Source organism: Pseudomonadota bacterium (assembly GCA_039033415.1).
In the GTDB taxonomy this organism is placed as follows: domain Bacteria; phylum Pseudomonadota; class Gammaproteobacteria; order Xanthomonadales; family SZUA-38; genus JANQOZ01.
In genome coordinates this window covers 57672-173014 of record JBCCCR010000010.1, presented here as the reverse complement: position 1 = coordinate 173014, position 115343 = coordinate 57672, and the positions used below count along the sequence as shown (strand labels likewise).

Sequence of the window (115343 nt, the reverse complement as noted above, 5' to 3'; positions counted from 1 at the left end):
TTGACCGGCCTGCTGCTCGCACTGATCACCTATCTAGGTTTGTCGCGCCGTTATGCGCGCAAGATGGCCAAGACGATCCAGCATGCCAATGCCGAGCTCGAAGCGAAGGTTTCGGAGCGAACGGCCGCACTCGAACGTGAGATGGCCGAACGGCTGGATGCGGAAAGCAAGAGGCAGGCTCTGGCAAAAAACCTTGCGGAGTACGAAAAACTCCAGGCGCTGGGCCAGCTGACCAGCGGCATCGCGCACGACTTCAATAATCTGCTGACAGTGGTCACCCTTTCGGCGGGCCAGCTGCGGGAAATTGTAGCCACCGCCGACAACGAGGCGACGCGGGACGTCGACAATATCCTTGCTGCTGCGGAGTCGGCCACTGACATTACCGCGAGTCTGCTGGCCTACGTCCGCAAACAGCCGCTTACCCCGCAGTCGACCCAACTCGATTCCTTTCTGGCTGAATCTCTGCCGCTGTTTGAAAGCACGCTGGGCAACGGCATGAGCCTTGCCACAGAGATTGAGCCATGCAGTGTTCGGGTCGACCGGGCGCAACTCACGACTTCTGTCATCAACTTGTTGCTCAATGCCAAAGAGGCTTTGAAGGGCCAGGGCAACGTCGTGCTTAAGGCGCATGCCCAGTCGAAAACGGACGAGCAGGGCGAAACAACCGATTGGGTTGCCCTTTCGGTCGCTGATGACGGTGAAGGGATGACCTCGCTGGAACTACGGCGTGCCACCGAACCGTTCTTCACGACAAAGGATATCGGTCAGGGTACCGGTCTGGGGCTTAGCATGGTGGAGGGGTTCGCCAAGCAGTCTGGTGGCTTCCTGGACATCGACAGCGAAAAGGGTAAAGGCACATCGGTGACGCTGTTCATCCCGCCCGACGCTGAGTCTGATCAGCTGCAGGCGACACCTCCGGATCTTGCGCAGGAGCTGCCGCTCGAGGGCGTAGTGATCGTCGCTGATGATCAGGCCGCGATTCGTGAGGTTCTGTGTCGGTTGCTGGAGCAATCGGGTTTGGAGACCCTGAGCGCCGGCAGCGGTGCTGAAGCACTGCGAATACTTGAACAGTCAGAATGCCCCGATCTGCTGATCACCGATCTGATGATGCCCGGAGAAATCAACGGTCAGCAGCTCGCGGCCGAAGTGCGAGCGCGCTTTACCGATCTGCCGGTGCTGATGATGTCCGGCTATACCGATTCGGTTGAACTGGATGTCGAGTTTTTACACAAGCCCTTTTCTCTGGACGATCTGCAAAACGCCGTCAAGCGAGCCATTGCGCAGAAACGTGCTGCGTAGGCCTGCTGCGTCATCAGCTGATCCTAGGTAACGAGAAAGCTCCAGCCCGTGCCGCGCCATGTTAGTTTGTGGACGCCGCCTCAGATCAATGCCCAAAAAGTCATCAGTGCCTCAACTAAGCGTGCGCTTCAAAGCGTTGTGCCAGCCCGCGCAGAGAGTCCGACGCTGATCGGAGTCCATCTGGCTTTTGAACGAACGGTTGAGGCGCCAGCGTTCGGTCAGCTCATCAAGCCCCTGATAGACGCCAGCGGACAGTCCGGCAAGAAAAGCGGCGCCCAGCGCCGTGGTTTCCATCACTTCGGGGCGCTGCACCTCCACGTCCAGGAGGTCGGCCAGGAATTGGCAGAGCCAGTTATTGGCAACCATGCCGCCATCGACTTTGAGCATACTTGGACTGCCCCCGTCAGCAACTATCGCTGCGAGCAGGTCGTGGGTCTGGTAAGCCACTGACTCCAGTGCTGCCCTGGCAAAGTGCTCTGGTCTGGTATCCCGGGTCAGACCAAAAATAGCGCCGCGGGCATCCGGGTCCCAGTGGGGCGCCCCCAACCCGGTAAATGCCGGCACAAGAAAGACACCTTCGTTGGAGACGAGCCCGCTGGCCATGGGTTCGGTGTCCTGAGCGCCTTTGACAATGCCCAGCCCGTCGCGCAGCCACTGCACTGCAGCCCCGGCGACAAAAATCGAACCCTCCAGCGCGTAGGTCACCTGCCCCTGCAGCTGATATCCGACCGTACCTAGCAGTCGGCTGGAGGAGTTGACGCGTTCGGTCCCGGTGTTCAGCAAGACAAAGCAGCCGGTGCCGTAGGTACTTTTCATGTCGCCCCGAGCAAAACCGCACTGACCGATGGTTGCAGCCTGTTGATCACCCGCGACGCCGCCAATGGGAATGGCACTGCCAAATAGTTCAGGGGCCGTGTGGCCAAAGTCTGATGCACAGTCTTTTACGTCGGGAAGTAGCGCCGCCGGCACGTCAAACACCTTGAGCAGCTCCGGATCCCAATCGCCGCTATTGATGTTGTAAAGGCTCGTTCGGCTCGCGTTGGTGGCATCGGTAAGATGTTGAGTACCGCCGGTGAGACGCCAGATCAGGAACGTATCGATCGTGCCAGCGGCCAGCTCGCCGCGTTCGGCGCGATCGCGTGCACCGGGCACCTGATCAATAATGTATGCAAGCTTGGTCGCCGAGAAATAAGGATCCAGCAATAGACCAGTTCGTTCAGTAATTAGGGCTTCATGCCCTTGTTCACGCAAGGTTGAACAACGCGCGGCCGTTCGGCGGTCCTGCCATACGATAGCGTGGTGGATCGGTTTGCCGGATTCTCGGTCCCACACTAACACGGTCTCCCGCTGGTTAGTGATGCCCAATGAAACCACTTCGAACCCTTGAGCTTCTGCCTTTTTTAGCGCATTGCGACTGGTCGTAAGGGTCGTCTCCCAGATGGCTTCCGGGTCGTGCTCGACCCATCCATCCTCAGGAAAAATTTGTGGAAACTCCTGCTGAGTTAAGGCAACGATTTGGGCGTCCGGCGTAAACGCAATGGCGCGACTGGAGGTCGTGCCCTGGTCGATGGCAAGTAAGGCTGGATTGGACATCGTTGAGTCTCGTTCTTATTGAGCCGTGATCATAGCTAGTCTAAGGGCACGCCAATCACCGGCTGAAGATTTTGAATCCAGCCATAGTGCCATTGTAGATCGGGCTAGGGCTTTCATACGCTTTTGCGCTCGCGAAGAGCCTCTGGAAACCGTTCCATAAGATATTCCTGCAGCTTTTGGTCTGCCCGATCACCGAACAGAATTTGGCAGGCCTCAAACAGTCCCTCACGGGTGGCCCATTGCTCACTGGGAATAACCAGCTCAATCTTTGAGCGGCGGCGCAGGAAATCCTCCAGGCGCGTTACCATCTCCCAGCGCGCCGCGTGCTCCACCTCGCAGCGCAGATATTCGGCCGACTCGATGACCAGATCGGCGGCGGTCGGATCCACCTCAATGGCGTCAAGCATGGCCAGCGCATCTGCGCCGTAGCGACGCCACAATCTTTCGGTCAAGGACTCCACCCCGTCCCTGGCGGCACGCTCATCAAGTCGCATTGCCTGGGCCCGGTCGAAAAATTTCTGCTTCACGGAAGCATCGTCTTCGCCGTACCAGCGCTGATCTCGGACGTTGAGTGTCACATCGAGCTTTTGCACCGCTCGTGCGACCTCATCACCTACGTTCAGGCAGTCGGTGAGCTTGCCGCCAAATATGCTCAGACACCGATCGTTTTCGTTGACGTCGATCACGTGTTTGCGCGACATCTTTGACCAGTTCGCTACCTGGCCTTCACCCCGCACCGCCAGCGGCCGCACGCCGCAGCGTTCAGAAATGATGTCGCTTCGGGTGAGCGGTTGGTCAAACCGAAGCAGCCGATTGACGTTCTCGAGAATGAATTGCCGATCTTTCTCGGTAACCGCCACCTGCGGGCTTGGAACGGGTGTATCGGTGGTTCCCACACACAGCGCCGGCCCCATGGGGATAACAAAAAACAGACGGCCGTCACTGGCAAAAAAGGTGAGGATACGATGCCGTGTACTGCGGCGATTGACCATCAGATGCACGCCTTTGGAAAACACGTGACGATGCTCAGTTTTTAGACCAAGGTCCTCGTTTTGCCGGTCGGTCTCGGGTCCGCAGGCGTTGATCAAAACCGCTGAAGTCACTTCAATGACCTTCCCGGTTTCAACGTCTTTGACCCGAGTCACCCAGAGCCCATCCAAACGGCGCGAGCCGAGCGCATGGGCGTAATTGGCGGCCACGCAGCCGCGCTTCATGGCGTCACGCACGAAGTTGAAAACGAACCGGGAGTCGTTGTCGTGAACGTAACCGTCAGAGTATTCGATACCGCCGATCAGATTCTCCGGCGCCACCGCCGGCGCGCTGGCCCGCAGCCGGCGGCGGGTCAGCAGTTTCGGCGGCCGCAACGCAAAGCGTCCGAGGGCCCAGTAGAGCAGGCTGCCGGCAAACAGAAACGCGGGCGAAAACCGAAAGCCTCGGAAGACGGACGTCAAAAACCGGATCTCCCGGATCGAAGATGGATAGGCCCGCATCAGCCGGTTTCGGCTTTTGCAAAGCTTGCTGACAAGCCGATACTCGTGGCCCTCCAGATACTTGATGCCGCCCCAGGCCAGATTGGATGAGTTGGAGCTGGTGCTGCCAGCGAAGTCGCGACGGTCGATTAGAGCGACCCGCACACCGCGCGCAGACAGTGAAGCGGCGCTGACGGCGCCGTTGATGCCCGCGCCGATCACCAGGACGTCGAATTTCTGGCCCTGCAGCCGCTCCAGGTTTTCTGCGCGATTGTTCACTTGGGGGGTGTGCTGTCGTGACGCAGCGTCACGGATTTCAGCCCGCCTTGGCCAGTCGCTGTCCGTCGTCCGCCACTAGGGAGGCAAAAACGCGCCGCTTGCCCTCAAACGGGTGCCGACCGTGCATGACCAAAAAGTTATCGATCAGGGCTACGTCACCGGCCTGCCAGGCCAGGTCAAAGGACAGGTCGTCAGCTAGCCGAATCGCCGTATCCATATCATCTTCCGAGATGGCGCTGCCGTCGCCGAAACAGATCGATTTCTGCGGATCGTTTCGCGCGTCTTTCCAACCGCGAAACGCTGCGATCAACTGGTTGAAAAACACCTGGCGCCCGTCGACCAACGTTCTTATGGCAGGAAGCACCGGGGTCGTGGCCCGGAGGCTTCCGTCGCTGTTCCAATGCGCATCGTACCCAAGGTGCTCAAGCCGCGTCTCGGCGGCCTGGCGATCTTGAGCATTGAGCGTAGAACGCCAGCTGCGCCCTTGACCGGACTCGGCGTCGTCGTGCGGCGGCATCACATTGACATAGCGTACGCCCAGGCGCTTGCACTGCTCCACAAATTGGGGTTTGCGCTCTTTAAGCTGGGTGAGCAGGACGTCCGAACGGCACAGGGGCGTCTCACCGCCCTTAGTCGGGGCGGTCTCGCAGCAGAAAAAGAGGCGTGACGGAAACAGCGGTGTTTGCGCCATCTCGTGGTGAAGAAAGATCGAAACCTCTTTCGGTGCTTCGTTGGCGGTAAATACCCTGGGCGTCAGATTCACCCTCACGGCGTTGGATAACGATTCCTCGTAGGTAAAACTCTCAAGTCCGAAGGCGTCTATTACCGCATCAAAATCATTGGCGTCCCGGACCGGAAAACCGCGCAGCAACACCGCGCCGTGGCGCGAGGCTTCGTTGACGAGCTCTTGCTTCCGGGTCTTGATCCAGCTTCGGGTTTGGTCCAGCGAGGCGGCGTCGGAGGTGCGTTGATACACCAGTGGAAAAACGCCGTCGAATTCTTGCTGGCCAGAGACGCGGACCGGCTCAGCGGTGAGTTCTAGAGCCATGGGTGCGCTCCTTAATCATAGATAGAGTGGAAACGGCCAAACGCCGCCTCACAAAAATCGGCCGGATCGTTGAACCGGCGATTGACGTTGAGATCGGAGATGGCAGTCATCTCGTCATTGGTAAGCTCAAAGTCGAACAACGCGAGGTTTTCTTTTAGCCGCTCCGGTTGTGTCGTTTTTGGGATGATCGCTGTGCCGCGCTGCACGCCCCAGCGCAGCACGACCTGTGCCGGCGTTCGACCGACCCGGCTGGCGGCTTCGACCACAGGGCGGGCGGTGAGCACCGTATCGGCATCAGTAGCCATGTCGAGCGACACGTAAGACAGCGCGCCGAGGGGAGAAAAGGCTGTAACGGGGAGTCCGTAGCTCTGAGCTGTACGAAGCAAATTAGACTGGGTCAGGAACGGGTGAGACTCTACCTGCAGATTGGCAGGTTTGATTTTGGCGTAGGCCATGAGGTCATGCAGCAACCCGGTGTTGTAGTTGCACACGCCGATCTCCCGTACCAAACCTGCTTCCACGAGCGATTCCATCGCATGCCAGGTTTCCTGCAGCGGTACCGGCTCCAGAACCATCGCGTCGTGCCCAGGTTGAACCCACTCCGGCGGATAGCGCTCGTCAAAGGGAACAAATGGACTGGCGATGGGAAAATGAATCAGATATAGATCCAGGTACTCAAGCTGAAGATCTTTGAGGGATCGCTCGCACGCGGCTCGTACATGCTCCTTGCGGTGATAGGTGTTCCAGAGCTTGGAGGTGACCCAAAGGTCGTCGCGCAAAACCGCGCCCGATGTCAGAGCCGCGTTAATGCCTTCGCCGGTTTCTACCTCATTTCCATAGTCGGCCGCGCTGTCGATGTGCCTGTACCCGAGTTCCAGGGCATTGCGAACGACTCGAGCAGCCTCTGTTCGTTCGATTTTCCAAGTACCCAGACCGACGCTTGGCATGGCTCGGTCGCCCACGTTAAGAGTGTTCATTAGTCTATTCCTTGTTCGGAAGCTAACAGATCGCCTAGCTGATGGCTTTCGATCAACGCCTCGATTTCCACTGGGTTGCCGCTGTCGATCGAAGCCTGGGCGGCCGCGGCTACCACCACAGACCACAATCCCTGAAGCGGTGTAGCGGCCGCGGATGGTTTCCCGTCGAGCCGATCCGCGAGCGCGACGTGTTCAAAGAAGGTGCCACCATGGTGACCGCTGGTTTCCACCAGATCGGTATAGCTCAAATCGGTATGGCGGGACGGCCCGTGTTCACCCAGCTCAATAGTGATGGAAGCTTCGGACTTGTCGCTCCGCTGAAAGTCGAAAGACTCCGTTGCGACCAGTCGGCCTCGAGACCCACACAACGTCAGGTCTTCGTAAAAATTCGGCGCTGACATGCTGAGTGAAAAGGTTGCGTGCACGCCGCTTTCATACTCAATGATGGTACTTGTGAGGTCATCGATATCCGAGCGCTCGCCGCCGTATTCGAAGTCTTTGTAGTTGGTTGCCTGCTGGCCTACCGCATAAACGCGGCGGGGCCGGGAACCGGCAAACAGATTGATCAGATCAAAGTAATGGCAGCACTTTTCGATCAGCGTGCCGCCGCTGTAGCGAGCGAACTTGTTCCACTGAGCCACCTTGTCAAGGAAGGGTGGTCGGAATTCGCGCATCGCCACGCTGTGAAGTCGCCCAAGCACCCGCCGCTCGAGGGCCTCATGATAAGCCTCCAGATAAGGGGCTTTGAACCGGTACTGCAGACCCACTTGAATAAACGACGGATACTGCTGCGCCATCGTCGCGATCGCGCCCGCGTCTTCGAGCGTTGTCGCCATCGGCTTTTCCAAAAATAGGGCTTTTCCACCCTGGGCCACCACTCTAAGTACATCGATATGGGTGTGGTTGGGCGTACAAATGAAGATCACGTCGACGTCAGCGTCACGGCAGACGTCCTCGACACATTGGTAGCGCACCAGCGTGTCGTCGCTGTACCGTCGGTACTCTTCGCTGGCCACCTCCATGCTATGAGCGCTGGCGTCATAGATACCGTGCACCCGAATACGTCCCAGTAGTGCAGCCACCCGCATATGTTCCATCCCGATGGTGCCGGTCCCAATGATTGCGGCGCGGTAGATTGGATCCGCCTGGCGGTAAAGGTAGTGATCGTCTCGGGCGATGTGGCGCTGTCCGCCGGCGCTTTCGAAAAACCGTAATCGGGGTTTGTAGTACTCGCTCATGACGCTGATTTCCTCGGGCTTCCGGTGGAAGCCTGGCTCAATATTACTCGGCGAACAGGGACAATACAAACGTTTGCATTATGCCTTTCTCGATATGCGCTAAAATAAAAAAACTCAATGTGATCAGTGCTCTGCATGACCAGTTTTGTCAAAAAACGAGTCACAATTAAGGACATCGCCCGAGCCGCGGATGTAGCTCCCTCGACAGTCACGCGAGCGCTGCAGGGCAGTGCCCGTGTGCGGCCGGCTACGCGCGAGCGGATCGATGCGATTGCCCAGGAACTGGGGTACGTCCCTAACCGGGCCGCCCGAACTCTGGTCAAACGCAGCAGCGGGCTGATCGGCTTGGTAATACCTGATATGACCAATCCGTTTTTCGCCGCGCTGGCGCGGGGAATTGAGACCGAAGCGGCTAAACACGATATGCGCATTGTGATCAACGACACGCTAGGCCAGGAGTCCGCCGAGCGCGCCGCAGTCCGCCTGTTTCTGGAGCTGGATGTAGATGGGTTGCTGGTCCCCATGGCCCGCTGCCCCCAGGATTATTACGACAAGTTGCCCTCGCCGGTGCCGATCATGCATGTGAATAGACCCGACGCCCGTTACCACGTTAGCTGCGATCGGGTGGGAGGCAGCCTGGATATCATGCGCCACCTTATCGAGCTTGGCCATCGCCAGATTGGATTTGTCCGTGGACCCACGCCGCCGCCCGGTCGGGAGCCGAAGATGCAGGCCTATCGCCAGGTGCTAGCGGAAAACGGACTGGACTATAACCCGGATCTCATCTTTGCGTTTGACGGAACCGTTCAAAGCGCTGACCACATCGCCGAACGCATTGTTGACCTGTCTCCGGTCCCCTCCGCGGTTTTTGCCTGGAACGATATCAGCGCGATCGCGCTGATCCACGCGCTGCGTTTGCGAGGAATTCAAGTTCCAGACGATATGTCGGTCGCCGGACATGACGACATCGAACTCTCCAGACTTGTGAATCCGCCGCTGACGACAGTGGCCTGGCCCATGTACGAGATTGGTCAGCACTGCGTTCGCAGCTTGCTGCGTTTGGGCCAGGGTCTGAAACCTCGGCAGCCCAGTTTGCCCAGACCACAGCTGATCGTGCGGGCTTCAACGGGTAGCCCGAAGGCTACCCGTTGATCCAGAGAATCTTTAGAAATTTGTTCTCACGTTAATCCCGAAGTATCGCTCAGCGTCCCTCGGAATCTGATAGCGGAACCCGTCACCGGAGAAGGTTGTGGTGTAGCGCTCATCGGTCAGGTTGCGGCCGATGAGCGTGACACTAAATCGGTCGTCGTCACTGTGGTACCCAAAACTGCCGTTGAGGATGCTGTAGTCGGGTAGCAGAAACGGGTTTTCCGCGGTTTGGCCGATGTTTCCGGACAGCTTCTCGTCGGTATAGATATACGTGGCGTTTAGCTGGAGTCGGCCCCCGGAGCTGAGCGGGTATTCCCACTGGCTGCCAATGGAAGCTTTAACGTCAGGTGCAAAAGGCAGCGGCGCACCCGTCGTCGACTCTGCATCCGAAACGGCAAAGCCACCGGTCAAAGTGATGTTGTCGGTGGGCTGAATCAGAAAATCGAGTTCGATGCCGCTGGTCTCGACATCGCCGCCGTTGGTAAAGCCGGTGATGGTAGTACCATCCGAATCGTCGAAGTCATTTGCCTGGAAGTTTTCGATTTCAGTGTCGTAGATCGCCAGGTTAATCAGCCCCCAGTCCGCCGAGTACTTCAAGCCGAGTTCAATCGCCTCTGATTCCTCCGCCAGGATCGGATTTAGATCGTTGGCACTCATGTTGTAAAACACATTGAATGCCGGGCCCTTGTAGCCGGTGCTGTACGTGACGTACGCCATCGCCGAGTCGCTGAAATCCCACTGCAGGCCGATTCGACCGGATAGATCGTTGTCGTCGGTCGACCCCGAGAAGTCGGTGTTTTCCGTACGCGGCCGCACGCCGACGCCACGGCGTCCAAACTCATCGTTGCTGATCCGGTTGTGGCTGAAGCTCACATCGTCCCGGGTATAGCGCAGGCCAAACAGCGCGCGGAAGGTATCGTTGATATCGTAGGTGCCGTCAGCGTAGATCGCGATGTTATCAAACTCTGTATCCATGAAACCGGTCGCTGATACGATGTCGTTCGCGTTGCACGTGATGTTGTTGGCGGTAATAAACGCGGCAACGTCCGCATCTGAGTTGGGCAGTCCTAGTGTGTTGGCCAGGTGATCAGAAATAGCGGCGTTGAGCTGGCCGTTGTTGTTCTGGCAGCTCGCTTCTCGGGTGAAATTGCGCTCCGAGTCGATGTTCCAATAGAACAAACCCACCTGATATTGGAGCGGCCCGTCCGCGGTAGAGGTGAGGCGCAGTTCCTGTGAAAACTGACGCCATTCCTGCGGCCCTACGTCGTGGAGCTGAAAAGGCACGCCGAACACGGGCAGGTTGCTGTCGCCAGCGATAGACGTGAAGTCGCCCTCACGAAATTCCGTGTTGTCCCAGTTGCGAACCGCGGTGATCGAGGTCAGCGAAAAATTGCTCATGTCGTGGTCAATCTGGACCGACATCGCGGTGGTTGAGTCGAGCGTCCGCGTTTCGAAATCATGATCAACCAGGCGCTGGTCTAGATCCAGTCCGGTCCCGTTTGGAGCCGCTTCGGAGGCGGGATTCCGACCGCTGGGCCGCGCTTCAAGGTCAGCGCAGCAATTGTTGTCAGCGTCATAGTCCTCGAAGATGAACAGGACGTTGGTGTTATCAGAGACGTCGTAGTCAAGCATTGCGCGGGCGCCCTGCTTGTCGTAGCCGTTGACCGTCTGGTTGTTGAATACGTTGCGGATGTAGCCGTCAAAATCACTGCTTAGCACCGTCAGACTGCCGCGCAGATTGTCTGTGAGCGGGCCAGAGACGCGACCCCGAAACTGCGACTCGTTGTCCTGGAAGAAGCTTGCGCTGATATAGCCTTCGAGCTCATCCGTCGGACGACGGGTCGTGATATTCACGACACCGGCAGAGGCGTTTTTCCCAAACAGCGTGCCCTGCGGACCGCGCAGCACCTCAATCCGTTCGAGGTCGTAGAGGTCGCCGAATGCCTGGCCTGACCTGCCCAAAACCACGTTGTCGACAACGGTAGAAACGCTCGGCTCGGCGCCGATACTGAATGAGACTGTACCAATGCCGCGTACGGTGAGAGCGCTGTTGCGCGTGGTGTTGCCGGTCCGGAAGTTCACCGAGGGCACCAGCGCCTGTAAATCTTCGAGGTTGTTAGCGAAGGCGCTTTCGATCACCTCCTCCCCTAAAACCGACACAGCAACGGGAACGTCGCTGAGGCTTTGTTCGCGCTTTTGCGCGGTGACAATTACTTCTTCCAAAGGCTGGCCGGATGCCGGAGCAATCAGGCTTACCTGAAATGCTGCAGCGGTGGTCAGCGCTGTAACCAGTCTCCAAGAAAGTCGCATGGTGTCCTCCTCGTATCAACCCAGTCGTCTTTCTACTCCTTGCCACAAAAAAATGCAAACGTTTGTATTTTTTGTCATTTTTTTCCGAACATGGCCTTGTTTCGGCTAACCAACGCGACGGCGCGCGTAAAACGTCCAGAGAACGGCGTTAAATGTCGCTAAAACGCAACATATCAACCAAAACTGTCCACTCATGCCTCCAACTAATCCAATCGGTGAAAATAACAGGTAAAGGAATACAACCATGGAGAACAGCGAACCTGCGGCGGGGATGGCAAATCGCCAAGGTGTCAAGTCCACCAGATCGCGAGCGTCGTACTGCCACGTGTCCGGCGTAGGCTGCAGCAAACCGGCTACGAGCATGATGGCCACCTCAAGCGCGAATAGCACCGCGTAAAGGTGTAGAAAGTGGAGGGTAACGATGTCATCAAACACAAACTTTGCAAGGCCGTAGGCAATCACGTGAAACACGATCACAGTCTTAGCGGCAAACGCCGGAACCCGGCGAGTGAACAGGCCCACAATGACGATTACAACGACAGGGATGTTGTAGAAGCCGGTAAAAATTCGAATGATCTGCCAAAGACCTTCCGGCGCGTACTGCAATAGCGGCGCCACTACAAACGAAAACAGCGCGATGACGACACTGGCCTTTTTCGCCACGCGAACCATTTCCGCGTCGCTGAGCGGCCTTTTTTGCATCGGCGCGTAAACGTCGAGGCAAAAAAGCGTTGCGGCACTGTTGAGGAGCGAGTTAAACGAGCTGAAGACGGCCCCCAGCAAAACCGCTAGAAAGAAGCCAGACATGGCTACGGGCAATACGTCCCGGATCAGCCGGGGATAGGCCAGGTCGATGCTTGCTAACTCCGGGCCATAGAGATGAAACGCGATCACGCCAGGGATCATCATCATGAAAGGCACAAGGATCTTGAAAAACCCGGATAGCAGGACGCCCTTCTGGCCTTCAGCAAGGTTCTTAGCGCCAAGCGTCCGCTGGATCACGTACTGATTTGTGCACCAATAAAACAGGTTGGCGAAGATCATGCCGGTGAAAATCGTGGCGAAAGGCGTGGGGTCGCTTGGCCCGCCGATGGCGTTGAGTTTTTCCGTGTTGGTGCTGGTGATCACCTGCAACCCCTCTCGGACGCTTCCATCACCTAACGCAGCCAATCCAAGGACAGGAACCATGATTCCGATGACCAGCAGCCCCAAACCGTTAAGCGTGTCCGAAACGGCTACCGCCTTGAGTCCTCCGAAGATGGCGTAGACGGCGCCGACGCAGCCAATGGCGACGATAGTCAGTACCAACGCTCTGCTGTAGGACAGATCGAGCAGCGAAGGCACATCAAACAGCTGAAGTACCGCAATCGAGCCCGAATAGAGCACCGAAGGAATGGTTACAAGGCCATAGCCGACCATAAACAGAATCACCGACATGCGGCGCACATCGTCGTCAAACCGGTTCTTAAGAAATTCTGGCAGCGTAGTGAAGGCGCCTGCGAGATAGCGAGGAAGGAAGATCAACGCCATGCAGATGGTGGCAAACGCGGCAGTGACTTCCCAAGCCATGCTACTCATGTTGTAACCATAGGCAGAACCATTGAGTCCGATGAGCTGTTCTGCGGACAGGTTCGTGAGGAGCATCGAGCCTGCGATAAATACACCGGTCAGACCGCGCCCAGCTAGAAAATACCCGTCCTTGGTATCAACCTCGCCTCGCGTCTTGAGGTAGGAAACCCAGGCGACCAGGCCCATAAAAAACACACAGCTGCCGACGGTCAGCCAGAGGTTGCTTTCAGACATTTCCTTTCCCGGTTGCTCAGCGGCGTGAGACGCTACTTGATTTTTTGCATCGACGAAAGCTTTGAGGCTCCTGCACTGTCCAATAACTCTGTTCATCAAGGGGCTGATACGATGCAACCTCAACATCGCTGCCGTCATCATCAGGACCGCGACGATGGCGGCGGAAACGCCTTAGCACAGAGGGTGGGCCCGGTCGCCATGCACGAGACTCAGCGAACCATGGGGTCGGCCGCGGGTGCCGTCGAGACTCACACAGTAACGACGCCTCCATCGCCCCGACGAGTCTCCAGCGTCGAGCCGTTCGCGATAGTCCCGGCTTCAGAATAAGGACTATCCCCAATCATCTATTTTCGCTGACTGGAATCGGCACGTTGCAGACGCCGATACGTCCCGCCGTGTCGACGAACCAGTTGTCTGTTCGGAATTGACGCGATTTGATGAGGTTCTGAAAGGTTGGGGTGTTCGTGCGAAGCACTTTCAGGTCCAGTCGCTCGCTTAACGGGATGTCGGAGGCGAAACGCACGGACTCAATGGGGATTCGCTCCGATTCGTGCTCGTAGAACCCGAATGCTCCCGTGCCCCGGGGCAGCGTCGTCAGCAGCTCCATACCCTGAAGAACTCGCCCTACCAACGTAACGTTGCGGTCCAGGTGCCTCGGGGCGTGCCCGGTGACGACATACAGCTCGGTGCCGATGCCGCTGTCGGGTGGTAAACCGCGCCCGACGCCAACCATGGCATAGCAGTGGGTCAGCCACGCCCGTTCTTTGTCGGCGCCCATGGGGAATCCGCTGGCAAAACCAACGGTGTCGGCATAAGCGTCATCGCTGGCGAGCTCGACGAAGCTTAGTCCGGAACGAGGTCGAAAAAACTCAGGCTCAAGCGTGTTCGGCAAGCCGTGGGGGCGGGCGGCGTCATCCTCCGCCTGTGGATCACCCAGCTGCACAACGTAGTTTTCCTGGACCCGGTTGATTGAAAGGCCGTCGAAGTACTGCGCCTTCATCAGCCTTTGGATGTTAGCGACCGTACTGGGTGCAAATTCCGATGCCAGCTCAATAACCACCGTCCCGCTTTTCAGGGTTAGATAGAGCGTCATTTCAGGGTCCGGAATCCGCCAGTCGGAAGCCGAAGCTTCCGCCAAAACATCGGCCATGGTTTTTATCGACTCTTCCGAACTGGCTTTACCGGCTAAGGTGTAAACCGCCAACGTCGCAACGAATACAGCAAACCAACGCATGCTCAGAGCTCCAACCCGCAGAAAAACGAGATTCTACCTTGCTGGCCCTTCTGCCATGTGCATCGCGTCGGCGGCAACGCTATCTTATGGCGCTCTAATTTTTGGCCTCTGCCAGGATTCTTGCCCATGCCTCGAGTTTTACAGTTCACCGGAATACTACTCTTTGCTGGCCTGCTTTCAGCATGTGGCTCGGAGTCCCCCGCCCCCGAACAGGCCATGGAAGAAAAGCTGACCGAGGAATTGCAGGCTCCGGCAGCGGAGAAGCGGCCGCATAGACTGAAGGCGCATGGCGAAACGCGCGTCGACGATTACTACTGGCTCCGAGACGACGATCGCGCCGACACGGATGTGTTGGCCTATCTGGAAGCCGAAAACGCCTATACCGCAACCATGACGGCGCACACCAAGCTACTAGAGGACGTCCTATACGAAGAAATGGTGTCGCGAATTCAGAAGGACGACTCCTCGGTGCCCCTACAGTTTGGCGAGTACTGGTACTACCGGCGCTATACCGAAGACCAGGAGTACCCGGTTTACGCGCGGCGCAGCGGCAGCGAAGATGGGCCGGAGCAGGTGATTCTTGACGTCAATGAGCTTGCCGAGGGCTATGACTATTTCAACGTCGGTGGGTGGGAGGTCAGCGACGATCAGCGGATATTAGCCTGGGCTGAGGACTCGGTCAGCCGACGCCAGTACACCATCCGCTTCAAAAATCTGGAGAGCGGCGAGGTTTACGTCGATCGCCTCGAAAATGCCAGTCCATCTTTTGCCTGGGCCGCCGATGGGAAAACGCTGTTCTACATTCGCAAGCACCCGCAGACGTTGCTGGGCTACCAGGTTTTCCGCCATGTGCTCGGCACCGATACGGCTGACGATGTACTCGTATATGAGGAAAAAGACACCAGCTTTTACCTGTCGCTCGAGCGGGGGAAGTCCCGCGACTGGATATACCTGAACCTGGGATCTACCACCTCTGACGAGGTGAGGATGCTGCGAGCCGACCAGCCCCTGGGAGAATTTGAACCATTTCTGCCGCGGTCCGCCGACCACGAGTATTCGGTAGACGATACGGGTAACCGATTTTTTGTCCGCACCAACTGGAACGCCGAAAACTTCCGTTTGATGGAGACAGACTTAGCCCAGCGCAGCAACAGGGACGCATGGCGCGAAGTGGTTCCCCATCGTGATGATGTGCTGCTACACGGCTTTGAGCTGTTTCAGGATTTTGTCGTGGTCAACGAGCGCAGCGAAGGCCTCCGTAAACTCCGAGTCCTACCGCAAAATAGTGATACACCCGAGTTCTTTATCGACTCGGATGAACCGGCATACACGATGTATATCGGCGCCAGCAAAGAACTGGATAGTCACATATTGCGCTATACCTACACCTCGCTGACCACGCCCACCTCAGTCTTCGACTACGACATGCGCAGCGGGGAGCGCAGCCTACGTAAGCGCGAGCCCATACTGGGCGATTTTGATCCGGAAAACTATCAGAGCGAGCGATTCATGATCGAGGCCCGCGATGGCACGGCGGTGCCCGTCTCACTGGTCTATCGCAAACCGTTCGAGCTTTACGCAGACCGCCCGCTGATGGTGTATGGCTACGGGTCCTATGGATCATCCCGCGATCCCTCATTTTCTATTTCGACGTTGGCGCTGCTGGACCGAGGCTATGTGTATGCCATCGCCCACATTCGCGGTGGACAGGAATTGGGTCGGCAGTGGTATGAACAGGGCAAAATGCTCAACAAGATTAATACGTTCACCGACTTTATCGACGTCACTCGCGCGTTGGTCGGCAAAGGTTACGGCGACGCTGACCGAGTGTTTGCGATGGGTGGGTCTGCCGGTGGCCTGCTGATGGGTGCCGTGATCAACATGGCGCCGGAGCTTTACCGCGGCGTTGTCGCCGCGGTGCCTTTTGTCGACGTGGTCACCACCATGGCCGATGACACTATTCCCCTCACCAGCAATGAGTACGACGAATGGGGCAATCCGGCCAGCAAGGCGCACTACGACTATATGCTCTCGTACTCGCCCTATGACCAGGTAAAAGCACAGAACTATCCCAACCTGCTGGTGACTACCGGCCTTTATGATTCCCAGGTGCAATATTGGGAACCCGCCAAGTGGGTAGCGAAGCTCCGAGCCAACAAAACGGACGACAACCTGCTGCTGTTAAAAACCGACATGGAGGTCGGCCATGGCGGTTCGTCGGGCCGCTTCCAGCGCTACCGCGATCGAGCCGAGATGTGGGCCTTTGTGCTCGATCTGGCAGGCATTCCAGAGGACTGAGCGCCATGTGCTGATTCTCCTGATGAGCTAGCGCCCTGGCCTCCGTCAGGGATGCCTGATTTCTCTACTGCTTAGTATTTTCCGGATTGGCCGTCGCGGAAGCAGTGCCAGTAGAGTAGTTCATAAATGAACTTGGGCGCACCATACCTATGACGGAGGGGTCTGGAGTGACCGTAGCTTCTCTAAGCCAAGCACATTCTTCACAAAAGACCGAATGCTGTATGGCTCCGCCGATGGTTCTAATGGCGCATTCCGAGTCATTGTCAATGAGTCGCACAAAAAGCCTGACTTCGCTGTGTGGCTGGAATTCGTATTCGGTTTTTGCCATGCGAGAACCCGAACAACCGATGCTCACGTTTCGGATGCCGGCGACGACGCGACCGCCTCTCGCAACGGCCTGCTTGTCGATGCATAAGAATTCCGGTGAGTAACAAACTGGGTCAGCGTTGCCTTCGCTGGCCAGTCCGACCCCACACAGCGAAAGTAGGCTGGCCAGTACCAATAGGCGCTGGGATAACGCGATGCTCATGGCGGGTTCGAATTCAGTGAGCTATATCCAAAGCATATCCTAATTGACGCACTTGTGAACTCACGCGTAGGGCTGGCTAAGTGCCAGTTCGAAAAGGTCCTAAGAGCATGCCTTCCCGTTAAGTGTTAGTGCCACAATATGGCTGGTACAAGCGGTCGACAATGCCGGGCGCTTCGGTCAGTATCTTTGCCATGCGGCTCAAAGCGTCTACCGGAATACTCACTTCGCGAGTGCCAGCCTGGTGCACCACGGTGCTGGCCGGCGTCGCGATCCCGGTTCTCGTTCTGCTGCTTCTTTCGCAAAAACCATCACCGCTCGCTGTGGTGAGCGGCCCAATACTCACCTTAGGCCTGATGGGCGTTGGCATCATTGCGGCTGCAACTTCTGGACGCTTTTGGGTCGGCGTTGTTTTGGCTTTGCTGAATGCAGCGTGCTTAATCGTGTTGGCTCTTTCGCTGGGCATGCAATCGCTCCCTCACCCTTTCTCAACGGTATTGGCCATGGTCATCGCAAGCCTCAGTTTCGCCGCGCGCGGCGCGCTTTTTGCGAAAACGATGTCTGATAGAGGTTGGTGGATGGCGCTATTTGTCGTCGCCGGCGAGGGATCTGTTTTGCTGATCGTCTACGCTTTTCCCGGCGTGCTGCCCGATTGGTTTCTCGCGCTGCTGCCCGCGCAGTGGGCCAGTATTGCGATCCAGACGGCGATCACCGGGACTGGCACGCTGGCGGCAATGCCGGTCCTGATCGCTCTGGCTGGCACCGCGTCGACGACACTGCTGGCGGCCAGACTCTGGCTGCGTCGCTGGCCTTATCTGCTCATGTTTACAGCCTGGCTTGGCCTGTCTGCGCTGGTCTACTTTACGACCCGCTTTGGCTAAGCCCAGGCTCGACGATTTGAGAGTTTCGCGTGTACGCCTTCGAGCCGATCTTTCAGGAGTACGAGGCGTTTATCCCGCTCGTAGATGAAGAGTTGGCTCGTCGCTGGGAATCAGCTCTCTGACCCCTGGCTTATTTGTCTGGCTTTTCCTGGCGCTCCGACTCAAAAACACCGTTGGGCTGGTAATAGATGATGCGGGAAGAACGCCCGTTGTCATCCAGGACGAAGCCCACCGAAAACCCCTGCAGCCCCTCGATGGCGAACCGGCCGGACACCGTGGGCACCAGCGTGTAGACCGGCTGACCCGCAATGGCGAGCTGTAGCTGGCTGCCGGACAGGGTGATGCGCTCGGTGCGTTGGGTGACCTCGTCCGCATATCCGCCGACAAAGCGTTTAAGGTATTCCGGGTCGGACAGGCGAGGGTCTGGCTGTTTTTCAAACACAATCGGCGAGGCCGTCAATTCAAAGGGGGCTTCCAGTGACGAGATATTGCCCTCTATGTTCGTGCGGAACAGGAATTTTGTGTCCTCAAAGGTGGGGTCACCCTCGGTTTCGGCACCGTTCCACGTGTCGTAGTGCCAGTGGGCCAGCGGGGCGTCGATACCGTTGAAGTTGAGCGACAGGTTGTTGCGACCGCTGCGCTCACTGATCGTGATGACTCCGTAGCCCGGGTGAGCGTAGCTGCCGACGTAGTCTGTGATGGGGTGAGACGGCCGAGTCTTCGTTTTGCGCTCAGCATCCCGCTTCTTCTCGGCTTCCTCAGCAACGGACTTACCCTTGCGGCGCTGCTCCAGGGCCTCGCCTACCCAGTCCTCCGGTTCAAGGCCCAGAATGCGGTCGGCCGCAACCCGGTTGAACAGATCCCCAAGATTCGATCCCACGTTGGTAAACGACACCAGGCCCAGGTTGTCGTCGGGAAACAGGATGACCGAAGTAATGAACCCGTCGATGCCGCCACCATGGCCAAGACGGCGATGCCCCCGGTAAACGCTGACGCCCCAGCCAAGGCCGTAGCCCGCAGAGACAATGTCGTCCCGGGTGGAGGTGGAGGGCACGGTCATGTGTGGGCTGTGGATGTCGGCCAGCGTGGCGCGGTCAACCAGCTGCGCATCGCCCGCGCGGCCGCCGTCCAGGTTGAACTGGAGCCAACGCGCCATCTCGTTGACGCTTGAGTTGACCGATCCGGCTGGTCCTACCAGGTCAATCGATCGGAACGGAATCTCCTCCAGTTCATCGTCGTCGTTCTCCCGGTAAGGGCGTGCGTGATTGGCGTCCGCCTGCGACTTCGCCACGCTGAAGTTGGTGCGTTCCATACCCAGCGGTGAAAACAGGCGGGACCGCATCACCTCCTCCCAGGTTGACCCGCTGAGCTCGCCCGCGAGGTAGCCTGCCGTCATGTACATCAGGTTGTTGTACTGGAAGCGCTCACGAAGGTCGGCGGTAAACTCGAGGTGTTCAAACCGGGCGATCAACTCCGCCCGGGTGCCTCCGTTGTTGTTGTACCAGAGCAGATCGTGGCGCGGCAGGCCACTGCGGTGGGTCACCAGATCCCGAGTTGAGATGCGCGCGGCGATGCCCGCGTCGGCGAGGTTAAAGGACGGTAGATAGCGCCGGACCGGCTCGTCCCATTCCAGCGCTCCGTCATCTACGAGCACGCCCAGAACCGTCGACGTCATGGCTTTGGTCGTGGAGCCGATCGCAAACAGGGTATCCGGCGTCATTGGCAGTTCTTTGTCCATGTCCCTATACCCGAAGCCCCTGGCGTAGACCACATCGCCACCGGCCACAATGGCAATGCCGAGGCCCGGAACATTGAAGTCGGTAAGCGCCTGTTCGATCTCTGCGTCAAGTCCCTCAAGGGCAGCGGCAGCGCGCTCGGCAAGCCGTTCAAGTTCAAGCCGGAATGGCAGGGTGCCGCCGCCCTGAGAGAACGTGCCTTCAATGGTCTCACCGCTGTCATCTAGGGTCCCGGTGAAGTTGGGGTCGCCGGGTATGTTCGGAATGCGGAACGCGATGGTCCGTTCTTCCGCCGCTACGTCGATCAGGCCAATGTCGATCAGCGACTGCACGGGAATTGAAATGTCGCCGCTGACTACTCCGTTGTCATCGGACTCAAGGTCAACATCGATTTCCAAGGCCCCGGTGGGGATGTCGATGGCGCCGACCCAGTGGCCATCAAACGCCGATTCGGCTTGAAGCATCGGCGTGATAAAAAGCAGGGCCGCAGTGGCCAACCATCTGGATGCGTGCATGTGTGGTTCTCCCGTTGTGCCGAGCGTAGTATCCCTAGGGTATTGCGAGCGCGTCATGTGGCACAGGTCCTTCCAAACGATAAGGGGTCAGATTAACTTTCCTACAAAGTTTTCCTGCCCGCCGTCGGAAAGTTAACCTGACCCCTTTGCTGCTGCTGCCCGCCGTCGGAAAGTTAACCTGACCCCTTTGCTGGACCCCAAAAAATTCAGGAGTCGATTCGTCTGTAGCGCCACAAATTCGGGTTGCCCAAAATCACTTTCTCCTCAGCAATCCAGATAAGACCCCGGGGAATAAGACGGGTGCCATGTTTCATTGAGGACTCTCTAACGCAGCTGCAGTTAGCTCCGGGAAGATGTTACTACGACACCAGTTATGGTGGGCCGACCTGGTACTTGGTCCTGACCCCCAGGTTTCGATTAGCTCTCGGCAAGTTCGGCCAAACTGTTGCGTAGCGTCTCAAGCTTATCGCCGTAGCGCTTCCAGCGGCCGATTGAACCCGAATACAAGGGCTGCCGCACCTGAACCGAGCTGGCGGTTGAAACCGGCGCCTTATTCAGATGGAAGTTGAGGCAGGTCGGATCCCAGGGTAGACCACAGAAGTCCAGCAGCCGACGGGTCTGCGCCTCCTGATCGTGCACGATGGATTCATAAGCAATCTCCATGAATCGGTCAGAAGGCAGCTGTGACTTGAACCAACCCATTAGCCCGTCGAACTGCCGGTAAAAATCGGCCGTTTGTTCCAGATCGTAGGTGTAGTGGTAGTAGGAGTGCGAGGTGGTCAGCAACTGACGGTAGTTGCTGAGGCAGCTGTCCATGGCACCTCGTCGCAGTACGATGATCCTGGCATTGGGGAGCGCTCGATGGATCAGTGCAGCGTAGAAAAAATTCAGCGGCATCTTGTCGACGAAGCGGGGAGAGGAGTCACCGATCCTTGGTCCAACCGTTTTTCTATAGGCTTCGCCGATAGCCGCAAGCGGCAGTTCGCCGGCTGCGCCCAGCGTGTCACTATCCAGCACGTGATTGGAGGATGTGCCTGCAGCTTCCTTGATGAGTCCCGGAAATACGTTGAGCTCGCCGGCTGAGGTGACGAGCGGGTGGGATGAAAGAATTCGATCGACCAGCGTGGTACCGGTTCTCGGCAGGCCGATCACAAATATGGGTTCGTCAGCCCCAGCGGACTGTTTCTCTTTATTGACAACCCCAGCCGCAGTGGCCCGGGCCGCTGAAAACAGCGACGGATAGTTGATTGGGTTGGGTGACGCTCGCTTAAGTTTTTTGGCCAGGTGCAGCCACTCTAGACTCTCCTCATAGCGGCCCAGATCTTCAAGGGTTTTAGCAATGGCGTGCCCCAGGTGCAGGGCTGCGTCAGCGTCGTGACGAGCTGACTCAAAACGAGATTTGAGTTCATCCAGCGGGTTGTTTTCAGCCTCCGCACGCCGCAGCCCTACCAGCGAAGACCAGGCGCGGTGTGAATTAGGGTCTCTCTGCAGCGTGTCTTTGTAGCATGTCTCGGCTTCCGCGAAGCGACCCAGAAACTGATATGCAGCGGCCAGGTTGTAGTGGTAGTTTGCCGGGCCCGGGTTTAACGCCACAGCCCGCTCGAAGAACTCCACCGCCTGTTCGTGAAACCCGGTGCGGCTGTAGATCACGCCGATCGTATCGGCGAGATAGGCGTTTTCTACAAAGTTTCTGGCGGCGGCATCAGCAGCGTCGGCTGCCGCGTTTTGGTGGCCAATGGTAGTGAGAGCCTGGCCGAAAAATGCCTGGTAGTAAGGGTTTTCGGGCTGCAGCTGCACGGCCCGCTCGTGCAGTTCTCTCGCTTTGAGGTGATTGCCGTGGTCGCCGGCGATTCGGCCGAGCAGGCAGTAGGGCAGCGCGTTGTGCACGTCCGCCTGAATCATGTCAATGCTTGCGCGGTGTACTTCCCGATACTCTCCCGCGGCCAGCGCGGACAGGTGGTCCAGCAAAGGGCTGTATGCGGTCATGTCAGCAAAGGAGGTCGAGGCGGGTCACGAGCATACCCGAGATGAGCGCGGCGGCCGAAATTTTGTCCCCGTGGAAATCGGGGGGCTCTTGGCCCACCCGATACCAAGGCTATTAGAATCGGTAGGTGAAGCGGGCACCTACGGTACGCGGACGAAGCACCTGAGTCAGGAAACTGCGCACCGATGCACCTTCCACCACCTGGTTGAAAGGCGCACTGCTTTGCGCACCCGATTCGGCGAACTCATCGAACAGGTTGGTCACGTACCCGGTCACCATCCAGCTGTCAGACTCATATACGACAGACAGGTCGGCAATGCCGAATGAGTCCAGAGTCAGACTATCGCCGCGCGCCCCGGTGCGCGACAGCACATCGTCCTGCCAGGCATATCCGAAGTTGTAGGTGAGGTCTTTCCCATTGGGAAGCGACTGGACGTAGCTGGCAAAAAGGGAAAGCTGCGACTCCGGGGACCCGGGCAGGCGGTCTCCCGGCTGACCATCCTCAAACGCGGTGCCGAAACCCGGCGTGGTAATCGCTCTGATCAGGGACGGAACGGCGGCAGAAAGTTCGCTGTCGGTATAACTGTAGGCGGCGCGAACCCGCAGATCGTCTGTCGCCAGCCAATCGGCGCTGAGTTCTAGGCCTTTGGACTCGGCGCCATTGGCATTGATGGTAATTGGGATGCTCGCGTTGACGGTTGCAGAAGACAGCTGTGGGTCATCCCAGTCGACGAAGTACACCGCGCCGTTCAGTGTCAGAGAGCCATCGAGCCAGCGGGACTTGACGCCCAGCTCGTGGTTTCGAGTGGTATCCGGCCCGAATTGGCGCTCATCAAACTGAGCAAAGTCGTCGGGGCCAGGTCCAAACTGCTGGCCTGGAGCCAGATTGCAGTTACCCTGGCTGGCGTTGGGGTCAAAGTCGGGACAGGCCCCCCCACCATTGCTCTCTCCAAGGCGAAATCCTTCACTGATGGTGGCGTACACGCTGAGGTCCTCGGTGATGTCGTAGGAGGTGTTGATCTTCAGCAGCGTGCCGTCGTCACTTTGGGCAAGCTCCGGGTCAAAGGCCCGACTTTGGATTTCGCCGAGGCTGGCCGCTACGAAGCCCGGATCAAACAGCGGAAAATCGACCGTGCTCTGACTCTGCACGTCGTATTCGTAGTAGCGGCCGCCAAGCGTAACCTGCCAGCGATCGGTGATTTCGAAACCAATCTCGCCGTAAACCGCCTTTTCCTCGATCTCGGAAGAGCTGGCGGAAAAGTACTCGAGGTCGTCCGGCCGATCGAAACCAGCGAAGGCCGCGTAGCCCGGGGTGAACTCGGAGGATGAGCCTACGGTTTCAAGTTTGTTGTAAAAGCCGCCAACAATCCAGTTGATGCGCCCCGGATTGGAGGAGACCAGTCGCACCTCCTGACTGAAGAACTCATCTTCCTCCTCTTCCCGGGTGAATGCGGTGAAGGTCGGGAAGGTTTCGTAGGAATACTCCAGGCTGATCAGGAGGTCTGTCTGGTCCCGCTGTCCTACTTCCTCGTAATTCCCAAGACCAGTCGCGGAGGTGAGCTCGGCGAAGCCTAGATCAGCGATCACCTCGAGCGCCAGCAGCGAGCTCTCTTCCTCGTTGGGTTCCAGCACCCGGCTGGCGGAGGCATAGCGACCAACCGGGAATGCACCGCGGTTGCTGGAAACGGTTCGCCCTTCGTTGTCTTCCTCTTGGAAGTAGTAGGTGAGGGTGGCGTCGAGCCGATCGTTGGGTTCCCAGCGAACGGCAAACCGGCCTGACAGCAGATCCTGACCGTTGGCATCACTGACCGGCGCCAGGTTCGCCGCTACGGCAGCGGGGTCATTCAGATCCACGTCCGGCTCGGACACCCCGGGCTGCTGAACGACTGCGGGGTAGTCTACAAAGCCTTTGTCATCCAGCCGATCAACCGTGCCACGGATGGAAAACGTGTCTGACAGAGGCAGGTTGAAGGTCGCGCCCACATCAACGCTGATGCCGCTACCTTCCCCGATCGAGTAAGTATCTCCCCGAACCTGGAATAGCCGTTCCTGGGCATTGGGTTTGTTGGGAATGTAGCGCACGGCGCCGCCCAAGGTGCCGGCGCCGTAGAGCGTGCCCTGGGGCCCCAGCAAAACCTCCACCCGCTGCAGGTCTCGCAGGCGAAAATCGAGCGGAATCGGAACCTCGCCAATGTAGGTGGCTACCGTGGTGCCGATGTCGTTGCCGCCACCCTGCCCGAGCGGGTCGGCGTTGAGTCCACGGACGATGATTTCGTTGCCATTACGGCCACCTTGATTGACTGCGTTGATACCCGGAACGTATGCCAAAAGCTCGCTGATATTGTCGAAGCCCTGCTCTTCAATCTGCGCTGCGCCGATCGCTGAGATGTTGATAGGCACGTCTTGCACCGAGGCGTCTCGCCTGGTGGCTGTCACGGTGATCTCTTCGATGACGGTGTCTTGGGCCGATGAAATCGATGGCACCACCGTCGCCGCCGCTGGCAGCAAAAGTGCCGCGCGGATGGCCATTCCCAATCGGTTTTTGGCGACCTCCCGGGTCGCATTCCGATCGGTATGGACATTCGAAATCAAGTTGTGACGTCGCATAGGTTGGTTCCTTGGTCAGCGGAATCATCCTGTATAGCAAATACGCCGATGGCGTAAAGGACTCTCTGGAGATAACAGCAAGATCTCTGCACTTGTGCACCATTTTGGGTATTTTTGCTACGATTTGGTGCAGTTTTTGCACTAGTTTGGAAAGCCAGACGGTTGAGCTAGGACCCGCATCTGTTGCTTGGCGACTAGGTGGTGTAGGGGTCAGGATCAGGTGCAATTTCTCAAGAGAACCTCTCGGGCGTGACTTCAGTTAGCGCTAGCGAGACATCACTGCGAAACCGGTCATATAGGGCCGACCTGGCACCTTGTTCTGTCCCCGTGATTTGGTTCGGCCGTTAGTGGATGCTCTGTTCCCATTTCCTTCCGACACGTAATCTACCCTTTGAAGTTTTGCGATCAAATTTCGATTTTCACGGTCTGCTTTTTGAACGGGCGTCTCGTCAGCCCCTAACGAAGGACAAAACCGATGAAAAAAGCAATCGGCCTCTTATTGTTTGGCAGCCTTTTTTTGGTGGGCACCCCTGCGGAAGCGTCCGGTAGCGTCGCCCGCCCAACTCAGCTCCAGGACGGGCAGCTACAGGGTCGGCAGCGGCAGGTTGACCCGCTATACGACCAGGGCAAAGCCGTCTTTAAGGGAAGGGTCCGGGACTACGGCAAGTTGAAGTTTTGTGTTGTTGATCCTGAGTCTGGTGAACTGGCCAAGCTGAAGCGAAAAACGGTTAAACCGTTTCGGGATGCCAATGCCACCAACTTTGCAGCGAGTCTGTACAACTGTGAAATGCCGGAACAGCAGATCGCTGGCCTGCTAACCCGAAACGATCTGGTTGCGGTCGTTTACTACCTCAACAAGCGTTTCAAGCTGATGCTTGCCTAAGTCGTTTTTGCAGGAAGGGCCGAAGGGCCGTTGCCAGCAGGGCGACAGCCACCGGTCCAAACTCGACCCAAAGCACCCAGGCGGGCTGTTCGTAGGGCTGCAGGCCAGGCTGCAGAAGCTGCAGTCCGGTCGCGTACGCCAGCAGAACCGTGAAGGAGCCCAGCCAGGCCCAGACTGTGGGATAGATCACCGCAAATACCAGCACCAGCGGGTAGTACCAGGGATTCAATACCGGGACGGCAAGCAGCATCGCCAGATACAGCCAGTCGCCGCGAGGCGGAGCCGGCGGCGTTGTGTGGTGATAATGGCTGGCAAAGAAGTAGCCGGCGCATAGGCTGGCAAAGACCAGAAACAGCGTCATTTTCAACGTCCGGAGATCCAGGCTGTCCAGCAGCAGATAATAGAGCGGCGCGTTGAACAGCCACTCCCCGGCCATGGCCGCTAGACCGGCACTGCCGCCGAAACGACCGCTGAGAGGGAGGTGAAACGCGAGCACGGTTGCCGCAAAAATCAGCCAGCTCCGCCAGCGCCAGCGCAGCAGCAGCGGCGCGACAACAAAAGCAAACACCTTTGCCGCGACGGCCATGCCCAGCAGCATTGCGGTAGCCGACAGATGACCTCGACGCCAGGTCAGCAGGCTGGCCACGAGGGCGGTCAGCATCAGCACGTCCGGGTGCGTGGTCATCGCAAACTCTTTCAGGACCAGCGGGCTGAATCCATAGAGCACCACCGGTGCCAAGGTCGCGCGACCCAGATCTCTGAGCAGCAGCGAAAGGAGCAAAACCAGAAGCAAATCTGCCGCGGCCATCATCACCTGGAGCACAAACACGGAGCCCGGCGCGATCAGGTATGCGAGTGCAAAGACGTACTGGTTGACCGGCCCATAAATGGTGCCGATGTCAGGATTGTTGATCTGATCCAGGATGTCGGTCCAGCGGTCGTCGTTTTCGTCCAGAAAGGCATCGGAGGGCACGCTTGCGTAGGGCGTACCGTTTTCCACCGTCTGCCGGCCGTCCCACAGATAACGGAAGTAGTCGTCTTCGTAGACCGGCTCGCCACCGACCGCAACCAGACGCAGGACAACACACCACAGCAGCACCGGCTTCATGCCGATTGTGCCGCCAGCTCGCCAGACGGCACCGTCCCCCAGCAGAGAGAGCACAAAGCCGGCGCCGCACAGACCCAGAAACACCGTGATGTCTGGAGGTAAAGCCTGCCGAGAGTAGTAGGCCAGGGTGGCGCAGACCACTGCGGCGGTCAGGCCGCTGAAATGGAACACAGCAAGTTCGGGTCTTCTGATCAACACCGGCTACCGCTCAAGCGAGGCTTGCCATAATGACCAGTAAAACGCTGTACCGCTTTCGAACCGTTGCAACGGCAAGTCGCAGAAGTGGGCGGCGAGGTGTTTAACGGCTCGCGGGTTTGGGTCGTGATTCCTGCGCTGGATGAAGCGCCCAGCGTTGGACTGGTGGTGGCTGAGCTTTGGGCGCTGACCGATGCCGCCGGTGATGTGTTTGTGGATCATATCGTCGTATGTGACAACAACTCGCGTGACGCTACCGCGGTGGTAGCCAGGGACGCTGGCGCGACTGTGGTCAGTGAAGAACAGCGGGGATATGGAGCAGCCTGTCTGCGGGCGTTGGGTCGGGTTCGGAGCGGCGGCGCAAACGGAAACGACATCGTGCTTTTTGTTGACGCGGATCGTTCGGTCGATGTGAGTGAAGTCCCGGCATTACTGGCTCCGCTCGGTCAGGGTGCGGACCTGGTGATCGGCAACCGGGTGGCGGGCGCCCGTGAACCGGGTGCTCTCACCCCGCAGCAGCAGTTTGGCAACTGGCTTTCGTCGGCGCTGATTCGCCTTCTTTGGCGCTGCGACGTTAACGATCTTGGCCCGTTTCGGGCCATTCGTGTCGGCGCTCTGGACCGCCTGGCGATGGAGGACCGCGCCTTCGGCTGGACCTGCGAGATGCAGCTTCGGGCCATACAGCACGGAATGTCCATGGTGGAGGTGCCGGTGTCGAGCCTGAAGCGTATCGGACGATCAAAAATCAGCGGGACGCTGCTCGGATCACTTCGGGCGGGCCGGGGGATCCTCGGCATGGTGGCGGCGATCTGGTGGGAACAGCGCCGGATGATGCGTCGTCGTGAGCATCACCATTGAACTGAGCGCAGCGCCTACTGTGCGAGTCCAACCATAATCCGGCGCGCTGTCGATCCTGCGATTCGCCTAGACACGCACCTTGCGGCCGTCAGGTCTTGGCGCCGGCGGCCGAAAGTCCGGGCGATAAGCCGGTCGATTTCGGAAGTTGTCACGCAAGGTTGCCCGGGGCCGGTTGCGCTGCAGGTGGAACAACGGCTGGTGATGGTTTCGACCGTCATAAGGCTGAAACACCATGATGAGCTGCTGGTCATCAACGGCATGCCCCTCTCCCGCGATCACGGGCGGACGCACTCTCGCGCTTCGCAGCAGGTCCTTGGCGAACTCGGTGACGGCAATGTGGTCGTTTGCCGCTGCGGTTACTTCGACCTGTTTCGGTCGGCCATCAGCGGAAAGGTTGTAACTGAGCGAAAAGCCGGCCTCGCCCGGGTTTCCTGCGCGGAACAGCGGGTTGCTGATCAGCTCTGGCTTGGCAAGGCGCGCAAGCCAATCAGCGTGTTTGTCGGCTTCGGCCAGTGCCCAGGCCTTCTTAAACTGAACCATGGCCCGACCCTCCAGATGTTGCAGCATCAGCACTTCACCGTACCGGTAGGCTGCCACGATCCGTTCTTCTGTGGAAAACGACGCCTCGTTCTCATCCATGATCTGAATTGCCAGAGCCATCTGGTCGAGCGCGTGCTCGGCGAGCGGGCCAGTTAAGGCGGTCTCCGCCCGCTCCATCAGAAGCGGGACGGCCAGCGGGTGATACTGCTTATCCGCGTTGCGCATGCGCTTGATCGCCCTGCGGAATGCCGTCAACGACTTTTTGTATTCACCGGTCGTGCGGAGAAAGGTACCGAGCGCGATGGTGGCTTCTACTGTTTCGGGGCTGGCGTCGCCAAAGGTTTTGCGCGTCAGCCGCAGCGCTGACCGGTACTGCTTGCCGGCGAGCCACAGCGAGCCGTTTGCCGTTAACAGCCTCGCCCGGCGATAGATGAGCTTGAGCTGCGACGCGCTTCCGGCTCCTTCACGCAGCGCGACAACCTGCTGAGCGCGAGACAGCGATTCGGCGGCGAGCTTCAGCTTGCGGTTCCGCTCGTAGGCCATAGATAGGAGGAGCTGCAGTCGCAGGCGCTTGAGATCGTCCCGCTCAAGAAAGCGATTGGCGATCCGTTCTGCTGTCTCCAGCCGATCGAGTCCATAGCGAGGCTGGTCCAGCAGCAGAGCCGCGCCACCTTCCTCGACGAGCGCGTCCAGGTAAGCCAAGCGATTCGCTTCGTCCGGCCGCAGGCTTTCGGACTTTTCCCGCAGCATGTCGAGACGCTGCTCATCGACGTCGCCGAGGACCCAATCGAGCTGACTGGCGATGTAGATTTTGTCGGGATCTTCTGCGTCGCCCGCGATAGCAAACGGTGTCGGTACCGAAAACACCAGGCAGAGTAGTAGCGCAGCTAGCGAATGACGCATATAAGAGACTCCCGTTTGCCTGACCCCAGCATGCGGATTCACCGTTTCGTTTGCAAATTTTCCCGTTGCGATTCTGAGGAAAATAGGACCCTAAGAACCAGGCGGCCCTGAAATCGCCCAGCACGCGGCATCGGTGGGGCCGCCAGAGAATTTTGGCCTGGTCTTAGGGGGCCGAGGTTTCAAAAGAGTTGGCAAACAGCACATCGCTGCCGCCAACCGGGCCCACCTGTAAACCGATTTGCTGGCCCCATTCGTCGAACGTCAGGCCGTCAAAGTCGTCCAGGTTGTTCCAGCGCGCCAGCTCGCTTTCGATAAAGGCCGACAGCGGCCCTGAGTCGCGATCCGATAGGCGCTGCCAGATATCCAGCGCGTTGCTCAGCATCGTGGCATCCAGGATTATGTCGTCACCGCGACCTTCGGTCATCGCCTGAATGCCGGGCATGAAATTCTGCAGTGTCGCAATCGCGTCCTGGCGCAGCCCTCGATCCTCAGCAACCAAGCGAGCGATCTTGGGAAAGCTACGTCGGTAAAAATCGATATAGCGCTGACCCTCGCTGGTCCGCTGAAAGATCTGAGCCCACCCGCCGAGCACCGTCTCATCATCGACGGGGCTCATCTGGGGCATGCCCTTTTGTGCGTTGTTCACCGCCTCGAAAAAGGCCAGACACATGCCGGCAATCAGCTGGGCGGTGGTGAGCTCGTCGTCGTCTTCGTCATAGCTTATGGGCTCTGCAATGGTAGCTAGACCGCCAGCCGCGGCGCCCGAGGCAACGGTCCCGCCGGCAGCGTTGTCATAAGCGATATAGGTTCGGCCATTCAGCAGCAGCGCCAAGTCGCTCCGATTTTCGAAATCGGTTGCAACAACCTGGCGAGTGAAGTGGACATCGTCGTTTAGGGCGTCCCCGTCCTGGCTGAGCAGATCGACGTTGCCGGTGCTGCTGGCCACAGCCAGCACTGGATCGATACGCGAGTCGTTAAGGAGGTTGTGGGTCAACTCCTGGAACTGCTGACCCGGCGCCAGATCGACGGCGGGATCCCAAAAGCGCCAGGTGCCGGATCGGAAAGCGTAGCGTAAACCCGTGCGGCTGTTGATGTCGTAAGCCAGGGTTGGGATGTTGCGAGTGGGGACGTCGCTCGGGTTGAGCTCCTGGGTCATCACAAGGCTCAGGAAGTTGCCGATCACGGCCGGTGAGTCGCCGTCGTCGACGAAGGCGTCTGTCCACATACCGGCCTGCGGTGCAAGGCGCGCGAGGCGCAGTTCACCCTGAACGTTGCTGCTATACGCCACCCATACGAATGGGCTGCTTGCCTGACCCTTAACCGTGTCGGCCACCATGCGGTTGATGGCTGTTATGGGTGAGGTGAGAGGCAGCGCGGTCCACTGACTTGGCCCCTCTCGTCGGTAACCCACAATCTGATCATTACCGTCGCCACCGCGCAGCAGCCCAACAACCACCGGTTGCTTGGCCCCACCGATTTCAAACAAGTCCACTTCAGCGAAGCTGCTGAAGTCGGTAAAGGCGACAATGGTTTCGGAGGGAGTGCCGTTCGCCAGATCAACAAAACGAAGTTGACCCGTCAGGTTCTCAAAATGCACCAGAGCCGTTCCGTTGTCGTTGAAGGCGGCGGCATCCTGCGGCGCGGCCGGCGCGACCGACTCCCGTGTCCAGGCCGACGCATCAACGGAGCGCCGGTACACCACGAGCTCCCCAGCGCCGCCGGCGAAGGCGCTAGTGAAACCAAGCACGGTGTTGAGGCCCCCGGCACCGCGGTTTGGCGCCGCAATCAGATCGCGCATGCTGCTGTTTGGGTCGAGGGTAAACGGCGCCCTGAGCCAGGGTGCGGCGTCCGGGTCACCGTGCACCAGGTTGCCGCTGGTCGGCTCGAGATAAACGTACTCCAGCGTTTGGGGTGTGGGATTATCGATCGCAAATTCACCGACCTTGCCTTGAATCGGGGGCGGGGTGACGGGGTTGAGCTCATCTCCAGCGACAGCAAACGCTCGCCAAGTTGGCTCTTCGGTTTGCGATGAGACCAAAATGCGGGGCGTGAAACCGTCGCTTTCAAAAATGACCTTAGCCGCCGTGACGCGGTCTCCTAGCGGAGCGCTGACCGTTTCGAGCGCACCGGACCGATCCGTGACGTAGATCAGCGCGCCATCCGCGGTGCGAAAAACGACGTGGGGTAGCCCATAGATATCGCTGCTGAGGCTGATGGGGCCGGAGACGTCGTCCGTCAGCGCCAGGCGCCGTTCACTGAGGAGGTTTCCGTTGCTGTCCAATACGATGCTGATCAGGTCATTAATCGGCTGGAACATATCGTTCAGTCGACTGTTGTACACAACGAGGAGCTCGCCGAAGGCGCCCTGAGCGAACGCAATACGGCTGACAGTGTCCGGGATTGAAATGTCTACGGGCGAGCTTCCCGGTCGCCAGAGGCGCAGTTGGTCCGACTCCTCTCGCAGCGCGAGTACCAGGGGCTGGTCCTGGTCATCCAGGGCGAGAAGGCTTGCGACGGGTTGGCCGGCGTTGATCGGAGGGTTAAGCAAGTCCGGAAGCGCCTCAGGCGTCAGGTTGTCCTGGCGCCGATAAAGCAGGCTCCCGCTTTCATCGAAGTGCGTGACATGCCAACGATTGCTGCTGTCCATGACCACCTGCGGACTGTAGCCCCGATCCAGCACGATTCGCTCCCGCTGAAACCGATCGAAGCTGACCAGGCGGATCTGTGGCGTTGGATTGGAGGTCCCAAGGAACTCATCCGTTTGGAACACGACCCGCCGCAGGCCGCCGTTGCCGCTGGCCAGCTGAGGGAAGCGTCCCGCCAGGCCCCGTTCGTCGAGTGTCAAAAACGCGCCGGGTCCCGGTGTGTGATCCTCTACCGGGCCTGACAGCGATGCCTGCCCGACATTTTCATCATCGTCCTCGGGACCGAAACAGCCGTCGTCGGCCAGATCGATGTCGCCGTCGCCATCATTATCCAATTCATCTTCGCAAGCGCGTAGCGGCGGGGAGGGTACGGGAACGCCATCTGCGGCATAAAGGAATACATCGTTTTCGGCGTTGGCGTCTCGCCGCACGAGGTTGCTGGAGCGCGAGCTAAAGAAGACAAAATTTCCGTCGTCGGACGGGATGCCGACGCTGCAGCCACGATTGCCACCTCGCCCGGTTTCGCTAAGGCAGATCGATTCGTCGGACACGGCAGGCAGCTGCCGGAGCCGGAGGTCGTCATCCGCTCGCGTGCGGTAGGTGAGGCGGGTCCCATCATTCGAAAGCGTTCCGCTGACGCCTGGCAGCGCTGCCAGCACGGTGGCGTTGGTTGGATCGGGGACGCCTTGAACAGCAGGGAACTCCAGGGCGTATACGCCGCAATCGGTGTCGGTGCACTCAGGGGTCAGCTCTGGAGTGCGGGTCCTGAGCACAACGCGAAAGCCGTCGCCGCTGATCTGGATGCTGTTGACGTTTTCGGTGAACGGCAGCCCGGAGGGGGCGGTGAGAAGCTGGGTGAGCACCGCCCCCGGTTCGTCAAAGACGTTGTCTTCGTCGGTGTCCCGATCATGGAAATACGCGTTGTAGTCAGCTCCCGGAGCGGTCGCCGTGATGCCTGTGAGCGAAGACACAAACACCACATAGCGGCCGGAGTCGGACAGGTCGAAGCTGAAGAATGGAACCAGACCATCCCGCGGCGCTCCGACCGGTAAAAGGTGCCGAGGTGCCAACGTTCCCGTCTCATCCAGCACCCCGTTAGTGTCACTGTCTCGATCAAGAGCCATGAGGTCGGCGAAATCCCGGACGATGCCGCTGTCCAGATCCAGGTTGTCCGCCCGGCTCAAAAACAACACGTGCCGGCCGTCGGCGTTTACAACGGGCCGATTGCTGGGCCCTGCCGCGGGGTTGGAAAAGCGGTTGGTGGAGAGCAGGGTGACCGTTCGCGTCTGCACGTCCAGAGCAAAAACGTCTGAGGTGCCGTTGCTGTCGCTGCCCACCAGGTTGGTGGCTGACGAGGCGAAGACCACACTGCTGCCGTCAGCACTGATGCTGCCTTCCAGGGTGCTGCCGTCGGGGGTTATGCCGCTGGGGCTGTCCGCAGGCTGGAGGCTGAGCGTTGCCCGGTCTAGTAACCAGAGCCTATTGAAGCCCGAGTCATCGGCTGGATCGCCCGAGAGATCCGTGGCGCGACTTAGGAAGAGCAGCTGCTCCAGTTCGGCACTCGCGCCCGTGATGCTGCTGAAGCTGTTCGCCGACTCGCCGCCGATTCCCCGCGATACGATGCGAACCAGCGGATCGTTGATCAGCACTACTCCGGCACTGGTGATAAGCGGTGTCAGGGCGATGGCCAGCAGAATTGCCACCATAGTACGGAGGCGTTGGCTGAGTTTGGGGTTATCGTTCGGTCGAAGTGAATTGTGGAACACTGATGCTGCCTCCATGCGCGTGATACCAACCCGTGAGCATAGTGGCGCCCGGGCTCAGATTGAGACGCAGCTAGCGCTCAATTTGTCTCACGTCGGGCAAGCGATCTTAGAGAGTCCAAGCGGAAGACTGCAGCGCGACCTGGCACCTGGTCCCGTCCCCTGGAGTCGGGTCGGCGCCCAATGTCAGGATGGAACGCGGGAAAACTTAAGTGCTGCGACCAATCAGCAGTTTCGAAGATTCGGCTGCACGCTTGTTCGGCCTGAGATTGGGTCCCGGGCAATTGGGATTTTGATTTTTTGGGCATCGCCTGTGGTATTTCTTCCGACCTACCGAAGAGAGCTAAATATTATCGCAAGCAAATTTAATTGGAATTTTATTTGTTTATAAGCATATTTAATTTATGATGAGTTTTCGTAACATGGCTAGAAATAGCCTGATTTCAACGTATCAGGCACTCGATTTGAATCGCACAGGAGGTATACGACATGACGGCCTTTCGCTCTTATGCGCTGTTGCTGGCCCTCTTCCTGGCCGGTTGCTCTGAACAACCCTCTTCAGCGGATTCCACGTCGGTTGAACCAGAATCGCAGGCTGCCTCTTCTTCAACGGTCGATCCGCAAGCCAGCTCGCGAGGGTCAGAAGCAGCCGCCGTTCTGAATATCGTCGTATTTGGTGCCAGCGGCAAAATCGGTGGGTTGATCACTCAGGAATCCATCGATCGAGGACATAAGGTCATCGGCGTTTCGCGTAATCCCGAAATGCTTGCCTTTGAAGCGGAGAATTTCTCTGCCATGAGCGCTGACCTTAACGATGTGGAATCCGTGAAAAAGGCGCTTGGCGATGCCGACACTGTCATCGTGTCGGTGACCGGTATTGGCGAAGACTATCAACCGGAATCCAGTACCACAGCTATCGCGGCCAGAACCATGGTTGAAGCGTTTACTGGTGATGATAATGCTCCGTATGTCATTCAAATTGGTGGTGCTTCGACCATGTTCGAAGACACCGAGACAATGCTTGCCAACTTTCCTTTCCCCGCTCCTGAAGGTTCACGCCCTCGCGGGTTGTTGTTCGGGCAGGTACTGGCGCTGGAGACCTACGAAGCCAGCACGATTCCCTGGACGGTACTCACGCCTCCTCCGGTGATCCGGGGCTATGCGCCAAACGCCATTATGGATTTATCTTCCGTGGGCTATCGCACTGCAACGGAATTTTTTGTTATGGGCGAAGATGGCAAACCCAGCCCGGTGATGGCGATGGATTTGGCAAAAGCGGCAGTTGACGAGGCAGAAAACAAGGCCTTTGTAGGGAAGCGCTTTACGGTGGGGATTTAGCCAGAGGTCTTTGACCCCTCAATATCGCCTCTCTTTGATTCTGATCGGGGATGTCGCCAGAAGGCAAAAAAAGGATCCTCCTGCTCTTCCCGTTCCCGAACTTTTGGCGGACCTAACGTCGGCGGCGTCGCTCCAGCGAAAGCCCAATTCACTCTGGCAGGGACGCTAAAAGGAGGTTCTGGTATGAGCCGCCCGCCGGAAATCGTATTGAGTTCAGTGGTGTGTCAGTCCGTCCCGTCCCTTGGGGCTTTCCCCTGTGATTCATTGCTGATGCATCCTAGAGCGGGCTGGCACCAGGAAGACGGGACGAGAGAGCCTTGCCAAACTGGCCGCAGGCGCACCATTCCGGGTGGTTCAGGCCGGTGTTAACTCAGCTCTGATCAAGTTCAAATCTCATGACAAACTCGGTGCGGATCGGAGTCCGGTCTGGATTTGACTCCGTCGGCTTGTAGCGGAATTTCTTAAGCGCCTTGATTGTGGGGCGAACGAAAATGTCCGAGGGCACCGATTTCAACACCTGAATATCTTTGACTCGGCCCTTTTTGTCGATGGTATGAAGCACCCGGACGTAGCCGGTCAGCCCTTCTTTCAGCGCTTTGCGGGGATATTCAGGAGGTACGGTGCGGTCGAAGGCCCAGTATTGATCGTGCGTATCGACCTTCAGCGGAGTCTGATCCTCCGCGAGGCTCACAAAGGCGGTCAGAATGATGATCGAAAATACGATAAATCGCATGAATGGTCCCTGTTGTAGTCCGAAGGATTCAGTTGCCATTGGAGAAAGGAGCTGGCCGTCGGCGCGTTGTCAGGGTTCCCAGCCCCAATGCTTCAGCAATTCAAGCGCATCCTGCTGTACGGCCCGGGACCGCCGGCTCATGCGCTCGTCAAACTGGGCCTGGCTGCTGAACGCGGCTTCCGGCTCTGCGCCATTACGAAATAAAAAGTTGGCGGTGGGGATACTGCCGCAGAAAAGCGCCAGCGCCAAAGGTGTCCCGCAGCACCCCTCAAGATTGACGTCCGCGCCCAGCTCGAGATACGACGCCACGAGCTGTTGATCGCCCGCGCTGGCAGCGGAGTGCAGCGGGTGCATGCCGTTGCTGGGCACGTCATCGATTCTGACGCGGCCAGTTTCCAGGAGCAGGCGATAAGCGGGGATTGGGTCGCGGAGATCCTGGACCGGCAGTAGTCCCCAGATCCAGTTGTTGATTAGTCCGTCCGCTTTCGCCAGCCAATCGCCCTGCTCGTTCGGCCGTTCGACGGCATACTGCAGGTACACCATTCCCATCATGGCGCGAATGGGCCCCTCCCAGTCGGTACCGAAGTTTTCTGCGATAGCCTGCTCGGCTAGCTCAGGATCCTGCAGTTTGTACACGAGATAGGACATGTCCCATGTGACCCGCTCCGGATCATCCGGGTATCGCTTGTGCCAGTGCTTAAGTAGATCTTCGGCCGCATCAAAATCTCTCATTCTCCGGGTTGCCATCACGTAGGCGTGTGCGAGCGCTTTCGACGGTTGCCAGGGCGTATCGTTAACTTGGGCAAACCCAGCTTTTCGATAGTGCTTATAGGCAATCTCGTAGTTTTGTCGCGCGTAGGCGAGCACCGCGCGGCTGACGTGCCACCGACTGTTGAGTGGGTATTTCAGCTGCTGATACTTCTTGAGCGCCTCTTCAACGAGTTCTTCTTTGCCTTCAAGCATGGCGAGATGCGCCTGCCAGAGCAGCCCGTCAGGGTCATTGGATTGCAACCTAAGAAACTGACTTAAGTGTCGGCGATCTTGTTCCCGCAGCCATAGGGTGCGCTCTCCAAAGATGCGTTTGAGTTCACCCATCGCGGGGTAACTGTCGTACGCCTCCGTGAGGCTGGCTCGAACTTTCAACAATCGGGTGGAAGGCTCTTTGGCCTGGCTCAGGAGCAGGTTGACCTGGCGCTTTCGGAATGCGTCGAGCGATTCCCCCATCGCTTTTGGCTGCGGTTCCAGCGCTGCGTACGGAATGCCCCAACCGCCCAGAGTTTGGCCGAGCCGCTCCGCCGCAATGCGAGCCGGCGTCAGGCTTATCTTCTTCAGCGACTCTTCAACCGCTTCGTCGAAGCGCGCCATCGACGAAGCGCTCCGCCAGGTCAGCAGCCGCTCGAGCGTCGCATCGTCGAGCTTGCCCGCTTCCTGATAGATACGCACCGCAAAGCCTGTCTGCTGATCCAGCAGGATCTGAAACTGCTCCTCGGTTGGATAGTCGATTGCCTGGTCATCTTGGCCCGCGATGGCATCGCTGAACTTGCCCAGGATGATCTGGCTTTCCCACTCTAGCCGAGCTCGCCAACGCTGGTGGGGTAGCACACGAGCAATCTTTTGAATGAGCGCCCAGCGCTCAGCGCTGAGGTAAATCTTCTTGGGCAATTCTTCGGGCCAGCGCTCGAGCAGCCGACGTTCAAACTCGGCTACGGCTTTCCCGGCGGGGTCGTTCGCGTACCAACGCGCAACCTCCTCGAGCATCGCGGGATCAGCCAGGCGAGACAGCCGCTCGGCAAACTGAATGTCCAGCGGCAAGTCGCGATCCAGGGCGCCAACGAGGGACTGCATATCCTTAATATTTTTGTGCGGATAAGCCTTCGCCAAGGCCTCGTGCAGCTCGTTGAGGTGGCGGATCTCTCTGAGCTGCTCGACAAGTCCAACGTCGGCTGGCCAATTCGAAGACTGAGCCGGCGTTCCGGTGAACAACAGCAGTAGGACAATCAGACCGAGGTGGCGCATTTTGAAACCCGATTACGCTGCCTCGACTCTGGCAGCCCGGTTTGACCATGTCCAGAAAATTGAGAGAAAATCCTGAAAAATTTGTCGCGGCGCCAAACTCCAGCCCGAGCAAGCCCGCCGACGCGCAATGCAATGCAATGCTAGCCGACTAGGGTAGCCGCGGCAGCGAGCTCGAAGTCCATTATTTAAGCTGCTGGTATCGGGCCCTCAGGTCAGCTTGCGCCTTCAAGAACGGTCCGGGACCGAAGCTGATTCGAGAAACTCCGAGCGCGGTTGCGTCCTCGATAGACTGAAGATCGCCCATCATCATAACGTTCACGGGCATTTTCGCCCGCGCAACAACGTCGGAAATCAACTGAGGGTCGGTCAACCCGGGCACAAACAGGCAATCCGCGCCGGCCTTGCGATAAGCGTCTCCGCGATCTATGGCTTCTGAGAGGTGCCCGCCGTGCGTTGCCGCATCGGATTCGAGGAAAAGATCCGTGCGCGCGTTGATGAAAAGTGGAACGCCCTCCGCTTCCGCCATGGACCTGATTGCAGCAATCCGATCGGCCTGTGCGCGAATGGCGTAAAGGCCCTCACCTTGCACGATGCGGTCTTCAAAGTTGATGCCTATGGCTCCCGCGCGCAGGACGCGCCGAACGTTCTCGGCCACGGACCCTGGGTCGCTGGCAAATCCGCCTTCAAAGTCAATCGTAACCGGCACCTCGACGGTGTCGCAGATCCGCGCAACGATCGCTAGCACCAGGTGAAGCGGCATGGCTTCGCCATCGTCAAACCCATGCGCTGCTGCGATAGACCAGCTGCCTGTGGCGACGGCCGGCGCGCCAACCTCAACCAAAGCCTTGGCACCGCCCGAATCCCATATGTTGTAAAGCACTACCGGGTTGTCTTGCTGGTGCATTTCCGCGAAATGCGCGGCCTTTTCAATTTGCGACATACGGAGACGATTCCTTCGGTGATCAAGATTGATGACGTTCGGTTTCAAGCTGCTTCTGCTGGCGCTACAGGCCTCCGTCATACCCGGCAAACGCGCCGTTTGTCGGTATCAGCCGTCTCGGTCATCGGAGGATTAAGCAACATGAGCTCAACGTAGCACGTACTCAAAAGCGCGCAGCCTCATTTCGGGCATCGATCTAATTGTGTCCTGCGGAACTTCTGGAGCTGTCCCTGTTTTTAGGCGTCGCTTCAGAAAGGCTAGGTGATCCTGTTGACGCGAAACGCCGGCTGCTCCCGATATGTCACCCATCGCCACAGATATTCCAGCGGGCCGTAGCGGTAGCGGCGCAGCCAGATAAAGCTGAAGGCTGTTAAAAAGGAATACAAAGCAAGGGCTGCAAGCAGCGCATGAGCTGGGCCAAGGGTGCCCAGCATTCCAAGCCCAAACGGCATGTATAGCAACGTGAAGATCGCGCCATGTAACACGTAGGCGGTCAGGGCGATTCGACCAACGGGTGCCAGCCAGAGCGCTAGTCTTTGCCAGCGGGCGGAGTTGCACAGATACACGAGCGTGAGCGCATAGCCGACTGCCATCATTGGCGCGCCAACGGCATGAAGAAGGCCGTCGAACAGCGGGCTCCCGGAAACTTTTTCTTTGAAGATCAGCAGCGACCAGACTTCCGCGGCCAGTCCAATGATCAGGAGCCAAGCGGCTACGCTTCGAAGGCGCGGTAAATGACGGCGGGCCCGCTGTATCCACTGCTCCCGCATCACCCAGGCGCCAATCAGGAACCGCCCCAAGAGGTAAAGGGCCCAGGCGATCAAACCACCGTGCAGGAACTCTTCATCGATATAGGCCCCGGTCATGATTTTCACCCAGACGAGATAGCGTTCCTCATTGAAGGCATCCATCATGGCGGATTCGTAGACTTCTTCCGGCCCGCCAAGAGAAGGCAACACATGATCAAAGACGGGGTCTGCCAGCAGCGCAAGCGCGAGGCCCAGATACAACATGGTGTTCGATGACCAGTTCCTCATGGCGAGTAGAAGCCAGCCAATCAGGGCGTACACGTGGAGGACATCACCCGGAAAAACCAGGAAAAGGTTCAGCAGGCCGATCGCCAGCAGTGCCGCCAGGCGCCGCTGATAGATTCGAACGAAGTTCGGGTCTCTGGCGCTGATCCGCTGCAGCATGATCCAGAACCCCATGCCAAAGAGTGTGGCAAATAGCGTATTAGCCTTGTTCTGGAAGAGCAGGTCGGAGACGTAAACGGCCGCGCTATGCTGCAGCTGGCTTTCCCACAGCGCTCGCTGGCTCTCTTCCAGCGGTAGCTCGTAAAACGGAACCCCGACGAAATGGACGATGAATACGCCCAGCAGCGCGAAGCCACGCAGCACGTCAAGTTCTGGAATACGTTCGGGTTTGTTCACAGTCTTGCGTTGTAGTCAGAAGAAAGGTGGCGCATAACGGTTCAAGCCTCGGAGTGTCTCTACCTAAATGCCAGTGCGCCTCAAATCGAACACAAACTTGAGGATAACCGCTTCCCGCCGGAGATCGCGTACATCCTAAATGCGCTGGGATGCGAGGTTGTATCTAAGCGGCGGTCCCGACCTTGGGTCATTGACCCCACTATCCCGTCGCGGGAAAATTCTGTCCGTTATGCCCGTTCAATTGCTCAAAAGACTTTGCCTGCTATCGACTCTCGCTGGCCTCACGTCACCGGTTTTTGCCGCGCCTTTGGATGATCTAAAGCAGATTGTGGACTGGCTCCAAGGCACCTATAACAATGAAGCACAGATCAAAGCCCAGAACGCTGCTGGGATCGCTGCTAACGATCAGCACCGGTTTGTTGAGGTAAAAGCGCAACCGATCGAGATGCCTGAAGCCGGCGAGTTTACCGTTCAGGTGGAATATCGGGATCTGGGAAACGAGGGCCGAGTCTTCCGCCGGCGCATCTACGGCTTCAGCGCAGGGCCCGACGAACAGGTGGTCACGCTGCGTCTCTATATTCCCCGAGCCGGGGATGCTCGGGCCCAAGGCCTGGAGCTGGGCGGGACACCATCACTCGATGACTTTCTCGTGCTGCCGGGGTGTGACATTTACCTCCAGCGACAGGCGGATGCCTGGCGAGGCTCCATGGCCTGGGGTGCTTGTCGCTACGAGCCGCTGCCGGGCATGAATCTGCCAGAGCAGATCACAGAAGTGGTCTCGTTTACCCGCATGGTGATCGACCCCGACGGCTTCCACTTCAGCGACACGCTCTCCGACGGAGCAACCGAAGCGGTGTTGTTTCAGACCGGAGACGGAACGCTGCACCATCTTCGCCGGCGTTAGACGCGAATTCTAACCGCTCGGAATCAGGCTTCGGGGCGACTACTCAAATCCGTTAAGGAATATATTGAGCTGGAAATTCACGATTTGTTCGTCGGCGGCCGTGAGGCCCGTGACAGCCTGGGTTTGAATGTCGAAGTCCTGGTCGTTCCCAAAAACCTGAGCGGTCAGTTCGAGGTCGGCGATGTCGGCACCGGACTGAAAGTCTCGAGAAAGTACGCCAAGTGCATAGGCTCCGGTCACGGGGTTGGCAAACGTAAAGTCGTTGTAATTCGACGTGATGACGACGAACGCTGGTGCGGGCTGAAGCTGGGATGAGCCATCCAGGAACCCAACGGTGCCCGAGATTTTGTGGAGATCAATGCCGACCGCGTCTCGGGTGAGCAACAGCCGATAAGGTCGACCGGCACCGTTACCGCTGCACTCGGTGACTCGCACGAACAGCGTTTCGTCCTGGGGGAAATTGGGCAGCTCCCGCTCCTGTTCATCGCTGATGCCGCCGGGACACGGGTTGATGGCAAAAACGGGCGTCGCGTTCGCAGGATCAGCGATCAGATCAAAATCGAAGAGTTCCAGGCTGATGAACAGGTCGGCCACATCATCACATGCGCCGTCGCAAACCTGCAGATAGAGCCGAGTATTGGGGTCGCTGCCAGACCAAGATGTGGGGTAGTTGAAGGTGGTTGCAAACGTGGTGAAGTCAACGTCGGAGGCATCGCTGAAAGTATGCTCCTGTTCGATCACAACAGGCCCGTTGGTCAGGAAATCGAAACCCTCAAGAAACGTTGCCTGCACCGGCGTGTCGTCCGGCTCAAAAGCGTCTTGAGCAATTGTTGTGGTTGTGGTCAGCGCGCCTATGGCCAACGCCAGAAGCGGCTTCATGCTGAAATCACCCATATCCTCATCACCCTCATTGCCCGTTCAGTGTAGCTGAGCTTCGTCGCCCCGTCCTTGCGGCGCCACCCTTGCACCTGTCGCGTCAGGAAACGGTCTCTCGAAAGCGTCCCCTTCCGCGACATCCCTTAAAGGCATGTTTCGCGGTCGATGAGCTTGGATGAACGAAATCGCTCGGGATCTTGTCCCAACAGCGCTGGGAAATCTAAAACCTGTGGCTAAGCCGACCTATACTCTGCAGCAAGGAGGGTTACCGATGCGTTCATATCTAGTCGTTACCGCGCTCGCTTTATCGGGCGCTGTTCATGGAGCAGCCAAGACCACGACGATTGAAGAGTCGGCAGACGCAGTGGCCGAGAAAGTCATCGCCTGGCGTCACGATCTTCACGCCAACCCTGAGCTCGGCAACCGTGAGTTTAGAACGGCGAGAATTGTTGCTGACCATCTCAGGTCACTTTCCTTTGATCTTGTCGAAACGGAGGTAGCCCATACCGGCGTTGTGGGGGTGCTGAGAGGCGGCAAGCCAGGGCCCGTGGTCGCTTTGCGGGCCGATATGGATGCGTTGCCGGTGCGGGAACAAACGGGGCTGCCTTTTGCGTCGACTGTGACCACCGAGTGGCGCGGTCAGGAAACTGGCGTCATGCATGCGTGCGGCCACGATGCGCATACGGCAATCCTCATGGGTGTGGCAGAAGTGCTTGCGGGCATGCGCGAGGACATCCCCGGCAGCGTGAAGTTTATTTTTCAGCCGGCGGAGGAGGGTGCCCCACCCGGAGAAGAGGGCGGGGCCGAGTTGATGGTCGCCCAGGGCGTTTTGGGCGGAGACTACGCGCCGGGCGCAATCTTTGGTCTGCATGTGGCACCTTTCCGTGCCGGTTCGATTGGCTATCGTCCTGGCGGGATGCAGGCGGCATCAGACGGTTTGAAGATTGTGATTAAGGGACAGCAAACTCACGGCGCGATGCCTTGGGCGGGCGTTGATCCGATTGTAGTCGCAGCGCAGGTCATCAGCGGCGTCCAGAACGTTGTGAGCCGGCAGATTGATATCACGAAGGCGCCGGCCATTATCACTTTCGGCTCGATCAACGGGGGTAATCGCGGCAATATCATTCCCAATCAGGTGGAACTCACCGGAACCATTCGGGCCTTCGATCCAGCTATGCGAAACGACATTCACGAGCGCGTAACTCGAATTGCGACCCTGACGGCAGAAAGTCACGGGGCTACGGCGGAAGTGACTATCGATCGCGGCTATCCCGTTACCCGCAACGATCCTGAACTTACCGAGAGCATGAAAGCTGTGCTGGATCGCTATGCCCTTGGGGGAAAAGCCAGGTTGATTCCACCGATTACCGCGTCAGAAGACTTTTCTTTCTACGCCAACGAAATTCCTGGCTTGTTTTTCGCGCTGGGTGTGGCGCCGGAGGGTCGAGGCTTGGGTAGTGCCGCTCCTAACCATTCACCATTTTTTGTCGTGAACGACGACGTGATGCATGTCGGTGTAAAAGCCCTCGCTGGCCTTGCGCTGGAGTGGTTGTCACATAATCGAAAAGATTCGATGCAGGCAGGACGCATCAGCGCGGAATAAACTGCTCAAGCTCGCGGACACTGCGGCAGGCCAACTCGCGTTGCAGTCGCGTTAGCGGTTATTCAACTCCCTTACCAGTGAAGCCCGGAATCATTCGCTGCCAATTTTGGGCTGCCCAGACAGCTTCCAATAGGTAGCGAATGGGCGGCAGAGCTTTGCTACGCCCAAGCGTCCGACTGACAAAACCGATGTGGACCTTTTGGTACACGCGGCAGGGTTCGTGTTCTGCCTATACTCCGCCGGTGGTAAAAGGAGCGGACCATGTCAAAGCGTTGTTTCGCTGCACTTTTTCTATGGCTTACCGTTAGCGTCCACAGCCAGCCAGCTGAAGCGCTGTCTGGCACATTGACCGGCGCATGGTTCGATCCAGCGTTTGAGGGTGCGGGGTTTCTTGTTGAGGTGCTGGCGGAAGACCAGGCGCTGGTTTATTGGTTTACCTATGACGATAGCGGTGCTCAGCGCTGGTATATCGGTGTGGGGGAGGCCACCGACTCGTCGATCGAAATCAGTGATTTGCAGGAAGCTACCGGCGGCAGATTTGGGCCGGAATTTGATCCAGATGAGGTGAGTCTCCGGACCGTCGGCACGCTCACCCTGTCGTTCAGTTCCTGTAATGCCGGTAGCGCTGACTATGAGGTGGACGGGCAGACCGGAACTCAGGCGCTGGGACGCCTGACCGGAATCGCTGGCTTTGACTGCACTTCGGTGGCGACCGGTGCAACAGCTACTCCGGCTCTGAATCAGACGGCCTCCTGGTTTTTGCCGGTGCGCAACGGTGAAGGGTTCATCGTCCAGGTGCTCGATGACACAACCGCCTTTATCAACTGGTTTACCTTTGACGCGGTTGGAAACCCGGCCTGGTATACCGGGATCGCCTATGTTGCTGCTGAGTCTTTGGTGATGGAATTGCTCTCAACCTCGGGCGGGCGTTTTGGTCCAGACCACAATCCGGACGACGTGGTTCGTCAGCCCGTCGGTCGTCTCGAGCTGAACCTCGGCTGTGAAAACGGCTGGGTGAACTACGATTTGGATCCCGCCTTCGGTCCTTCGGGCAATCACAATCTCACCCGACTAACGGGCATTGATGGACTGACCTGCCGCGAAAACCGTTTTGTTCCCGCCGATGCGTCTACCTTCGTCGGGCATTGGTTGTCCATTGGGTTTGGTTTTGCCGCCGACGTGACGGCCGAGACCGCAACGGCGTACCAGGTAACCGCCACCTCCTGTTTGCCTGTGCTGTCCGCCCCTGCCGATGATTTGGTGGCGACGACGACCGATCTGCGCGTGAGTACCGACGGTGAGCTCCTGGAACTGGATACGCTGGATTCGGTGAGTACGGTTCGGCTGCGACGGGTGTCGGCGTTGCCTGCGGTTTGCCAGGGAGGTGGTACGCCGTTTACGGCTGATCCCGTCGTGAACTACGACGCTTTTGCCGCAACGTTTGCCGAGCTTTATGCGGCGTTTGACGTCCGTGGCGTTGACTGGGCCGCGCAGCAGGCCACCTTTGGGCCACGTGTGACCGCAGCCACAAACGGCGATCAGCTGTTTGACGTTTTCTCCGATATGGTCGCGCCGCTTGGGGACCTGCACACCAGTATTCAGTCGCCCACGCGCTGGTTCGGGTCGGGCGCCACGCCTGAGGTCCAGGCGTATTTTCAGCGGGCGGTAACCGGCGTTGAGGTTGACAACATTATTCGCAGCTATGTCGTGGGCCCTCGACGTGTTGCCGCCGCGGGGGACATCAACTACGGCATTCTTGGCCCCGGTGTCGGGTACCTGGAGGTTCGCTCCTGGTCGCTCGACTCAGGTGGTAATTCGACCGTGGAACAGGTGGCGTTTCTGCGAAATGAGCTGACTCGGGTCTTTGATTTTTTTACGTCGGAAAACGTCGACAAGCTGGTGCTCGATATGCGACGCAACGGTGGCGGCAATGCCAACGTCAGCTACGAGCTGGCTGGGCGCTTCCTACGCGGTCAATCGCGGACCATTTTCTCAGAACGTCGTTTTACTCAGGAGGGCAGTCTGTCTGGACCTGTACTCACGACCCTTTCGCCGGAGGATCGGCCACCATTCGATGGCGATTTGGTGTTGTTGATTGGCCCCATCACCGGGAGCGCAGCAGAGTCTTTTACCTTTGCCATTCGTTCTCTCCCCCACGCAACGCTGATCGGCGCCCCCACCGCAGGTGTATTGTCTCGGACCGGGCGGGTGCTGCCCAATCAATGGGCCGTGTCTTTGACCATCGGCCAGATCGCCTCGCCAGAAGGAGAGTTGTTTGAGGCGGTCGGCATTCCGCCGGACATTACCGTCCCCGTGTTCACCGACGCCGAATATGACGCGGAGCGTGACTCTGCCATCGAGGCTGCGCTGGACTTTTTGCGTCGGATTAGCGTCCTGCGACGCGTTTGAAATAGATGTTGTTGGGCGTTGTGATTTGTACCCTGCCGTCACCGGTTGGGACCAGCTCCGCTTGCTCACCGTCCTGCGGGTCGATAAAGGTTGTGGGCCCAACTTTGACCAGTGAGAAGGTGTAGCTGCCGTCAGGGGTCCGGCCTGCCAGCTCGTTGCCGGAGACCGACAGCACATAGGTAGTGTCGTCCCTGCCCGCAGCGTGGTACTCCCCTTCGAACACGGCCAATTCGTCTGCCGTGACCGGAGTACGTTTGTGTTTGAGCAGCGGTCTCGCGGGCCAGCCGTAGGTGGCGTTGGCGGTGCGGCCAACGTCCCCCACCAATGGCCAGCCAGCCGCGGCGTTTGTCATGGTCAGCACCGCATCTTCCGTCGCTGGGTAGGCCATAAAGTTGCAACGGTAGCCGCGGTTGCCCCCGCTGTGACTCAGGCGGACGCCCCCATCGATATCAGCAACGCCGATACCCAGGCCATATTCGCTGGCCACCTCGGTGCTCATGAGTGTCGCGATACGCGGCGGAATGCCTTCGTCGCGACCGTTGATACCGGCCAGGACGGCAGCAACAAACTTGAGATAGTCGGTCGGCGTAGTCCAAAGTCCCGCGGCGGCCATCTCGGGGTAAAGGTGCCAGCCGCCGGCCACCGGCACGCCGGTGCGATCGTAGGCAAGGACCCGGTCCAGGCTCTGCGCCTCGGCGGGCGTCGCGAGCTTGAAGGTGCTGTCACTCATGCCCAGCGGCTCCAGCAGCAGCCGGTCCATCAGCTGGGCAAAAGGCTGGCCGGTTGCGGCTTCAGCCCAAAGCTGCGCGATGGTGTAGCCGCCGCCGGAATAGCGCCGCTCGCCCTTCGGATTGGCGCGAACGGTCACTGGCGCGGTGTTGGTGGGTGCTTCTCCGGTCACGATCTGCGCGGTGGTAGGAACGTCGCTGCCCGCGGGATAACCGGGAAAGCCGGACACCGCGGTGCCATTGGTGTGTGACAGCAGCTTCCGCAGCGTGAGCGGATAACCGTCGGGATTGAGCGCGTCCATATCGATGGGTAGCGCCGGGCCCAAGTCATCATCCACGCTGACGTCCAGTTCCTCCGCCAGCATCAGCAACCCCGCTGCGGCCAAGGTTTTTGAGAGCGATGCCGCCTGAAACTGGGTGCGAACGCTTACGCCATCGCCATAACCTTTTGCCCAGGAGAGTTCGCCTTGGCGCAGAACGGCCACGCTGACCGCGGGCACGCCCAGCTCGATCTGCCGATCGACCAGTGGTCTTCTCTGTGGCCCTTCTTCCTCAAATGTCACCACCGGAATCAGTCCGGTCTCAATCGCAATCTGGTCAGGGTCGGGCGACGCTGATGATCGGCCAGAGGTGGCACATCCGTGGAGCCAGAAAGCGGCAGCGAGGAGAGATAGACACAATAGGCGGCGAAAAGGCATCGATTGCACTCACGAGTTGGTCAGCGGAAGTCTAAGCCATTTGTCACTTCACTGTTGCGCCTGCCGGTGATCAGAAATTTGCAATGCTGGGTTGGCGTTCTTCCGCTTTCCCTGGAGTTCATCGCATGTTGCGAGTTCAGGAATGCGCGAATTTATTGTTGCGAATAAGTAGCATTTGCGTTACCGTCGCGCTCCTTCCAATCCAAGAACACCCAAAACTCATGTCTCACTCCGTAATACGCCTGCTCTATACGGGCACACTTTCGCTTGCCATTGCCTTTGCGCCGGTCCTCGCACAGGAAACTGATTCTGAAGAGGTTGAAGAACTCGTTGTCGTCGGGAAATACCTCTATTCAGACGAGGTGAATGCTCTAAAGACACCTACGCCAGTCCTGGACGTTCCGCAAAGCCTGTCCATCATCACGGCTGACCAGATTACGCTGCAGGGCTTTACCAGCATTGGCGACATCATTAACTACGCGCCGGGGGTCAATAACTCCCAAGGTGAAGGTCACCGAGACGCCATCGTGTTTCGCGGGGTTCGCTCGACCGCGGACTTTTTCATTGATGGTTCACGCGACGACGTCCAGTACTACCGACCCCTTTATAACGTTGAGCAGGTGGAGATTCTTCGTGGGCCCAATGCGCTGCTGTTCGGGCGCGGCGGAACCGGCGGCATTTTGAACCGAGTTACCAAAAAGGGATTGGTCGGCGAAGACCTCGCGAGTTTTCAGCTTGGCGTCGATACTTTTGGCGAATACATCGTTCAGCTCGACCGAAATATCGCGGTGAGCGATAGATCAGCGTTCCGGGTCAACGCATTCTATGAAGGCCTGGATAACCATCGCGATTTCTACGACGGCGACCGATTTGGCCTAAATCCAACCTTTAGACTTCAGTTCAGTGAAGCGACAACGCTCGATCTGTCCTACGAGTACATCAATCATGAGCGGTTTATTGATCGCGGTATTCCCACCGGATCCGATGGCCGGCCCGTCGAAGCGTTCGAGGACAATCTGTTTGCCGACCCGGACCTCAACACCACGGAAATCGAGGCAAACGTATTCCGAGCTGCCCTACAGCATGACTTTTCAAGTTCCCTGAAAGGGAATGTCAGCCTCTTTTATGGCGACTACGACAAGCTGTATGAAAACTTCTACGCCTCGAGTTACAACCAGGCCGAAACACCTAACTTGGTTACGCTTGACGGTTACATCGACACCACCGACCGGCAGAACTTGATTCTCTCGGGAAACTTGATCGGTGAATTCGCCACGGGCAATGTCAACCATTCTGTGCTTTTCGGCGCAGAGTTCATTGACACCTCTTCAGACCAGGATCGTTTCAACTCGCTTTGGGATACGACTCAAGATGATAACGAGGTTTTTGATATCAGCAGGCCCCTGAATCTGCGAGGCGGTGTTGGTGTCAACGCGGCCGGGGTAACAACAACCAACAGTTTTACCGCGGACCTCAACGACGACACCCGGGTAGACATCGACGTTTTCTCGTTTTACCTGCAGGATGAGATCGAGCTATCAGAAAAGTTTGACCTGATTCTTGGCGCTCGCTTCGACAGCTTCGATATCGAAGTATTCAACGTCGTTGCCAACGAGACCCGTAGTCGAAAGGACGAAGAGGTGTCTCCTCGTGCAGGCCTTGTCTACAAGCCCCAGGAAAATGTGTCGATCTATGCAAGTTACAGCGAGTCGTTCCTGCCGCGCAGCGGCGAGCAGTTTGCCAACATCAATGGCAACAACAATCAGCTGGATCCAAACACGTTCGACAATCTCGAAGCGGGCCTGAAGTGGGACTTGAATCGTGTACTCAGTCTCACAGCGGCCGTGTTTCAGATCGAACAGAGTTCACCTCAGGTAGCCGACAATGATCCAGAAACTCTGGACATTATCGACTCGGAAATTGACGGGTTCGAGCTTCAGCTCCAGGGGCAGCTAAACGAGCGCTGGTTTATCTCGGCAAGCTACAGCAACCTGGACGGCGAGCAGGTGAACCGGTCAGGACCCACGGGGCTACGACCGCGGGAACTGCCGGAGAACATGTTTGCGCTCTGGAACACTTTTCAGGTAACGAATAAGTTTGGTCTCGGTCTCGGCGTGACATACCAGGACGACAGCTTCATCAACAACAGCAACAGTGCAATCCTGCCAAGCTACACGCGGGTTGATGCAGCGGCCTACTACGATGTGTCGAGCAACACACGAGTGCAGCTGAACGTCGAAAATCTGACGGACGAGCTCTACTTTCCCAACTCGCACAGCACTCACCAAGCAACCGTGGCTCCGCCCCTTCACGCCCGGGTGACGGTGACCGCACGGTTCTGAACCGGTCCGCGTCAAGCCTGCGACGGTCGCAGGCTTGACGATTGGTTGTAGAGGGGGCGGGGAACCGGGATACGGGCTCGGCGTCTTTTGTCCCTGGCCGGGTCCGCAGCTCCGCTGTGAGGCAGCCACCTTCCTTAGCGAGTGATCGATCAAAGGATCCCGGGCTGCTAGAGTCGTACCGTGAATAGACGTAAGCAGGCCTGCGAGAAGATCACCGAGTCGGTTCTACTCCTCCGATGCTCTCATCACAGGGTCTGCGAGGTCGCGTGACGTCAATCGCCGAAAGCCTTCCAGCGGGCGCAATGCTGCCGAGACATCAGCATGCCAAACCCTACGTGACGCTTGTGCTGCAGGGCGCGTATGTCGAGGCCGGAGATCAGGGGCGGTTCAGGGTAGAGCCTGGCGACGTGCTGAGCCATGAGGGTTTTTCGTCACACGCAAACTGGATCGACCAGCGCAACGACGTTCATACACTGAATTTTGAATTGAGCACTGTTCCGCCCATTGCTTCAGTCGGATTCTCCTCCGATGTCGATGCCGTAGTGAAGCTAGCCGAAACGGATCTCACTGCCGCCGTTACCATGCTGCTTCAATCAGTCAGGCCTAAAGCGGCCTCGCTCTCCGATTGGCCCGAAATTTTGGCCAAGGCGATTCGGGACGATCCGTCCAAGTCAGTCAGCTACTGGTGCCGCACCTTCGGTCTGGCTGCCGGTACCGTGAGCCGGGGGTTCAAGCGCGCCTTTGGCGTGTCTGCCGCCCAGTACCGCGCGACCGCCCGTGCTCGCAACGCTTACCGGGCGCTCGTCCAATCCGATATCGCGCTTGTGGATATTGCTGGGCAATTCGATTTCTCCGACCAGGCGCATTTCACCCGATCGATTAGGGCGCTGACCGGAGCACCACCGGGCTATTGGCGCGGGATCAAAAATATTCAAGACAGCAAGCCGTCACGAACCTGATACTGCCGAGAAGCCCATTTCTCGAGTCATGGTCCATGCGTCGTCTCATTTTGTGCCTGAGCCTTGCTGTTGTTGCGTGTTCCCCGAACTCGGACGTTGACCGATCTAAGCGCTCCGTCTCGGATAGAAAGGTGGTGCAGTCCGGGGGCGAGATTGCTCGAGCCATTGGGGCTGGGCTTCAGGGTGACGCGCGCCGCGCGGTCGAGATCCTGAAGGCCGTTGATGCTTCAAGCTTGAATCAACGCGAACGCGATTATCGAAGCTGCATGCTGGAGCGTTTTGGTCATGCGGAACCCTTTACGGCAGCGCTGCCGCAGACGGATTCCTTTGCCCGCCAGATCGCTGCTGCCTACATCGACTATTGGCACAAGGCCCTGCGCGAACCGGACCGGCGACTCGACTACACCCTCGAGCTCGAGGCGACGCTGAGAGAAACCATGAATCTGCCTGATGAGGCAGACAGTCTCACGATCGAGCCTGCGATACAGGCGAGATTGAATGCGGAGGGTCTACACGGGTTACTTGGCCAGACCGGAGTATTGCGGGAGCTGATGATCTGGCGCCAGGAAGACCGAAGAGCTGTCACCGTCGAGATGCCTCATGGAACCTATGCCACGGACGTCGCGTTTCTGGACAATTTTCTGATTTCCGGCTGGGGGCGATACGCGACATGCGAGACTCGAGGCGCTGGCGGCTGGGTTGCTGACCGTACGCTGTTTGCTGTGGTGCCAAGCTACCGAGACCTGAAGGGTGAGGAGTTTAGCGTTACCTTTCTCGGGCACGAAACGCAGCACTTTCTGGACCTAGACCACTATCCCAGCATGGCGTCGTGGGAGCTTGAGTATCGCGCAAAGCTGATGGAACTGGCGATGGCTGATGAGACGCAGTTGAGAGTGCTGCAAAAGTTCATCGAAGATCAGGGTGACGACACAGCGTCCCCTCACTCCTATGCGAACAAGAAGATCCTGACAGCGCTGATGGCGGATTTATCGGTCGCCGATCCAGAGTCGCTGCGGTCCGTACCAGGGCAGGCGATGCGGGACGCAGCCTATGGGCTCTTTAAAGCTGATACGGCGCTGCGGAACCCTTAGTCCGATACTCAGGGCCTGAGTATCGTTATGGTGAGCGTTAGCCGGAACTAAAGCAGCGATGTGTCGCGGTTTTGCTCGAAGTAACGGCGCTGCGCCGCAACACCCTGCTCGAGGCGAGCGACTGCCGCTTGAAAACGCGGTTCGTCAAAGAGCGGTCGTAGCGACGGGTTCTGATCGAGTCCCCACCAGTAGTATCGCCAACCGCTGTCTACCGCCGTCTCAAACTCAGTCAAGGCGGCGTCATGGTTGCCCTTTAAGGCCTGAAGAACAATTCCCTCCAAGCCGCTGACGTAGTGGGGCGCCCGCATCAGGCGTATTCGCTCAAGTGTCTCTTCGCTGGCCGCCAAGAGCGCGCTCGCCTCTGAGTGGCGGCCGGATTCGCGAAGACAGTGCACCGCGTTCAGGGCACCAAAGATATACATCGGTTTTGGCTCGGGGAGGGGCCGAAAAAATTCCGGGTAGGCGGACTCAAGCGTGGTTAACGTCACTTGGCAGTCGTGGCCGGCGTAGTACTCGGCGACGATTGCCGGCACCAGCTCCATTTCTGGAAATTGTGAGCGTAGCTGCAACACCAGCGTTCTCGCCTTCTCCCAGTCTCCGCGTGCGCCGGCGATCTGCTGTCTAAGGTAGAGAATTCGGTCGGGCATGTCGTGTGCGGCTTCCAGCTCGTCCGTGCAACGCTCGGCGCTGGCGGTGTCCGCAAGCTGGTTAAAGAACTCGCAGACGCGAAACCAGCGTAACCCGCTTGCAGGGTCCAGCTCTCGCTGCGCCAGGATATAGCGCATCGCCTCACCCGTATTGCCTACTTGGTTGAGGTACGTTGCCATCCGATCGAAGTAGCGGGGAAATTGAGGATTGCGCCGGATTCCCTCACGGAGCCTCGCCAGCGCTTCTTCTGCCCGCCCGACGGACCAGTAGGCGTCCGCCAGCAGAGCGTTGGTTGTATCCGAGAGCGGGTCGAGTCGATGAGCCACTCGCAGCTGATCCAACGCCTCGTCAAACGCCCCGCGCCGCCAAAGGGTGCGGCCCAGCGAGACTATGGCGTCAGCGTAGTTGGGAGAGAGAGAGACGGCGCGGCGAAACCTCGCTTCCGCCTGCTCTCGATCCCCAAGGATGAAATCCAGCGACCCCCGAGCCGCTATGGCTCTCGGATAGTCCGGTGCGGTTTCATAAGCCGTTTCGATGAGCCGCTGAAATTCCGGGAACGTGGGGTGGTCGAGGGGAAAACCTTTGAGCCGTGCCTCAAGTCTCATGGCCTCCGTGAGGCCGATCATCGCGTCAACGTTGCGGGGTTCCAGGGCCAGCGCACGCTGAAAATGTGTCTTTGCGGCCAGCGCTCCTTCAACCGTATCTCTTAGCAGCTCCTTTTGCCCGAGCGCCAGCTGTTCGAACGCCGCCAGGTTGTCGGTGGTTTGCTGTTGCGACTCCAGCGAACTGGAAAGCGTCCGCGCCACCTCTCGTGCGATGGCATCCTGGATCGAAAACAGATCTCCCGCAGGCCGGTCATAGGTTCGGGACCAGATATGAACACCTGCCTCGTCGATAAGCTGAACCACAACCCGGATACGTTCACTCGACCGCTGGACGTTTCCTTCCAGCAACACGTTCGCGTTGAGTTCCTGGGCAATGGCTGGTGCCGAAAGATCCGTGTCTCGAAACGCGAAGGATGATGTTCGCGCTATGACGCGTAGCTCGGGCGACTGGGCGAGCATATGCAGAATGGCATCAACCAGAGCGTCAGCAAACGCCTGCTGGTCACCGGACTCGCTCAAATCTAAGAACGGCAAAACCGCGACGCTGGGGGCTAGCGTTTCCAGGCCGGACGTCGACGGATCGTCCTGAGCTGACGGGGTTGGACGCAGCACCAGCCATCCTGCCACGGTGAGGGTCAGGAGGACGCCAACCGGGATGCCCCACCAGGTTCTGTCACCTGCTGACTGACCTACGGCAACAGCCGAGGCGTCAGTGTTTTCCGGAGTGAGTGCTGCAGGCGGTGAAGTGAACCGCTCACTCACCGTCGGACCGAGGTAGCGGTAGCCGCGTCGCGGTAGCGTTTGAATCAGCTGAAAAGGTCGCTCGCTATCGCCCAGAGCCTTCCGAAGAGAGGAAACCGCGACGTTAACGGCATCGTCGCTGCCGCCTTCCTCATGGCCCCAGACGCCGGCGAGCAGCTGGTCGCGGCTCACAACCTGGCCGTGGTGATCGAGAAAAAATCGCAGAAGTTTCGTGAGCTGAGGCGGCAGGAAAAAAGTACCAGCAGGATCTTCGCGGATCACCTCGCCGCTGACGATATCGACGGTCAGGTCATCGAGCTCGAGCCTGCCTGAGGGATTGGTTAGCACGTGTGAATCGGTCATAACCGGCGATGAGTCAAAGCGCTTCGCCGACAACAAAATCTCTGACTTTTCGACGCCCGGATTCTAGCAAGTCGTGATGCATTTTCCACCCGCTGGAGATTTACGCGAGGTAGGTCGGTCATGAAATTTTTTGATTTCTTTCCGCTGTAGGTGTCTGTTTTTCGAGTTGTTTAGGATTTGCTTAGGATTCTCGCAGGACATCGTGATCAGGGCCTGGCTACTCTTCCGCAACGTTCGTCGGCATGAGCTTTGCCGGCTTTGACCTAGGGAGAGTACTTTGTCCATCGAACACTACCTGTACCGAGACGCGCGACAAGCAGACAGATCACCCACGTTCCGAGCCGGCGGCCTCGCCGATACCATCAAAAACCTGACGTTGGGGCTGGTTGTGGCCTGCGCCTCAGGTGCCGCCGGGTTTGCCGGGGCCACCGAAACTAACGAATCTCCTTTCGCCATTCGCGGCGGCACGCCCATTGACTGCAGTGCCACCCCTTTTGGACGGCGTTTGCCCATCGGGATAGATCAGGAGGTGGTTCTTACGGTGCAGGATGACTCGGGGATCAGCCAGAACTTTCAGCTTTCCGGCGATCTCGCGCTGGAGCGTTCCAATAGCCTGGATGGTGTTCTCGTCAATGCCGTGGATCTTGCCTCGGCGCCAGCCGACTTAAATGGAGATGGGTTGGAGGAGCTCGTTGTGGTCGGCGCCAACGCTGACGGCACTCTCGGAGTCCGGGTGGTGAGACAGGACTCCGAAAACGTGTCAAGCAACGAACAGTTTGGCGCCTATGAGTGGACAACCGTGTCACCCGCCACCTTCGTGATTGATCTGGAGGTGGCTGCGGCGGATCTTGACGGCAGCACCGACGGCAAAGAAGAGGTGGTGATTGCCATTCGCTACAACCAGAACGTGCTCCGCGTGATCGCCCTCTCCGGCGACGCGGACGGCAACATTCTGCAGTCCAGCGATACCGCTCTGGCGACCTGGGTTCTGCCGTCAGGGACGACGTTTGGGGAGAACAGCTACATGCGAATGGCGACCGGCGACGCCCTGCTTGAGGGGCGTGATCAGGTAATTCTTTATTATGACGGTGCGACGACGGTTCTGCGTGCAGCCGGGACTGCGGAGGGGGCCACGCCCAGTATGACCTTCGCCGACCAGACCTTTGGTTCAGCGGAAACGCCGAATGACCCAGAGAACGTCAAGTTTCATCTGGCCAATTTCGGCGGAAGCGCGGCCAGCGAGCTGCTGATTCACGAGCAGCGTTTCGTGAACGGGTCCTGGGAGAGCATCCGCCAACGTGTTCGGTACCTCACGACACAGCGGGATGAAACCACGAACGAGATTACGAGCTTCACGCTGGAAGCCGGCACCAATACCAACTTTATCGGGGACTCCAATTTCGAATTTTACGCCGTGGCAGTCGGCGAGATGGACCGGAGTCCCGGCGATGAATTTGTGGTTGCGCGCCAGCTCAATGGAACAAACGAACTGGAGGTGGAGATGTATCGGGTCAGCTTCGACGCTATGGGTCGACCTGACGCCGTGGGGCCCGCCAGTCCTGAGGTTGTCGCGACGACACTGGATCTGCGACGGAGCTTTGTTCCACTGGATGTGGCGCTGGGGGATGCCGAAGGTGACGCCATCGGCGATGTGTACGTCACCGCAAGAGACCGCCTGGCGAATAACCAGTTTATTCCGCGGGTGTTCAAGTTCGCCATGACGCGGCCCGCTGATCCGAATGAGTTTCCCGATGTTGGCACCTTCTCGCAGGTCGGGAGCTTCGATTTGCCGGAGGTGTTTGGCGATCGGCCCCTGCGGATCAATCAGGTCAGGGTAGCCGATTGGGACAATGACTCGGTGCTTGGGGACCTGGGATCCAGCTGCGCAAGGATTCGTGAACCGCTCATACGTACGGTGGTCAATCTCCCGCCCTACTGGGACCGTCTGCAGCAAACAACACCCGGATCGGGTTTCAATGCGTCCATCGGACAAACCCAATCAGCCGGTTCGACCGAGGCGACTCAGTACGACACGTTTACAGCCAGTGATATTTCGGGTTACGTGGGCGTGTCAGCCGGCGGCAACGTGTTTGGGATTGGTGTGAAAACCACGGTAAAGGCCACCGCAGGACGCAATGACCAGGTCGCGAACGGGGAGATCTTCAGCACCACTATTACGTCAACGGCGACCCAAACCCAGTCGCAAACGGCGGGTGAGGGCTTGCTGGTGCTGGAGAGCAATACGTTTGATTGTTACGCCTACGACGTGATTCAAAACGGCGCCGCCGCGCAGGAGAGTTCCCTGCGGGTTTGCGAACTGATCCGCCGCAGCGGCAATGGTGACGAGTTGAGAAGCTTTGAAGCCAGCGACCTCGAAACTTGGGATACGGTCATTGCGGCCGGGACCGGTGCGGGTACGCCGGCACAGTGGGCTCCGCTGCATGCGGACTGGTCCAGCCTCGCGCTCTTCCGTCCAGCGACAACCAACATCACGCCGGCGAATGCGACAACCGCAGAACTCGCGTTCGACGGTCTGTTCGATACCAGCATCGAATCTGACCCTGAATCGCAGCCGTATGTCGAAGTAGACCTCGGCGAGGTCCGAGACATTACCAACATTCGCGTGTTTCCCTCGGCGGGTGAGGCTCAAGCGCTTGTGGGGTTCGAGCTGTATGCTTCGGCTACCGCGTTTGTCGGCGACGGTCTGCCCAGCGGACCTGGCGTTCGGACCTATTCACCTGACCCTCGGTCCTCAAACGGTGTCGACCGGTGGAATATTAGAACCCGCGGCGATGGACCCGGTTTTCAGCCCCTGGAAGCTCGGTACGTTAGGCTCCAGCATCCGGGGTCAGCGAGTCTGGCGGTTGCGGAGATCCAGGTGTTCGGCGATGTTCACCTGGAGCCGCCGAGCTACCCGCAGTCGGTCTGTGACCCGGTGGCCAACGACGGGTTTTTCCTCGCGCGGGTGGTCGATACCGTCGCGGTAACGCCGGTCTACCGAAATGTTCAGGTGCGCGGCGACTTGGCATGGACCGGTGCCCCGACGGACGCGGGATGCGGTCCAAATTTCGACGGGCTCCCTGGGGGCACGGTCAATGACAGTTTTGGACGCATTTGGAGCAATCTCATTGTCGGTGCGACCGGGATTGACTCCTGGGACCTCACCGAAAGCGGCGAGTCGGCCTACGGCACCTCAAACTCGATTACCCACTCCAGCCGAGTTGGCGCTGAGGTAGAAATCAACGTTGGGCCGGTGGTGGCCGGGAGCGCGTATTCGTTTGAAACCGGTGTTTCTCGCGAAGACTCCAGCACCATTTTTTGGGGTGAGGGCCTCCAGTACTCCGGTGCGGTTCCAGGCTTCCTGGAGTCTGCGCCGGGTTGTGCCTATCGCCCGCAGCCCTACTCCTACGTGACCAGCGAGCGGTCCAACGTGGGCTACACGCACCGCTATACGGTGGTCGACTATGTGGTCCGAGATCTAACCTGGAGTCGGCTGGGACCGAACTTTCCTCCGACCGACTGCTTTGTCCGTGCTGAGGGAATCTTTGCCGACAGTTTCGAGGTTACCAACTGATGCTAGTCTTCAAATCCGTCAGCGAACAGAGTGCTGGCTGGCCCGACGTTTAGTGGGCTGACCCAGGTTTCTGAGGTGGCGGGAAAGAACCCGCCGAGCCCGCCGCCAAAGGTGTAGAGCGATCCGTCGATCACCTTGGCGCCGGTGGACACGAAAGCCTTGGCCATGTGCCCGACAAATTCCCAACGATCCGTCTGCGGGAAGTATTGGTAGATCTCGGTCTGAGCCCTAACCGGATTGGTGCCGCCGATGCCTCCGGCCGAAAGGATTCGGCCGTTCCACGCAAAGGTTGACCACTCGTGGTGGGATCGGGATACCGGAATTTCCGCCCGGTCACGCCACTGGTCTGTTGCCGGGTTGTATTCCTGAACTCGGGCGTTGATGCCGCGATGGCCGGAATGGGACGTCTCGCCACCGATAAGGTAGATCTTTCCCTCCAGCGCAACGGCGCTGGTGTGGACCTGTGCAAAAGGTACCGGTGCTGCTTCCTGCCATCCGGCTGCTTCATCGGTCAGGTCCAGCACAAAGTGTTGATCCGTGACCGAGCCGCCGCCAACGCCGCCGCTGATCACATGAAGCTGGCTTCCGACCACAGCGGTGCCATGTCCCCAGGCTCGTTCCGGTAGGTCGGGCCCCCGTCGCCAACTCAAGGTGTCTGTGTTGAACACATCCACCCGGATGGACCCGCTGACGCCGCGGGCCGGGCCAAACTTGCCGCCCGTGTACCAGATTTCCGCTTGCCATACGGCGTGCGAAACCGTGACATGGTCGCGCCCCCGGCCGTTGTCGTCGATATCCGGAAACGTGGAAACGACTGTCCACCGGTCCATGACGGGATCGTAGCGCTCGATTTCGACCGGGCCACGACCGCTGGAGGTTAAGCCGTTGAAGGCGTAGATACGGCCATTAACCAAAGCGTTGGCGTGTTCCCCGCGGCCAACCTGCATCGGCGCGCGCTGTTGCCAAACCAATTGCGCGTAGCTGCTGCTGCTGAGGAGTAGGACGGAGCCGAGAAAAGCATAAAATCTAACCACAAAATTTGGCCATGCTGCAGAGGAAGCCCGAGTGTCGCCGTTCGCGCCCTGCAGATATTGAACAGAATCACCCCAGGCTGATTCAGGTTCCCTTTTTAGTTTGCGAGGCGCACACATCGGGGTCGAGGCCTTGGCTACAACCCTCTGGCCGACCTAACGCCACAAAAAGGCCACGTAAACTTACTGATGAACGCTCAGCCGCTTCGAATAAAGTTGACCCAATTTACCCAAGGCGCCTCAGGGTCGTGACTCAAAGCTGTTGGCGAAAACCTCATCCGTTAGTACCCGTACGGTAAACGTCTGGGGCGTCGACCTGTCCCTTCCGCCGTTTTCGGTGCCGCCGTTGTCGCGGACCAGGGCAGTGAATTCGGACGTACCCTCCGCGCCAACAGCTGGGGTATAGGTGAGGTTGCCGGCAGCATCTATTGCCGGCGGTATTGCAAAAAGATCGGCGTTTTCGACGCTGAGCACGACAAAGCTCGGCAGCTGCTGAAGCTCGTCAGGGGCGCCGGGGTCGAACGTGGCCCAGTTTGCGACAGACTGAGGACCGGAATTTGGAGGCACCGTCGGCGGATCTTCTGCCGTGAGTTGAGGCGGATCGTTGACCGGGTTCACCGTGATGCTGAATGACTGAAACGCCGATACGTTGACGCCACCGTTGGCCATGCCGCCCGAATCGACCACCCTGACATCGAAGGAACTGCTGCCGCTGGTATTGGGAGCAGGTACATAAACGAGATTGCCGAGAGCGCCGATGGTGGGCAATACAGAAAACAAGCCTGGGTTGGAAATATTTTCAACCTGATACGCCAAAGCAAACTGATTGGCCTCGCTCGCCGGGCCGGGGTTGAACGATGCCCAATTTTGGATCGTGGCGTTTTCTGAATCTTCATTGATTGCCGGGGGGTTCTGAGCGGCAAAACTTGGCGGATCGTTGACGTCGATGATCTCAACCGTGACGTCCACCAGGTTTTCGTCGGTCGCAAAGCCACCGAGCGCGCCGATGGCGCTGGTGATATCCACGCTGAGTCCCGGATCACGCCACCGGCCGTCCCAAAGGCGAGCTCTTAGCGGTCCGGGCTGGCCGGAATAGTCGCGAGCCGGAGAGAAACGCAGCTGGTCCGTGGCGGCCAGGACCAACGCGCGATCATCACCGAGCAACAGGGGCACGTCCGTCCACGTGGCGCCGTCAGCGCTGAACTGCCAGTTCCCTTGGCTGCTCGAACTTTGATCAGCAATAATCGCCGCTCCGCCGAACGGGTCGATGTCCAGGTAAGCGGTGTTTAGCGTCGTATCCAGCGGGCTGCCTAGTGGCTCTAACTCATCTTCCAGCTGCGGGAATAGTCGGCTGACCTGGGCTCGCCGCATCGGTGCGGTATTGCCATACACGACGAACGCAGCGCCTTCGTTGAGTCCACCTGGATCCGCAAGCGGAGCTCCGATCAGCACATCATCAATGCCATCGCCATTGACATCACCGACGCCGCTGACTGAAGAGCCGGAAGAGACAGACCCGGAAAAACCGTTGAGGGCGAGCCCTTCAGGCCCACTAAGCGAGCCGAGTTCCAGGCTGGCGGGGAATCCATCTTGGGATCCGAAAACGACGTAGGTGACGCCGACCTGTGAATTGCCCTGAGGATCAGCGAACGGAGCACCAATCAGCAAATCGTCCAAACCATCGCCATTAACATCGCCGGCGCCGCTGACTGACGAGCCGGATCGATCGGCCACATTGACGCCGTTGATGGCAAAGCCGTTAGTGCCATCAAGCGAGGCGAGATTCAGACTGGCTGAGAACCCCGTATTACTTCCGAACACTACGTAGGTAATTCCGGCGGCAAACCGGCCCTGCACACCCTGAAGAATGTCTCTGCCCGCGTCAGCATTGTCGGCGCTGATGATAATGTCCTCAAAACCGTCGCCGTTGACGTCGCCAGCCCCGCTTACTCCACGTCCCAAATTATCACCGGATAAGATGCCCGGGATGGCAAAGCCGTTCGTTCCAGACAGTCCCGACAGGCTGATTTGGCTGATGGCGAGGTTGTTAAACCCAAACACCAGATAGCTGACACCCGCGTTGATTCGTCCGTTGGGACTGGCGTACGGCGCACCGATCAGCAAATCGTCGAAACCGTCCCCGTTAACGTCCCCGGCACTACAGACGTCAGATCCTGAAAAGTCGTTCGTAGAGATGCCGTCTATGACAAAGCCGTTGGTGCCATTGAGTGAAGTGAGGTTCAGCTCCGCGGAAAAGCCGGTATTGCTGCCGAATACAACATAGCTCCTGCCGGCAGCCATACCTCCAACTGGGTCAGCGCCAGAGGCACCTACCAGCACATCATCAAACCCATCGCCGTTAACATCACCAGCACCGCTCACCGCTATTCCTGAAAGATCACCTTCCGCTTCGCCGGTGATAGCAAATCCGACGTTACCGTTGAGAATAGAAAGCGGGAAGGTTGTTAGGAAGCCAGTTTCCCGCCCAAAAACCACATAGCTGATTCCCGCGCCAGAGTTTCCGCCCGGGTCAGCGCCTCGAGCACCGATGATAAGGTCGTCAAGGCCATCACCATTGACGTCACCAGCCCCACCGACCGAGCGGCCCGTTCCGTCAAGACTGTTCTCTCCACCAAACACAAACCCATTGATACCGTTTAGGGAATTCATACCAATGCTCGCTTGAGATCTCGCTGCTGAACCAAACACCAGGTATGCGCCGCCGGCCAGAGACGTACTACCTCGCGCCAGATTTTCGGCCCCGGCTAACAGGTCGTTCAAACCGTCTCCGTTGAAGTCACCGGCACCACTTACGCCGCCACCCAATCCACTATTGATCTCCACACCGTTGAGGGAGAAGCCGTTCGAGCCATCGAGAAATCGAAGCTCTATGGCCTCTTGGGCGCCCGCGCCGTTGCCGGCCCCAAGGCCGATAGAAATGGCGAGCGCCAGGCGGCGCTGGAGTTGTTTTCTATCCATAGGTGCAATCCCTTGGCCTCCCGATTCCGGTCCGCTGTCAACGCGAGCAAGAGCGCACGCAGTTCCTAGCCGGAGACGCAAACTCTCGTGTCATTAACTACCTCAATGACACCGAGCGAAAAACCGCACAAACCAGTCGTGCTGGCGTGTGAATATCCGCTGTCATTGGGCGTATGACGCGAAGAGCGGGTGGGCGAGACCAGCTGGTTTGTCTAGGAAGCCTAGTTGTGGCGGGGTTCTCATGCTTTGGCTTTCGTCCCAACCAGGCGCGGTCCGAGCAAGCTATTGGCACTGGCCGTCTGGCTGGCAAATCCGGTTTACTCGCTCTCCCAAGCCCAAACCGAAAACCGGGCCACGGCGTCAAACAACAATCTCAGGACAACCGCCGCACTAATGCTCTTCAACACCCCGATTTTTTTCGTTTTCTTTGTTGTATTTCTGCTGATCTACGGGCTGTTGCTCGTGCAAAAGCGGCCTCGCTTGTACTTCATTCTTGTCGCGAGTTTCGTTTTTTACGGGGCCTGGAACTACAAGTTCATCCCGCTCCTGGTTGGCAGCTCGATTATCGACTACTACCTCGCGTTGGCCATTGCTGCGGCGAGTGATCAGCGGCGCAAAAAGCTCCTAGTGACTGCGTCGGTCGTGGTCAATCTCGGTATTCTGGGGCTCTTCAAGTACGCTGACTTTGCACTGGAGTCGGTCGCCGATTTCCTGCTGGTCTTTGGGATGGAGGCGACGGTGCCGACCCTCTCGTGGGTGTTGCCGGTCGGAATCTCGTTCTACACCTTCCAAAGTCTTTCTTACACGATCGACGTCTACCGGGGCGACATGGAACCGCGTCGTGGATTGGTTCATTTCACCACCGCGCTGGCGTTTTTTCCGCAGCTTGTTGCCGGCCCCATTCTCCGCGCGCGCCAGATCCTGCCGCAGTTTCACACGCTGCCCGTTCCCACCTGGATCGGTGCCAGGCACGGCATGCTGCTGGTCACGTCAGGCCTCATTAAGAAGACGATTGCGGATCTGCTGGCCATTCCGGCGGCGGTGTTGTTTGAGGCGGATGGGCCCGTGAGCCTGATCGAGGCTTGGACAGGAACGTTGGCTTTTGCCGGACAGATTTACGGCGACTTTGCCGGCTACACCGATATGGCGATTGGGATTGCGTTAATGATTGGCTTCAAGATCCCACCCAACTTTAACCTGCCGTACTTTGCGGTGTCGCCCGTCGACTTCTGGCGTCGCTGGCATATTTCACTGTCAACCTGGCTTCGTGACTACCTCTACATCTCGCTGGGCGGCAAATATCAGCGAGTTCGCAACGTGATGATCACCATGCTTCTGGGCGGTCTCTGGCATGGCGCTGCATGGACCTTCGTAGCGTGGGGCTTCTTCCACGGCTTCATTATTGTTGCCACCCACTACTTCGGCAGCATGCAGGCGTTTAGCGGCTTTGCTAACTCAACCTCCCGAGTTGTCGTCCTCTTAAAGTGGGCGCTGACCTTTTACCTGGTGCTCATCGGCTGGGTGCTGTTTCGCGCGCATTCTATCGATGACGCTTGGAGTATTTTCTTGAACCTGCACACTCTCGCTGCGCTGCCTGAGCAGGGGGCGGTAGCCGGGCGCGTTTTTATCGCAACGGTTGTCGCCGTCCTTTGGATGCACCTTCAGGATTGGTTTGTGATCCGCAAGGGCGAGGCGTTTGAAAACCGGAAATGGTTGTTTTGGCCCGTATTGATCTTTTTCCAGGGGCTTTGCCTCATGACTGGAGAACCGAGCAGTGAATTCATCTACTTCCAGTTCTGACGCGAAAGCGCAGCGGGGGATCTTCGTCCGCATCTTTCTGACCGTCTTGCTTGGGATGGGGATCGCGCTGGCGCTGGTCCAGGGTCTCGTTATGGCGCTGGGCGCGGGCTCAAGCAGCCTTCTGGGGCGGGTTATAGAAGCTCGAAATGCGATACCCAGGATTGTCAGCGAGCCGCAGGAGCTCGTCATGATGTTTGGCTCTTCAATGACCGACGCCGGATTTTCTCCGCGAGAATTCGACCTTGCCATTGCGGAAAATGGAGGCTCGGTCAAATCCTTCAACTTCGGTTTTGGCGGACTTAACCCCTTATTTCAGGACTACCTGTCACGACGAATCCGGGAGGATTTTGAGGCGAATGACCGGCGGCTCAAGCTGGTCATGATCGAGTTCAATCCGTTCCAGACCACCGTCTCCCGTCGTAATCTCCAAAGGCCGCTGGAGGAGTCTTACGTTGCGCTTCTGGCAAGTCCCGCTGAGCTGGCCGATTTCACGCTCGACGATCCCGGCTCCGGCATTCGCATGTCGCTGATTCGCTATTTGCGAGACGGTATCTCTGCGGAGATGATTACCACGTTTCTCTGGGGCGAACCCTTTCGTGCCCCGCGCTCGGATGATGGAGTTGCATTCGAACGTGACGAAGCCGCCGAAGAGAGGTTAAGGGAGGTTCTCAGAGTGCTTGGCGAGAGATTTGGCGAGGAGTATCCGGATTTCGATGGATCGGACTGGTACTACCCGTGGCAGGGAGGCGGCACGATTAAGGCCGAGCGGCCGGCAGAAACGCTGGAGTTTTTCGACGAGTACTACGATCTCATCACAACGGACTACCGTATGGCGGTCGACCGGCTCGATCGCGTCCAGAGTGCGGATATTGAGGAGCTGCATTTCGATGCTGAGCTGGTGTCGGCGTTCGTGCGTATCGTGGAAAACTTCAAAGCTATCTCTGACCACGTCGAGATCATCATGCTGCCGAAAAATACCGACTGGATTAAGAATCCGCCCGAAGCGCTTGTACGCCAAGCGGAGGCGATTAAGCAGATTGAAGCCGAGACAGGCCTCCCGGTTCGAGACTTCCAGGTGATCGAGCCCGTCTCGAACGATATGTTCAGCGATACCACCCACCTCAACCGATACCAGGGTGCGGTGGCGTTTACCGATTTTCTGGTGGAACGGTATGCGGAGCTACTGACCCAGCCGGCGCCGAACTGATAAGGAAGCGTTTTTGATCTGTCGACGTACCTGAAATTTCCTCACCAGGCAGGATTCGACAGAATGCGTGGCACAAAAGAAGGGCGTGCCCAGTTAGTCAACTCAAGCTCAGCCGCGGGCCCGCCCGTTTCTCCTTCGCGTATCGGGCCGGGCACGACGCCCTGGTAGAAACCGATAGGCTCACCGAGCACCTCGGCGATCGGACAATCCCGGCAATAACCCGTCATCGCGAGGACCTCAAAACGGTCGGCGTCAGCCGGCTCCTGGCCGAAGGCCCAGACGGGAACGCCGTTCTCGTCATAGTAGTAGATGATGCGGACGGACTGCTCGGCGTCCGCGTAGACGCTCAATCCCCACCCTGAGTCGGCAGAACCGTTCCACCAGGTGCCGTTTGAATTGGTACGTGGCAGGCTTTCCGTCGTGAGCAGGGGCTCGATGCACCAGGTTCCCGACTCATTGTTTACCGACCAGTCGAAGCTGGCACTGCCCGTCCCGCAGCGACTGGTCTCGCCGAAATCCAGATCGACGGTGCCAACAGTGTTCGCGACCGCATTGAGCATCTCTTGATCGCCTTGGTTTTCGAACCGCAGTACTGAGCCCGGCAGCCGTTGATCCGTCAGAGCGAGGTCGAGCCAATACCACTCGGGTGCACCTGTTGCGTCGTACGTATAGAAAATTCCGCCGTATCCGTCGCCGTAGCGCTGGAGATCCAGACCGTGGCCCGGGCGAGTGCGATCGAACCAGAGCCCAGGTTCTTCGGTGACGGCACGGGGCTGTTCGCCGCACCAGGCATTGGCAAACACCCCACGCGCCTCTTCGCGGATTGATGAGGCAAAGGGAGCTACTTGGGTATTCGAATCCTCGACCATCAGCACGCCGTAGTAGCCGAGGTCATCTTCGATCCACGGGGTGAAGCCAAAGGCACCTGGGCTGGTGAGTCCGGCTATGGTGCCATCGTCCTCGTTTAACCATCCGCCGATCCCGTAGCGAACCGGCTGTGGCACCTGCGGCGGCGCGTAGAGGATCGGCAGGTCCCCGACGTTGTCGGCCCGCATCATGCGCACGGCGGCCTGTGAGAGAACCCGTCGGTCACCGAAACGCCCCTCCGCCAGAAGCAGCTGAGTGACACGCCCATAGTCGCGAAGGTTGGCCTGTGCGCCGCCGGCGATGCGGTAGTTGCGGGTTACGCCAAGGCCGTTGTAATCGGTGGTTTGCAGATCCAGCGGCTCACCCAAACGCTTAAGAAACAGATCAAACCAATCCTGACCGGTGACAACCTCGGCCACCCGACCCGCGATGTGCATGGAAGCGCCGCCGTAGGCAAAACCCTCGCCTGGGGAATAAAGAAGTGGCTCGCAGCAGGCTAGCAGATCAACCGCCTCTTCGAGCGTCAAGCCATTGCGCGCGTTCAGCACCCTGCTGTTGAGGAGCTCTGCGTTGCTTGGCATGCCCGCCGTGTGGGAGAACATCTGACGAACCGTCATGGTTCCCTTCGCGCCGTCAAACTGAGGCAGATAGCGATCGACGCTGGCGTCCAAGTCGATGAGTCCGTCATCCACGACGGTCATCAGCGCGGTGGCCGACAGCAGCTTTGTCGCCGAGGCAATCGGTACAACCGTATCGGCCCCGTAGCTCCCCCAATAGCGCTCAAAAACGATCTCATCAGCGTAGCCAAGCTGCAGGCCGGCGCCGGGGATCGCTGGATAGCGCGCAAGAAGCGCCTCGACCTCGGCGGCAACGCCGTCGAAAGCGCACGATTGTGTGCCAGCCAGAACCGTGAAAGCCGTGCTGCCGGCTATGAGTCCGGCAACAAAAGTAAAAAATGCCCGCTTTCTCATACTTCCATCAACGATCACCTGCCCATATCGTTGACGCTACTTTGCACACTTAGGTGCCGGCGGCATGCGCGAGTGGGGCCTCGGCACCGACTGTTAGCGGGCGCCGAGCGTTCATTTTTGTGTCGAGGGTATTTCTGGAAGGCTTTTTACCGATCTCCGAATAGATCTCCAAGGCCCCCGAGAATAGAACCCTCGCCTTTTGAACCGCCGCCAAATGATGCGGCGCGCATAACACGATTGGCGAGCCGGGAGAACGGCAGGCTCTGAAGGTAGACGGTACCAGTGCCCCGAAGCGTGGCGAGAAACAGTCCCTCACCGCCGAACACCATCGACTTCAGGTTTCCCGCCCGCTCGATGTCGTAGTCGATGCCGGGCGTGAAGGCCGCCAGGCAGCCGGTGTCGACGCGCAGGGTCTCGCCGTGGAGCTCGCGCTTGATGACCGTCCCACCCACGTGGATAAAGGCTTTGCCGTCGCCGCGGAGCCGCTGGAGGATAAACCCCTCACCGCCGAAAAAGCCGGCGCCGAGCCGCTTGTTAAACGCGATGTCCACGCTTGTACCGTAAGCGGCGCAAAGAAACGCATCCTTCTGGCAGATTAGTTCCTGACCCATATCCGCCATCTCTATCGGAATGATTTTTCCCGGGTAGGGCGCAGCGAACGCCACGCGTTTTTTGCCGGCGCCCGAGTTGCTGAAATGGGTCATAAAGATCGATTCGCCGGTCAAGACGCGTTTACCCGCATTCATGATCGAGTCCAGCACGCCACCCGAAGGCTTTGAGCCATCGCCCATCTTGGTCTCGAAGCTGACGCCGTCCTCCATGTAGTTCATGGCGCCGGCCTCGGCAATCACGGTTTCGCCGGGGTCCAGCTCAACTTCGACGATCTGCATATCGTCGCCATAGATTTCATAGTCAACCTCGTGGCACTGCATAGCTGCTCCTTTCTAAAGCGGGGGTATTGGGAATTTGCCCATTTTGGCGGAAAAACTGCCGGAGGATCATAGGCCGGACGTCAGATTTCGCCTAGCCCATCCGCGATCCATGTCGTCAAAACGACTTAAGCACGCCCCTCAGCCTGTTTCCTGGGGTCGCTGGCAATACCATGTCGTGTTTTGAGCCACCAATTCGTTTCAAAAGTATCGGTGCGTATTTCTTGCGCAAAAACGGACGTGAATTGTGAATCGGAGACGGCTTATGACAAGGAAGTGGACATCCACGGGGCTTGCCCAGGGAATACTGGCAGTTGCAGCGATTGCGCTGGCGGCACCAGCAGGGGCGGGCGTTTTCGACTGCAGCAACCCAACGTTAGCGGGCCTGCTTGAAGACGACATTACGATTTCCGGTGAAGTCTTCTTCAACCAGCGGGTGACGATGCGCAATGGCGGCACGCTGACCATCGAGCCCGGCACGCAGATCACGATGTGTAATGCCACCGCCGGACTGTTTGTGGCGACTGGCAGCGGACTGATTGCTGAGGGAACCGCCAGCCAGCCGATCGTGTTCAGCGCGCTGGATCCGGACATCAATTGGGATCAGATCCTGCTGGCTATCGACCTGCTGCCCAATTCCATCATGCGCCACGTGATCCTCAACGACGGCGGCGGCAATGACGCCAGCGAAGAAACAGCCGCGCTGGAATTTGAGGACAATTTCGGCAGCCCGTTTGCAATGCCGATGGTCGATCACGTGACAATCAATCGTAGCGGGTCCTACGGCTTTTATCTGCAGCACAACGAGAACGACGTCACGCCTCCGAGCGTCACCAACGTCACCATCAACGATTCTGCCAACGCCCCGATCCTGGCTGACGCAGGTGCCTTGGGAGGGCTTGGCGGCAGCAACTCGTTCAACAACAACGGGGTGCAGCGCATTGAGGTGGGCAGCGGCATCAACAGCGGCATTTTTCAGCATGCCACCTGGCAGGACCACGGTATTCCGTACGAACTGACCGAGGGTATCTACGTCCGCACTACCGGGCTGACGCCCGACGCCGTACGCTGGACGCTGGATCCCGGCGTGACGCTGCTGGTTCGGCCGGAGAAAACCATTGTCATTGGCTCGAACACCGACGCGACGCTGCTGGCGCGAGGCACGGAAGCCAAGCCCATTACGATCACCCGGATTGATGATTCCAGCGACTACTGGGGGCAGCTCCTATTCGCCGGTAATACCGACAGTGTTCTGGAGCATGTGCACATCAGCTGGGGCGGCGAGACCGACAGCTCTCCCGATACCACCGGCATGATCCGTCAAAACGACGACGGTACGCTGACCATATCGAACAGCTCGATCGAGTTCAGCCAGTCCAGCGGTTTTTACCAGTTCGGCGGAGACCTCTATTTGCGCGATTCCAGCCTGTCGAACAACCTTGGCCTGGGAATCTTCAGCTGCTGCGAAAGTAGTGCTTCTCTGCGAGGCAACGCGATCGTCAATAACCTGTTCGGCGCTATCAGGAACAACTTTCCCCGAAACTCCTGCATCGACGCGGTAGGCAACTTCTGGGGTGACGCGGGCGGGCCCGCCGATTCAGACGATGGCGACAGCGCCTGTGGCGCCGGCGACACCAACGCCGGCCTCGGCGATAGCGTGACTGCCGGGGTGCTATACCGTCCCTGGCTGGCATCGCTCAGTGGAGAGGTTACCAATCGGTCCCAGATCAGCGCAGAGCCACGCTTTGTAATCGCTGACGGCATCAGCGAAGCGGATGTTACGGTGACCCTGAGGGATCTCGCGGGCAACCCGCTGGCCGGCAAGATGGTGGAGGTTCAGTCCACCCTGGGGACGATTCAGCAACCCCTGGCACTCACCGATGCGAACGGCCAGACCATCGCGATCATGACCTCCGCGGAAACCGGTTTTGCCTCGATCAGCGCAACCAATCTCACGGACGATGATCAGGTCGCGGGGTCTGGGGGATTGAGTTTCTGGCAAGGTCCCGGCGATACCGGTGGACTGGTAGATCCTAACGGCACGCCCTACGCACGGGTGGATCTGGTTTTGGAGAGACCGCCCTTCGTCACCGGATTCCCGGTGGACTTTACGGTGCCCATGCGCAACACGCGGTCCACGCCCATCGACGTAGAAGTGCAGTATGGCGTCAGCGGGCTGCATATCGGCGTGCCTTTCACGCCGGTGGACACCGTCAATCGCAGCCTGGATCCCGGCGAGACGTGGGACGCGCTGGGATTCTTCCTGCCAACCATGACCGGTCATCAATGCGTGGAGGCGCTGGTTTCCTTTAGCAGCGGAACCAGCAAGGGCGGCAGCTCCTTCAGACTCCAGAAAAACAAGAACCCGCGTTCTTGTAACGACTTCAAACCGACCAGCCTGATTCCGACCAAGCTTGGGCTCGGCGGCGTCCGCAAGCACTTTCGCAACGTCGACCGGGAGTCTCGCAAGGTCAAGCGCTGCCTGGATACCAACCTCACCTTCAATAAGGGTCTGGCCACCTCGACGCTCTATACCACCCGATCGCTTCCCCCGACGGTGACGCCGCCGACCTTCAGTGCCGGTGGAGAAATCACCTCCGGGCTGGCCGCCGCGATGACTGAGCTCTCCGCAATTGGCGCGGAAATCAGCGGGTTGATCACGGCCAACGGTGAGACCCGCCAGAAGCTCTCATGGGCCGCTCAGGCTGATGACCAGCAGTGGGTGGACACTCAATACTTCTACTTCCGCCAGCTATCGCTGCTGGAAGGGCAAAAGCTGCTCGAGCTGGCCGCGGCGATCGACAACTACCTCATTGAGGTCCAGGCTGCTGGAATCCCCGACGAGCTGACGACGCCCGATGAACAGGAGGCCTATCTAGCCAGCCTGAAGACGGTCGGCTTTGAGCAAAGCGACTTGGACTACCTCCTGGATTCCGGCTGGCCTCAGGCGGATATCGATCAGCGGCTGGCCGACGCCATCAGCGTTCTGGAAGAGACCAACTTTCGAACGGTGAGCTTTTATGGCGTGATTCGCCAGACCCGAGACGAAGTTCTGGCAGAAGGCAATCGTCTGGTGAGCCGCTTTGGCGCGACCACCAACAAGTTTGCCGGGAAAGGGCTGATGCCTGAGCCTGAGCTCGATCCGGTGGCATACGATTTCCGGCTGGGCCACGATCGCAGTACCACCGAGACCGTCGATCTGGTGGTCAAGCCGCTGAACATCCCGAGCAACTGGACCTACGAACTCAGCGATCGAAGCATCACGCTCGATGCAGGGCAGATCGAAATCGTCACGCTGACGCTCAATCCCAGCGCCAGCAACCTCGGCGGCGACCGGGTCGACCTTGCCGTTGAAGGCTATATCGGAGACGAACTGCTTGGCGGCATCTTGTTTGATTACACGTTGCCTCAGCTAATCGAAAACGTGGACGGCGTGTTCGCCAACGGGTTCGAGTAGTACTTTCTAGTCAGTCGGCGAAGCAGCACATTGCAGCTTCGCCGACAACTCGGGCGCCTCATAATCGACTGGTAAGGCCCAAACCCTAAGCTAATTCTTCTCGCCATTTCCTTGATCCCTTTCTGTGCCGGACTGCGCTACAGGAAAGAGAGACAACAATGGTGACCTCAGTGACTTTCATTCGACCCCGGCTTTTCCTCGCTCTATCCGCCCTTTTCGTTCCCTACTCGGCAGCTCTTGCCGGCGAGACGGCGGTGCCGCTTCAGTGCCAAAACGTTCGGCTGAACGCGCCGCTCGGGCCCGATCAGGAAGTCCCCGGTTTTCAGGTTGCGCTGGACGGTACGGAGCGGGTGCTGTTCCTGAGTGATGTAGTTCTCGACGAGGAGTTCGATGCGCTGACGGTGCCGCAAGACGGTAGCGCGCCGCCTACTCTTTTCGACATTGACCGGATCCCGGGACGATTCCTCAACGGGCTACCTAAGCTCGCCATCCCAACGAGTCGAGTGGTTATCGTGGGAGACTTCGAAACGCTAGATCAGGACGAAATATTCAGCGTCAGTACCGCTACCGGCGGCGGCCCCCTCACCAGACTGAATCCTTCCATGGTTGAAGGAGGGGATATACGAGCGTTTGCCATCAGCCCTGATGGGACGACAGTGGCTTACGCCGCCGATCAGGAGGTTGATCAGAAGATCGAGCTGTACCGTGTTGATATTGACGGCGGGAACGTCACTAAGCTGAGCGATCCGGCGGATGCCAGCGCTGACGTCGACCGACGCTTTGAGATTTCAAGCGACAGCCGTTACGTGGTGTTTCGGGTTGACGGCACATCGTTTCGAACGAATCTTTTTAGCGCCGATCTTACGACAGGGGATCGAGTCCAGCTCAACGAAAACCCGGACGATCGAGGCAGCGTATCCTCCGACGTTCTCATCTCGCCCGACGGAGCAACGGTTGTCTATCGCGCCGACCAGGAGAGTAACCTGCTTGAACTGTTTGCCGTACCCATCGCCGGTGGTACCGCGGTCAAAATTAGCGGGCCCGAAATCACCAATTCGGCGCGGGACCCCGTCATCAGCGCCGACTCGGGACAGGTCGTCTATTTGGAGCCGATACAGCAGAACCTTTACAGCGTCCCGATCGTCGGGGGCACGCCCGTCAACCTGACTGAATCCAACTCGCCGGACAGCGTGAGGGAGTTTGTGCTCAGCGGCGATCGAGTGGTTTATGAAGCATTCATTGATGGCGCCCAGCGCATATTCACCGTCCCAATTGCCGGCGGCCCCCTGATCCAGCTCAGCGGAGACCCCAACACCATCGGCACAACCGATGAATTTGTCGTGTCGCCCGACAGCCAACAGATCGCCTACGCAGCCGTATCCACCGGTGGCGTAGGCCCGGGTTTTCGGGTTGTCCGTGCCGTGTCAATTGACGGCAGTAACGATCGACCGATCACCGGCCAAGGCGTTCCGGGCGGGGATATCCGAACCTTCGAAATCACTCCCGACAATCAGCAGCTGGTTTTCTCAGGCGACTTCCTGATCGACGGCCAGCGTGAGCTGTTCGCCGTAAGCCTGAATGTGCCTGGTCCGGTTCGGCGGATCAACTCGCCTCTGCCTGACGGTGCTGCCGTTGGCGCAAGCTTTAACGACGACTTTCAACAGACGCTGGACGGCATGCGCGTTGTGTACCTGGCAGATCAGAACACGCAGGGTGTCAAAGAGCTTTTTAGCGCCGACATCCGCTGTGACGATCTGTTTGCCGACGGCTTTGAGTGACGGGAGTGAGTGCTCCGCGACGCGGGTCAGGACAGTCTGACCCGCACGGCACACTCGAGCCACGGCGGCCCTGATAGTCCGTCACTCGAATCCATCGCGGAAAAACCATAGATTTCCATAAATCAGCGCCGCGGCCGCGTCGCTGGTTCCCCGACTGAAAGACAACTGCAGCGACAGTTCCGCGGCGTCCCCGCAGCTTCGGTCTGGAGATAGCGTGAGGTCAAAAGCCATCACACCGATCGCTCCGTTGTCCGACAGGGCATTGGCGCCCAGCTCGGCAGTGAGGTCCGCGAACGTGATCGTCTCCCCAGGATTGGCCCGGATCACAACGTCTCCCACCGCCACACTTGCCGCGCCGGTGAATCCACTCTGAGGCAGCGTGACGGCGGTAATCAACGCATCTCCTATGGTGGACAATCGGCTTTGCCCTGGATGCAGCAATGAGATCCAGCTGTCGCTGGCCAGGTTCAGGAATTCCCAGGTCTGACTCTGTGATTCCAGGCGCAGTCCCCCGAGTTCGTTAACGAAGGCCTCACCCTCGTCGTTGCTGTCGCTGATGTCGTCGGGCAATCGAGGCACGGCTTCACTGGAACCTGGAGTGCCGTCCGGCGGCAGCACGCGGAGAGAGGCCTGCCAGTTCCCCGTATTGCGAACGTTACAGCTGTTGGCGACGCAGACCGCTCCTCCGGATATTCCAGAGCCAAAGGTGTAGCGCCCAGGCACAAGCGTAAATTCGCCGGTTTGAAAGTCTTCCACCCCGGTGATCTGCAGCAGCGTCCCAGACGGCCCGGCCAGCCGTCCGGAGCCGGGCGATGACCCGATGGCGTCGCTGATGCTTCGAGAACGAATCAGTGCAGCAACCCGGGTGGGTTCCGCCACATCGAACGTGACGGAAAAGGTGGTAGAGGCGGCCGAACTTCCGGTCGTACGCTCAGAAAAAATCGCATAGGCGAACGCGGATGCTCCGGTGCCCTGACCGCAGATCCGCGACGGCCCGATGTGTGTTTGATGGGTCACTATCGCGTAAGGGCTCTGGAGCCCAGCCGTACTTGGCCCGGATAACGCGTTCAGTGACGCCGCCCAGCTTCCCTCATCAGGGCCACGTTCCTGTCGCGTATCGGTCGAGTCCTCGGGCTTTGCCTCCAGAACCTGACTGGTTTGCGACGGGACAATTTCGAAAGGCCCCGTTTGCGCGCCCGCAATGCTGCCCATCATGATCAATACGAGCGCCGCTGCCTTACGGTGCCTGTCGAGCTTCGCCATAGAATTCTCCGTTCCTATGACTAAATCGAAACCCGCGCGGACATCCGGCCAACTTTGTTCGCAGACCCGTGGCGCCACATTTGAAACTTGGCTTAATGCTTATCGGATGGTCCTCACTAGGACCTGGAAAACCAGTCTCGAATCAGCACGAATGGACAAATTCCCGTAAATCACAAAACCTTCACGATTTCTGTGACGAATTTTGCTGTTTGGGGGGAAAAAAGCCGTATAGTTGAGGTCGCTGAACGGTCAAAGATGTCAATATTTCTTGACCAAAGGCCCAGGACTTCAGACTCAGGGACGAGTAATCCCGGGTCTAGCCCGCTACGGGTTAGGCCCCCAACGCCTGACGGGAGTCTTTATGAAACCAGCTTTATTGACGGCGGCGCTTGTCGCCAGCAGCGCAGCCTTTGCGCAATACCCTGAAACCTTCACCGAACCCTCGCTGACCACCCCGGTCTCCCAAGCCGCCATAGACGCGAAAGCGGCGCACCTAAGTCAGCTGCTTCAACGCCACCAAACGCTGGCAACCGAAAAACTTGGCCAAATCAGCCTCACCCACGCTGATCGCGTCGACATCGGTGAAGCCGAATGTGTGGTTGGCTGTGAAGATGAGTTGAGGGCGGCGCCGCGGGCATTGGAATCCGGCAAAGTCCGGCCGCTTGGCGTGCGGGTCGACCTACTGGATTTTCAACGCAAAGGCACCGCAGATTTTGGTCAGCTGCTGAAGCCGGAGAATGGCACCATCGCCTGGCAGGGCGGGGTGATGTCGCCCGGCGCAACGGCTCTGAAATTGCATTTCACCGATTTTTCGTTGCCTGAGGGCGCGAGCCTTTCGCTCTATAACCTCGCTGGCGAAGTCTTTGGCCCCTACGCGCTCGACGGGGCGAACAAAAACGGCGAGTTCTGGACCGAAACCATCACCGGTGACGAGGCGTTTCTGCAGCTCTGGCTGCCGGCGGACGTCAAGGGCGAGTCAGCAAACTTTCAGATCGCCCAGGTTGCTCACATTGGCCCCCGCTTTCAGGTCGCTGGCGCGCTGAACCCAACTGGCGAAAAGGCCTTTTGCAGCTTCAACGAGTCTTGCGTGGAAAACGGCGGTTGCTACAACAACAGCGACTGGTCGCAGATGGAAAGCACCAAAGACGGCGTTGCGCATATCCAGTTCGTCAGCGGCGGCAGCACCTTTATCTGCAGTGGCGGTTTGCTGAACGACACGGACAGCTCGACCCAGGTGCCGCTGTTTCTGACCGCAAACCACTGTCTGAGCACCTCGGCTGAAGCATCCAGCATGGAGGCATTCTGGCGGTTTGGCGCGAGCTGTGGCGGGGCCTGCTATAACCCGAACGGCGCGGTGCCGCGCACCAGCGGCGCTACGGTGCTCAGCAGCCGATCCACCAGCGACTACACGCTCCTGGAGCTCAACCAGGCGGCACCTTCCGGCAGTACCTTTCTTGGCTGGACGGCGAGCCCAGTGGCTAACTCCAACGGCCGTGATCTGTTTCGGATCAGTCATCCCAAAGGCGCCCCGCAAGCCTATAGCCGACACGATGTAAGCACGTCGATCGGCACCTGCGGCTCCTGGCCGCGCGGCAACTGGATCTACTCGACGGACGCGATTGGCGCTACCGAGGGCGGCTCTAGCGGTTCCCCGGTTCTCAACGCCTCCGGCCAGGTGGTGGGTCAGCTTTCCGGGGGCTGTGGTCCGAACCCCTCAGCGGCCTGTGACAGCCGCAACGCGACCGTCGACGGGGCGCTCGCGGCGTATTTTGATCGCGTTGATCAGTGGTTGGATCCGGATACGACACCGCCGGGCGGCGAAACCTACACGGGTTTTCTGTCGGGTCGCGGCGATCGGGATGTGCATCCGAACGGCACCTACTACCAGTCGGCTGCGGGTCTGCATCAGGGCACGCTCACCGGCCCCGGCAACGCCGACTTTGATCTGGCGCTGTACCGCTGGACCGGCCGCTGGAGCCGCGTAGCCGTGTCTCAGTCGAGCAGCTCGAACGAGTCGATCAGCTACAACGGCGCGTCGGGCTACTACTACTGGCGGATCTACTCCTACTCCGGCAGCGGCAGCTACACCTTCACTCTCAGCCGGCCGTAGGGTCGCAAAGGACAGGCCCGCTCCGGGTCTGTCCTTTTCTCAAAGCTCAAACCCGTCCCGAAACAGCGCTGCTGGCGCAACGGACAGCTTGGTCCGGCGCAACTCGTTGCATGAGTTAGTCGGCAGTCCGTTTTCCGGCCACGCTGAGTAGTACACCCAGGCTGTCTGCTGATCCGGTGACACCACCGGTTCGGGCTCGTTGCGGGTTTTATCGTTCACCGAGTTGTCGCTGATGGGCTCAAGCTGTGGATATTGCTCAGAAAGACTCGCGATCCAAATCTCACCTAACCCGGATTGAAAGCAGCGCAACGCGCTTTCACACAGCTGAAAGGCGGCAAAGTTTACGAGCGAATCGTCCAGCAGCAGGCTAAACACCTCCTGGGATGCTACCTCGCTGACGGGCTGACCGGGCAGCGGCTCATCAAAACTCGATTGGCTGAAATCGATCGGAAAGGTCTGTAGCAGCTCGTAAGGTCCTGTCGGCGAGGTTCTCTGCCAAAAGCCCAGGCTGCTCTGGTCATCAATGCCCGCCACCATCTCCGTCTCGCTGTAGCCGAACGGCGCCACCTTCACGATTGCGTCGCCGGCGTCGACCGCCGTCACTAGGTCTAAGTCGGGCCGATATTCATTCAGCGTGATGTCTCGCGTTTGATTGCCCGGCGTCCCGAAGTTGAGCGGATTGGGGGCGGTGCCAAAGAGCAAAATGGGGCTGGGCACGTTGAGCACCCAGCGTGCGTACGTGAGATCCATGGGGAGGAATCCAACGGAACAGTTGCCGGTGCACTGTGGCGACCACGCCTGCCTTTCCACCAATCCCTGCGCGATCACCTGGTCATTTTCCACCACGGCATGGCGAAGCTCTACGTAGCGGGCATCACCCGGCCGGCAGGAGTCGCCCTGGAGCCACCAAAGGTGAGATTCGGTGCCGGTGGTGTAGGGGAATACCGACCGCAGGCACTCGCCCTCAGTCTCCTCGAGCTCGAGGCCGAGCTTCTGAAACTCCAGCGGCGAAACCTCGGGGTCAGCCGTGTAGAGCGTCATCGTTTCATTGCCGTTGCTGATGTCGATACCGGCCATCACAATCCGGCCGTCTTCATCTTCGGTCAGATACGGGCGCGCGCCGGCGGTGCTCTGGCCGACCAGCTGCGGCTCGGCCAGGAACTCACCCGTTGCAGGGTCGTGCTCTACGATGAACATATCGACCATCGGCTCCTGGCTCACCGGCGACAGCGCACCGATGAACTGCATGTAGAGCATCCATTCGCCGCTGGGCGTGAACTCAGGGTTAACCACGCACTCCTCCCCGCCGGGTAGGGTAATGCGGTTATCCTCACCTACCGTAAGGGCTGCACTGGCGCAACTGCAGCCACCGGCCGCTAGCAACGCCACCAAGAATTGTGCTTTTCGCCGGAGTAATTCGAGCATGGAGGATCGGTCCCTTGTCCCTGAGCGACGTCCAAACGACAACAAACGGTAAGGTACGACCTGGAATTACCCGGATCGACGGCCTACCTGATGATTAACAACGCAGGGAGAGGCGATCGGTTGACGTGAAAGATTTTGGATCCTGGATTTGGGGCCCAGCACACGCTACCAGAGAGCGAATCCACACTCCGGGACTACGGTGACTCGAGCTGAAGGGAGAAATCTGATTCGGGGCCTACCAGGCATGTTCAATCCATTCCCCTCGGTCCGCTGGACCGCGGCAGGCCCACAGTCGGCGGTCAGACGGGCTGGCGATAAAGACCCCGTTGGTTGCGGTATCCGTGCCGTCTTCATGGTATCGGTTGATGCTGTTGATGCCTTCGCTGCGGTCCGAAAACAACGTTCGTAGTGCGGTGGGGTTAATATTGCCGGCCTCTACAACGGCGGTGGCCTTGGCAAGTCGCTTTGCGCTGGTCTCGCTGGTGGGTTCACCCTGCCGCTCAATAAACTCTGGGGCTAGGCAATGATTGGTTCGCGTCACCGCTTGGTCGTCGGCTGTTCGGGCTACCGCAGCGTCCGGGCCGGCCTCCCACTCAACTTGCTGCTTGGGGTCAGCCAGCCAGAAGGTATGGGCGCCGGAGCGCGGGGCATCAAGGATGATCCGGGAGGCCTCTTCGACGCCGGGGCTCCGAATCGCGCGGTGCAGGACGTTGAGGTACCCCACTCCGGGCTTGGAACCATGCATCTTGATATTGGTGGTTCCCAGCGCCAGCCCTTCGCTGTTCATCCCGATCAACGTCAGGCATCCGGTGCAGGTCAGGCTCCAGGTTTCCGGTCCTTTGACGGGCTTTCGGTGCACGCCAACCACGTAGTCAACGTCTGTGGGGTTCAGGTCCCAGGTTTGGCCGGCGAGTCCCTTGCCGCTTTGGGTCAACCGCCCCGGCAGGAGCACGGCGGTGCATCCCTCAAGTTCAGGCGGGCTCGCCTCGCCGCGAGGCAATAGCAGGACGTCCCGCATGTCGGTGATGTTAGTTGCAATAAACAGGTCCAGCGAATCCACCTGCGCGCCGCGCGCGATGCCCTCGTGCTCAGTAGACGCCTCCGGGTCCCAATCAGCGAAAATCGCCTGAGAAGTCCGCCCGATCTCGCGCAGCGGCGTGATGTCGTCTCGGCCCAGTTCAGCGGCGTATTCTGATACCGCAGCGAATCGCACCGCAATAAACTGCTGGATCCGCTCGCGAAAATGTTCGCCCTGCTGCTCCCCTAGATCACGTGGATGACCCTGGACGGTCAGCTGCTCCAGTTCCCAGCGGGTCACGCCTTCATGGACCATGATGTTCTGTCTTCCGTGGGGCGTCGGGCCGTGCGGTCAGGAGCGAGGCCTGAAGGCTTTGATAACACTCTCGTCAGTTTCAAGACGCGGACCTTCAATGAGATCAATGCAGTAGGGTACCGCAGGAAAGACTGCGTCCAGACATTCGCGAATCGCCTTCGGACGACCCGGTAGATTGAGGATCAACGTGCTCCCGCGAATGCCGGCCGTCTGACGCGAAAGGATTGCGGTCGGCACGTATTGCAAGGACGTCGAGCGCATCAGCTCGCCGAAGCCAGGCAGCATTTTTTCGCAGACCGCTTCGGTGGCCTCCGGCGTGACGTCACGTGGTGCAGGGCCGGTGCCACCGGTTGTGACAACCAGACAGCACCCTTCCTTGTCGGCCATCTCGCTCATGGTTGCTTCGATCAGCGGCTGTTCGTCGGCAATCACGCGGTACACCGGCTCAAACTCGGTGATCAGGTATTCACGCAAGGTTTCCACCACGGACTTACCCGAGATGTCTTCGTAAACACCCGCCGTCGCGCGGTCAGACGCGGTGATGACACCGATGCGAATTGTGCTCATTTTTTGTTTCCTTAAATCTGATTGGCAAGCGTGTGGGTCTGGTTACTTTCCGAGACTGCTGAATTGAGCCGCGCAAGCCTGGTATTTCGGCACAGGTTAACCGACCCGGGGTGTCCGGACGGGGACCACCAAGGCAGCGGGCGTTACGGTATAACATCCCCCTGCGATTGCAATGGCGGCGAAAAAGATCAATCTTCGGGCCTCTCGGTGGGGTTTGCTATGCTTTTTTCTATCTCGAAACCGACTGTATCTGCCACGCACCATGCCCGAACCTGAGCGCCCACAGTTCAACCGCTGGAAAGTTGGCGATTTTCACTTCGACGCGAATAGCAATCGGCTTTTCGGCGCTGGGCGCGAGGTGTTGCTTGAGCCCAAGCCGGCGGCCTTGCTGGCTTACCTCTGCGAAAACGCCGGCCGCAGCATTGGGCGAGACGAACTGCTCAGCGCGGTATGGCATGGACAGATTGTGTCGGATAACTCGATCAACCGTGCCATCGTGCTGCTGCGCAAGGCCCTGAGGGACGACAGCAAGGCGCGGCGGTACATCGCTACCATCCCTAAACTTGGCTATCGCTTGATTGCTGAGGTAGTAGGCGTTGAGCAGCCTGCAACCCTCGCTCGAAGTGGTGGACTCATGAGGTTGTGGCGCCAGTTCGCTCTAGGCGGGACCGTCCTCGGATTGGCGCTGTGGATGGTCTTCTCCGGATCCAGGTCGACGTCACCAAAACCATTGGTCCGTGAGCTCGCGCCCTTATCCCGGCTCAGCGACAGCCAGTTCAACGCTCATCTCGCCAGCGACGGCAGGAGGCTGGCCTACACTGCAAGTGACGGGACGTGGGATGTGATCTTCCTGCTCTCTGGGGATAACGCGACGCCGCAGCCGATCAGCGCGCTGGCGGGCCACGCCAATTTTCCGACCTGGTCGCACAGCGGTGATTTTCTCGTATACCAATTTATGTCCGGTGACCGCTGCGAGATTCATCGGATTGCGCGTGATCAGTTCTCCGCGCGCGCTGCGGAGGTGATTTATCAGTGTTTGCCCGGAAGCTATTCGGAGCTGTCGCTCTCGCCGGACGACACCACGCTGTATTTCCTGGAGCGGCCGACGCCAGATGCGCCTTATGCTGTCTACAGCCTTGCGCTAGACCAGCAAAGCAAAAAGCGCCTCTCACAGCCCATGGTTTCCGGCTACGGCAATCACTTTGTTGACGTCCACCCGGAAAGCGGTGCGCTTCTGCTTCTCAGTGACCATGCGCCCGGCAAGACCTCGGTGTATGTCATAGACCCAGCCAGCGATAGCTTTACCTTGCGCCGACGCTTTTCGTACGGCCTGGACAGTGCAATCTGGAGCCACCGCGAAGGATTTATGGTTCATCCTTCTCGACACCCCTCTTACCAGCTGCTGGAATCGTCGCTGGACGGCGGGCCAGAGCAGGTTCTCGTGTCCGACAGTCGGCGCATCCGGAGCCCAAGGCGGATCGGTGTTCCGGGCGAGGCCAGCGGTGAGTATCTCTTCACCTCCTATCTTTACAACCGCGATATCCGGCTGCGAGGTATGGCCGATCCAACGGTGAGTTCTGCCGTCATGGATTACCTCCCCGCGCTCTCGCACCGCGGCGACCTGTTAGCATTCATTTCCAAGCGGTCGGGTGAGAGTCAGATCTGGCTTAAACATTTGGACGACGGCAGCCTGACGGCGATCGAGATGCCGGACGCGGGACGGCGTTTCTACGATCTGGCCTGGTCGTTTGATGACACCCGATTGCTGGCCAACACCAGCACCGGCGTGCTGGTTTACTCGCTGGCCGAGCGGGTCTACACGCACAACATCAGCCTTCCGCTGCCTGCCTATGCGGTGAGTTGGCATGATGAACAGACGCTCTCGCTAAGCCACTTCGAACAGGGCCGGTGGCGCGCCTATCGGCTGGCGCTTGACGGCGGCGATGAGCCATTGCCGCTGGATTCCCGCTGGGCGTTTACGCTCGGCAATGCGCGTCAGCAGCTGTGGCTTGATCAGTCGCTGCGTGTATTTCGCTCAAGCCAGGAGCTGACGGCGCTGAATCAGTGCGCCAGCCCGCTCTGGCGCTATCAGCTGCGCTATCGGCTCGATGGCGATGACCTTTACTGCCATGCCGTTGACGCCGACGGCGATCTGCTGCGGTTCGACGCAGCCATGAATAGTGAGCGACTCCCCGGTGTGGTCCATCGCTTCGAGTTTTTCAGTGCGCGCGCTGGATTGGTGGCCAGCACACATGTTGCCAGCTCTCATAGCGACATCATGCGAACGCGTAGCAAGAGAATGGAGTGAGATAGCTCGAGCCTGGCGGCCCAGGCTCGAGCCGGGTTGGAGCAACTACTGCCGGTTGGTCACCCGACCCCACGCGACGTTGGTAATCCGCCAACCGTCAGCCAACCGATAGAGCACAATGTTTTTTACGTAGGTGTTCTCCGGCGCCTCCGGCTGGTATCGATGCAGCGAGGTCACCACGGCCATATCGTTGTAGATATCAATATCCAGCAGATTATGAATGACGGCGTCAGCGCCTTTGCCGGTGTCGTTGTCGAGCGGCGGCGTGCCGTAAGAGTGTTGGCCGTCCTGGTCGATCCGGTGATAGAGCACCGAGTCGGAAATACATTGCGAGGAGTGTTCTTTGCCTCCGTGCAAATCCCATTGATAGAAACACTCCATGGCGGCTTTGATCTGTTCGCGATCAGTGTCCGCGTAGGCAGGTGCGATGAGGTAGAAGGCTAGGACAATGCAGGTAATCGTCTTCATGGTAACTCCCGGTTAGCGTTGAGTTTTGGGCGACCACGCCCGGTTGGTTGTCGACAGCATGTCGACCAGCACCCGGGCCAGCGGAGCGGCGGATGCCGGATTCTGACCCGTCAGTAGATTGCCGTCCCGAACCACCCAGGGCTGGTACGGCTCGGCTGCGCTGAAGTGCGCGGAAAGCTCGTTGAACTTGTCTTCGAGCAGAAAGGGATAGTTTTTCCGGGCCCATTCGCCCTCTTCTGCGTTGGATTTAGCCGTGAGTTTCTTCCCCCGCACCATCAGTACGCCGTTGCTCAGGCGCACGCCGGCAAAGGCGGCTGGGCCGTGACAGTCAGCGGCGACCGGCTTGCCTTCCTCAAACAACGCTGCCGTGATGCGATTCACTTCTGGATGGTCGTAGAGGTCGAACATCGGTCCGGCACCCCCGGGCACGTAGAGAGCCTGGTAATCCTGCGGTTGGATGACCTTAAGACTGAGCGGCTTGGTCAGCCGATCGGCAATAGAAACGCGGGTAAGTCGCTCTTCCTCGGACATCATGTCGCCGCCCGCCCCGATACCCTGGTTGCCTCCCGGCGTTGCAAAATCCACCGAGAAGCCGGCGTCGGTCAGGATCTTATAGGGCGTGACAACCTCTGGCAGCCAGTAACCTTCCGAATGGGCGGATAGGATAAAAAGGACGCTGGGTTTCTTGGTGGGTTCTGCCCGTACCTGAGATGCCAGAACGATAAGAACCAGGCCGAAAAAGAGGTTGCTGCTTGCCGAACGAAAGTTCATATGCCGCTCCAGACAGATCATTGCGGCAAAGCATGGACTCAGCCATTGCGGGCGTCGTTGGAAAATTGTGATTTTTGATGATGTATTGTGATGATCAACAAAAACGTTGAAGGGGTGGAGCACTTGTACCGGTGGCTGAGTCGGATTGTTGGCGGTTTGATCGTGTTGGTGCTGCTTGCTGCGGTGGGAATCTATTGGTTCGCAGGCTACGCGAACCGTTACCAGGCTTCTGGGGAGATGACCTTGCCGGCGCTGGACGCGCCGGTCACCGTGGTCCGAGACGGCAACGGCGTTCCCTACATACGCGCCAACTCCTTTCGTGACGTGATCCGTGCCCAGGAAAATGGCCAGGCGCGCCGCCCTTGGGCGGCTCTCGGAGCTATTCGGCGAAGCGACCTTGATCACCGACACCGACAGCCGCTTATTCGGCTTTCGTCGGATCGCCCAAGATCATTGGCCCGTCCTGAACGAGGAAAATCAGCAAACGTTGTCCGATTTTGTGGCCGGGCTGAACGCCTATATCAACCTGCACGCGGCGGACCACCCCTGGGAGCTGCGGTTAGTCGGAGCGCCGGCTGAACCGTGGTCCGAATTAGATCTTCTGACGGTGATGCTGTTTTTTGCCTGGGAAAACGGAGCCAACTTCTACGCGGAGATCGCCACCCAGAGCCTGGTCGAAGCCGTGGGCCCGGATCGCGCCGCGGAGATTGCGCCGCTGATGATCAACCCAGATGAGCAACAACTCAGCGGCGCATCCTCAGCGCGGTATGAAACGCTCGGTTTGCGGTTCGTGCCTATGGAAACGCTGAAGCCATTTCGACGGTTTGCCGGTATCGGAGGTTCCAACGCCTGGGCCATGAGTGGTGCGCGTTCGCCTGGCAGAGCCGCCGTTGTCGCCAACGATCCGCACGTGGACGTACGTAACCTGCCGGGTTTTTGGCATCCCGTGGGGTTGATCACGCCAGACTGGCGGGCGGTAGGGGTGAGTGCGGGTGTCCCAGGCATCAGCGCGGGCCGCAATGAGCGCCTGGCCTGGGGGGTCACCAACGGCTACGCGGACGTGGTTGATCTGTATGTAGAAACGCTCGACCCGAGTGATTCATCGCGGTACCTGGAAGGCGGCCAGTCTCTGCCGTTTCGCGAAATCCAGGAAACGATCAAAGTGAAAGGCGGTGATGACCAGGTGGTAACCGTGCGGTTCACCAGGCGTGGACCCGTGATTTCTGACCATGACTGGACGCCGTTCAGCGACAGGGTGATCACCGCTCGCTGGGCAGTCGCGGAGTATCCGCAGGCTGATCTTGGCCTGAAGGCAGCATCACAAGCCCAAAGTGTGGACGAAGCCGTTGAGGCATGGAGCCAGCATCGGATGTTCGGTTTCAGCATGGTTGTGGGTGATGTGGATGGACACACGGCGCGAGTGTCCACCGGTGCTGCTCCGATACGCCTTCGCGGTGACGGATCAGTCCCTTCGCTGGCGGACGGACAGGAGACGTGGGCGGGCCTGATTCCCGCGACCGAGATGCCTAGCGTTGTGGATCCCGACCAAGGCTGGGCCGGCAGTGCCAATCAATATGTCCAACCGACCGGTTTTCCCTATCCCTTCACTACCTACGCCTCCCCAAGCTGGCGCTATGAGCGCCTGCAGGAGCTGTTAAGCGGTACCGGCGTGCTCAGCGCTAAAGATCATTACGAGCTGCAGCACGACAACAAAAACGTTTTTGCTCAAAGCGTGGCGCCGATCATGGCGGCGGCGCTGGCAGAAGACGATATGACGGCGTCGCTGGGAGCAATCCTGAGCGGGTGGGATTACCGTGACGGGCTCGACAGCGCAGCGCCAACCGTATTTCAGGCGACCTACCGCCACTTTGCTCGAAGGGTGTTCAGCGACGATCTGGGTGATGCGACAGAGGGCGTGTTGAGCAACTGGTATCTCTGGCAACAGCGGCTGCATGCCATGGTGCTGGAAGGTGATGAGGCCTGGGGCTCATGGTTCGACGACGTGACCACCCCGCAGCGCGAAACCCGCGATGACCTGTTTCGGTTGGCGGGGCAGGACGCGCTTGCCGAGCTGACCGAGGCCTATGGCCCGGGAGCCGATACCTGGCGCTGGGGTGACGTGAGGTCCATGCGCCGAACCGGTCCACTGCGACTTGACGGGCTGCTGGGCAGGTTGACGGGCAATCAGGCGTATCCACAGCCGGGATCCGGTGAAACGCTCAATCGCGCGCTGTTTGATTTCTCCGAGCCGGGTTTTGACCCCCAGTGGTCCGTTTCCCTTCGCATGGTGGCGGACCTAGCTGATCCTAATAAGGTGCTGGCCGTCCTGCCCGGCGGGGTGGTTGGACGAACGCGCCATCCGCTTCTCGACAACCAGATCCCGGCTTTTCGTCAGGGCGAGCCAGCTTATCTATGGTTTTCGGACGCCATGATCGAGCAGCACACCGTCACCTCGCTCACCTTAAGCCCAGGAGGCCCGTAAAAGAACTCCGGTAGATTACTGGACCCTGACTTCCCTATCAGGCGGCTGCTAGCAGCGGACGGGGAGTCCCTGGCTGATAGCGGCGCGTTGCCAAGGCTTCGTCCACGATCCGTTTAAGGTTCTCGCGGAATGCCCTCGGAGAAAAGCTGGACGCGTGGGCTGCGATCGAATATGGATCAAACTGTAAAGCGTGCGTTTCGAACTGTTTGATAGCTTCCCGCAAGGATGCTGGGGTTTGCTCGTTGAAGAACACGCCGGTCGGAGCGTGGCCGCGCCCATCTGCCCCGGGCGATAGAGGCACAACGGTCTCCAGTGCGCCACCGGAACCGAAGGCGATAACGGGAGTGCCGCAGGACTGAGCTTCCACCGGCACGATGCCGAAGTCTTCCTCCGAGGGGAAAATGAAACCTTTCGCCCGGGACAGGTAGTCGCGCATTACCGCCGGCGGTTGGAATCCGAGGAAGGTGACGTTGGGTCCTGCAAGTGATTTCAGCTTCTCCATCTCCGGTCCGCCGCCGATCATAATTAGCTGCTTGTCGGGCAGGTCTTTGAAGGCGCGTACCGCCAGGTCGAGGCGCTTGAAGGGTACAAAACGCCCGGCCGCTACATAAAAGCCTGAGCGTTCGTCAGCGGGTTGGAACAGATCGGTATCCACCGGCGGAAACACCAGATCTGAGTCACGTCGATAGAACTTCTCAATTCTGGCCTGCACGAACCGAGAATTGGCGATGAATCGATCCACCGTATTGGCCGAGCGTACGTCCCAGTTGCGAATGCGATGAAGCTGCCAGCGCACAAACCAGGAAAGCGGACCTCTCTTGAGATTCAGCTCGTTCAGATACTCGTGATAGTGGTCCCAGGCATACCGCATGGGGGAATGGCAGTAGCTCACGTGGAGCTGATTGGGCCCGGTGAGCACGCCTTTGGCTACGCAGTAGCTGCTCGAGATGACCAGGTCGTAATCCGATAGATCAAACTGCTCAATGGCCAGCGGCATCAGAGGTAACAGCTTCCGATACATGCGGCGAACCCCCGGGATCTGTTGAAGAAAGCTGGTTTTGGGGGTTTTGCCACGCAGAAATCCACGCTGGTCTTCCGGTACTTTGTCGATAAGGCTAAACAGATCCGCTTCCGGGTAGGTATCCAGAATCTGTTCCAGGACGCGCTCCGCACCCCCGTAAACGACACACCAGTCGTGAACCACTGCAATTTTCATTATTTCATCCCTCGTTTCCTTTGAGCTCATTATAATGAAAATAATGAACTTTAAAAATGATACAAATGCAAACTAGGGTAACGTATTGATGAGGTTGGACGCAGCGTGGGACCAGCTGTATCTCCGTGCGTGCTGTTGCACGGCTGTGCGGCGTCGCTCGGGTCTCTCCTCCTGAAGCAGCCCGGCGATGGCGTTGGCGATCGACGCCGGTCGCGAGGGATCACAGTAGATGGCCGCGTCGCCACACACCTCGGGCATGGCCGAACAGTTGCTCACTATCACAGGGCAGCCGTGGGCCATCGCCTCCAGAGGTGGCAGGCCAAACCCTTCGTAGTAGGAAGGGAATACCAGACCGCTGGCGTGACGATAGAGCTTTTTTAAGACCGCGTCGGAAACGTAACCCAGATGATGGATCAGCTCGGGATTGAGCGAGACCGATGCAAAATGTCGCTGATCGAGTTGACCTACCATCACGCAAGGTGGTGCTTTTTCGCCAAGTTCCGCCAGTGCGGCCATGACGCCACCGATGTTCTTGTTCGGGCTGGAACTCGAAACCACCAGCAGGAAGGGTCCCTCGGGAAGCGACGCGTGCCGTTCTTCGCTGAGCTCGTCCAGGATGCCCTCGGCATGATCAACACCCAGCGGACACAGCACCGTTTTCCCAGGATCAAGCCCAATATGGCGAGCAAGCTCTCCGGCGGTAAACCGACTGTTCACCGCGATGCGATAGGCATTGCGGCTTTGGAGACGATATAGCCATCGATACCATGCCCGAAATGCGAAGGAGAAATTTTCCGGTATCGCAAACGGCTGGGCGTCGTGCAGAAAACTGATCTGTCGCCGCTTAAACACGGGACCGGTGTTGCAGAGATTGAGCAGCCAGTCGCCAGCGGTGCAAAGGGCCAGCGTCGTCTGCTCCCACATGTGGCCATTGCCCGGGCCAATCCGCACCAGCGGAAGGTTAGGCCAAGGTGAATCACACCGCACAGATCTGGGCGCGATGAGGCGGGGTCGCCAGCGACGGCCGTCAATGTGAAGGAGCCCCTCATGATCGACATAGTCGTGGGCGATCACCTCCAGTATTTCCCGCGCGACCCGCTCGACGCCGGTAACTGGGCGCCCAAGAAATCGGGCGTTGATCCAAAGTAAGGGTTCAGCAGACATGAGCAGGTTCCATTCGAGGGCGGCGGGGTGGCCGCGAACACAGATAACGAACCACCATGCCGCACACCAATGCGAACACAGCGTTCTCCACAATGTTGGTCATGCTCCCGTAAATGAGTGTGGCCATGACCAAGGCATAAACACGAAATTGTTCTGGGGATTCCAGAGGCCGAAGGCGCAGCGTCCGCGCCAGAATCAAGGCAAAGCCGGGAATGGCGGAGAGGCCGTAGACCACCATCCAATACATAAAAAGGTTGTCTCCCGCATTGAAGCGGGAGGACTCGAAGTAGGTCTGGCCGGTGCCGATACCACCTATCCCTCGGCCGAGCAGCAGGTTGCCGTCTCCGTGTAGAAGCTCCCATGCCTCTGGCCACATGCGATTGAGCCGGTCAAAAAAGGAAAAGGTAGCGCTGGCGAGCTTTGGATCGTTGAACTGGGAGTCAAACGTGAACAGCAGAGTGGAAAGCGGCAGCGCCAGTGCAAGCACGCCGAACAGGGCCGGCAGTACGCGCAACGGTGACTGGGGCAGTCGATGCTGTAGCAGGACGATCGGGGTCATGATCAGTGCCACCAACATGATGCCTTTGCTATTCGTGGGGTAAATCGCGGCAAGAGAAAGCCCCCAGATCAATACCCTCAGCGTAAAGCTCCGGCATGCCAGCACCATCAGCAGGGCCAGGAGTTGGATCTGAACTGCGGCGTCGAATGACGCCCGGGAAAAGCCCGCCAGGCGTTTATTGCCCCCACCCGCGTACCACTGGCGTGATCCGTCGACCTCAAGGTTTCCGACGGAGTAACCAAACCCTTCCCAGGGAAAGGTCACCACGACATTTGCCAATACACCGCCAGCTGCAATCAGCCAAAACCACCCGATGAACGGCGAAATGTTGCGCCAGCGGCGAAGTAGTACCGGGCCACAGCTGAGGCCGAACCAGAACGGAAGCAAGACATAGACTCCCATCGCTAACTGCACCGGCGAAAGGAACAGCAGACCGATGACCATGGCATGCACCGGGGCCAGCCACGCGATGAGTGTGAGCGCTGAGAAGCCCCGGGTATGGGGTTCGGCCGCCGTGTGCCATGCCACACACGCCAGCATCAGCAGGTTGGGGGCATAAATCAGCGGTGATAGGCCCGCCTGGGATAGTATCCAGCGAACAGGGCCAGCCGTGACGTTAAGGAGCAGGAAGGAGCCGGCCGCCAGCAAGATCAGCCCCTCCCTCGTGCGTACCTCAACTGGCCAGCCAATGAGCAGCATCAGGCGATTGCCGCAGTGGCACGGTCTGTGACGGTTTCGACAAACTCGACGTAGCTTCTCGCCCGATTCGGCGCTAGATACTGACGTGATTTGACGAGGGCGTTCTGTGCAAGCGCTCGACGCAGCTGGAGGTTGTCAAATATCTGGTGAAGTCGCGACGTAAGCGCGTCGACATCGCCAGCGGGAAATACGATTCCATTGGTGCCATGATCGATGGACTCTGGGATGCCGCCACGGTCAGAGCCTATGACGAGCGTGCCCTGAGAAAACGCCTCGAATACACCGTTACCCAATGCCTCCTGGCATTCGGTAGGGAATACGAGCACGTCCAAGGCCTTCAGGAAGCTGGCGGACTCAACAAAACCCTCATAGGTGACCGGCACCTCAGGGAACCGTGCCTTCAGATAACGAAGATAGTCTTCCTGGCCCCGGCCAGCGACCATGAGTTCAAAGGCTCGCCCCGTACGATGCAGGTTATGGCAAGCTTTCAGTAGCGTCTCGATGCCTTTGGGTTGTTCCACGCGTCCCAAAAATCCGAGCTTTAGCGGACCGTCCTTTCGGACTTCGGCGCGATCCGCGATCTTGATCTCCGGTCGCAAAGCGTTGTGGATGACCTTTGCCGGCAAGTTGCGGAATAAGCCATGATCCAGGTGCACATCCAGCACCGCCCGGCTGACTCCAATGACGCCACTCAGCGCTTCGGTATGCCGCCAGCGGCGAGGGGTCAGGAGACGGCAACCGTTGCAGCGTTCGCTGCGCATTCCACACTCCTTGCCGTTCTTAAACATGGTTGTGCGCGGACAGACCAGGCTGAAGTCGTGCAGCACGTGAATCACGGGAACTCCAAGGCGAGCCACCGCGGGAATTACCGCGGTCGAAAAGCCCTGGAGGTTTCGCGTTAGCACGACGTCTGGCTGCAGGCGTTGAACAAGCTTGGCCACGTTGGCGGCCATCATTCGGTTCTCCGTATCGAGGCTGTGCCAGAGGACGCGGGCAGGGCTCGGTCGCAAATTCTGATCGAAGGGCCAGTAGATATTGGCTAAAGGAAAACCGTGTACCTCAACCTTTCCGCTTGGATCGCCGACCGGCTTACCGATTCCTTTCGGCGGCTGAAGAGTGGCGACATGTAGCTGGTGACCCAGGTCGACCATCGCTTCAGAGATGGTTTTCAGCCCCATTTCGGCGCCGCCAACAACGTTGGGTGGGTAGAGAGAAGAAACATTTAGGATGCGCATGACGAACTCCTTTTCACGCGGATGTTTGAATGACAAAAAAAGCTGATGCAGCGAAGGACTTCGCTGAACCAAAGTGCGAACAGAACGCCATCAATGCCGAGCATCGCAGCGCCGAGCACGACGCTTGCTAGCTGGAATATGGCGGACAAACCCAGAATGTTGGCGTAAGCGGTTTTGGCGCCGCTGGCGAGGCAGTGAAGTTGGCCAGCCGCCCCCGCGCTGATTGCCAGAGCAACCCACAGACCGACGCCGATGAGCCAGCTTGGCTCCAGTGCTTGGGGAGCGCCCAGGGCCCACTGCAATAAGGGAAAACCGACTGCGGCGAGGCACCCGCCGGAAACGACGCCCGCCAGCGTCAGGCGCAGCACCCAGGTGCGCGCCCAGCGGGCGGCCTGATTTGAGTCACCAGCAAAGCGTCTGATCTGCACCGGCAGCAGCGCGCGTAAAAAGGGCTGCGCCAAACCTATCAGTGCGCGGGCAATCTTTTCGAGAGCTGCAAAGACGCCAACCACCGCATCAGCGCAAAAGAAGCCAAGCGCGACTACGCTGACGTTACCCGCGGCAGCGGTCAGCCATTCCGACGTGCTCAGATAGTTGATACTGCGACGCAGCCTTCGAATGCGGGCCAGCCAACGCCTTGCGCTTGGCGGAGGGCCGATCCGGAGCTTTCGGTGCAGCGCAACCTGGGCAAACAGGCCGGATAGCAGGGTCGCGCTACCTTGCAGCACTGCCGCCAACAGCACATCGTCTGGAGAGCGGATCAGCACGAAGATCAGCAGCACGCTGATTAGACGCCCCGTGATGCTGCAAATCGTAGTCAGCGTCATCACTTCCAGCCCCTGAAACAGCCAGGTGGGAAAAAGCCAGCCGCCGATCAGCATCAGCGAACTGGCGGCGACGAGGTCCCAGCGAAACCATCCTTCGTCGAGTAATGCGTAAAGCCCCAGCAAAACCAGACTGACCCCGACAATGCGCGCGATACGAAGGGCCTGATTGGCCCAGTAAAGTTCGGTGGCAAGATCCTGCTTTGTACCTTCACGCGCCAGCTGCGTGATGGTGACGGTGTTGACGCCTGCATCTACCGCAATCACTCCGAGCATGATCAGGCCGGCGGCCTTCGCTAAAGCACCGAACCCGTCCGCGCCGAGTGTCTGCATCAGGTAGGGCACCGTTAGCAGCGGTAACACGTAGCCGGTGAGTTGAAGCACGTAGAGTGCGCTGACGTTGCGCCGCACCGATTGACGGGTCGTGTTCATCAACTGGACACCTGCCGCCGGTTATTGAAGAACAGGAGTGTGGCGAGGAGCTCCTGCCATTGGTCCTCAAACCGCTCGCTTTGGCGCCGCCGCTCCATAACGTAGGCACTGGCGAGTACCCAGAAGAGGCAGCCGGAGCCGGTTCCAAGCAACGTCAGGATGGCAGCCACGGAGGTACGCGGCTTCGATTTGTCTTCCGGCGCAATGGCCCAGTCCAAGACCTGGAACAATGACATATCCCGCGTGACGTCAATCTTGCCGAGCTCGCCGAACCGGCCGACTACAAGGACGATGGACTCCCAGTATTCAACTTCCCGCTGGCGTTGGCCGTGTAGCTGCAGCGCGTCTGGTGCTCCGCCCAGCTCGATCAGCGCCCGACCCTCGGTGGAACCGAGGCCACCCTTCATCGACTCAAGCTCTTCTCGCAGGTGACTGAGTTCGCGCTTGTAAAGCTGCACATCCGGATTGGCTTCGGTCGTGTAGCTGGCCATGGTTCGTAGCTGGATTTCCCGTGCGGCGATTTGTGCCTGAATCTCTGCGGCTGCCTGCACAATCGCCTGATCCTGCCCATTGAGCCTGGTAAACCCGGTCTGCTTTTCCACGGATGACAAAGCCATATCGGCCTGGTCCAGCCTGGCCCGGGCGCGCGTCAGAGCGTTGTCGTAAAAGTCGCTGCGGCGTTGGGCCTGCTGTTGCGCAAGCTCCGCCGAAAAGGCGTAAAACTGGCGGACGTACGCGTTCGCAATCTCAGCCGCTCGTTCCGGATCCAGGTCCTCAACGCTGATCGAAACGATGCCGTCTTTGCCGGCGCGAATCGTGGTGGAGCCCCCAAGTTTCTGGCGCAGGTCATGCGACTTGGCCATCCCGTAATGCTCGGCGAGCGACTGGTTATCAATTACCGCGTCCATGATCGTGCGACTCTTAAGAACGCCTACAAACAGGTCCGTGGGATTTTTCAATGTCAGCGCGCTGTTGCCGAGCTGGCTTTCGCCGCCGAGCTGGTTCTGCATGCCCGAAACCGTGTTTTCGTTGTATTGCGGCGGCAGGATCCGTGCGGTTGCGGTGTAAACCGGGTCGACCAATTTGCAGTAGATGACCGCGACAATAGCGGCCGCCAGCGGCAGGCCAGCCAACAGTGGCAGGCGCCTTGCTAACACCAGCAGCAGCGGCATAACGCTGAGTTCCGGTGCATTTTCCGCGGGCTGCGAATGCGTCAGTGCGGGGGGAGACATGATTAGAGACCCTCCAGGATCTTGAGACCCGCGGCGCCGAGACCAAACTGATACAGCACCTGGGTCCAGTCCTTGAGACGGCGTACCCAGGTGGCCCGATCGACCTTCTCGGGAATTACGATGGCGTCGCCAGGTGCCAGCGCGAGCTTGCGGGAGGCTTTGACAAAGGTCCCGTCGGGCCGGAGAACGTAAATCTGGCGCAGATTGGCGCTGGGGATAGGCCCTGCGTGCTCGATGTAGCCCTTGTAGCCTCGACCCTCGGAGTAGAGAAACGACCCTTCACGGATCACAGCACCGACCACCTCGATGGTTTCGGGCCGGGCGGGAACATAGACGGTATCCCCGTCCGTAAGGCCCAGCGTCGGCAGTTCGCTGGCCACAGCAATCCCGGGCTCCAGTTCAAGTACCATGCGCCCCGTCGGCTTCGCTTCACGCAGCCGGGCGATAAGGTGAGCGATGGCGTCGGATTCGGGCGGAATGGCCAGCGACAGGTCGCCGCTAAGCACGTTGCGGGAACGCTCGATCAGGTGACGCTGATACTCCCGCTCGAGTTGATCGATCGATTCGTTGATCCGGGCTGCCTGTCGTGCCCGCACGGACTCTCGGCGAAGTTCCAGGCCAAACAGGTAGGCCATATCAGTTGTGCCGCCAGCGAGGCGAATCAGCTCTTCAAGCCCATCACCGGGTGTCAGTGAGTAAACTCCCGACCGACCGACCTCGCCCTCGATACGCACGAATCTTGGGCGCTGAGTACGGCGCACACGAAAATCATCCAATGCGTAAACCGTCAGCACGTCGCCGGGCTGAAGCACCAGGTCAAATGCTGGATCGCGCTCGAGTACTGCCTTGTCGAGCCTCACCGCGATCAGCTCGCTGGTCAGGGTGTCGGCATTGAGCCTTTCCAATGCGGCGTACTCCCAATTGACGTCCGGCAGGTTGTCCGAAAACGAACCACCGGGCTCACGCTTCGCGCCCGAGATCCACTGAGATTCACGGTTGCGCTCCAGCCAATAGCGGGGCGATATCAGCGCTTCGCGAGACGGAATCAGGTCTGAAATCCGCATGCCTGGTGAAAAGGGGTGGCGGAACGGGTTGGCGACATGGCCACGAAGCGTGACCGCATCATCAATCCGCATATTGACCGGAGTCACTACGGCCAGATCACCGGGCCGGAGCTGCCGCCTGGCGCTGGACTCATTCAATTCCAATGATTCCACCAGGCGATCTCCATCAGCGTTGATGCTTTCGATCGTGATCCGGTGCGTATCGGCGGTCGTTCCCAGACCCCCGGCGAAACGAATCAGGTCACCCAGGGTGTCCGTCTCGCTGAACTGGAATACCGCCGGCGCGTTTACGGCGCCGGCGATGGCCACCTCGCCGCGCTGCGGTGGAATGTAAAGCACGTCATTGGGCATCAGTCGAACATCAGTCATGTCGCCTTCGATCAGCAGTCGATACAGATCGAAGGTGTGCAGGTCCTGTCCCTCGCGGCGCAGCACAAGGCGACGAAGATCGCCAGCCGGGGCAGGGCCACCGGCGGCGAACAGAGCGTTGATCCCTCCCGATAGACTAGGGATGGTGTAGCTGCCGGGAGACCGGGCAAAGCCGGCCACATAGATCTGAATGGTCTTCAGCTGGCCGAGGCTTACTGAGAGTTCGAATCCCTTGAATACGCGACCGATCGCCGCTCGCAGGTGCGTACGAAGATCGCTGTAGCGAACACCAGCCAGCGGCACGGTTCCCACTTTGGGAATCGCAATCTCTCCAAGGCGATCAATCGTTGCCCGGTAGTCGATTTCGATGGTCCCCCACGCACGCAGATAGACCTCATCGCCGGGACCGAGCACAAAGTCAGCCGGCACCGGCATCTGATCGGAAGCTGAGTAACCCCGAGTCTCGCTGTGAAACACATCGCGCCCGAACCGGGGGAGCTTCACTCCCAGACTCTCTCCGACAAGCTCGGCAAAATCCGAAGTGACGCCTGCCGCAAGTTGCGTGGCTCTCAGGGCTGGAGCCTGGGAAATCGCTGCCGGCCGTCGTTCGCGCTCATCGAGTCGAAGCGTGGGATAGCTGAGGGCGGGCCGAAGGGTCCGATTTACGCTGGCGGCAGAACCCGGGCTCTGGGCCGGCAGCTCATCATCGATGGGTGCACCAGCGAGCACATCAAAATTTTGTCGGGGATTTGCCTGCACGGCCGCCGACGCCAAGAAGGCGATGAGCAGTAGATAGGGCAGATGGCGAAACAGCGTCATTGTTGCTTGCTCCTGAACGAATGGTCGTCATGATATCGATAAAAATGATAAAAACACCATTTCAAAAGCAAACAAATGAAACTTAAATGATAAAAAACGCAAAATATATTTCAGTTCTATTGATGATTGAGCTGTTTCATGAAAATAATGAAACTCAAATTGCAAATGAGAGATCGGACAAGCCATGGCGCAGCGTGTTGTCGGTACGAAAGAGGCGGCTCGTCGCCTGGGTGTGTCAGTTCGCACAATCCAGCTATGGGTTGAAGACGGACTGTTATCCGCCTGGAAGACACCGGGGGGGCATCGACGCATCGAAGAGTCGTCGCTCGAGCAGCTGCTTGAATCGCGCCAGTCGGACGGCCCGGCGGCCTCGCCCTCGGAGTGTGACGTGCTGATCGTTGAGGATGATCAAACCATGCAGGCCTATTACCAGGCCTTGATAGATATCCTGGGTTCCAACGCCCGGGTGCGATTCGCTGAAAACGGTTTTGAGGGGCTGGTGGCGATCGGCCGGTTCAACCCCGCTTTAGTCATTGTCGATGTGGACATGCCTGGCATGGACGGACTGCAGATGATTGCTGCGGTAGACCGCTCCCGGCTGTGTGCCGGTACGCGAATGGTGGTGATCTCGGGGTTGACGGTCGAGCAAATCGCTCAACGTGGCGAGTTGCCGGCCGATATCAAAGTATTTGGAAAACCGGTCAACGTGGATGACCTTAAGGGCCTGATCGACATGGCTCTGATCGACGAAAAGGAGCGCAGTGCGCATGAAAGGAACACTACTGGTTGAGTTTCTGGACTTTGTTGAGAAGCGCCATAGCATCGCGGATGTAGAGACGATCATTGCCGCAGTGGAGGATCAGCTTCCGTCCGGCGCCGTGTACACCCGGGTTGGAAACTACCCCCATGGGGAGTTAATGACCCTGTTGACCGCGGCCTGTGAGCATGCCCAAACCGAGCCGACCGTCTTGCTGCGGGAGTTCTCAGATTTTCTGATGGACGCCTTCAACAGGATGCACCCGGAGTTTTTCGAAGAAACCGAGGACGTGTTCGAGTTTCTAGAGCTTCTGGATCGGCACATCCACGTTGAGGTCAAGAAACTCTATGACGATGCACGGCCGCCGACGATCACTGTCGAACGCGGTGACTCTGATATGACGGTGACCTACGAATCAACTCGGCCTATGGGCATCGTCGCCCACTGCATGCTTGAGTCGGCAGGCAAACACTTCGGGCAACCGTTGAGCATCGAGGTGCTCTCTGCCTCTGATGACGACTCACGCCGAGTGATGCGGGTGGAGCGGGTGTGATGGACGCCGCAGCATGGGAGCGACGATGCATTCGCCAAACCCGCGCGCGAGAGCAGGCAGAGTTGGCGCTCGAAACCATCAGTCGTCGTTTGTATAACGCCAATCAGCGTCTGGAGGATTCCCGCGCCGCGCTGGAAGATCAGGTGCGGGAGCGCACGCGCGAACTGCGCCAGACGATCACCAAGCTGGAGGCGGAAGTTAGCGCACGGATGCTGGCGGAAGAAATGCTGCGCCAGGCTCGTGACGAGGCGCTGGAGGTTTCCGATCTAAAGGAACAGTTCCTGGCCCGCATGAGTCACGAAATCCGGACTCCGCTCAACGCCATTATGGGGTTTGCCGCGTTACTCAAACAGTCGGAGCTGACCTCGACGCAGCAGGAGCAGCTTGAGACTATTCATGCGAGCAGCGGCCTGCTGCTTCGGATAATCAACGATATTCTGGATCTGTCAAAAATCCAGGGTGGTCATGTTGATCTTGAGTTTGGTCCGGCAAATCTGGGAACGCTGGTGCGCCAAACCGTGCAGCTGGTATCGCTCGAAGCCCAGAGCAAGTCGATAGCTTTGAATCTGCCGGATCTCACAGGTTTGGGTTCGGTCTACGCGATGGACGCGGCCCGGGTGCAGCAGGTGCTCCTCAATCTCTTGAGCAACGCTGTCAAATTCACAGATGAAGGCGCGGTATCTGTAGTGGTTCAACAGCGCACTGTCGCGAAGAGCGATGTTCCCGAGCACATCCTTGATAGCACGTCGCACAATGATCTGGAATGGGTGCGCCTGGAGTTTTCCGTCCAGGATACGGGCATTGGTATATCCCCATCGATGCAGCAGGCGATCTTCGACCCGTTTATCCAGACCAATCCCAACAGCCATCGACTGGGATCGGGCCTGGGGCTTGCCATTTGCGAGCGATTAACTCAGTTGCTGGGCGGCCGAATCAAGCTCAATAGCCAGGAGGGACAAGGCTCCGCCTTTTCCTTCTACATTCTGGCGCAGGTTGTCGACGAAAATCCGGGTCGCCAGGATGTTAGCCTGGTTGCTGAAGACGATATTGACCTGCCTGAAAACGTGGCAGAACAGGGGTTAACACACCCGCTAAAGATCCTGCTCGCCGATGACTATGAAGTAAACCGTCTGGTGCAGGAAGCGCAGCTGAATGCGCTGGGTTACCCGGTTGATCTTGTCTGTAACGGAGAGGAGGTTCTGCGCGCGTTCGCTAACAATGCTTATGACGTGGTGCTGATGGATATTCGTATGCCGGTAATGGACGGTGTAGAGGCGACCCGGCGTCTTCGCGAGAACTCATCACTGCGACAACCGTATATCGTCGCCGTATCGGCGAGCGTCTTACCGGAGGACCGAGCCCGGTTCACCGATGCCGGGGTAGACGCTGTGATCACCAAGCCGGTGGTTCCTGAAGAATTGGCAGAGATCTTACGCCGCGCTCATCATCAGCTAGATAAGGAAAGTCCAGCCGACATGAAACCTGGGCTGGAACCGGTCGCCCTAGATCACTCAGGCCTGGCTATGCTTGGAGATGGGGCCGATGATTTGCTTCGGAAAGTTTTGCCGGTTTATCTCCGTGAGCTTGCCCCGCGTCAGGCGGGCCTCGCCCGCCATCATGCAGACGGCGATGCCGCGGAATTTGGCCAGATCTGCCATGGCTTAAAGAGTTCCAGTCGAAGCATTGGTGCTCTGGAGCTGGCCGAGCTCTGTGACGTTGCGGAACAAGCAGCGAGAGAGGGCCGGCTGATTTCGGAAGAGACGTTGGATCATCTCATCGTTCTAGCGCAGCGCACCGCGCTGGCGGTGAAGCAGCATCTGGGTGGTCTTGGTTAGCGCGTTCCTCGACTTTTGTTTTCATTTTTACTATTTCAAATTGTTTCAGTTTTGCGGAAAATAGACGAATCGCAACGCTAAGACCCGATTTGAAAATGAAAAAAATGACTTTATCCCCAACCAGATCTCTACCTTGTCCGGCAGCCCTGGCTGCCAGTTGCCCGACGCGTACGCCCCGCTCCGACAGCCGCGCTGCGCTGATTCGAGCGACCTGGCAGACCCAGATGGCCCTGTCTTTGGCACTCAAACGCCTGCTGGACATCTCGATAGCGACAGGCGCGGTCCTGGCCCTGAGTCCGCTGCTGATCGGGACAGCAATCGCCATACGCCTGGAATCGCCTGGCTCCGTCCTGTTTTTCCAGGAGAGGGTTGGGTTCAAAGGTCGACGGTTCCGCATGATCAAGTTTCGCTCGATGCGGGTGGGTGCCGACGCCGAAAAGGCTGCGCTGGCGGCAGCCAATGAAAGTGCTGACGGAGTGATCTTCAAGATGAAGCAAGATCCGCGAATCACGAAGGTCGGACGCCTGATTCGCCGTCTCTCAATTGATGAGCTGCCGCAGATTTTCAACGTGTTGCGTGGAGACATGTCTATCGTTGGGCCCCGGCCACCGGTGCCGGGTGAGGTCGAGCAATACAGTTCAACAGAGCGAAAACGACTTGAAGCGAAGCCTGGCTTGACCTGTCTGTGGCAGATCGGCGGACGCAGTAATGTTCCGTTTTCCGGGCAGGTGATGCTCGATGTGGCCTATTTGGAAAAGCAGAGCCTGTGGGAAGATCTGCGCATCATCGTAAAGACCGTCCCGGCAGTCCTTTCCGGTCGAGGTGCTTACTGATGAAAGGCCCCGTCGTTCTCGGCTATCAATCGGCTCATGCGCCGCTTTCGCCTGTCTGGCCTTCTACGCATCAAGCTGTTTTGCCAATTGCTGGCAAAGCGCTGGTCATTCACCTGCTAGAGCAACTCCGATCCGCGGGTTTTCGTCATCTGCGCTTTGCCGCAGGGCCGCAGCAGTCGAGTATTCGCCGCCGTGTCGGTGACGGTCTCGAATGGGATATGACCATTCGCTACAGCGATCTGGGTGGCGATGATCTGCGTAACCAGACTCTGGTGGAGTTTGGCGAGTGTAGTTTCGTCTGTGCTGACCAGCTTCAGCACTTTCCCGAAGAGGACAAAGTAATAGCGTCGCCGACACTCGATCAAATACGGGATTGCCCCCGGAGCGTTGCTTCCGAGTGGAACCTGCAGCGGCCGGAGCCCTTCGCCCGGCCCTGGTCGACGGTGTCGGCATATCAATATTGGTCGATTACCAATGCTAGCGATTACCACGCGCTCAATCTCGCAATCGTTAACGGTGAACTGGAAGGCATGGTCGCGGCTGGGAATCCGGGCCCAGGTCAGAGGTGGCGAGCCTGGCGGAGCGAGGTTGCTCGGAGCGCGCATATCGGATCATCGGTGCTGGTAGGAGATCACTGTAAGGTTCATGCTCACGCGCAGCTCGACAGCCAATGCGTCTTGAATAATGGCGCCATCGTTGGACGCCATTGCCACTTGCATAACGTGGTGGTCTTACCCAATACCCAAATTGGCCCTCGTGTACGTCTGCGTGACGCGGTGGTTGGTCCTGCCGGTATGTTTGACCTCGCCGGCCGATATTGGCCTATCCGGAACCCCGACATTCTCAGCACAAGTCGATCCTATGCGGAGCAAAAGACAGGGCTGCCGGAACAGCTCGCGGTGTGACAGTGCACGGGTCAACGCTTACCGAGACCGTGTATTCGTTGTTACTTGGAGCGAAAGCTGGAACCTGAGGCCGAGCAACCGCCGATTTAGCGATTTGATAACGACTTCCACAATTCGGTTTGAACTCTACCGACATCTTTTCCCCGCTTTCGCACGGCGTAGATTTCTGAGTGGCGCGCTCGAAAGCCTTCGACATCCAGTCTTGTCAGCGCTCCTGAAGCCAGCTCCTCTTCAATCAGATGTTCCGGCATACCGCCCCAGCCAAGCCCCGCAAGCAGAATGGACTTCTTCATGGCGAAATCGGAGACCGTCCAGCGCCGGCCGCCCGGGAGCACGTCCCGGCTTTGCTCAAAGTCGCCGCCGACCGTATCAGCGACCACCACCTGGCAATAGGTTTGCATTTCCGCAATCGAACGCACGCCGGGAAAGTCAGCGGGTTCGAAGATGGGGCTGCATACGGGGCGAATCGTGACCGATCCGACGGGCAGGGTCTCCACATCGTCGACGGAAACGCCTGACAACGTTGCCAGGATCAGGTCAGCCTCGCCGCTCATCAGTCGCGATATCGGGCCGCCCATCATGTCGGTGAATACTCGAATGTGGGTGGCCGGATAAGCCTCACTGATCGGCCCCAGGACCTCCAGAAGCGGATCAAGGGGCATGGTCGCGCTGACCGATATGGTGACCGATGCTTCCTGCTCCGACCGCAACTCTGCTGCGGTTGCCTTGAGCGCCTGCATGCCGTTCAGGATGCGTAGTGAATCTCGAAAAAAGATCTCTCCCCGCGGGGTGAGCTTCGGGCGGTAATCCGAGCGAGAGAAAAGGTCGAACTCGAGCTCGGCTTCCAGCTTGCGGATTTTGTGGCTGATCGCGGACTGCGCTTTGTGCAGCCGGTCAGCGGCCCCTCGGAACGTTCCGGTGGCAACAATGGCCTCAAGCGCCTGCAGTTGATCCAAGGTCATCTTCGTTTCAATGATCTATTTAATAGATCATATATATGAAAATACGATGTTATCTATGTTTCGGGTTTGCGTCCACGATATTGGCTCCCTTAACCCTTAAAGGACAAAAACATGAAGCTTTACTACATACCCGGCGCTTGCTCCCTGGCTAGCCATATTCTGCTGCGAGAAGTGGGTGCAGACTTTGAACTCGAGGCGGTTGACCCGAGTACGGGCCTGACCGAGAGCGGACAGAAATTCGCTGCGGTTAACTCCAAAGGTTATGTCCCCGCGCTCGAGCTGGATTCCGGAGAGGTCCTGAGTGAAGGTGCCGCCGTCCTGCAGTTCATTGCGGACTCAGCGCCAGATCAAATCGAGCTGCCGGCGCCGGGAACGGTGTCACGCGCCCGACTCCAGGAGTACCTGAACTACACCGCCTCGGAGCTGCACAAAGCGTTTAGTCCGTTGTTTGCCAAATCGTCTGATGAGTCTGCCAAGGCGGATGCGCGCGCAAAGGTTGCCTCCAAGTTTGATTATCTCGAAGCCTTGCTGGCTGACGGTCGGCAATACCTTGTCGACGAGCGATTCTCGCCGGCGGACGCCTATCTTTTTGTCGTTGCAGGCTGGGCTCGGGTGCAGCAAATCGACCTTGGCCGCTGGCCTCACCTCTCCGGCTTTGTATCGCGTATCGCAGAACGTCCGACCGTCCTTGCTGCAATCCAGGCTGAAGGAATTGGGTCATGACCGCCCCCGCTGTTGCTAGCGTGCTTGGTGTGATGGACCGCTACTTTGACGGGCTATATCGGGCGGACAGCAGCTTACTGCGGCCGGTGTTTCATCCCGATCTGCTTTACGTCAACGCCACCACGGGCCATCACCTGACACTGTCGCTGGACGCGTACCTCGACGAGATTGATGAGCGTAAGTCTCCGCTGGAGCGAGGGGAGGTCCGCGATTTTCGCGTGGCGGAGATCAACTTGGTCAACGACCAGGTGGCGACCGTAAGAGCGAGCTGTGCAATGTTGGGACGCGGCTATGAGGACGCGTTGACGCTCGTTACTACGGAACGTGGCTGGCAGGTCATCGCCAAGGTTTTTACGTTCGAAGAACAGGGAGCGAAGTCATGCCCTACGTAAAAATTAAGGTGACGCGTGAGGGTGGTCGCGACGGGACGGGTCCAAGTGCAGGAGCGAAACTGCAGCTGATCGAGGGCGTCACGGGGCTGCTGCAAGACGTCCTGGGCAAATCCCCTGCGACCACCGTTGTCGTAATCGATGAGATCGATACGGATAACTGGGGCATCGGTGGTGAGTCCATCACCGACATCCGCTCCCAATCTTGAGTGTTCTCCAAGCGGCGCATCCATGCGGGTGCGCCGCTGACGCAGGGTGGTCGTGATGCAGCAAGTACTAACGTACCTGTTTCCTTTAGTCATATTGGCGGGAGCCGGGATACCGGTCATGGCGATGATAAACGCAAATCTGGGTGTTCAGCTTGGTAGCCCTATTGGGGCCGTTCTGATTCTGTCGCTGGTGGCAACCACAGTCGCTGGACTGCTTTTTCTGGCGGTTGAGGGCTTTGCTATGCCGAACTTCGATGATGTTTCCCGAGGACACATGACGCCCGGTCTTTTGTTCCTCTTTTATATCTTTGTTGTCCCTCTGGCCGCCTCCCACATTGGCTTCGCAAACGCTATCGTGCTGGTCCTTCTCGGCCAGCTGACCAGCGCAGCCGTGATCGACCAGTTTGGAGCGCTAGGCGCACCACAGTCGCCCTTGACGCCGCGCCGGGTGTTGGGTTTTTCGTGCATGGTGATTGGCGCATACCTGTCGATCTCCAAGCCTGTTAACTAATGGTGCCGGTGTTTCCTCTGAGGGCTTGCCGGGACATCGGAGGGCAGCCGCGAATGACGTCTTGGGTGTTTCGTCACGGCTCTGATGGCTCTCATCAGGTAACGGCGAAAACCCGATGAATTGGACCGCCGTCACCGGTCCTGGATTTGCTGACAGCAACGACGTTGTTAAGCCATGCGTATCGCGGATCACCGGTCTCAAATAGCGGAGCGGTACGGAAATAGTAACGCCACGCGCCATCAGGGTCGTCGGGTTTCGTTAGGTCTAACGCGTATTCGGCGTGCTCTGCGTTAGTCCAAAATCGGCCCTGCCAGTACACATAAAGCAACGCTTTATCGTGGGTCTCAAGGCAGAACCGGACGTCCAGCACGCCGGTCCCGTCCGTTCGAATGCGAACCCAGTCCGCGCCGGAGTTGGCTACGACACGGCCTTTCAGGTGTGGTCCTTCGAAGGTGCCCTCCTTCACGACGTAGATGATGCGATTGCCCTCAGGCGTTGAACCCACCGTCAGCGGAGGGAGATAGAGCTTTACGCGCGCTTCAAAAAGAAAGCTAAGCCCGGGCGCGGTTTTGGCGTCCCAGCCATCTGGCCGGAGGACCGCCTCACGATAGCTTTCGGGCGGCAGGGTCTTTGCGGTGGGCGTTTGGGCGCTAACCGCGCCTGCTATCGCTGCGCCGCCGGCCATACCGGCACCCACCAGAAACTGTCTACGAGGGTTGTCTGTCACGGTAAAGAGGTCCTGGTTGACTTAAATTAAATATATGCGGCATGCATATAAATGTCCAGGCAATAATTGAAATGGCAAGTCGCGGGATTTACATTGCGACCGTGGATAAAACAACCAATTTGCTTGGCGCAGTCGCCATCGCGCTCAACGATCGGATTCGGTCGGGGCTCGACGAGGTCTTGCATCGAAAGGGCGAATCCGCGGCGGCGCTGGTGGTGGTCGGATATGCACCGGGGCTTGCGGTAGAAACGTTGCGGCAGGTCCTTGGCCGTTCTCATCCAGGCACTGTGCGCCTGATCGACAGACTCGAGGATGACGGTCTCGTTGAGCGAAGAAAAGGGGAGGATGGTCGCGCTGTCGCACTGCATCTAACCCTAAAAGGCAGCAGGCTGCGGAAAAAGCTGCTGAGCAGGCGGCTGGATGTTCTGGAGGCAGGATTAAAAGGGCTATCCGCACAGGATCGTCAACACCTGGGTAATCTTCTGGAAAAGGTCCTGGCGAACCTGCCCGAAACGGAAATGGCAAAACACAGGATCTGCCGCTTGTGTGAAGTCCGTTTGTGTCGTCAATGTCCCATAAGGGGAAACGCCGTCTAGCCGAGCTACCAAAGAAACGAACGTCGGTTTCCACTCAAGCAACCGGGGACTTCTTACCTTTGACCGACGGTGCTAAGTCGGAAGCACAGCCAGTAAGGAAACGGCGTTATAGTTTCCAGCGTTTCGGGGCTCTTCGGCTGAGGAGTTAACTGAATTGGTGCAGGTCGGCCTAGAAGAACACCGTCCAACGAGCTGTCAGAAAATCATCGGCCGAAAATGCCGTAATTAATGTGTCGTCACCGCCGCTAAACACCCGCGCCTCAAGCTCGAGCAGGTTCCGAGCACCGATACGCCGCTGGAACTCGGCTGAATACTGGATCGCGCTGGTGCGGTGATCCCGGATTAAGCCCGCGAGCAGCTCGGTATCCTGACTGTCGTTTAGCGTCAGTCTCAGCCCGGCAAAGGTGTCGTCATCAAACACCGTGATCGGCGCTTTCGTGAGGTCGCGAGTGTCGCGCAAGTGTTCTGCAATCAGCCCCAGGTCCGCGGCGGTACCGCCGAGTCCAAACAGCGTATATTCGAAACCGGCAACCCAGATGCGGTAGGAGTTGCCGCCTGATTCCGCGGCAACCCACTCGCCCTTGAGGAGCCATGCGCCGCGAGTCAGCTGCAGATCAACCCCTACCTGATCCAGAGACTGATAGGTCTGGAGCAATCGTTCACCCGATTCGGACAACGCCAAGAAGGGATTGCGGTTGGTCCCACTGAAGGCATGGAGACCCAGGTCTAACGCGCCGCGGCGCTGGGTATAGCGTAGCGCCCAGTCTCCGGCCCAGGCTTCGCCATCGCGTTCGTAAGAAATGTTGCTAGCGTCGACGGTAGGCGAGAACCGGAGGCGTCCGTCTCGCCCGGCGAACGCCCGTTCGCGAAAGTAGGGCAGGTAAAACAGTTCGATGTTGCCCGGACCCAGGGAGCGCGCAGCGCGCAGCATCGGTTGCCCCAGCTTTTCACCCTCGTCCAGGTCTTCGACGGCATCAATCTGGTTAATGACGTCGACGACGTTACGTGACTCCGCGACTCCCCAGAATACCTGGGACACCCCAAAGAGAACGTCCCAAGTGCCAAAGTCTTTGGAAAAACTGAGTTCCCGGATATCCGCGTAGGTGCGCCGCGAATCGCGATTGTCTAGCCTGATGTAAGGCTCAAAATCAAAGCGAGTTTTGCGGTCACGGCTGCGCCAGGACGCCTGCCCGGTCAGCACTACGCCAAGCTGCGCAGTAGCGAGCTGATCGGGAAACTGAGGTTCGTCTGCGAAACCGCGGGCCTCGATCGACAGCTCCGGTCTGATGCTTAGCCCGCGGGCGCCAACCGACGAAACAGCCAGGCAAAAAACGCAAAGCAGCCCTAGTGCCCTGGTGCGTCTCATCAAAGTCGATCCAGCACCGCGGGCTCAAAGTCCTCCCGATCGAAGTCCACCCCAAACTCATACTCGGCAGACTCGATGATGGTCACTTTGCCCGTCAGATGATTGGTCATCGTCTGCTTGTGGGGCCGCCAGAACTCGTTGTATTGGCGGTAGTCTTCCAGCACGAGGGTCTTCAGCGGCTGGCCGCCGCGGTCAAAGAACTCGATCCGGCGAGACTGGAAGTGTTCGGTGTCGAAATAGCACAAGAGCTTGGAGTATCCGGAGCGCTCGTAGCGGGGCACACACTCCACAACGTCCATTTCTATGCCGTCTACGACGCGCGTCTCAAGGTAGGTGTACTCGTATTTGCCCAGCTCATTGGACGTCAAATCTTCGAACGCAAACTCAGATCCCACAAAAGGCCCCGATTTGTTGGCTGACGAAATTCGTTTGGTCCGGCGAAGGGCGGGTAGATAAAGCCATTGATCATCGGAAACGAGGATTTTTGCGTGTGACAGCAGCGCGGTGCCTTCCACGTCGCGCGGGGTGAAAAAGACGGTCAACGAACGATCGCCATTGCCTTCGCCGCTTTTCTCCAACGTGTCGATCCGCATTTCGCGCGTGGTGGTCCGCCCGCTGGGGTCACTCAGCGTCATCGTGAGCTCTACGCTGCTCGACCCAAAGCCTGCGTCGCTCAAGTCCGAGCGTTTTGCGATGGCTAAGCCTCGTTCCTTGGCCTCTTCAGTCAAGGCTGGTGTCGCTGACGCCAGGAAAATGACGGCAGCTGCCAGCACGGTTCTCGTAACAACCGTGAGTTGTTTCATGATGGTTCTCCTAGGCAAAAATGGATGCTGGGGTTTGGAATGGCGTCCTACGCGGTGCCGGGATTCGGAGACGTAGGCTGGACCACTGTGCTTCGCCCAAATGAGAGGAACAGGCTAGGCAGCAAGAGAAAATTGATCACCATGGCGAGGACCACGGCAATGGCCGTCAGCAGACCGAGATCGGCGTTGAGCTTGAAACTCGACGTCACCAGAATGGCAAAACCCGCCGCCAGGATCACGGTTGTCGCGAAGATCGCTGCGCCGGCCGTTTGGAACGCGTAGCGCACGGCGTGTTCTGGGTCCATCCCCGCCGTTCGTCTTGCTCGCAGATACTTGGATAGAAAATGGACAGTAAAGTCGACGACCAGGCCCACCGCAACGGCACCGACGGCGGCAATGGAGAAGCCCACCGAGCCCACGAGCAAAGCCCAAATGCCGAACGTCGCGAGGATCGGCAACGCGTTCGGGAGCAGACTGATCAGTCCAACTATCAGAGAGCGAAAGGAAATCGCGAGAATGACGAATATCGCGAGTACCAGATAAACCGCGCCCTCAAACATGGCGGCGATGTTGCGTTCCGCCACAAAAGAAAACAGCACCATGGATCCGGTAATGTCCATGTTGTAGCCACGACCGTTTTCCGCGAACCAGTCTTGGACCCGGCGCAGAAAAGCTTTGGTCTCAGTCGTCGAGATATCCTTCATGGTTGCCGTGATCCGCGTAGACCGTCGATCGATATCGACGCGGTTGTTCAGGTCTAAGCCGTAAGGAAGCGAAAGCTCGTAGACCAGCAGATATTGCGATGCCAGCGTCTGACTTTCTGGAATCGCGTAGTAACTCGGATCGTCACCATTCATGTTCCGATTCACGCGTTTCATGATGTCGGAGATCGCAAAGACGTGGGCAACCGAACCAGGCTGACCCCGGAGAAACTGAGCAAACTCATCAACCGTCCGCAAAAACTGCGGGTCGGTCACGCCGCCGGTTGTGCCGGGGTCCAACACAAACTCGATTTGATCTGAGCCGAAGTAGGGCTCGGTAGCCGTGATCGCCTGACGAAACTCGAGTGACGGCGAAAAGTACGTAGACCACTGATCGTTCAGTTCCATCGTCGGTATCGCGGCGATGACGGCGCCCGTGGCCAGCAGGGTGCTCAGCAGGACCGCCCTGGGTCGCTTTGCAATGAGGCTGCCGGTATTCACGAGTGCCGTGGTGACCGTGGCGCGCCCCTCTCCGGCCTTGAAGTTCAGCGGTAGCACCGAAAGCAGCGCAGGCAGGAGAGTTACTGACATCAGCCAGGCAGCGGCAATGCCGGCGGCACTCATGTTCCCCAGGTGATGAAACGGCGGACTGTCAGAAAAATTGAGCGTAAGAAAGCCAACGATGGTGGTGACCGACGTGACCAGAATCGGAGTGAAATTGAGCCCGGTTGCGGCAACAATGGCTTCGTGTCGGTTCGCGCCGTCGAGCATGGCACTTCGGATACCCGCAATGAGATGAATTGCATCAGCGACGGCGATGGTGAGGATAATCGTCGGCGCCGAAAGCGATATGGGTGTAAGCGCAACGCCGGTCCAGCCGCCCACGCCTACACCGACCATCGTTGACAGCGCGATGAGGAGGAGGCTGGCGAACACGGCGGCCAACGACCGTAGCGTGAGAAACATGACGAAGAGAATCAGCAGATAAACGAGCGGAATGAGGGTGGAGGAATCTCTCAGACCCGCCTGCTCGAACGCCGCGCTAAGCGCCGCGACGCCCGTGATATGGATCTCCAGCTCGGGGTGAACGGCAAGAATTCCGTTCCGTATGGCGCCAGCCTGCTTCGCAATTAGCGACGAAGCGTTAGGCACATCCACCGGCAGCTGAACGACGGCGTTGACGATTGTCGCCCCGCCGTCTGGCGAAACCACAAATCCGTTGAGCAACGGTTCACTCTCGGCCGTCTGGCGCAGCTCTGCCAAAAGCAGCGGCGTCAGCTCCGAAGGGCTGGGGACCAGGTCCTCCACGATTAAGTCGTCTTCGACGCCCTGGGTATTCTGGAAGTTTGTGAGGCTATCCACGCGGGAGACGTAGGGTAGGCGCCACGCTGCGTCCGTGAGCTTATGGACTGCCTCAAGAGTGCGCTGATCGTAGACATCGCCATCGGAAGCGATGACGACAAACGCCAGGTTATCGGGTTTTCCGAAAGTCCCTTGTGCACTTTCGTTGGCAACAAAGTCGGGGTTCTTTGGGCCAAAGAAAACCCGATAGTCGCCGGCAAATTGCAGCGAGCTTGCGCCGTAGCCCAAACCGAGGCTGACCAGGCAGGTTACGGCAATGACGATCCAGCGCGCGCGAATGCTCGATGAGGCGACGCGCCGACCCAATTCCTCACCAAGATTGGTTCCCTTCATGACTGCTCCGTAGAAAATTGTACGATACGGTATCGTATCATTAGAATGATACGGTACAGTACTGTTATGGGTATCGCAAGCCTTAAGGCATATCTTTGTGGATAATCTGACGGGCAAACTTTAGGAACACCGATGTCACGAAGTGCAAACAGCGAGCAGCGCATCTTGGAGGCCGCGCGAAAGATCTTCCTAGCCGAAGGCTATTCCGCCGTATCGACGGACCAGCTCTGTCGCGAGGCTAGCGTGTCGAAAACCACGCTCTATCGTTACTTCGGCGATATGGCGGGCGTGCTCAAGGCGCTCGTCAAGACTGAGGGTGATGCTTTTTCCATCGACAACCAGCCGCTGCCCGCCACCCCCGAAGCGTTCTGGCTCGCCCTCCGCGATTACGGGGCACAGCTGCTGCGGCTGCTGAACTCAGACTTTTGCGCGCAGCTCGATCAAACGATGCACGAGGAAGCGCGGCAGCATCCGGATATCGCCAAACTCTTCTACCAGAACGCGTACGGTCGATCTCACGAGGAGATGACTCGACTGATCGAGCACGGCAAACAGTCCGGGTTTATTCAGCATAAGAGCCGAGCCAGCGACCTGGCGGATTATCTGATTTCTATGTGGGAGGGGCTGACGTACGTCCGCGTCCGGCTGTCGCTGGAATCCCAACCCTACACGCAGCCAAAGCGACGCTCTGAAAGCGTGATTCGGGCGCTGTTTTCCGAGGAGAACCTGCCGTACTGAAGCTTGGTCAATAGCTCTCAGTGCAGTGCACAAAACAATTTTGTCGACGGGCCTCCCAATGCTGATGCTGCTCTTAGCACCAGAGGCGGCTACGCCAAAGCTGCGAACCAAACCTGAGATTTCAGAACCCAGTCAGCTTTCTCTGGCGATGGTTTCCCTCGAACACGACTCTGCATCTATGGCTGTGTTATCGCGACGCGAGCAATATTACTGTCTAGCTCCTGAATATCCGGCATTCCGCTTTGGTCTAGGCTGACGCTCGCTACCGCAATTCCAAGCGATGGCACAACCTGCGCGTCCGTGCCCCAGAAACCGCCGTGACCGTAGCTTGGGTTGCCGTCAATCTCGCCGGCAAATAAGCCGATGCGATAAGGGCTCCCCGAAGGGTGGCCTGGCGCTTCCATCATGAGCTGGAGCGTGGCGGGATCGTCGAAGATCTTCCCGTTGAACAGCGCAGCAAAAAAGCGCGCTACGTCTTCAACGCTCGCGACGATTCCACCACCCCCAAAGGCATCAACACTGCCGTGAATGGGATAGCTGTCGAGGCCGCTCAGCCACTGATGAGCGCGATCAGGGCCTGATGCCGATGAAGGCCTTTCTTCGTCCCACCAGCTGTTCTTTAGCCCGATATCATTTAGCTTTAACAGCTCCCAGATGCTCGCGGACAACGTTTTGCCGGTTGTTCTTTCGATGATCTCGCCGATCAGCAGGTAGCCTGAGTCGGAATACGAGAAGCGCTCACCTGGTGGCCCTAGCGGATCGCTGGTTTCAACCAGCACCTCAAGTTGATCGGTACGGGTCCAGACACGCTGCGGATCAGCCAGTGCCATATCTCTAAAGGCATCGCTGGCGAAGTGATCGTCCATCCCGCTGGCATGCATCAACAGCTGGCGTAGCGTTATGGCGTTTGTGTCATAACCGTCGCCTGTGAGCAGCGCATTGTGGGCACTGCTGATGAGGGCACTGATGGGGGCATCCAGGTCGATCAAACCCTGTTCCCAAAGCCGTAAGGCTGTGGCCGCGACAAATGTTTTGGTGATCGAAGCGATGCGCGCAGGCGTATCGGCGGTCATAGGCCTGCCGTCAGGATCGGCTTTACCGGTTGCCGCTGAAGCAGCAGCACCGTCGAAGGTGACCACGGCAACGGCAAACCCCGGGATTTCTGGTCGGCTCTGTTGAAGCGCCTCCAATCGTTTCTTGAGCACGGCGTCGCTTATCGACGGGTCCGGGGCCTTATCGGTGCTCTCCCCCGAGCAACTGATCACTGAGGCCGCCACCAGGACCCAGCATAGATGCCGCCACCACCCGAGTGATATCCCAATCTTCCAATTTTCTGAGTCCACAATCACTTCCTGCTCATGGGTTGCCGATCACCGTCTGGCTGCCACAATCCGCCAATTCTCGACGCCACCGCTGCTGAAGTACAGGCCACAACACATAGTCCTAGCGAGCCGTGTCTCGTAACATGTGGTCCCCAACCATTGTCGCTCGCAACGGGAGACTCAAGTTGATGAAGACACGCCGTGGCGTTGCTAAACCCTTTCTGGCTCTCCTGCTCGCCATGCCTGTCTGGTGTGGCGCGGAAGCGCCGTCCATTGATCCGGCGGATGACTCGTCGCATTTTGGGCCCCCCGAGCGGTTGCTGTTCTGGAACTCTGCCCAGAAGGTCGCCGGATTCCGCAATATGACGCGCATCCTCCCGACTCGTCGGATTGCAGCGGCCGCGAAGCCCCGACCGTTCCCCGTGGCGGAAGTCGACTTGGATGAGCTCGAGTTTGATGCGGGTGGAGGTGTGTTGACCACTCGGGAGTACATGAAACGCAAAAACGTGGCCGGCCTGTTGGTGCTAAAGGACGGGACAATCCGCTATGAGCGCTACGCGCTGGGCAACGCCAAGGACACACCCTGGGTTTCGTTTTCCGTTGCCAAGTCGGTGGTGTCGATGCTGATCGGGGCCGCCATACAGGATGGATACATCGAGAGCGTCGACGAACGTGTGACTGATTATCTGCCGCGTCTCAAAGGCTCGTCCTACGAACAGTCCACCATACGCAATCTGCTTCAGATGGCCTCCGGTGTCGAGTGGAACGAAGATTACGACGACCCGACTTCCGACGTCAGTACCGCCAACTGGGAAACGCTGGCGCTCTATGAGTTCCTAGGGAGCAAGCTGAATGCGGCGCCTCCTGGCCAGCGGTTCAACTACAACACGGCGGAAACCAATCTCGCTGGTACGCTGCTGCGCTCGGCTATCGGTAACAACCTGGCAACGTATCTGTCTGAGAGGATCTGGATCCCGATGGGGATGGAGTTCGACGCTAGCTGGAATCTCACGGAGCCCGGCGGCGGAGAGTTTGGCGGCTGCTGCATCAACGCGACGCTTCGCGACTACGCGAGGCTGGGCGTGTTTGCGATGAATGACGGTCGGTTGCCGGATGGGACTCGTGTCTTGCCCGAAGGCTGGATGCAGGAATCGACGTCTCCGTCGAAAGCGTTTCCGGGTTATGGCTATTTCTGGTGGCTCGAGCGAGAGGGGGTTTTCCGTGCCTCTGGCATCTTCGGCCAAGCCATTTACATCGATACCCAAAGGAAGGTGGTGATCGCTCAGCACAGCGCACGTGACGCCGCCTTTACTACCGAAGATATGATCCTGCAGCTTTCGCTGTTTCGGGCCCTGAGCCGCGCCGTCGCAACGAACTAGCGTCGCAACGGCACGTTGAAGGTTCTTTAAGGATTCAGAAACTCGGCGCGGGTGTGGATGTTCTCGCGGAAGCAGCCGCCCAGGGCGGTGGTGCTCGTCTGTGAGTTGCTGTCTTTGATGCCGCGCGACTTCACGCAGTAGTGCACTGCGTCGATGCTCACGCCGACGTTTTCCGTGCCAAGCAGCGTCTGAAGCGCAACCAGGATCTGCCGCGTCAGGCGCTCCTGCACCTGGGGGCGTTGTCCAAAGAACTGCACAATGCGGTTGATTTTACTCAGGCCGATGATCTTGTCTGCCGGAATGTAGGCTACCTTGGCCGTGCCGTCGATCGTCACGAAGTGGTGCTCACAGGTGCTGGTCAGGTCGATGTCGCGCACCTTAACCATCTCATCAGCGCCCATTTTGTTGTCGATCAGCGACAGCTTGGGGAAGTGACGGTAGTCAAGACCGGAAAAGATCTCGTGCACATACATTTTGGCGATCCGGTGGGGGGTTTCGGCCAGACTGTCGTCGGTGAGGTCCAGGCCCAGCGTCTCCACCACGTCGCCCATCAGGCGCTGGATGCGTTCGTACTTTTGCTTCGGGCTCAAGCCGGTTTCTCGCATCGGAGTTTCCAGACCGGCGGCCACGAGCGCGTCGCGGACCAAAATGGCCTCAGGGGTCAGGTGCGCGTCTGCGGTGGCAGCGTCGGACAGGGTTAGCGCAGCAGTGCTCATGGCGTTTTCTCCGGTCAAGTTCGTAGGCCTCGCCGTCCGGACGAACCGTCGCGGCAACTGGGTGCGGACGGTTGAGACGCGGGGCGTTTAGGAGGTTACAGCGTGCGTTTGGGGCGGTGAGGCCGCCGTCAATGGCTTGTGACCAACCTGTGTAGGTGCGTCAGAAAGCATAGCAACTGTCTGTTTCGTCAGCAATTGTGCGGGCGGCGCACCTTCACATGTCAAAGATATAAGGGCGATTTGTCTAGATTTCCAGTCACCGGCTTCAGGCCCGGTCCCAGCGTTTCCTTCGAAATGGGTGAGACTTGCTCGACCTTTATTGTGAGACGGTTGCGGGAACGAGCCGCTTTGCCCGATCGGGCCGGGTGCTTTCCAGCTTTAGGCGGTTGCCACGCGACTCTTGGCGCTAAGGGCCTCTGAGACCGCTTGCTTCAGCTCCTCTACCGAAAACGGCTTTCGGAGAAAGGCCCATTCGTGAGTCTCGATCTGGGCGTTTCCCGATATCAGAATCACCGGCAATGAGGGGTGCTGCTCGCGAAGCCGGGCCGCCAGCTCGGCTCCGTCCATCGAACCGGGCATCAGGACATCCGAGATGATCAGATCGGGCAAGTCTTGAGGATCAATGAGTCGCAGCGCTTCGTCAGCGCTTTTGGCCAAGAGTACGTCCAATCCGATGGATTTGAGCGTGCGGGACAGCATGTCGCGAACGACCTGCTGATCCTCCACGACGAGCACGTTGGCGTCAGTTGGCAGTGTGGCCGGCGCCTGTGACTCATCTGGAGCGTCGCCGGGCTGCGTATCACACAGGGGCAGCAGCAAAATGGCGTCGGTGCCTGCTCCAGGTTCGGATCGGATCAGGAAATCGCCGCCCGACTGCCGGGCGAAGCCGAAGACCATAGACAGGCCCAGACCGGTTCCTTCACCCGTCTTTTTGGTGGTGAAAAACGGATCGCAGGCTTTCCTTATCGTCTCCTCATTCATTCCAATACCAGTATCAGAAACGGTAATTTTTGCGTTGCCTGCGTCTGCCTTGAGCGACAGCGAAGCAACGCCCGTGTCGCCGAGCGCGTCTCTCGCGTTCACAAAAAGGTTCAGAAGCGCTGTGGTGAGCTGGCCTTTATCGACCATGACCTGGCACGTGTCCAGATCGGTGGTCAGATTAATCCGTTCCCCCAGTGTTTTCTGGAAGATGGGCAGCGACTCGGAGAGAAAGGCGCCGAGCTCGACCGGCTCCGGACGAAGTGGCTGCTTGCGTACATAGGCCATCAGACGGTTGGTGATTCGTGCGCCGGTATCAGCGGCGCTGCTGATGTAGCTGAGCATCTCACCGTCTTCGTCTGAGCGGGGCTCGTCGGATGCCTTCAGGTGTTCGGTGGTGAGCGTGATGACCGTCATCAGGTTGTTGAAATCGTGGGCAATGCCAGCGGTGAGCTCACCCAGCGCTCGGAGCTTGTCACCTTCGGACAGCTTTTCCATGAGCTGACGCCGCTCATCTTCAATCCGGGTTCGCTCGGCCATTTCATTTTTGAGTTCCTGGGTCCTTACCGCCACTAGCTCTTCCAGCCGCTCGTTGGCCTCGCGTTCAGTACGGGCCAGTCGCTTTTCGGTTCGCCAGAACTGCAGGCCCAGGAGCAGAAGTACCAGCAGCGTGCCGATGACCCAGGACTGATAGCGCAGCGTTTGTTCCCGTTCCGCTTTTTCGCGTAGCGCCGACTCTCGTTCCGCCGATCGCGCTAGCTCGACGTTGCGGCGGTCGGTTTCCATGGAGGCGTTCAATCGAGCAATCTGGTATTCGAAGCTGCCGTCCCACAGCGCGGTCTCCAGCCGAGCGGCTTCCTCACGAGTTTCCTGGGCGCCGTCGAGGTCGCCCATCTGTTCGAGAATGTTGGCCAGTTCCCGAGTGGCGTCCAGCTGTCGCTGATCGGGCTGGTCGACCGGGATGCTCTCGATAATCCGACTCAACAGCGTCTGTGCGCCCGCGAGGTCTCCGGCAATGCGAAGCGTTTGAGCGTAGGGGACGAGAATCGGCTGGACTCTCGGATGAGTCAGATCGTCTTCCAGATTCTGCCCGGTGAGCCGGAAAATCTGATCGAAACTTTGCTGAGCCCCGGCGGCATCACCGGCGGCGAGCCGCACGTAGCCCTGGCCGGTATAAGCAAAGGTTTCGGCGTCGGGCAGCACCTCATCTTTGACGTCCTCCCAAACCCGCAGCAGCTCGTCCTCGACACCCTCGGTGCGGCCGAGCGCTGCCTGCGCTTGAGCGATCATCGATTGCACCAGCAGCCTGCGGGCCGGATAGAGATCCACCAGTGGGGTTGCCTTAACTTCCTCCAGCATGGCGAGGGCCTCCTGGGGGCGGCCCAGGAACGTATAGTCACCCGCCAGATTGAGCTGAATGACGCCCTTGAAGTCTGGGAACGGCATG

Annotated in this window: 80 protein-coding genes (2 of these 80 cut by a window edge); 33 read left to right on the top strand and 47 right to left on the bottom strand. The window is 58.6% G+C overall.

Translation table 11 applies throughout. The annotated features are described in order from the left end of the window. Window positions 1-1299: the end of a response regulator gene (locus tag AAF358_10340; GenBank protein ID MEM7705941.1), read on the top strand. It extends 1368 nt beyond the left edge of the window; only the last 1299 of its 2667 coding nucleotides appear in the window; its start codon lies beyond the left edge, outside the window; its stop codon occupies window positions 1297-1299. A gap of 111 nt (window positions 1300-1410) precedes the next feature. Here AAF358_10340 and glpK read toward each other — a convergent pair whose 3' ends face one another. The 5 genes from glpK to AAF358_10315 all read right to left on the bottom strand — a co-directional run bounded on the left by glpK (window position 1411) and on the right by AAF358_10315 (window position 7903). Next, window positions 1411-2892 (bottom strand): glycerol kinase GlpK, encoded by a 1482-nt coding sequence (gene glpK, locus AAF358_10335; GenBank protein ID MEM7705940.1) that lies wholly within the window; start codon window positions 2890-2892, stop codon window positions 1411-1413. Between the two features lie 113 nt (window positions 2893-3005). Beyond that, entirely contained in the window at window positions 3006-4640 is a 1635-nt protein-coding gene (locus AAF358_10330; GenBank protein ID MEM7705939.1) for a glycerol-3-phosphate dehydrogenase/oxidase, read from the bottom strand. Between the two features lie 37 nt (window positions 4641-4677). Further along, complete coding sequence (locus tag AAF358_10325) at window positions 4678-5688, bottom strand: TauD/TfdA family dioxygenase (GenBank protein MEM7705938.1); 1011 nt, start codon at window positions 5686-5688, stop codon at window positions 4678-4680. An 11-nt stretch (window positions 5689-5699) separates the two neighbouring features. Beyond that, window positions 5700-6665 carry an aldo/keto reductase gene (locus tag AAF358_10320; protein ID MEM7705937.1) on the bottom strand — a complete coding sequence of 322 codons (966 nt, stop codon included), beginning with the start codon at window positions 6663-6665 and terminating at the stop codon, window positions 5700-5702. Further along, a complete protein-coding gene (locus AAF358_10315) occupies window positions 6665-7903 on the bottom strand; it encodes a Gfo/Idh/MocA family oxidoreductase (GenBank protein ID MEM7705936.1) in 1239 nt (412 codons plus the stop codon). The genes AAF358_10320 and AAF358_10315 overlap by 1 nt, the downstream gene beginning before the upstream one ends. A 135-nt stretch (window positions 7904-8038) precedes the next feature. Here AAF358_10315 and AAF358_10310 point away from each other — a divergent pair, with 135 nt between their 5' ends. Continuing rightward, window positions 8039-9055, top strand: a complete 1017-nt coding sequence (locus tag AAF358_10310; GenBank protein MEM7705935.1) for a LacI family DNA-binding transcriptional regulator — start codon at window positions 8039-8041, stop codon at window positions 9053-9055. 12 nt (window positions 9056-9067) lie between these two features. On the opposite strand, the gene AAF358_10305 is transcribed toward AAF358_10310, so the two are convergent. The 3 genes from AAF358_10305 to AAF358_10295 all read right to left on the bottom strand — a co-directional run bounded on the left by AAF358_10305 (window position 9068) and on the right by AAF358_10295 (window position 14399). Next, on the bottom strand, window positions 9068-11362 hold the full coding sequence (locus tag AAF358_10305; GenBank protein MEM7705934.1) for a TonB-dependent receptor: 2295 nt from the start codon (window positions 11360-11362) through the stop codon (window positions 9068-9070). Between the two features lie 105 nt (window positions 11363-11467). Next, window positions 11468-13165, bottom strand: coding sequence for a solute:sodium symporter family transporter (locus AAF358_10300; GenBank protein MEM7705933.1), 1698 nt, complete (start codon window positions 13163-13165; stop codon window positions 11468-11470). Between the two features lie 340 nt (window positions 13166-13505). Further along, window positions 13506-14399: a peptidylprolyl isomerase gene (locus tag AAF358_10295; GenBank protein MEM7705932.1), complete on the bottom strand. Its 894-nt coding sequence runs from the start codon at window positions 14397-14399 to the stop codon at window positions 13506-13508. 126 nt (window positions 14400-14525) lie between these two features. Here AAF358_10295 and AAF358_10290 point away from each other — a divergent pair, with 126 nt between their 5' ends. Then, window positions 14526-16697, top strand: coding sequence for a S9 family peptidase (locus tag AAF358_10290; GenBank protein MEM7705931.1), 2172 nt, complete (start codon window positions 14526-14528; stop codon window positions 16695-16697). A 64-nt stretch (window positions 16698-16761) separates the two neighbouring features. Here the strand turns inward: AAF358_10290 and AAF358_10285 are convergent, their stop codons facing one another. Then, entirely contained in the window at window positions 16762-17226 is a 465-nt protein-coding gene (locus AAF358_10285; protein ID MEM7705930.1) for a hypothetical protein, read from the bottom strand. Between the two features lie 251 nt (window positions 17227-17477). On the opposite strand from AAF358_10285, the gene AAF358_10280 reads away from it, so the two are divergent. Next, on the top strand, window positions 17478-18104 hold the full coding sequence (locus tag AAF358_10280) for a hypothetical protein (protein MEM7705929.1): 627 nt from the start codon (window positions 17478-17480) through the stop codon (window positions 18102-18104). A gap of 130 nt (window positions 18105-18234) precedes the next feature. Here AAF358_10280 and AAF358_10275 read toward each other — a convergent pair whose 3' ends face one another. From AAF358_10275 to AAF358_10265, 3 genes are all read right to left on the bottom strand, one after another. Continuing rightward, window positions 18235-20355 (bottom strand): serine hydrolase, encoded by a 2121-nt coding sequence (locus AAF358_10275; GenBank protein ID MEM7705928.1) that lies wholly within the window; start codon window positions 20353-20355, stop codon window positions 18235-18237. 417 nt (window positions 20356-20772) lie between these two features. Beyond that, entirely contained in the window at window positions 20773-22341 is a 1569-nt protein-coding gene (locus AAF358_10270; protein MEM7705927.1) for a sulfotransferase, read from the bottom strand. Between the two features lie 112 nt (window positions 22342-22453). After that, window positions 22454-24946, bottom strand: a complete 2493-nt coding sequence (locus AAF358_10265) for a TonB-dependent receptor (protein ID MEM7705926.1) — start codon at window positions 24944-24946, stop codon at window positions 22454-22456. A gap of 475 nt (window positions 24947-25421) precedes the next feature. Between AAF358_10265 and AAF358_10260 the strand changes: the two genes are divergently transcribed. Beyond that, window positions 25422-25829, top strand: a complete 408-nt coding sequence (locus AAF358_10260) for a hypothetical protein (GenBank protein ID MEM7705925.1) — start codon at window positions 25422-25424, stop codon at window positions 25827-25829. On the opposite strand, the gene AAF358_10255 is transcribed toward AAF358_10260, so the two are convergent. Further along, window positions 25810-27132, bottom strand: a complete 1323-nt coding sequence (locus tag AAF358_10255) for a hypothetical protein (protein MEM7705924.1) — start codon at window positions 27130-27132, stop codon at window positions 25810-25812. The two genes, AAF358_10260 and AAF358_10255, sit on opposite strands and share 20 nt — an antisense overlap. Before the next feature lie 66 nt (window positions 27133-27198). On the opposite strand from AAF358_10255, the gene AAF358_10250 reads away from it, so the two are divergent. Beyond that, window positions 27199-27990 carry a glycosyltransferase family 2 protein gene (locus tag AAF358_10250; GenBank protein ID MEM7705923.1) on the top strand — a complete coding sequence of 264 codons (792 nt, stop codon included), beginning with the start codon at window positions 27199-27201 and terminating at the stop codon, window positions 27988-27990. Between the two features lie 66 nt (window positions 27991-28056). Here AAF358_10250 and AAF358_10245 read toward each other — a convergent pair whose 3' ends face one another. After that, window positions 28057-29433 (bottom strand): tetratricopeptide repeat protein, encoded by a 1377-nt coding sequence (locus tag AAF358_10245; GenBank protein ID MEM7705922.1) that lies wholly within the window; start codon window positions 29431-29433, stop codon window positions 28057-28059. Window positions 29434-29596: 163 nt separating this feature from the next. Then, the gene (locus tag AAF358_10240) at window positions 29597-33784 is read right to left on the bottom strand and encodes a hypothetical protein (GenBank protein MEM7705921.1); all 4188 of its coding nucleotides are present in this window, start codon (window positions 33782-33784) and stop codon (window positions 29597-29599) included. A 546-nt stretch (window positions 33785-34330) separates the two neighbouring features. On the opposite strand from AAF358_10240, the gene AAF358_10235 reads away from it, so the two are divergent. After that, the gene (locus AAF358_10235) at window positions 34331-35179 is read left to right on the top strand and encodes an NAD(P)H-binding protein (protein MEM7705920.1); all 849 of its coding nucleotides are present in this window, start codon (window positions 34331-34333) and stop codon (window positions 35177-35179) included. A gap of 370 nt (window positions 35180-35549) precedes the next feature. Here AAF358_10235 and AAF358_10230 read toward each other — a convergent pair whose 3' ends face one another. The 4 genes from AAF358_10230 to AAF358_10215 all read right to left on the bottom strand — a co-directional run bounded on the left by AAF358_10230 (window position 35550) and on the right by AAF358_10215 (window position 40298). Next, entirely contained in the window at window positions 35550-35912 is a 363-nt protein-coding gene (locus tag AAF358_10230; protein ID MEM7705919.1) for an energy transducer TonB, read from the bottom strand. Between the two features lie 69 nt (window positions 35913-35981). After that, window positions 35982-37928 (bottom strand): ankyrin repeat domain-containing protein, encoded by a 1947-nt coding sequence (locus AAF358_10225; GenBank protein MEM7705918.1) that lies wholly within the window; start codon window positions 37926-37928, stop codon window positions 35982-35984. Window positions 37929-38109: 181 nt separating this feature from the next. Beyond that, on the bottom strand, window positions 38110-38868 hold the full coding sequence (locus AAF358_10220; GenBank protein ID MEM7705917.1) for an isocitrate lyase/phosphoenolpyruvate mutase family protein: 759 nt from the start codon (window positions 38866-38868) through the stop codon (window positions 38110-38112). A gap of 257 nt (window positions 38869-39125) precedes the next feature. Then, a complete protein-coding gene (locus AAF358_10215) occupies window positions 39126-40298 on the bottom strand; it encodes a DUF418 domain-containing protein (GenBank protein ID MEM7705916.1) in 1173 nt (390 codons plus the stop codon). Window positions 40299-40527: 229 nt separating this feature from the next. Here AAF358_10215 and AAF358_10210 point away from each other — a divergent pair, with 229 nt between their 5' ends. After that, window positions 40528-41202 (top strand): CpcT/CpeT family chromophore lyase, encoded by a 675-nt coding sequence (locus AAF358_10210; protein ID MEM7705915.1) that lies wholly within the window; start codon window positions 40528-40530, stop codon window positions 41200-41202. Window positions 41203-41241: 39 nt separating this feature from the next. On the opposite strand, the gene AAF358_10205 is transcribed toward AAF358_10210, so the two are convergent. After that, entirely contained in the window at window positions 41242-42081 is an 840-nt protein-coding gene (locus AAF358_10205; protein MEM7705914.1) for a hypothetical protein, read from the bottom strand. Between the two features lie 268 nt (window positions 42082-42349). On the opposite strand from AAF358_10205, the gene AAF358_10200 reads away from it, so the two are divergent. Then, complete coding sequence (locus AAF358_10200) at window positions 42350-43681, top strand: amidohydrolase (protein ID MEM7705913.1); 1332 nt, start codon at window positions 42350-42352, stop codon at window positions 43679-43681. 261 nt (window positions 43682-43942) lie between these two features. Further along, entirely contained in the window at window positions 43943-46090 is a 2148-nt protein-coding gene (locus AAF358_10195; protein MEM7705912.1) for a S41 family peptidase, read from the top strand. Here the strand turns inward: AAF358_10195 and AAF358_10190 are convergent. Further along, window positions 46068-47516 (bottom strand): serine hydrolase domain-containing protein, encoded by a 1449-nt coding sequence (locus AAF358_10190; protein ID MEM7705911.1) that lies wholly within the window; start codon window positions 47514-47516, stop codon window positions 46068-46070. The genes AAF358_10195 and AAF358_10190 overlap by 23 nt on opposite strands. 221 nt (window positions 47517-47737) lie before the next feature. On the opposite strand from AAF358_10190, the gene AAF358_10185 reads away from it, so the two are divergent. The 3 genes from AAF358_10185 to AAF358_10175 all read left to right on the top strand — a co-directional run bounded on the left by AAF358_10185 (window position 47738) and on the right by AAF358_10175 (window position 51908). Continuing rightward, the gene (locus AAF358_10185) at window positions 47738-49858 is read left to right on the top strand and encodes a TonB-dependent siderophore receptor (GenBank protein MEM7705910.1); all 2121 of its coding nucleotides are present in this window, start codon (window positions 47738-47740) and stop codon (window positions 49856-49858) included. A 266-nt stretch (window positions 49859-50124) separates the two neighbouring features. Beyond that, entirely contained in the window at window positions 50125-50817 is a 693-nt protein-coding gene (locus AAF358_10180) for a helix-turn-helix transcriptional regulator (protein MEM7705909.1), read from the top strand. A 131-nt stretch (window positions 50818-50948) separates the two neighbouring features. Then, window positions 50949-51908 (top strand): hypothetical protein, encoded by a 960-nt coding sequence (locus AAF358_10175; protein MEM7705908.1) that lies wholly within the window; start codon window positions 50949-50951, stop codon window positions 51906-51908. 47 nt (window positions 51909-51955) lie between these two features. Here the strand turns inward: AAF358_10175 and AAF358_10170 are convergent, their stop codons facing one another. Further along, on the bottom strand, window positions 51956-54265 hold the full coding sequence (locus AAF358_10170) for a winged helix-turn-helix domain-containing protein (protein ID MEM7705907.1): 2310 nt from the start codon (window positions 54263-54265) through the stop codon (window positions 51956-51958). A 277-nt stretch (window positions 54266-54542) separates the two neighbouring features. Between AAF358_10170 and AAF358_10165 the strand changes: the two genes are divergently transcribed. Continuing rightward, window positions 54543-57839, top strand: a complete 3297-nt coding sequence (locus AAF358_10165) for a hypothetical protein (GenBank protein ID MEM7705906.1) — start codon at window positions 54543-54545, stop codon at window positions 57837-57839. A gap of 2 nt (window positions 57840-57841) precedes the next feature. Here AAF358_10165 and AAF358_10160 read toward each other — a convergent pair whose 3' ends face one another. Together AAF358_10160 and AAF358_10155 are read right to left on the bottom strand one after the other, a co-directional pair. Next, window positions 57842-58873 carry a hypothetical protein gene (locus tag AAF358_10160; protein ID MEM7705905.1) on the bottom strand — a complete coding sequence of 344 codons (1032 nt, stop codon included), beginning with the start codon at window positions 58871-58873 and terminating at the stop codon, window positions 57842-57844. Window positions 58874-59110: 237 nt separating this feature from the next. Then, complete coding sequence (locus AAF358_10155) at window positions 59111-61849, bottom strand: hypothetical protein (protein ID MEM7705904.1); 2739 nt, start codon at window positions 61847-61849, stop codon at window positions 59111-59113. Window positions 61850-62242: 393 nt separating this feature from the next. Between AAF358_10155 and AAF358_10150 the strand changes: the two genes are divergently transcribed. Next, on the top strand, window positions 62243-63649 hold the full coding sequence (locus AAF358_10150) for an MBOAT family O-acyltransferase (GenBank protein MEM7705903.1): 1407 nt from the start codon (window positions 62243-62245) through the stop codon (window positions 63647-63649). Beyond that, the gene (locus AAF358_10145; GenBank protein ID MEM7705902.1) at window positions 63624-64856 is read left to right on the top strand and encodes a hypothetical protein; all 1233 of its coding nucleotides are present in this window, start codon (window positions 63624-63626) and stop codon (window positions 64854-64856) included. Before AAF358_10150 ends, AAF358_10145 begins: the two co-directional genes overlap by 26 nt. A 41-nt stretch (window positions 64857-64897) precedes the next feature. Here AAF358_10145 and AAF358_10140 read toward each other — a convergent pair whose 3' ends face one another. Both AAF358_10140 and AAF358_10135 read right to left on the bottom strand, forming a co-directional pair. Next, the gene (locus tag AAF358_10140; protein MEM7705901.1) at window positions 64898-66694 is read right to left on the bottom strand and encodes a serine hydrolase domain-containing protein; all 1797 of its coding nucleotides are present in this window, start codon (window positions 66692-66694) and stop codon (window positions 64898-64900) included. Window positions 66695-66840: 146 nt separating this feature from the next. Further along, window positions 66841-67626 (bottom strand): TIGR00266 family protein, encoded by a 786-nt coding sequence (locus AAF358_10135; protein ID MEM7705900.1) that lies wholly within the window; start codon window positions 67624-67626, stop codon window positions 66841-66843. Window positions 67627-67888: 262 nt separating this feature from the next. Here AAF358_10135 and AAF358_10130 point away from each other — a divergent pair, with 262 nt between their 5' ends. Together AAF358_10130 and AAF358_10125 are read left to right on the top strand one after the other, a co-directional pair. Then, entirely contained in the window at window positions 67889-71080 is a 3192-nt protein-coding gene (locus AAF358_10130) for an Ig-like domain-containing protein (GenBank protein ID MEM7705899.1), read from the top strand. 170 nt (window positions 71081-71250) lie between these two features. Beyond that, window positions 71251-72858 (top strand): hypothetical protein, encoded by a 1608-nt coding sequence (locus AAF358_10125; GenBank protein MEM7705898.1) that lies wholly within the window; start codon window positions 71251-71253, stop codon window positions 72856-72858. Between the two features lie 81 nt (window positions 72859-72939). On the opposite strand, the gene AAF358_10120 is transcribed toward AAF358_10125, so the two are convergent. After that, window positions 72940-74121, bottom strand: coding sequence for a hypothetical protein (locus tag AAF358_10120; GenBank protein MEM7705897.1), 1182 nt, complete (start codon window positions 74119-74121; stop codon window positions 72940-72942). A gap of 361 nt (window positions 74122-74482) precedes the next feature. Here AAF358_10120 and AAF358_10115 point away from each other — a divergent pair, with 361 nt between their 5' ends. Next, window positions 74483-76231, top strand: a complete 1749-nt coding sequence (locus tag AAF358_10115) for a serine protease (GenBank protein MEM7705896.1) — start codon at window positions 74483-74485, stop codon at window positions 76229-76231. Between the two features lie 39 nt (window positions 76232-76270). On the opposite strand, the gene AAF358_10110 is transcribed toward AAF358_10115, so the two are convergent. From AAF358_10110 to mog, 3 genes are all read right to left on the bottom strand, one after another. Further along, window positions 76271-77656 carry a hypothetical protein gene (locus AAF358_10110; GenBank protein MEM7705895.1) on the bottom strand — a complete coding sequence of 462 codons (1386 nt, stop codon included), beginning with the start codon at window positions 77654-77656 and terminating at the stop codon, window positions 76271-76273. Window positions 77657-77891: 235 nt separating this feature from the next. Further along, on the bottom strand, window positions 77892-78989 hold the full coding sequence (locus tag AAF358_10105; protein MEM7705894.1) for a C45 family peptidase: 1098 nt from the start codon (window positions 78987-78989) through the stop codon (window positions 77892-77894). Between the two features lie 36 nt (window positions 78990-79025). Next, a complete protein-coding gene (gene mog, locus AAF358_10100; GenBank protein MEM7705893.1) occupies window positions 79026-79556 on the bottom strand; it encodes a molybdopterin adenylyltransferase in 531 nt (176 codons plus the stop codon). 262 nt (window positions 79557-79818) lie between these two features. Here mog and AAF358_10095 point away from each other — a divergent pair, with 262 nt between their 5' ends. Beyond that, window positions 79819-81864, top strand: a complete 2046-nt coding sequence (locus tag AAF358_10095) for a winged helix-turn-helix domain-containing protein (protein MEM7705892.1) — start codon at window positions 79819-79821, stop codon at window positions 81862-81864. Window positions 81865-81909: 45 nt separating this feature from the next. Here AAF358_10095 and AAF358_10090 read toward each other — a convergent pair whose 3' ends face one another. Further along, window positions 81910-82332, bottom strand: coding sequence for a hypothetical protein (locus tag AAF358_10090; protein MEM7705891.1), 423 nt, complete (start codon window positions 82330-82332; stop codon window positions 81910-81912). 12 nt (window positions 82333-82344) lie between these two features. Beyond that, window positions 82345-83103 carry a type 1 glutamine amidotransferase domain-containing protein gene (locus AAF358_10085; protein MEM7705890.1) on the bottom strand — a complete coding sequence of 253 codons (759 nt, stop codon included), beginning with the start codon at window positions 83101-83103 and terminating at the stop codon, window positions 82345-82347. A gap of 343 nt (window positions 83104-83446) precedes the next feature. Here AAF358_10085 and AAF358_10080 point away from each other — a divergent pair, with 343 nt between their 5' ends. Continuing rightward, the gene (locus tag AAF358_10080) at window positions 83447-85585 is read left to right on the top strand and encodes a penicillin acylase family protein (GenBank protein ID MEM7705889.1); all 2139 of its coding nucleotides are present in this window, start codon (window positions 83447-83449) and stop codon (window positions 85583-85585) included. Window positions 85586-85622: 37 nt separating this feature from the next. Here AAF358_10080 and AAF358_10075 read toward each other — a convergent pair whose 3' ends face one another. The 7 genes from AAF358_10075 to AAF358_10045 all read right to left on the bottom strand — a co-directional run bounded on the left by AAF358_10075 (window position 85623) and on the right by AAF358_10045 (window position 95198). After that, window positions 85623-86801 (bottom strand): glycosyltransferase family 4 protein, encoded by a 1179-nt coding sequence (locus AAF358_10075; GenBank protein ID MEM7705888.1) that lies wholly within the window; start codon window positions 86799-86801, stop codon window positions 85623-85625. A gap of 72 nt (window positions 86802-86873) precedes the next feature. Then, window positions 86874-87965, bottom strand: coding sequence for a glycosyltransferase family 1 protein (locus tag AAF358_10070; GenBank protein MEM7705887.1), 1092 nt, complete (start codon window positions 87963-87965; stop codon window positions 86874-86876). Further along, the gene (locus AAF358_10065; protein ID MEM7705886.1) at window positions 87955-89172 is read right to left on the bottom strand and encodes a hypothetical protein; all 1218 of its coding nucleotides are present in this window, start codon (window positions 89170-89172) and stop codon (window positions 87955-87957) included. The genes AAF358_10070 and AAF358_10065 overlap by 11 nt, the downstream gene beginning before the upstream one ends. Window positions 89173-89222: 50 nt before the next feature. Next, a complete protein-coding gene (locus AAF358_10060; GenBank protein MEM7705885.1) occupies window positions 89223-90458 on the bottom strand; it encodes a glycosyltransferase in 1236 nt (411 codons plus the stop codon). Continuing rightward, window positions 90446-91714, bottom strand: a complete 1269-nt coding sequence (locus AAF358_10055) for an oligosaccharide flippase family protein (GenBank protein ID MEM7705884.1) — start codon at window positions 91712-91714, stop codon at window positions 90446-90448. The genes AAF358_10060 and AAF358_10055 overlap by 13 nt, the downstream gene beginning before the upstream one ends. Next, entirely contained in the window at window positions 91714-92946 is a 1233-nt protein-coding gene (locus AAF358_10050) for a Wzz/FepE/Etk N-terminal domain-containing protein (GenBank protein ID MEM7705883.1), read from the bottom strand. The genes AAF358_10055 and AAF358_10050 overlap by 1 nt, the downstream gene beginning before the upstream one ends. 2 nt (window positions 92947-92948) lie before the next feature. Then, the gene (locus tag AAF358_10045) at window positions 92949-95198 is read right to left on the bottom strand and encodes an SLBB domain-containing protein (protein ID MEM7705882.1); all 2250 of its coding nucleotides are present in this window, start codon (window positions 95196-95198) and stop codon (window positions 92949-92951) included. Between the two features lie 184 nt (window positions 95199-95382). On the opposite strand from AAF358_10045, the gene AAF358_10040 reads away from it, so the two are divergent. The 5 genes from AAF358_10040 to AAF358_10020 all read left to right on the top strand — a co-directional run bounded on the left by AAF358_10040 (window position 95383) and on the right by AAF358_10020 (window position 100081). Then, window positions 95383-95988 (top strand): response regulator, encoded by a 606-nt coding sequence (locus tag AAF358_10040; protein ID MEM7705881.1) that lies wholly within the window; start codon window positions 95383-95385, stop codon window positions 95986-95988. Then, the gene (locus AAF358_10035; GenBank protein MEM7705880.1) at window positions 95966-96508 is read left to right on the top strand and encodes a heme NO-binding domain-containing protein; all 543 of its coding nucleotides are present in this window, start codon (window positions 95966-95968) and stop codon (window positions 96506-96508) included. The genes AAF358_10040 and AAF358_10035 overlap by 23 nt, the downstream gene beginning before the upstream one ends. A gap of 62 nt (window positions 96509-96570) precedes the next feature. Then, complete coding sequence (locus AAF358_10030; GenBank protein MEM7705879.1) at window positions 96571-98343, top strand: ATP-binding protein; 1773 nt, start codon at window positions 96571-96573, stop codon at window positions 98341-98343. 95 nt (window positions 98344-98438) lie between these two features. Beyond that, window positions 98439-99176: a sugar transferase gene (locus tag AAF358_10025; protein MEM7705878.1), complete on the top strand. Its 738-nt coding sequence runs from the start codon at window positions 98439-98441 to the stop codon at window positions 99174-99176. An 80-nt stretch (window positions 99177-99256) separates the two neighbouring features. Next, window positions 99257-100081, top strand: coding sequence for a hypothetical protein (locus tag AAF358_10020; protein ID MEM7705877.1), 825 nt, complete (start codon window positions 99257-99259; stop codon window positions 100079-100081). An 86-nt stretch (window positions 100082-100167) separates the two neighbouring features. Here the strand turns inward: AAF358_10020 and AAF358_10015 are convergent, their stop codons facing one another. Beyond that, window positions 100168-101043: a LysR family transcriptional regulator gene (locus tag AAF358_10015; GenBank protein ID MEM7705876.1), complete on the bottom strand. Its 876-nt coding sequence runs from the start codon at window positions 101041-101043 to the stop codon at window positions 100168-100170. 111 nt (window positions 101044-101154) lie between these two features. On the opposite strand from AAF358_10015, the gene gstA reads away from it, so the two are divergent. Genes gstA through AAF358_09995 form a run of 4 tightly spaced genes read left to right on the top strand, consistent with a single transcriptional unit; the run spans window position 101155 to window position 102875 of the window. Further along, window positions 101155-101766, top strand: a complete 612-nt coding sequence (gstA, locus tag AAF358_10010; GenBank protein MEM7705875.1) for a glutathione transferase GstA — start codon at window positions 101155-101157, stop codon at window positions 101764-101766. Continuing rightward, window positions 101763-102158 carry a nuclear transport factor 2 family protein gene (locus AAF358_10005; GenBank protein ID MEM7705874.1) on the top strand — a complete coding sequence of 132 codons (396 nt, stop codon included), beginning with the start codon at window positions 101763-101765 and terminating at the stop codon, window positions 102156-102158. The genes gstA and AAF358_10005 overlap by 4 nt, the downstream gene beginning before the upstream one ends. Continuing rightward, window positions 102146-102364: a 4-oxalocrotonate tautomerase family protein gene (locus AAF358_10000; protein ID MEM7705873.1), complete on the top strand. Its 219-nt coding sequence runs from the start codon at window positions 102146-102148 to the stop codon at window positions 102362-102364. The genes AAF358_10005 and AAF358_10000 overlap by 13 nt, the downstream gene beginning before the upstream one ends. A 55-nt stretch (window positions 102365-102419) precedes the next feature. Next, window positions 102420-102875, top strand: coding sequence for a DMT family transporter (locus AAF358_09995; protein MEM7705872.1), 456 nt, complete (start codon window positions 102420-102422; stop codon window positions 102873-102875). 94 nt (window positions 102876-102969) lie between these two features. Here the strand turns inward: AAF358_09995 and AAF358_09990 are convergent, their stop codons facing one another. Further along, complete coding sequence (locus tag AAF358_09990) at window positions 102970-103602, bottom strand: DUF3237 domain-containing protein (protein MEM7705871.1); 633 nt, start codon at window positions 103600-103602, stop codon at window positions 102970-102972. A gap of 71 nt (window positions 103603-103673) precedes the next feature. Between AAF358_09990 and AAF358_09985 the strand changes: the two genes are divergently transcribed. Next, window positions 103674-104198, top strand: coding sequence for a MarR family transcriptional regulator (locus tag AAF358_09985; GenBank protein ID MEM7705870.1), 525 nt, complete (start codon window positions 103674-103676; stop codon window positions 104196-104198). A gap of 169 nt (window positions 104199-104367) precedes the next feature. On the opposite strand, the gene AAF358_09980 is transcribed toward AAF358_09985, so the two are convergent. Genes AAF358_09980 through AAF358_09970 form a run of 3 tightly spaced genes read right to left on the bottom strand, consistent with a single transcriptional unit; the run spans window position 104368 to window position 108763 of the window. Beyond that, a complete protein-coding gene (locus AAF358_09980) occupies window positions 104368-105564 on the bottom strand; it encodes a hypothetical protein (GenBank protein MEM7705869.1) in 1197 nt (398 codons plus the stop codon). After that, window positions 105564-106367, bottom strand: a complete 804-nt coding sequence (locus tag AAF358_09975) for an outer membrane lipoprotein-sorting protein (GenBank protein ID MEM7705868.1) — start codon at window positions 106365-106367, stop codon at window positions 105564-105566. Before AAF358_09975 ends, AAF358_09980 begins: the two co-directional genes overlap by 1 nt. A 47-nt stretch (window positions 106368-106414) precedes the next feature. Then, a complete protein-coding gene (locus AAF358_09970) occupies window positions 106415-108763 on the bottom strand; it encodes an MMPL family transporter (GenBank protein MEM7705867.1) in 2349 nt (782 codons plus the stop codon). Window positions 108764-108895: 132 nt separating this feature from the next. Between AAF358_09970 and AAF358_09965 the strand changes: the two genes are divergently transcribed. Beyond that, a complete protein-coding gene (locus AAF358_09965) occupies window positions 108896-109501 on the top strand; it encodes a TetR/AcrR family transcriptional regulator (protein ID MEM7705866.1) in 606 nt (201 codons plus the stop codon). A 176-nt stretch (window positions 109502-109677) separates the two neighbouring features. Here AAF358_09965 and AAF358_09960 read toward each other — a convergent pair whose 3' ends face one another. Next, window positions 109678-110706: a serine hydrolase domain-containing protein gene (locus AAF358_09960; protein ID MEM7705865.1), complete on the bottom strand. Its 1029-nt coding sequence runs from the start codon at window positions 110704-110706 to the stop codon at window positions 109678-109680. 305 nt (window positions 110707-111011) lie between these two features. Between AAF358_09960 and AAF358_09955 the strand changes: the two genes are divergently transcribed. Continuing rightward, window positions 111012-112202 carry a serine hydrolase gene (locus AAF358_09955; GenBank protein MEM7705864.1) on the top strand — a complete coding sequence of 397 codons (1191 nt, stop codon included), beginning with the start codon at window positions 111012-111014 and terminating at the stop codon, window positions 112200-112202. Between the two features lie 26 nt (window positions 112203-112228). On the opposite strand, the gene folE is transcribed toward AAF358_09955, so the two are convergent. Both folE and AAF358_09945 read right to left on the bottom strand, forming a co-directional pair. Then, a complete protein-coding gene (gene folE / locus AAF358_09950; GenBank protein MEM7705863.1) occupies window positions 112229-112918 on the bottom strand; it encodes a GTP cyclohydrolase I FolE in 690 nt (229 codons plus the stop codon). Window positions 112919-113296: 378 nt separating this feature from the next. Continuing rightward, window positions 113297-115343, bottom strand: the 3' portion of a protein-coding gene (locus tag AAF358_09945) for a response regulator (GenBank protein MEM7705862.1). Its footprint extends 608 nt past the window's final position; 2047 of the gene's 2655 nt are visible here — the last part of the coding sequence; the start codon falls outside the window, past its right edge; it ends in the stop codon at window positions 113297-113299.

Excerpts from the sequence above, each read along its gene's own strand:
- glpK (MEM7705940.1), bottom strand. The coding sequence starts at position 2,892 with ATGTCCAATCCAGCCTTACTTGCCATCGACCAGGGCACGACCTCCAGT.
- AAF358_10325 (MEM7705938.1), bottom strand. The coding sequence starts at position 5,688 with ATGGCTCTAGAACTCACCGCTGAGCCGGTCCGCGTCTCTGGCCAGCAA.
- AAF358_10320 (MEM7705937.1), bottom strand. The coding sequence starts at position 6,665 with ATGAACACTCTTAACGTGGGCGACCGAGCCATGCCAAGCGTCGGTCTG.
- AAF358_10315 (MEM7705936.1), bottom strand. The coding sequence starts at position 7,903 with ATGAGCGAGTACTACAAACCCCGATTACGGTTTTTCGAAAGCGCCGGC.
- AAF358_10310 (MEM7705935.1), top strand. The coding sequence starts at position 8,039 with ATGACCAGTTTTGTCAAAAAACGAGTCACAATTAAGGACATCGCCCGA.
- AAF358_10305 (MEM7705934.1), bottom strand. The coding sequence starts at position 11,362 with ATGCGACTTTCTTGGAGACTGGTTACAGCGCTGACCACCGCTGCAGCA.
- AAF358_10300 (MEM7705933.1), bottom strand. The coding sequence starts at position 13,165 with ATGTCTGAAAGCAACCTCTGGCTGACCGTCGGCAGCTGTGTGTTTTTT.
- AAF358_10295 (MEM7705932.1), bottom strand. The coding sequence starts at position 14,399 with ATGCGTTGGTTTGCTGTATTCGTTGCGACGTTGGCGGTTTACACCTTA.
- AAF358_10290 (MEM7705931.1), top strand. The coding sequence starts at position 14,526 with ATGCCTCGAGTTTTACAGTTCACCGGAATACTACTCTTTGCTGGCCTG.
- AAF358_10285 (MEM7705930.1), bottom strand. The coding sequence starts at position 17,226 with ATGAGCATCGCGTTATCCCAGCGCCTATTGGTACTGGCCAGCCTACTT.
- AAF358_10275 (MEM7705928.1), bottom strand. The coding sequence starts at position 20,355 with ATGCACGCATCCAGATGGTTGGCCACTGCGGCCCTGCTTTTTATCACG.
- AAF358_10270 (MEM7705927.1), bottom strand. The coding sequence starts at position 22,341 with ATGACCGCATACAGCCCTTTGCTGGACCACCTGTCCGCGCTGGCCGCG.
- AAF358_10265 (MEM7705926.1), bottom strand. The coding sequence starts at position 24,946 with ATGCGACGTCACAACTTGATTTCGAATGTCCATACCGATCGGAATGCG.
- AAF358_10260 (MEM7705925.1), top strand. The coding sequence starts at position 25,422 with ATGAAAAAAGCAATCGGCCTCTTATTGTTTGGCAGCCTTTTTTTGGTG.
- AAF358_10245 (MEM7705922.1), bottom strand. The coding sequence starts at position 29,433 with ATGCGTCATTCGCTAGCTGCGCTACTACTCTGCCTGGTGTTTTCGGTA.
- AAF358_10240 (MEM7705921.1), bottom strand. The coding sequence starts at position 33,784 with ATGGTGGCAATTCTGCTGGCCATCGCCCTGACACCGCTTATCACCAGT.
- AAF358_10235 (MEM7705920.1), top strand. The coding sequence starts at position 34,331 with ATGACGGCCTTTCGCTCTTATGCGCTGTTGCTGGCCCTCTTCCTGGCC.
- AAF358_10230 (MEM7705919.1), bottom strand. The coding sequence starts at position 35,912 with ATGCGATTTATCGTATTTTCGATCATCATTCTGACCGCCTTTGTGAGC.
- AAF358_10225 (MEM7705918.1), bottom strand. The coding sequence starts at position 37,928 with ATGCGCCACCTCGGTCTGATTGTCCTACTGCTGTTGTTCACCGGAACG.
- AAF358_10220 (MEM7705917.1), bottom strand. The coding sequence starts at position 38,868 with ATGTCGCAAATTGAAAAGGCCGCGCATTTCGCGGAAATGCACCAGCAA.
- AAF358_10210 (MEM7705915.1), top strand. The coding sequence starts at position 40,528 with ATGCCCGTTCAATTGCTCAAAAGACTTTGCCTGCTATCGACTCTCGCT.
- AAF358_10205 (MEM7705914.1), bottom strand. The coding sequence starts at position 42,081 with ATGAAGCCGCTTCTGGCGTTGGCCATAGGCGCGCTGACCACAACCACA.
- AAF358_10200 (MEM7705913.1), top strand. The coding sequence starts at position 42,350 with ATGCGTTCATATCTAGTCGTTACCGCGCTCGCTTTATCGGGCGCTGTT.
- AAF358_10195 (MEM7705912.1), top strand. The coding sequence starts at position 43,943 with ATGTCAAAGCGTTGTTTCGCTGCACTTTTTCTATGGCTTACCGTTAGC.
- AAF358_10190 (MEM7705911.1), bottom strand. The coding sequence starts at position 47,516 with ATGCCTTTTCGCCGCCTATTGTGTCTATCTCTCCTCGCTGCCGCTTTC.
- AAF358_10185 (MEM7705910.1), top strand. The coding sequence starts at position 47,738 with ATGTCTCACTCCGTAATACGCCTGCTCTATACGGGCACACTTTCGCTT.
- AAF358_10170 (MEM7705907.1), bottom strand. The coding sequence starts at position 54,265 with ATGACCGATTCACACGTGCTAACCAATCCCTCAGGCAGGCTCGAGCTC.
- AAF358_10155 (MEM7705904.1), bottom strand. The coding sequence starts at position 61,849 with ATGGATAGAAAACAACTCCAGCGCCGCCTGGCGCTCGCCATTTCTATC.
- AAF358_10150 (MEM7705903.1), top strand. The coding sequence starts at position 62,243 with ATGCTCTTCAACACCCCGATTTTTTTCGTTTTCTTTGTTGTATTTCTG.
- AAF358_10140 (MEM7705901.1), bottom strand. The coding sequence starts at position 66,694 with ATGAGAAAGCGGGCATTTTTTACTTTTGTTGCCGGACTCATAGCCGGC.
- AAF358_10135 (MEM7705900.1), bottom strand. The coding sequence starts at position 67,626 with ATGCAGTGCCACGAGGTTGACTATGAAATCTATGGCGACGATATGCAG.
- AAF358_10130 (MEM7705899.1), top strand. The coding sequence starts at position 67,889 with ATGACAAGGAAGTGGACATCCACGGGGCTTGCCCAGGGAATACTGGCA.
- AAF358_10120 (MEM7705897.1), bottom strand. The coding sequence starts at position 74,121 with ATGGCGAAGCTCGACAGGCACCGTAAGGCAGCGGCGCTCGTATTGATC.
- AAF358_10115 (MEM7705896.1), top strand. The coding sequence starts at position 74,483 with ATGAAACCAGCTTTATTGACGGCGGCGCTTGTCGCCAGCAGCGCAGCC.
- AAF358_10110 (MEM7705895.1), bottom strand. The coding sequence starts at position 77,656 with ATGCTCGAATTACTCCGGCGAAAAGCACAATTCTTGGTGGCGTTGCTA.
- AAF358_10105 (MEM7705894.1), bottom strand. The coding sequence starts at position 78,989 with ATGGTCCATGAAGGCGTGACCCGCTGGGAACTGGAGCAGCTGACCGTC.
- mog (MEM7705893.1), bottom strand. The coding sequence starts at position 79,556 with ATGAGCACAATTCGCATCGGTGTCATCACCGCGTCTGACCGCGCGACG.
- AAF358_10095 (MEM7705892.1), top strand. The coding sequence starts at position 79,819 with ATGCCCGAACCTGAGCGCCCACAGTTCAACCGCTGGAAAGTTGGCGAT.
- AAF358_10090 (MEM7705891.1), bottom strand. The coding sequence starts at position 82,332 with ATGAAGACGATTACCTGCATTGTCCTAGCCTTCTACCTCATCGCACCT.
- AAF358_10085 (MEM7705890.1), bottom strand. The coding sequence starts at position 83,103 with ATGAACTTTCGTTCGGCAAGCAGCAACCTCTTTTTCGGCCTGGTTCTT.
- AAF358_10080 (MEM7705889.1), top strand. The coding sequence starts at position 83,447 with ATGGCCAGGCGCGCCGCCCTTGGGCGGCTCTCGGAGCTATTCGGCGAA.
- AAF358_10075 (MEM7705888.1), bottom strand. The coding sequence starts at position 86,801 with ATGAAAATTGCAGTGGTTCACGACTGGTGTGTCGTTTACGGGGGTGCG.
- AAF358_10070 (MEM7705887.1), bottom strand. The coding sequence starts at position 87,965 with ATGTCTGCTGAACCCTTACTTTGGATCAACGCCCGATTTCTTGGGCGC.
- AAF358_10060 (MEM7705885.1), bottom strand. The coding sequence starts at position 90,458 with ATGCGCATCCTAAATGTTTCTTCTCTCTACCCACCCAACGTTGTTGGC.
- AAF358_10055 (MEM7705884.1), bottom strand. The coding sequence starts at position 91,714 with ATGAACACGACCCGTCAATCGGTGCGGCGCAACGTCAGCGCACTCTAC.
- AAF358_10050 (MEM7705883.1), bottom strand. The coding sequence starts at position 92,946 with ATGTCTCCCCCCGCACTGACGCATTCGCAGCCCGCGGAAAATGCACCG.
- AAF358_10045 (MEM7705882.1), bottom strand. The coding sequence starts at position 95,198 with ATGACGCTGTTTCGCCATCTGCCCTATCTACTGCTCATCGCCTTCTTG.
- AAF358_10040 (MEM7705881.1), top strand. The coding sequence starts at position 95,383 with ATGGCGCAGCGTGTTGTCGGTACGAAAGAGGCGGCTCGTCGCCTGGGT.
- AAF358_10035 (MEM7705880.1), top strand. The coding sequence starts at position 95,966 with ATGAAAGGAACACTACTGGTTGAGTTTCTGGACTTTGTTGAGAAGCGC.
- AAF358_10025 (MEM7705878.1), top strand. The coding sequence starts at position 98,439 with ATGAAAAAAATGACTTTATCCCCAACCAGATCTCTACCTTGTCCGGCA.
- AAF358_10015 (MEM7705876.1), bottom strand. The coding sequence starts at position 101,043 with ATGACCTTGGATCAACTGCAGGCGCTTGAGGCCATTGTTGCCACCGGA.
- gstA (MEM7705875.1), top strand. The coding sequence starts at position 101,155 with ATGAAGCTTTACTACATACCCGGCGCTTGCTCCCTGGCTAGCCATATT.
- AAF358_10005 (MEM7705874.1), top strand. The coding sequence starts at position 101,763 with ATGACCGCCCCCGCTGTTGCTAGCGTGCTTGGTGTGATGGACCGCTAC.
- AAF358_10000 (MEM7705873.1), top strand. The coding sequence starts at position 102,146 with ATGCCCTACGTAAAAATTAAGGTGACGCGTGAGGGTGGTCGCGACGGG.
- AAF358_09995 (MEM7705872.1), top strand. The coding sequence starts at position 102,420 with ATGCAGCAAGTACTAACGTACCTGTTTCCTTTAGTCATATTGGCGGGA.
- AAF358_09985 (MEM7705870.1), top strand. The coding sequence starts at position 103,674 with ATGGCAAGTCGCGGGATTTACATTGCGACCGTGGATAAAACAACCAAT.
- AAF358_09980 (MEM7705869.1), bottom strand. The coding sequence starts at position 105,564 with ATGAGACGCACCAGGGCACTAGGGCTGCTTTGCGTTTTTTGCCTGGCT.
- AAF358_09975 (MEM7705868.1), bottom strand. The coding sequence starts at position 106,367 with ATGAAACAACTCACGGTTGTTACGAGAACCGTGCTGGCAGCTGCCGTC.
- AAF358_09970 (MEM7705867.1), bottom strand. The coding sequence starts at position 108,763 with ATGAAGGGAACCAATCTTGGTGAGGAATTGGGTCGGCGCGTCGCCTCA.
- AAF358_09965 (MEM7705866.1), top strand. The coding sequence starts at position 108,896 with ATGTCACGAAGTGCAAACAGCGAGCAGCGCATCTTGGAGGCCGCGCGA.
- AAF358_09955 (MEM7705864.1), top strand. The coding sequence starts at position 111,012 with ATGAAGACACGCCGTGGCGTTGCTAAACCCTTTCTGGCTCTCCTGCTC.
- folE (MEM7705863.1), bottom strand. The coding sequence starts at position 112,918 with ATGAGCACTGCTGCGCTAACCCTGTCCGACGCTGCCACCGCAGACGCG.